The organism is Neobacillus sp. DY30 (assembly GCF_030123065.1).
In the GTDB taxonomy this organism is placed as follows: domain Bacteria; phylum Bacillota; class Bacilli; order Bacillales; family Cytobacillaceae; genus Neobacillus.
The window spans coordinates 4080686-4196028 of the sequence record NZ_CP126093.1; the positions used below are offsets into that span (position 1 = coordinate 4080686).

The following is a 115343-nucleotide window of genomic DNA, read 5'->3' on the forward strand; positions in this document are numbered from 1 at the left end:
TTCTCCACGTAATACTTTGATATAGAATCAAATAGCTTACTACTATGAGCTGAAAGTGCAATTAAGGTTACAATTCCACCTACTCCAACTGAGATGACGGCATTAGTAAGTCTAAATCTCATCCTTGTCTCAAACTTCCTTAATTTCGGCAAATGATAGAAGCAAACCAGGAATAACGCAACAGAGATCGTTTCTATAACAAGTTGAGTTAAAGCTAAATCCGGTGCTCTAAAGAGTACATAGAATAAAGATACCGTATACCCAACAGCACCAAGCAAAATTATAGAAGTCATTCTTGATCTAGCAAATAGAATACAAATCGATCCCAACACAACAAGAATGGCTAAGGCCACTTCGTATACTCCTATTGTGGAAACATCCCTTGTATCAAATAAAAAGGCATTCTTTTCAATAAGCGTAGTAGAAAGAATAACAATAAAGAACGCAAATATATACACGAGATATGACCTAATCGATCCATTCATATAGGTTTTCGTTAACTTATAGGAGACTGATTGTATCCCTTCCAATAAGAAATCATAAAATCGATTAAGAGTAAGTTTCTCTGGAATTGCTTGATAGATTTTCTTCCATCTAGAATGCGTTTTATAAAGGAGTATTCCTAAAATAATTACACCTAGTGTCATAAACAGTTCTATGTTAGGTCCATGCCAGAATGAAATATGAACCATAAATTCTTCTCCAGCCCCTAGTAAACTTGGTAGAATCGAAGCCATAGCTGGTGAGATGAGACTTTCTGATAAAAGGTTTGGGAAAAACCCGAAAATAATGACAAGTGAAACTAAGATAACCGGTGAAATCAGTAATCCCATTGGAGCTTCATGTGGTTTCTTATCAAGTTTGTCCGGCTGATACTTACCTGTGAATGTTTTGAAAACAAGAATCATGCTATAAACAAAAGTAAAGATGCTCGCAATCCAAGCAAGCACAGGGAATAAGACTCCCCATGTTTCAAGATTAAAGAGATCCATTTCAGTTAAATGAATCATGGCTGTAAAAAACATTTCTTTACTTAGGAACCCATTAAATGGCGGGAGTCCAGCCATTGAGAATGCACCAATAATAGAAATGGAAAACGTAATCGGCATAAAATGCATTAATCCACCCAGTTTACGAATATCCCTTGTTCCTGTTTCATGGTCGACAATTCCAGCTGCCATGAATAAGCTACCTTTAAAGGTTGCATGGTTAATTAAGTGGAAAATCGCTGCTGTAACAGCCACCGTATAAATGTTTTCCTCCAAAAAGTTATAATGAAGAGCCGCTGCTCCAGCGCCAAGCAATGACATGATGAGACCTAATTGGCTGACGGTTGAGAAGGCTAGTATCGCCTTTAAATCGGTTTGTTTTACCGCGAAAATGGAACCCCATATTAATGTAAGTATCCCTGCACTAGTTACTAACCAGAACCAGAGAAAATGTTCTCCAAACACCGGAGTGAAACGTGCTACTAAATAAATTCCTGCCTTTACCATCGTTGCCGAGTGTAAATAGGCACTCACAGGTGTTGGAGCTTCCATTGCGTCAGGAAGCCAAATATAGAATGGAAATTGGGCAGATTTTGTAAAAGCACCAAGCAAAATACAAAGTAACGCAGGCACAAATAATACATGGTTAAAAATAGCATTAGACTGAGATATCAATTCTGTAACACTAAAGGTCCCTGCCATAATGTAAAGAAGGATTATTCCTCCTAACATGGCGAGGCCGCCAAATACTGTTATAAGCATTGATTTTTGAGCACCATAACGGGATTTATCCCGCTCGTACCAGTAACCAATTAATAGAAAAGATGAAAAGCTAGTTAACTCCCAAAATGCATACATCACAATTAAGTTATCCGATAAGACAACTCCTAGCATGGCGCCCATAAAGAGCAGTAAATATACATAAAAGTGGCTGAGCTTTTCTTTATTCTTTGCTAAATAATAGATAGAGTAAAGAACAACCAATGCCCCTATACCTGTGATTAGCAGGGCAAATAAAAGGCCCAGTCCGTCGACTTTTGCTGTAAAATTAATCCCTAAAGACGGAATCCAGTTAATGCTTTCAAGTAATGGTTTCCCTCTCATTGTTTCCGGTAAGAAAGCGAGAAAATAGACGAACAATAAAATAGGTAAGGGCAGCACAAACCATCCTGTATGTATCTGGCGTAAAACTCTGTAAAATAGAGGAATAAAAACAGAAAGGATCAATGGTGCTAAAATCGCTAAATGTAGAGAAGACATGTCAAAACCTCCTTATTTCTGAGACCAACCCTTTGGGTTGCCCGTTAGCTTATGTTTGGAATAAAAGCTCATCTATATATCATTCCACCTCTCCATTCTTTTCATTAATTTTCCTTTTTAATTTTTGGAAATACAAAAAGAGCCTATCGCCAAAGGACATAATTATCCCTTGGTGACAGGCTCCTCCAAAAATCTTTAATATTTAAATATTTATTTAATGTTAACATGACTTTTGTGTCCATTCAATGTTTTTTTACTAAAAAAATAATACAACCATGAACTTCGTCCAAGCTTTCCGAACTGCTATTTCATAAATTGAAGGTAAATAATGAACGGTGGAGGTGGAGAAGGAATGGGTCAACAAGGCGGCGGCAACAAAGCTTTTGCATTAATTGTAGTTTTGTTTATTCTGTTAATTATTGTCGGGTCTGCATTTATTGGGGGCGGATATTAATCAATAGGAATAGGGCTTCAGCGTCAATATGCTGAAGCCTTTTTAAATAAATTGTTGTATCTTCAGTAAAACTATCTGTATGATAGTAACATTACAAAAAATATTGGAGGCACTTATGCTTACTTTTAATGAAAAATTAGCCATCATTGAAACATTTTCAGAATTAGAACGAAAAGACGTCTCACTTAAACGTGTTAATTTCCAGCTGCCCAACAGCGCATCAGACAAGAAAAATATAGTTTATCATCTTCACCCAAATGGTAACGGATTTGTATATGCAGGAAACCTGCCTTCCTATCAAACAGATGACAAGGGAATGGTTAATATTCGTGATTTTTCTGCAGATGAATTAAAGAAATTGATCAAGGAGTCGATTGAATCGTTATTACCCGTAGAAAAGACCCTTGAAGAAGAAGCCATTATCGGTAATCAGGTGGAAGAACGCTGGGTTGATAAGGAAAAAAATCATCTTATTTTAATCAACGAAAACGATACATGGAATATTTACTATGGACTAAACCTTGAAGAAAGCTTCGATACTTACGGTGAAGCAGAAGAATTTTTAAAAGAGGAAGGATTCCGAAGAGTATAGTTACATATTTTAATTCAAGCTGTGCCAAAGCACAGCTTGTTAAATTTAATTAAGTTCAGCGATATATTCAAGTTCCGAATCAATCAATTCATCTAATCGAATAATACTTTGTTTAGCACGTTCATAATCAATACTCCGATAATGGTGCATTCCACCCTCTTCTTCGTCTTTCTCATCCGCCCATTTTACAATTTGCTGCAGCGGTGTACGTACAATATCGTTTGATGGTAAAAAGGAATCGGTATGAAACAGTATGGCTAGAGCAATGGTCTTTGCCTTAACTGGGTTTTCACCCAGGCGAATTAATAATTTGTGTGCTCTTTCTGCCCCTTTTATCGGGTGTATATCATTTTGCTTATATAAATCATAATCCCATTTTCCATTCTTATACCATGTGTAATGCCCCATATCATGTAAAAGCCCCGCTTTTGTCGCAACATCGATATCCTGCTGTTGTTCTTTTGCTAAATGGAAAGCATGATAGGCAACAGCAATTGCATGGGCAATACCGGATCGATTCAAATATTTTTGTGCTATATGATGTTCAAATATGTTAATTAACCTTACATCCCTAATATCAATCTCCTCCACTCCATGCAACATGCAATTTTTTACTATTCATTATATTATAAACATAATTCCAAAGCTACATATTTATTCATTTTTACGAATAAAAAAAGAAGCTTTCATAAGCAATGAAAGCCCCACTTCACTTTTCTAACTATTTATTATTAATTTACAGTTTCAGTGGTATTTATACTTTCTGGAGTCTCTGTTTCACTTGTACTCTCCGTACTTTTTTCAGTATCTGTCGTAACTTCGGTGTCCTTTGTCTCTTTTTTAGTTTTTGGTGCTAAATATTCAAAATCGTTAGGATTGATTGGAGTATATCCCTCCGGTTGGTAGAACCGTAAAAGGTCTTTATAAACAATTTCATCCGATATCTGAAGCTCGACCGCTGCTTTATCGGCAATTTCCTTACATGCGTCAGTTCCTTCGATTAATTCTCCTGTGACGTTACTGTAGCATTTCCCTTTCACCTGAACAATCTCAGGTGATACAAAATCACCATTCCTAAATAAAGCCCAATTCCTGTGTTGAGGAGATAGTAAATCAGACCCAAGTTCCATATAGTCTTTTGTATCAATTCCTAATAAGTGAAGGATGGTTGAACGAACGTCAGCCTGACCTCCATATTGCTCTTGAATTCCACCTTTGACTCCCGGAACATGTATAAGTAAAGGAACTCGCTGCAACCCCGCATTTAATGTTGGAGTGATTTCTTCTACACCAAGTACTTTTGCCATTGCCTCATTGTGATTTTCTGAAATACCATAATGGTCGCCGTACATGACAATAACGGTATTATCGTATAAACCTGAAGCTTTTAGATCATTAAAGAACTGTTCAATTGCTTCATCCATATAATGGGCTGCTTGAAAATACTGGTCAACCACTTTATCCCCGGTATCACCAGCAGGAAAATCTGTATCCTCTGGATCCATTTCAAACGGAAAATGGTTGGAAAGTGTTAAAAACTTCGTATAGAACGGCTGTGGTAAGCTCTTAAGTAATGGCATTGACTCAGTAAAAAATGGTTTATCCTTTAAACCGTAATTCTTAGTGTTTTCCTCTGTCATATTGTAATACTCAGCATCAAAAAATTGATCAAATCCTAATGCCTTATACATCACGTTTCGATTCCAGAACGTTTTATAATTCCCGTGGAACGAAGCAGAATAGTAGCCATTTCCTTTTAAAATTGCTGGCATTGCATGAAAGGTATTTTGAGCTTTGTTAACAAATACAGCACCTTGTGCCATTGGGTATAATCCATTTTCCATCAAAAACTCTGCATCTGATGTTTTTCCTTGACCAGTTTGGTGGAAGAAGTTTTCAAAATAAAAAGCATCATTCCCGTGTACCAAAGAATTTAAGAAAGGTGTTACTTCCTGGCCATCTGGCATTTTATAATCGATGGCGAAGCTTTGAAGGGATTCCATCGCAATATAGATTACATTCATTCCTTTGGCTTTTCCGAAATACTCAGGATTTGGCGCTGCAAAATTGGCCTTTCGGTAATTCTCCACATCCGTAATATCACTGCTGTCAGCTAGTGCACGTTGACCAGATGATTTAATGTTTTGGATCACATCGTAAATAGTAAAGTTATAGGCGCCCAAATATTTAACTAAGTAATTCCTATCAAACGAACGGCTTAAAAGCTGCGGGCGATCCTTTTCAGCCAAACCAAGGTTAAAAAGGAATACAGTGACGGAGAACAATAGAACCACTTTAAATGACCTTTTATGTTCCACCACAGTCTTCTTAAAGACAGTAGCAGCAAGAATAATTAAAATAAAGAAATCCAAAAAGTATAAGAAATCAAACGGAGACATTAACGAAAGGGCACTATCACCCAATTGTCCTGCATTGGTTTTCGTCGACATCAAAACCGGAACTGTAATAAAGTCGCTAAAGAATCTGTAATATGCAATATTCGCGTACAATAAAAACGACAGAATAAAGTTCGTGATAATCAATACTAATTTCATACTCTTTTTGAAGAGTAATGCTAAACCAAAAAAGAACAATGCTGAACTTAAAGGGTTAATAAATAAAAGGAACTTTTGTAAGTTATTATCAATTCCAAGTGTAAATTCAATTTGATAAGCAGCATATGTTTTCAGCCAGAATAAAACAACGGCAATTGCAAAGAAAGCAATCGATCCATTCGTTTTTAATTTAGGCAGTCTAATCTTTTTCATTTCTATTTCTCCTCTCACTTACCAATCATCTTTGGTAAACGAACCTCAATAACTATATCACATTTCAACAAAAATAAATACAAAACACCTTCCATTAATAACCAATTTTTTTCGTCAATTTTCACTATATTTTGCTAGTCAATTAATATGGGGAAAGCTTGGTCAATTTCATCAGAAGGAAAAATTTATTTCTTTAAGCCTTAGGACGATTCGAACTTCATTTATATAAGACGGTGAGAAGCTCATTAAGTTTCATTTTTTTAGGAATCTTTTTCTAAGTAATCATAAACCGTAATTTTCGGGCATGCAATATGATTTTAGTCTTATCTTTTACAGAATATAATACAAGCTGCCCTTTTAGAACTATTAATAATAAAGAAGGCGGTTACAAGTAAACGAATTAAACCCCACAAAAAGGAAATAATAAAATGACACTGAAAAGAGGAGTTGAAGGAAATGAATGTTAACCGTGTAAAGCAAATTTTATCGTCTTCCGCAGATATTGAAGTAAAATATAATGGGGCTTCCGTTTGGATTGACGCATTAAATGAGGATGGAAGAACCGCAACCGTCCACTTAAGAGGACCGCTTGAAGAACGGACAATCGTTGAAATTGGGGAACTTTCCGAAGAATAAAAATACCTCCACCTTGCCTAAGGTGGGGTATTTTTATCTGCAGAGCTTCTAAATCATATCTTCGTTTTCTTTATTTATATCTTTTGGCTGAGGCTTAATCTGTTGATCAAAACCTTTACTAAGAACTTCTCTAGTATTTGTTCCAACGTCTATCTTGGTATTAGACTTAGGAAGCTGACTTAATTCCTTACCTCTTGGCATTGTCTTCACCCCTTATAGTTAAAATGTTCAAGGTGTGGACAATTTAATCAATAATATTACAATGATTGTCGTAAACCTTTGATAGCAGTGTTTGCTAAAAGTTGAATGGTCATATCGTCCATAGGCGGGTTGTGAAGTCCTGCTCTCACATCGCGGTAGTACCGCTGAAGAGGATTTTTCAGTGATAAACTTCTTGCACCCACTAATCTCATTGCCAAATCGACTACCGAGATAGCGTTATTGGTAACTGATAATTTTGCAGCTCCAAGGACTGGGCCCATTACTCCCCTATTTTCCTCATCAGAATCATCCCATTGCTTCGCAACAGCATGCAGGAAATACTCTGATTCCATCAACTTTAGTTCCATCTCCCCTATTTTTTGTCGAACGTTCGGTAATTCAATAATTGAACCCTCGATACTATTAGGAGAATAGTTTAACGCAAATTCTATGGCATATTTTTTCGCAGCTTTTGCAATTCCAAGATAACAAGCTGGAATATGCAGGAGCCATCCGCTGGCTTTTTTACCCTCATGTCCAATCTGCTCTACAAAATATTCTTCTGGGACACTTACATTTTGCAAGATTAAATCATGACTGCCTGTCCCTCTTAAAGCAATGCTATCCCATGTTTCTTCTATTACAATTCCTTTTGCGGAACGAGGAATAAGGAAGTTCCCTATCTTATTTAAGTCCTTTAAGGATGCACTAACAATAAAATAATCTAATACGGGTGCCATGGTAGTAAAAGTTTTTCGACCATTAATAATCCAACGATTCCCTTCTTTATGGGCAGTTGTCTCTGGTTTTCCGCCACGGGTTGGACTTCCTGTTCTGGGCTCTGTGGCTGCACTATTAATTAAGGAACCATTTATTACGTCTAGACAGATTTTTTCAAAGACATTTTCACTCCAAGAATTTTTTTCTGAGAGGTTTTTGATGATCCCCATATGCCAGCCAATGGAAAGTGCCGTCGCTCCATCTCCCTCAGCTATTTTTTCTTGGAAACGCAGCATATCAAATAAAGAAATTTCCTTTCCCCCATACTTCTTAGGAACTGTTAACGAGGTATACCCAGAGTCTTTTAAATCTTGAATATTTTGATAGGGAAAACCTCCCTCAATATCAACTTGATGTGCTCTTAATAAAAATTGTTTAGTTAGGGTGTTCATAAGCTCAAGCTGTTCATCAAACGATTTTTTATCTTGGAATTTCATAAATCCTTCCCCCTATTTTACGGATGTTTGAAGGAGTAACCTTCCCTTTGTATGATTGACTATGATATTACACGATTAAGGAGTATTTTTCCATTTTTAAAAGTTAGTACTAAACTACTAGTTTAGTGTCATAACTCACAGTTAAATATTCAAATTTGTTCTATAATCAATATGAAAATTTCCCAAAGTGCTCTGTATTTGAAAAGCTTTAGTTGTATAGCCTTTTTATGGAAATACTACACTTTATTGGAAATGAAGGGGGATTGGAATGTCGCGAGGTGCAAAACAATTATTTCTTCAAACCACAAGCCTGGTGGCCGGTTTCATGGTTTGGGTGCTTATCTCATCACTCATGCCCTATATTCAAACAGATATTCAGCTGTCTTCAACTCAAATTTCCTTAGCCACAGCTATACCAATAATACTTGGATCTTTACTTAGAGTACCTATTGGGTATTGGACGAATCTGTTTGGAGCAAGAACTATATTTACAATTAGTTTTATCCTTTTATTGCTGCCTATTGGGATTTTAAGTATGGCAAACTCTTTTATTATGCTAATTTTCTGTGGATTACTCCTCGGCATTGGAGGTGCTGTTTTTTCTATCGGTGTGACCTCCCTGCCAAAATATTATTCAAAAGAAAGACATGGGATTATTAACGGAATTTATGGAGCTGGAAATATTGGAACCGCCCTTACAGCATTCGCCGCACCCGTGCTGGCAAATACATTTGGATGGAGAACGACGATACAATTATTCCTTCTTGTTGTCCTAATCTTTGCTATCTTGAATTTTCTCTTTGGTGATAAGAATGAACGAAAGGCTAACATATCTTTAACAGAACAAATAAAGGAAGTATATAAAAATGAAAAACTTTGGTTTTTAAGTTTATTCTATTTCATTACATTTGGGTCGTTTGTTGCCTTCACGGTATATTTGCCTTCTTTCTTAGTAAATCATTTTGATTTAGAGAAGGCGGATGCAGGTTTACGAACAGCGGGCTTTATTGCTTTGGCTACTTTATTTCGACCAATCGGCGGGTGGCTCGGTGATAAAATGAATCCATTTTTTATTTTAGTGGGGGTATTCACTGGACTAACTTTCGCAGGTTTTTTACTAGCCTTTACTCCGTCCCTGCCTATTTATTCATTTGGCTGTTTATTCGTGGCCATCTGTGCAGGTCTCGGGAATGGTACTATTTTTAAATTAGTTCCTTTATATTTTTCAAAACAAGCAGGCATTGTGAATGGTATTGTTTCGGCAATGGGCGGGCTTGGAGGATTTTTTCCGCCAATCATTTTAACCATTTTCTTTAATTGGACTGGACACTATGCAATTGGCTTTATGTCGCTCTCAGAGTTTTCATTAGCAAGTTCCATATTAGTCGTTTGGCTCTACTTTAGGGAAAAGCAGGATATCTCCGCAAAAATTGTCAATCATGCTACGGATGGAATTACTGTTACAGATAAAAATGGAATTATCCAAAGTGTAAATCCTGCCTTCACCAAAATTACCGGATATTCTATGGCTGAAGTTGTCGGTAAAACACCTAGCGTACTTCAATCAGGTGAACATGATAACACTTTTTATAAAAAGATGTGGGATAGTTTGATCAATGCCGGCTACTGGGAAGGATTCATTTGGAATAAACGAAAAAATCAAGAAATCTATCAAGAATGGCTAACCATCACGGCCATTAAAGATGACAGTGGTGAAACCAAGAATTATGTTGCTATGTTTCATGAAACTGATGATCAAAAGAAGTAAGACCTTCCTCAGGGGGTCTATTTTTTTCAAAAAAAATGCTGACTTACGCGCTAATTATTACAACTTTTTGACTATCCCCCTAAGTTCACAGTTCCTTCACTATTTTTGTGACGTACGTCACTAAAATCATGTTAGCATGTGTTTTATAGTGATTATACAAAGAACATTCACTTTAAAAAATGTGGATTTGAGGAGAGATAAATATGGCACGAATTAATTATTGGAATCCTGAGGACGAAAAGTTTTGGAACGAAGAAGGAAAAAAACATGCGAAGCGTAATCTATGGATTTCTGTACCATCCTTAATGCTTGCATTCATTGTTTGGCAAATTTGGTCTGTAGTGGCTATTAGACTTAATGATATTGGCTTCTCTTTCACAGATGAACAATTATTCACATTAGCAGCGATCCCAGGACTTGTCGGAGCAACCCTTCGCTTTGTTTATACCTTTGCAGTCGGTTCAATTGGTGGAAGAAACTGGACAGTCATCTCAACAGGCGTATTAGCCATTCCTGCAATTGGTATTGGATTTGCGGTACAAAATCCTGACACACCATTTTCGATTATGTTATTGTTAGCGGCACTTTGTGGTCTTGGTGGAGGTAATTTTTCTTCTTCATCAGCAAATATCAGCTTTTTCTTCCCGAAAAAGGAAAAAGGGACAGCATTAGGTATTAACGGCGGTCTAGGGAACATGGGCGTTTCTGTAGTACAATTTGTTACACCATTAATCATTACAACAGGTGCTTTTGCTTTTGCAGGTAAGGGTCAAGTTTTAGCAAACGGTCAACAAATCTGGGTACAAAACGCAGCATTCATCTGGGTAATTCCAATTATAATCATGACAGTACTTGCTTATTTCAAAATGGATAATGTACCAGGTGCTAAACAATCTGTAACTGATCAATTTGTAATTGTTAAACGTAAACACACTTGGATTATGACAGCATTGTATATCGCTACATTCGGTTCATTTATTGGTTATTCAGCGGCTTTCCCGCTTTTATTGAAATCACAGTTCCCTGAATATATCTCATTAGCGTTCTTAGGTGCATTAGTAGCGGCGGCAGCTAGACCTGTAGGCGGCTGGATTGCTGATAAATTAGGCGGCGCGCGAGTTACAGCCTATGTATTTGTTGCAATGACAATTGGAGCTTTAGGTGTTATTTACTTCTTGAATCTTAAACAGTTCGCTGGTTTCTTAGTTTCATTCCTTGTATTATTCCTTGCCTCTGGTATTGGATCTGGTTCAACATTCCAAATGATCCCAACCATTTTCATACCAAAAGAAGCTGCACCAGTAATCGGTTTTTCTGCAGCATTTGCTGCCTATGGATCATTCTTAATTCCAAAGCTTTTTGGATGGAGTATTAAAACAACAGGTTCATACGTAACAGCGTTCTATTTCTTCATTGCCTTCTATGTGATTGCGTTTGCGTTAAACTATTTTTACTATCAAAGAAAAGCTGCAGCAGTTAAACAAATGGTCAAGCAAGCCGGATAATCCAGTTTAATAAGATATCCAAACCCTAGATTTCATGTATGAGATCTAGGGTTTGCTTTTTATTGCAACTGAAGACATGAGGACAAATCTTTTCGCCTCCTGTAAGATTTGTCCCCTAGAACCCTTATTGAGGACAAATCTTTTCGCCTCCTGTAAGTGATTCGTCCCCAAGAACCCTTATTGAGGACAAATCTTTTCGCCCCCTGTAAGTGATTTGTCCTCAAGACCCCTTATTGAGGACAAATCTTACTGTCTTCTGTAAGAGATTCGTCCCCAAGAACCCTTATTGAGGACAAATCTTATCGCCTCCTGTAAGTGATTTGTCCCCAAGAACCCTTATTGAGGACAAAACTTATCGCCTCCTGTAAGTGATTCGTCCCCAAGAACCCTTATTGAGGACAAATCTTATCGCCTCCGGTAAGTGATTCGTCCCCAAGAACCTCTATTGAGGACAAGTCTTATCGCCTCCTATAAGTGATTTGTCCTTAAGCAATTCTAATAGGCCGACAATAAAAATAAAAGCACGGAAAGTTTCCGTGCCTTCGTTTTAAATCCGGGATATGGCTACTGCACATGCTTTGTATTCTGCGGTTCCTGATATCGGGTCATATTCGTTAAGTGTTAAAACATTCGTAGGTGTTTCGCTCCAATGGAAGCTCATGAATACAAGACCTGGAACGACTTGATCCGTGATTTTTGCCTTCACTTTTAGCTCTCCTCTTCGAGAACGAACATGAACCAATTCACCGTCACTAATCCCTAGTTCTTGGGCATCGTCTGGATGAATATCAACTGTCTCCTCTGTTTGCTTAACTTTTACACCAGCTGCATAGTAACGAGTTTGCGAATGAGTATTATAGGATTCGTATCGTCTGCCTGTTGTTAGTGTAAATGGATATTCAGCATCTGGAAGTTCCAACGGCGGTGTGAAATCTACCGGGACGAATGGTGACTTTTTCCCAGCTGTCTCCTGATTGTGAAATCTCTCATGCATAACAAATGTACCCGGATGGTCTTCTGTAGGACATGGATAATGAATACTGTATTCTTTTTCAAGTCTTTCATAAGAAATACCGCCATACATCTCCCAAGCAATTTTTCTCACTTCATTCCAGATCTCTTCACTGTTTGAATAACTCATTGGATATCCCATGATTGTTGAAAGTTCACATAATATAACCCAATCTTCTTTTACATTTGGACCTGGGTCAACAGCTTTGCGGACTCGTTGAATCCTCCTGTCCGTATTGGTGTAGGTTCCTTCTACCTCCCCCCATGAACATGCGGGAAGAACGACATCTGCCATTTCCGCAGTTTCTGTTAAGAAAATATCCTGCACAATCAACAAATCTAGTTTTTTCATAAGCTGCTTCGTATGGTTCATATGAACATCCGCAAGTAATGGATTTTCGCCGATTATATAGAGCGCCTTCAACTCACCATCTTCGAGCCGGTCAAAGGTTCTAGTTTGCGTGTCACCCGCATGAGGATTGAGTGAAACCTTCCATTCTTTCTCATAACGCACACGGAATTCTTCATTCGCTAAACTCATTGCCCCGGCCAGCTGGTTAGGCAGACATCCCATATCCCCCGCACCTTGAACATTATTTTGCCCGCGCAAAGGCATTATTCCTGTTCCCTGCCTGCCGATATTTCCAGTCAATAAAGCAAGATTGGCAATATCAAAGACATTATTAACACCACAATGGTGCTCTGTGATTCCAAGTGTATAAGCAATCATAGAACCGCTTGCATTCGCATATTCTCTTGCTGTGGTTACGATATCCTCTGCGCTTAAGCCAGTAATTGAGGCCGCAAATTCAGGTGTATACCTCTCTACCTGTCTCTTTAATGACTCAAAATCAATTGTAAATTGCTGAATGAATTCTTCATTATATAAGTTTTCTTTAATAATCACCCGTAGGAATGCATTGATGAGTGCGATATCGGTCCCAACATTAATTTGAAGATGACGATGAGCAAATTTGACCATATCAATTTTTCTCGGATCAATGACAATTACCTTCAAACCATTCTTTATTGCTTTTTTAATACGGTTCGCAATAATAGGATGCGCCTCTGTTGTGTTTGATCCCATTAACAGCAAGACTTCTGCTCTGTCAAAATCCTCTAGAGTATTTGTTGGGAAACCGCTTCCAAATACAGTTGCCAGACCGGCAACGCTCGGAGCATGTCACGTTCGGTTACATCCGTCGATATTATTACTGCCAATCACTGTTCTCATAAACTTTTGTGTAATATAATTGGATTCATTGGTTGTTCTAGCACAGGCAAACATCGAAATCGCATTTGGTCCCCATGTATCTCTAATTGCAGATAATTTATCTGCAATAAACTGATATGCCTCTTCCCAACTTGTTTCTACCAATTCCCCTGCTTTTCGTATGAGCGGATTAAATAATCTTTTGTTTGAGTGAACATATTCATAGGCAAATGCACCTTTTACACAGGTCTGCCCCTTGTTTACGGGTGCCTCTTTGTCACCGCGAATTTTCATAATTCGATTATCTTTTACTTCAAGTACTAAACCGCATCCTGTACCGCAATAACCGCAAATAGTTTTGACAAGATTTGCTTCTCCCAAAGTTTCCCCTCCTAATAAACATTAATACTTATATAAACATATTAATCTATTCAACCTAAAAGTAGCTTTAATTTTTCAAAAAATAATTGTCTATTTTTTGAAAAATTGCAATAAAAAAACGGAAGAGAGTATCTTCCGTTTCATCATGCTGGTTTCGCCGGCAGAAGGATATTAAAGGTGGTACCTTTATTTGGTTCACTTTCTACAAACACTTTTCCATTATGATTTTCAATAATTTTAAAACTAACCATCAAGCCTAGTCCGTTTCCATTTTTCTTCGTCGTATAGAAAGGTTCACCAAGCTGTTTTAGTTTTTCCTTTGGGATACCAACTCCTGTATCCTGAATCGAGATTTGAACATTGTTATCATGAATCACAGTTTTAACATGCAAATCCCCGCCATTTGGCATCGCTTCGATACCGTTTTTGATAAAGTTCAAGAATACTTGCTTTAATCGGTTTTCATCACACTCAATCTGAATAATTTCATGAGAGCAATCAAATGAAAGTTTTACATGCTTCTTCCTTGCTTCAAATTCAAGCAGCGAAACCACATTTTTTATAACTGGAACAACATTTTTTTCTTCTAATTCCACCATCTTCGGTTTTGCCAATACCATGAAATCTTCAACTATCGTATTAACTCGTTCAATTTCATCAAGAATAATATTGATAAACTCAAGACGCTCTGGATCTTTTTCATCTAATGTAAGGAACTCTGCATAACCTTTCATAGATGTAAGCGGATTTCGGATTTCATGTGCTACACCTGCTGCTAATTGTCCAACAGCTGCCAGCTTATCTTGGCGATGGAGGACTTCTTCTGTTTTCTTACGTTCCGTAATATCATTCCTGATCGCTACATATTGGTATGGCTTTGCACTATCATTCAAGAAAGGAACAATTGTTGTATCCACCCAATAATATGTTCCATCCTTTGCTTTATTTCTTATTTCACCCTTCCAGACCCTTCCTTCGCCAATTGTTTTCCATAAATCCTTGAAAAACAGCTTGGAATGATGACCAGAATTTAATATGCTATGATCTTTCCCGATAATCTCTTCACGGCTGTATTTCGATATTTCACAGAATTTATCATTCACACTTGTTATATTTCCTCTGGCGTCTGTAAAAGCCACAATAGTTGATTGGTCAAGCGCAAAGCGAATATCTGTATTATCTTTTATTGATTCTTTTAGGTGTTCTTCTGCCCTTTTTCGATCAGAAATATCGGTGCGAATGGCAACATATTGATATGGCTTCCCTTTTTCATTTAAAAAAGGAACAATTGTCGTATCAACCCAATAAAGTTTTCCATCTTTAGCGCGGTTACATATTTCTCCCTTCCAAACATCTCCCTGGCCAATTGTCCGCCATAGGTCTTTGAAAAATTCCTTTGAATGGTAGCCTGAATTTAATAACCTATGATCCTCACCAAGTAATTCCTCACGACTGTATTTCGATATTTCGACAAACTTATCATTTACACTTGTAATTTTTCCCTTTTGGTCCGTAATCGCAATTATCGATGATTGGTCAAGCGCAAAGGTAATATCCCGTGTTTCTTTTATCGATTCCAACAGCGCCTTTTCCGCCTTCTTACGACTGGTTATATCTGAACGAATCGCTATATACTGTATTGGATTACCTTTTCTGTCTAAAAACGGGACTATAGTTGTATCTACCCAATAAATTGACCCATCTTTCGCTTTATTCCTAATCTCTCCCCGCCATATCTTGCCGGACTGAATGGTCGACCACAATTTCTGAAAAAACTCTTTTGAATGATACCCCGAATTTAACAGTCGATGGTTTTTTCCAACAATTTCTTCTTTCTTATACTTAGAGATTTCTTCAAATTTATCATTTACAAATACAATCGTTCCTTTAGGATCTGTAATGGTCACAATAGTCGAAGCATCTAAAGCCGCTTTGATATCCTTCAAGTTAGTATCAGATTCGGCAAGCTGCTTACTAATCAGCGTACTTGAGGCAATTAATCCGCTAATAATTAAAATTGTCACAAAAAATACCAAATAGATTATAAATGTCTCTTCATTGATTGGCCCATTTACTGTATTATTGGCCGAACTAATCGTTGACGCTCTTTTTAAAAGAAAATGACCTTCTGCAATTGCAGCTGAAATAATCAGCGAGCTAATTGGTTTTAACCAAGTTTGATTACCCTTTGAGTAGGTTTTTAATGAAAAAAGAATCCATAAAGACAATAAAAAAGACCCAAATATCATTATTCCGGAAAATAAATAAAGCGGAATATTGTATTCAAAAGTCATGTTCATAGCGTAAATACTTATTATATGAATAGAAAAGACAGCTGTCGTTAAAAAGAGACTTCCCAAAATTAAATGGATACTTTTAATCTCTTTTCTAAATAAAGGAATGAAAGCCATGCCCGAGAATGCAATCCCAATAAAGATAGATAATATCGTTAGAGGCAGTTGGTAACTTGAGAAGCGAGTAATATCTGCCGCAATTAAACCAACGAAATTCATAACCCAAATCCCAACACCCATTGCCAGCGAGCCGCCAAGAAATAAAAGCCGTTTGTTATTCTTTGAATTTTTAACTAGAGTAAACATATCTAAACCGGTATATGAAGCCATAATCGTTAACCCTATGGCGATAACTACTAAAAATGGATGAAATTCTGCCGATACTGAACCCATATACAGTACCTCCTCTTTTGACCTATCTTCTCTGATTGTAATGTAAACAATCAGACTAGGGAAGTGTTTTTGTTCACAAAATTGTCGAATTTATATTATTTCATCTATAATTAGCAAATTCAACATACATTAATTGGAACTGAACTGCACAACATGTAAATATATGATATTTGTATCATTTTTCAAAAAATATAAATTATTTTTGAAAAAGGACTACACAAATTTGTTTTTTTTGATTATACTGTACTACAACAGATGAAATCTTAATAAACTGTATTAAAAAAGGAGGAGAATTTTAAATGTTAATGAATCCAGTTGAATTTTTCCGTACTTTACCAAAGAAGGAATGTCCAGAATGTGGGCAACACATGGAAGAACAAGCAGAAAGCTACTTAATGGAATGTGACCGCTGTTTATCAAAAAGAGAAGAATAAAGAGACAAAAATTTTTGGTAATACTGTACTACAACAAGCAAAAAGTTAATACACTGTATTAAAAAAAGAGGAGGTTATCTCAATGTTAATAAGCCCAGTAGAATTTTTTCGTAATTTGCCAAAAAAGGAATGCCCACAATGCGGGCAGCATATGGAAGAACAAGCAGAAAGCTATTTAATGGAATGCGATCGCTGTTTAACCCATAAAGACGAATAGCAAAAGGTCCCATGCTTCCCTAACTGGGGAGCTTTTTTGTTGGAAATTTATGCAGGAATAAACCTTATACACAAAGCAAAAGATTATAAAAGGAGGTGTTTGTAATGGCTAAAGAGTCTAGTTCATCCAATAAGAAGCAAACATCCATACATGGTGGTATTTATCCCTCTGAAAAATACGTTCCTGGTGAGTCCGTTGACCAACATAAGGAACTTGAGGATGCCAATATTATGATTACCGGAGATGAAATTCGCCAGCAAAATGAAAATCTTTAATTGAGGAAGGTAAACGGATATGGATATAGTTGATATTTCGAGTGCTAAACCTGGAGATGAGGTGTTTGTAATCTATCGTAATCCACATGTACCAACTGTTGCGAATATAAGACCTGCGGAAATTGTCGCTCACCCGAAAGACCCAAATTCACTTGCGTTGTTCTTAAACGAAACTTTTCATGTGATTGAAGACGATGACGCTCTTTTTCCTACTTCTGAATCAGCACAACAAGCATTTGAGGGTCATTTCTTTGATTTTGGAGATGAATAAAAGACTGTCATTTATTTTGACAGTCTTTTTAATACTAATTAGATTTTCGGAAGCTCTCTTATTTCTGCAGCCATTTCGTTTCCACACATTGGGCAAAGCAAGTCGTCTGTTACAAAATCCTTTCTCATCCAGCCTATACAAGCACTATCCATACAAGAGTAGATCTCAGTTTCAAGCATTATTACTTCAACTTCTTCATCCTTAGCCCTTTTACCGTAAAATATGGGAACCGCCTCCTTTTTTTATAGTATGTACCAAAAATGTCCTTTTCATAGCAAAAAAACATTCTTTACCAAAACATTATAAGGAAGGAATAAATAGAAAATGAAAATCAATGAAAAAAAATTAACAGTAGTGGGAACCGATATAGAGGAAGTAAAGAGATTAAATAACCAATCAGGTTTAAGTTATAACCAAGTAAAACAGCTTCTAGCAGAAAAATATGCAAATAAGAGGTAGCCTTCCAAATTGGAAGGCTACCTCTTTAGAAATCGCTATGTTTAATAATGATTTCAGAGTCATGCCTTTTAGAAAGTATTTTACTTTTTTTCCTGTTCTCTTTTGATTCAAAAATAATATCAAAATCATAATCGGAAGGGTATAGTTCTTCAGCTTTGATATAAAGATTTAATCTTTTGTGATTAATGGTAATTTTTTCACCCTTGACCTGTACTATATAGTTCCCTTGTTTGTCAGGACCGCCATAAACAATCCCAAATTCATTCGTTGGTGAAATCTTAACATTGTCACCTTTACTATATTCATCGATCATTCCGTCAGGATAGATAGTCTTTTTTCTATTTTTATATTTGTTAATAATCACTTGTTTTTCTAATTCCTTCAGCTTCAAACGGTCGGTTTCCTTGTTGTCATAGGTCATAATTTCTTTATACGTAATTTGATGTGCCCGCTCTATGATTTTCGGATGGATTCCTAGTTTTAAGGCGATTGCAAATGCTTGACTCTCTCCTCCTCTGCCTATATTTAGCCGATAGGTCGGACTGAGTGTCTCAATATTAAATTCCATCGATCCGTTAATAAACCCCGGATGCTCATCAGCAAACTCTTTTATTTCACTATAGTGGGTAGTAGCGAAAAGCATTGCTCCTTTATGGTAGAGTTGTTCTAATATCGCAGTCGCAAGTCCCATTCCTTCTCCTGGATCAGTTCCAGAACCCAGCTCATCTAAAAGTACCAAGGTTTGATCATTAGTATCCTTTAAAATTTCAATGATGTTAACGATACGCGAACTAAATGTACTAAGATTTTCAGTAATGCTTTGACCATCACCAATATCAACAAGGATACGCTGAAATATACTAAGATTACTTTCTTCGGCAGCTGGGATATGGAGACCACACTGGACCATGAGTGTCAATAATCCTACCGTTTTAATACTTACCGTTTTACCACCAGTATTTGGGCCCGTTATAACGAGTGCACTTTGACCTTCCATCATCTCTAATGATAACGGAACTGCCTTATCACCTAAGAGCGGGTGTTTTGCTTGTAGTAATTTAATTTGCTTCTCTTCATTAACCTTAACCTTTGTGCCATTAATAGACCGGCTGTATTTCGCCTTCGCAAACACAAAATCATAATGGACCATTGTTTCGATAGCTGTCCGAATTGGCTGCTCTTTCTCCTCTACAAGCCCCGTTAGATAGGTCATAACTTTTTGGACTTCAACATCCTCATCTGCTAGCAGCCAGGTTAATTGTTCTGAATAGAGAGCAATTTCTTCAGGTTCAATAAATAAAGTTGATCCTGAAGCTGAAGTATCTAAAACAGACCCTTTAATTTTATTTCTATATTCCTTCTTAATAGGTATTACATATCTGCCATCTCTTTGGCTTACCACGTTCTCTTGAAGAAAGGTTTTATATTTATTCGAGCGAATAAGCTGCATGGTTTTTTCTTTTAGCCGTTCCTCATGAATAGCGATCTGTTTTCTAATTTTCAATAACTCTTTTGTTGCATAATCATCTACCCTTCCATTGCGAATACAACGATTAATTTCACCTGCAAGTTCCGGCAGTTCCTCTATCGCTGCTACGTATGATGAAACTCTTGGAGCATAAAATTCTTTGTCCTTCATAAACCTGCGCATTTTCCCACAACACTCTAAGAAATCATGGAGCTTGGAAAATTGTTCAGGACGCAGTGCAGTTCCTTTATTTAATTGTGATAAGATTTGTTCCATTCCACTAAGTCCATGGACAGGCACACTCGAACTCTTCTTGAGTATTTCAACTGCCTCGGATACTTCATCTAACCAAGCTTCAATTTGTTTTAAATGTGTAGACGGAATTAGATTATAGATTTTTTCTTTTCCTTCATTCGTTAATGCAAATTCGGCAATTTTTTCTTTAATTTCTTGAACTTCCAAAACCTTAAATGTATGTGTATTCAAATTTTTTCCCTCCAATGTAAAATAAAAATAGCCGCAATGAACAATGTCATTGCGGCTAAGCGAAATAAAACGAGAAATGGCTCGTTATTATATACAGATTTCTCCATAAAAAAACTGTCTACAGGATTGTACACAGCAGCACGGAAATCATGTATGCTTGGTATGCCTATTGTTCTTAACACTTCATTCCAATACCAGACTCAAATAAACCTTCATTCGTCAAAAAAATGAACAAGGCTGCCTAGGAATGAAAATATCCAATTGATTGGATTAGTTAAGAACGACACCTAACATACAACATACTCCCTTATATGGAAAATATTGATTCTTTTAAAGAATACAATACTTAGAAACAAATGTCAAAATGAATTAACGTCTTCATCTCTATTTTTAGTATATACAAAACGTCAAAAATGTTTAACAAATTAGACGTTAATTTGACTATTTCTTTACTTGTTTAACACTTATTATTAGAGTAGGTCAAATAACTGGATAGGTGTAGATATGACTAAGGAACATCAAACAGAGAACATTCTTACCAATGAATTAATTGAACTTTTACATTCTGCCGGGAGAATCCTTGAAATAAAAAAAGGGGCATATCTTTTTCAGGAAGGGCAGCCTGCTTCTGAAATGTACCTTATTCTTTCCGGACGGATACAAATATCGAAAATGAACGCGGAAGGCCAAGAGCTATATTTACGCTTGTGCTCAGAGCATGATATTGTCGGTGAGTTAACCCTTTTTACGGAGGACCCACGTTATATTTTCAATGCCAGAGTGATAGAAGACGGTCATGTGGCGGGGATTCAATTAGATTCCTTGGAGAAAGAGTTATTTCAAAACAGTAATTTAAGCTATCAGTTTATTAAGTGGATGAATGATCATATTAGGAGGACAGTGACTAAATTCAGAGATTTGGTGCTCTATGGAAAAAAAGGTGCTCTTTATTCTACATTAATTAGACTTTCAAACAGCTATGGTATGAATAAAGAGGATGGCATTCATCTAACCGTCCCAATCACAACTCAGGATTTAGCCCATTTCTGCGGAACTGCCAGGGAAATCGTCAGCAGGATACTAGCCGATTTAAAAAAAAAGGAAATTATTACGATTGAGCATAAAAAAATTATCATTCATAATCTCGATTATCTTAAACGTGAAAATGATTGTGAAAACTGCCCCATTTCCCAATGTACCATTGATTAAATCATCCCTTCTTACTATTAAGATATTTTGTTCACGAAATATCCACATCTTTTTACAAAAAACTTCTTTATCTTTAAAGATAGGAGGGAGAAACTATGAAAAAAATCTATCTAATATGTAGTTTGGCTGTATTCCTATTGATTACAGCAGGGATTTCTTTTTTTCTCATTCGAGATGCAAGTGCAAAAGTACCTGCTAATATCACTTTAATGGACCAGAATGGAGAACCATTCAATTTTGGAAGAGATAAAAAACTAAAACTTGTGGAATTTATTTATACGAACTGTCCGGATATTTGTCCTACTACAACCCAAAAGATGGTACAATTAAAGAGTGATTTAGAAAAAAATAATGTTTTCGGCAATAAAGTTGAGTTTGTTACCATTACCATTGACCCTTATCGAGACACACCTGAAGTGTTACAAAAATATATGAACGCCTTTGGAATTACTAACTCCGACAATTGGATTTTCTTAACAGGTGATCAGGAAAATATCAAAGCTGACCAGGCAAAAATTAGGGAAGTTGCAGAATCATTGCAGTTTCAATATAAAGACCCTGGCAATGGTCAATTTGTTCATACATCCTTTACCTATTTAATTGATGAGAATAATAGGTACATTTCTAAATTCCCAATGGGAGGAGACTTTGATAAACAGAAAGTCTACGAAGAGATTATGGATGAAATAAATTAGGTGCAATAAAAAAGCGGTTAGTCCTTAGGATTAATCGCTTTTTAATACCTATTTAATTCACGGATGATGGATACTTTTTTATTTGTTGTAGAGATAATAGGTAGTTGGACTTTGGTTTTGTTAAACTTGCTTTTATTCCGGCCTGTTTTAACTTATTTACGAGTTCAGTAAGCTGCTTTTTCGACATACTTCTCACCTACTTTATTCCTTCACTACTTCTTTAACCAATTCTACAACAAAAATATGAATAAAGTGTGAAAACTAGGAAAAAAAATTAGAAAAATTTTCTGCAATATGTTTTAATTTTTCCCATTAAACACTTTCATTCAACAAAGAATTCGCTCTTGACCTAGTTTAATGGTATAATTAGTAGATATTTTGCTGTTGGAGGATTTTATAAAATGATAACTGTAAGTAACGTAAGTTTAAGATATGGTGACCGAAAGTTATTCGAAGATGTAAACATTAAATTTACTCCTGGGAATTGCTATGGTCTAATTGGTGCAAACGGCGCCGGAAAATCAACATTTTTAAAAATACTATCCGGTGAAATTGAATCTCAAACCGGAACAGTGCAACTCGGTCCAAATGAACGGATGGCAGTATTAAAACAGAACCACTTTGAGTACGAGGAACAAGAGGTTTTAAAAACTGTTATCATGGGGCATGCAAGACTTTATCAGGTAATGCAAGAAAAAGACGCCATCTACATGAAAGAAAATTTCACTGATGAAGATGGTATGAAAGCTGCTGAGCTTGAAGGTGAGTTTGCTGAATTAAATGGATGGGAAGCAGAACCAGAAGCAGCGATTCTTTTAAAAGGACTCGGTATCGGTGAGGATTTACATTATAAGAAAATGGCTGAATTAACCGGTTCTGAAAAGGTAAAGGTCCTTCTTGCACAGGCCCTTTTTGGCAGACCTGACGTATTACTATTGGATGAGCCGACGAACCACTTAGATATAAAGGCGATTCAGTGGTTAGAAGAATTCTTAATTAACTTTGAAAATACTGTTATTGTTGTATCCCATGACCGTCACTTCTTAAATAAAGTTTGTACTCATATTGCCGATTTAGACTTTGGAAAAATACAAATTTATGTCGGTAACTATGATTTCTGGTATGAATCCAGCCAACTCGCTACAAGAATGGCTTCCGATGCAAACAAAAAGAAAGAAGAGAAAATTAAAGAACTTCAAGCCTTTATTGCTCGTTTTAGCGCGAATGCATCTAAGTCTAAACAGGCAACTTCCCGTAAAAAATTACTAGACAAAATTACACTAGATGATATCCGCCCTTCGTCCCGTCGATATCCATTCGTTGGGTTTACACCTGAACGCGAAATCGGAAATGATTTGTTGCGCGTTGAAGGGTTAACAAAAACTATTGATGGTGTAAAGGTTCTTGATAATATTAGTTTCTTCATGAATAAAGGTGATAAGATTGCTCTTGTTGGAACAAATGAAGTAGCCAAGACAACGTTATTCAAAATTTTAATGGGCGAAATGGAAGCTGACAGCGGTACCTTTAAATGGGGTATTACTACTTCCCAAGCTTACTTCCCTAAGGATAACTCCGAGTATTTTGAAAACAGCGAGTTAACTCTTGTTGATTGGCTTCGTCAGTTTTCTCCAAAAGATGAAAGTGAAAGTTTCTTGCGCGGTTTCTTAGGCAGAATGCTGTTTTCGGGTGAAGAAGTGCTTAAAAAGGCAAGCGTCCTTTCTGGAGGAGAAAAAGTTCGCTGTATGCTTTCGAAGATGATGCTTAACGGTGCTAACGTTTTACTTCTTGATGAGCCTACAAACCATCTTGATTTGGAATCTATTACAGCATTAAACAATGGGCTAATTAACTTTAAAGGGTCACTGATTTTCTCTTCACATGACCATCAATTTATTCAAACTATCGCTAACCGTATCTTTGAATTAACTCCGAATGGATTAGTTGATAAGCAAATGACATATGATGAATATCTTGAAAATAGTGAAATTCAGAAACAATTGGCAGAAATGTACAATAAGTAAAAGGTTAAGGCGGACACAACTTGTGCCCGCTTTTTTTAGCAGTGTTAATTGGGCTGTTGATTGGTGCTCCAGGCACTTCGCTTTCCGCGGGCGGTCCGGGGAGCCTCCTCAGCGCTTAAGCGCCTGCGGGGTCTCCCCTGCCCCGTCCTCCCGCAGTAGTCTTCGTGCCTTCCGCACCAATCAACAGTGTGCCAAAGCTAATTCCTTCATTAACACATATTTTTTAATTAAAATCTCTTTTGCTTTCTACGTGAGGATGAAGCTTCTCTTGCTCCTGTTTCTGTTGTTGTGGTTCCTTGGCCTTCTACTTGTGGTGAAGCCAAGCCGATTGTGGATGGATCCTTTTTACGCTTTCCCATGATTACACCTCCTTTTTTAGTTTTTGAAGATTATCGTGACTTATACAGAATAATTCACTGGAACTTTGGCATGATAATCTACAGGAGGAGGTGTTTTGTATGGCAAGAATTGGAGTAGAAGAATCACTAACAGATGTTCTTGAAGCATTAAGGGAAAAAGGACATGATGTAGTTCAACTTAGACAGGAATCTGATGCACAAAATTGTGATTGCTGTGTTGTAACTGGTTTAGACTCAAATGTTATGGGAATGCAGGATACCTTTACAAAAGGATCGGTTATTGAAGCTAATGGGATGAGCGCAGAAGAAGTGTGCCAGCAGGTAGAAAGCAGACTTCAATAGGTTCGAACAACATAGGAAAATGATCAATTATACTTAAAACTGCCGCCCAGGCAGTTTTTTCTTTTTCCATACTTTTACGAAGAATATTGATTCGTTATAATATAAAAGAAACTCTGATAGATTTTGAGAGGAAGTATAGAATGAAAAACCCTATTTTTACTGTTTTGGCCATTTTACTGTTAATTGTTTTATCGGCATGTTCACCTAATGAATCCCAACAGACTGAAACGGTAGAACTAACCATTTCAGCTGCAGCAAGCCTTAATGAAGCATTAATGGAAATAAAAGAGCAGTTTGAAAACGAGAATCCCCAAATAAAACTTTTATATAATAGCGGCGCCTCTGGTGCATTGAAACAACAGATTCTCCAAGGGGCACCCGTAGATCTTTTCCTCTCTGCTGCACAGGATCAATTCACTGAATTAATTCAGGAAGGAATAATTGAAAAGAAATCGCAGGTTGATTTATTGGGAAACCAACTAGTCTTAATCACCAACAAGGAAAACCCTTCCAGTATAAACCAATTTTCTGATTTGAAGCGCATCCAAATCAATAAGCTTGCCATTGGTATACCGCAATCTGTTCCCGCTGGAAAATATGCTAAACAAACACTCGAAAATTTGGGACTCTGGGAAAACCTAGAACCATTCGTTATTCAAACAAAGGATGTAAGACAAGCTCTAACCTATGTAGAAACGGGTAATGTTGATGCGGGTATTGTTTATATGACAGATGCACAAGTAAGCGATAAAGTGAAAGTGGTAGCCGTAGCAGGTGATCTGACTCACGATGCTATTATCTATCCTGCAGGTATTATAAACTCGTCACAAAAGAAGGAAGAAGCTAAATTATTTCTAACTTACTTACAAGGAAAAACCGCAAAAACTATTTTTGAAAAATATGGCTTTATTGTATTGGATTGATGATTATGTTTACTAGCGATTTTTGGTACCCCCTAAAATTCTCTCTGGTAGTAGCCACGCTATCAGTAATCATTGTAAGTTTTTTGGGCATTTTTTTTGCTAGGCTATTATATGACAAGAAATTTAAAGGAAAGATGATACTAGAAACTTTCCTCATGCTTCCTCTAGTTCTTCCGCCCACCGTAATAGGATTTTTATTGATTTACTTTTTTGGAAGAAAAAGCCTAATTGGTGCTTTTATCGAAGACCTTTTTCAACATACCATCATGTTTACTCCTTGGGCAGCGATTATCGCATCGACCACTGTTGCTTTTCCACTCATGTACCAAGCAGTAAAATTAGGTTTTCAATCTGTTGATAAGGATATTGAAGATGCCGCAGGTGTAGATGGTGGCAGCAGAATGAAGGTTTTTCTTTTCGTTTCTCTGCCACTGACACTTCCCTCGATTATCTCCGGAATGATTATGAGCTTTGCCCGGGCGCTGGGTGAATTCGGGGCAACTTTAATGTTTGCTGGAAATATTCCAGGAAAGACACAAACTGCGCCAACAGCGATATATGTTGCAATGGAAACTGGTAACATGAGTTTAGCTTGGTCATTCGTTCTATCCATGGTAATGATCTCATTTCTGATGCTGTTAATATCAAATATGATACAAAAAAAACCATGAAGAAATATTTTCTTCGTGGCTTTTTTATGCAGTTTAATCGAAAAATGTTTGGCGTTATTCTGACCACTATAAAAAAATTTAAAAAAAGAGACAAGTTTCCCTCCCTTCGCTGCATAAACATCAAATAGGACAAATTATCGGGGGTGTTCATAATGAAATTTTTGGTATTAAAGAAAGATACACTCGTTTTCATTTTAGTAACAGCTTTCCTGCTTGTAACTATTTCTGCTTGGTTTTTGTTAAAAGCAGGAGATACGACCGTGTTTAATCAAACTGCCAATGAAAGTATAAGAGAAATTCATATGGTTACAGTAGAGTATAAAAGTAAAACGAAAGACGGAAAAGAAATTGAAGTATATCGCTGGGACCCAGGTACTATTCAACTGAATGCTGGAGAAAAAGTAAACTTGTACATTAGCGGTGTTAACGGAGAACAACACCCCTTCTTTATTGAAGGCACTGATATTAAAGGAACAGTCAAAAAAGGGGAAGAAACACTAGTCTCCCTTCAAATCGAAAAAGAAGGTACGTATCGTTTAATTTGTGAAGTCCATGGAGACAGAGAACATAATGGTCCAATGATTGCGGATATTATCGTTGATTAAAAACAGGAGATTTATTCTCCTGTTTTTTTCATGTCAAATAGCTGTCTGTTTCATAGTTTTTCACTATCAACATGTTGATATCGTTGGTTTTTTCTTATATAACAGATTAAACAGATAACAAAATAATTATAGTACAGTTTAATTTTTTTCAGAATTCGTTCATGAAATGTTCAAAAACACCTCAAATAAACCCGTTAAAAATAAGACTTCACAATATGTTAACAATATACGTGACTTCATTCATAAAAAACCTGTTACACTCAAGTTAAGAAATAACAGTAACACTGTTATATTAGTTCTCATACAAACTTACGAGGTGAAAATAATCATGGAACAATGGAAAGGTTTTACAAAAGGTGTTTGGTCAAAAGAAGTTAACGTACGTGATTTCATACTAAAAAACTATAATCAATACGAAGGGGACGACAGTTTCTTAGCAGGTGCTACGGACGCTACAAATAAGCTTTGGGAACAAGTAATGGAATTAACAAAGCAAGAACGTGAAAAAGGTGGAGTTCTTGAAATGGATACTGAAACGGTATCTACCATCACTTCACATACACCTGGATACCTAAACGAAGAACTCGAAAAAGTGGTTGGTGTCCAAACTGACAAGCCATTTAATCGTTCCATGCAGCCCTTCGGCGGAATTCGGATGGCAAAAGCAGCTCTAGAATCGTATGGCTATGAATTAAATTCCGATATTGAAAGATTTTTTACAGAGTTCCGTAAAACTCACAACCAGGGTGTTTTCGATGCTTATACAGATGAAATGATGCTTGCCCGTAAAGCAGCGATTATTACAGGACTTCCTGATGCATACGGACGCGGACGTATTATCGGCGACTACAGACGTGTTGCATTATATGGTGTTGATTTCTTAATCAGAGAAAAGCAAAAAGATCAAAAAAATACCAGCAAAATAATGACAGAAGATAACATGCGTCTTCGTGAAGAAATTGCCGAGCAAATCCGCGCATTAAAAGAATTAAAAGAAATGGCAAGCAGTCATGGCTTTGATATTTCGCAGCCGGCAGCCACTGCACAAGAAGCATTCCAATGGCTATACTTTGGTTACTTAGCCGCTATTAAAGAGCAAAATGGAGCTGCAATGAGTCTTGGACGTGTATCTACTTTCTTAGACATTTATGTAGAAAGAGACCTCCAAAATGGTACTTTAACAGAAGTTGAAGCACAGGAATTAGTTGACCATTTTGTTATGAAGCTTCGTCTAGTTAAATTTGCTCGTACACCTGATTATAATGAATTATTCTCTGGTGACCCAACTTGGGTAACGGAGTCAATCGGTGGTATCGCACAAGATGGACGTTCACTTGTAACGAAAAACTCTTTCCGTTTCTTACACACATTAGATAACTTAGGTCCAGCTCCGGAGCCAAACTTAACTGTTTTATGGTCACCACTGCTGCCTGAAAACTTTAAAAAATATTGTGCAAAAATGTCAATCAAAACAAGCTCTATCCAATATGAAAATGATGATATCATGCGTCCAGAATATGGTGATGATTATGGTATTGCTTGCTGTGTATCCGCTATGGAGATTGGTAAACAAATGCAGTTCTTCGGTGCTCGTGCAAACCTTGCGAAAGCACTCCTTTACGCCATCAATGGCGGTGTAGATGAAAAATTAAAAATTCAAGTAGGACCGCAATACCAACCAATTACGGCCGACGTATTAGATTATGAAGAGGTTATGCAGAAGTTTGATCAAATGATGGAATGGCTAGCAGATCTTTACATCAACACCTTGAATGTTATTCACTATATGCATGATAAGTATAGCTATGAAAGAATTGAAATGGCCCTGCATGACACACAAATCCTACGGACTATGGCAACAGGTATTGCCGGCTTAAGTGTTGTAGCTGACTCCTTAAGTGCGATTAAATATGGAGAAGTCAAGGTAATTCGTGATGAAAACGGTCTTGCTGTAGATTTCGAAGTAACTGGCGACTTCCCTAAATACGGAAATAACGACGATCGAGTTGACAGCATTGCAGTAGAATTAGTTGAAACATTTATGAAAAAGCTTCGCAAGCATCAAACTTACCGTAATTCTGTTCATACAATGTCAATCTTAACGATTACTTCAAACGTCGTTTATGGTAAAAAGACTGGTAATACACCTGATGGACGTCGTGCTGGCGAACCATTTGCACCAGGTGCAAACCCAATGCATGGCCGTGATCGAAAAGGTACACTTGCTTCTCTATCTTCTGTTGCTAAACTACCATACAGCTCAGCAATGGATGGAATTTCAAATACTTTTTCTATCGTTCCTAAAGCTTTAGGTAAAGAAGATGAAAGCCAGGTGCGTAACTTAGTTTCAATCCTGGATGGATATGCCATTAAAACAGGTCACCACTTAAACGTTAACGTATTTAACAAGGAAACATTAATGGATGCAATGGAACATCCAGAATTATATCCACAATTAACGATTCGTGTTTCTGGGTATGCGGTTAACTTCATTAAATTAACAAAAGAACAACAGCTAGACGTTATTAACCGTACTTTCCATGAATCACTGTAAATAATATTAAAGAGCTCCTTAACATGGAGCTCCTGCTTTAAAATCAAAGGGGGATCATCAACATGAACGGAAATATTCATTCTATTGAAACGTTAGGAACAGTCGACGGACCAGGCATTCGATATGTTGTATTTACACAAGGATGCCTATTACGATGCCAGTTTTGCCATAATGCTGATACATGGGAAATCGGCAGCGGCAAACAGATGACCGTTTCCGAAATCATGGATGATCTCATGTCCTACCTTCCCTTCCTCCAGTCATCTGGAGGAGGAATCACTGTTAGCGGCGGCGAACCTCTGCTTCAAGTACCGTTCCTAATTGAATTGTTTAAGGAATGTAAGAAAAAAGGAATTCATACGACTATTGATTCTTCTGGCGGCTGTTTCTCGCACTCTAAACTATTCATTGGACAGCTTGAAGAGTTGCTGCAATATACTGACTTGATATTACTTGATCTAAAGCATATTAACCGCAAGAAACATATTCAATTAACAGGAATGGCAAATGATCATATTCTCGAATTCGCCAAGTTCTTATCCGACCGTAAAATACCTATTTGGGTACGCCACGTCTTAGTCCCTACAGTATCAGATGACCCAGAAGATCTTCAAAAGCTAGGAGAGTTTATCGGCACACTGAAAAATGTGCAAAAAGTAGAAATTCTTCCTTATCATAAGCTTGGTGTTTATAAATGGGAAGCACTTGGATTAGAGTATCCATTACAGCATGTAGAACCGCCGACTGAAGAAAAAGTCCAATTTGCGTATGAAACGATTACAGCACACTGGGAAAAACAGTAATTGAAATTAGAATGCTGCTCTATGCCAGAGCAGCATTTTTTGACTTTTTGTTTAAATTGATTCTTGCCCCATTCTCATTTATACTCAAATCTATAACAGGAAAAAGTGAGGTGATTATTTTTGTACCAATTGCTCATTGATTTTACCGATGCAAATGCGTTAGAAGCACTATATTTAAGTCTTTATTTTGGTGTCATAATTAAATTACTTTGGGCATGGAATGTGGAATTTTGTTTTATGGGGTCCATAAGCGAAACTGCACAGACAAAAATTAATCACCCATTGTTTTATTATAAGAAGAAAGGCTTTTTAAATTTAAATATTATTCTAATTCGAATTGTTAAATATATTCGTAGAAAAGAAAGTCCACAGGATGATAAAGAAGAACCTGTTTCCTCCACCCTATACCAATTAAAAACAATCTAAACGATACCAGGAGGAAATATGAAAAGCAAAACTTCTTTACCACTACTACTACTATTAGGGTTAACTACTATCTTACTATCTGCATGTTCTGCAGCAGATGGAAAAGGCGATGGATTTTTTCATACGTATTTTGTTGATCCATTTATTATATCCATCCATTTTATTGCTGAGTTTTTCAATGGAAATTATGGACTATCAATCATTCTCGTCACCCTAATTATCCGACTCGTATTAATGCCTTTTATGTTAAAGCAATATAAGAATCAGATGGACATGAAAGAGAAAATGGATGTCATGAAGCCTGAAATGGAGGCTATTCAAAAGAGAATAAAAGAAGAAAAGGACCCAAAAAAGAAGCAAGAACTTCAGCAGGAAATGATGGGGCTCTATCAAAAGCATGGCGTAAATCCTTTAAACATGGGATGCCTGCCTATTCTGATTCAAATGCCAATACTAACTGGTTTTTATTATGCCATTCGTGGATCAGAAGAGATTGCCGCTCATCGTTTTTTGTGGTTTAGTCTAGGACACCCTGATATCATCATCACCCTTATTGCTGGAGTGATTTATTATTTCCAATTTAAAGCTTCACAGTCCAGCATGCCTGCAGCTCAGCAACAACAAATGAAATTCATGGGACTTCTATCTCCATTAATGATAGTCATGTTTTCTTTTAGTGCACCTGCAGCACTGCCGCTTTATTGGGCTGTCGGCGGTTTGTTTTTAATGGTGCAAACATGGTTAAGCAGAAAAATTTATCAAAGCGGAAAAAAGACAGACCTGAAAGCTAGTACTAGTACCAATCAATAAGGTTTAAAAGGAAAGCCAGGCACACTGCCTGGCTTTCTCTACTTTTTGCTCAATTTTCCTTCTAGATTATCTTTCACCTTTTCCCATTCCTCTTGCAGGATACTATAGAAGACGGTGTCGCGGACATATCCGCCCGATATTTTTCGATCCTTTCGAAGTGTCCCTTCTTTGACTGCGCCAATTCGTTCAATAGCATTTTGAGAACGGAGGTTTCGAGAATCTGTTTTAATCTGAACTCTCCTAAGGTCCCAAGTTTCAAACGCATGTCTTAATAGCAGGTATTTACATTCAGTATTAACTCTTGTTCTCCATACATCAGGATGATACCAAGTTGAGCCGATTTCTAGACTTTCGTGTTCTGGCGAAATATCAAGGTACCGGGTGCTTCCGATAATATGATTTTTCTGATTTATCACAACAAAGGTGTAATCACTACCCGATTCTCTCTTTTGGATAGCAGAAACAATCATCTGCTCCATCTCTTCTTTACTTCTTACTGTAGTTGCCATATAAGTCCATATCTCAACAGGTTTAGCTGCTTTCCATAGTCCATCAAGATGATCCAAGGTAATTGGAACTAATTTAACCGATTCCCCTTCTAACTCAAAAAGCCTATTCCACAACTTCATTTCCCTATTCCCCCGTTACATAATTAAAAAAGAGACTGGCAGGCACGGCCCATCAGTCTACAATTTGGAAGTATTCTTTGTAAAATCCGCCTACTTTACCGGTATTGTCGATAATATAATAAAACTCTTCTGTTTCATTTTTAACATCATAAATTTTCCCGGCGGTTAATGCATTATTTACTATGTATTTTTTTGCATCCGTATGAACACATTTTACCTGTTTAATGGTTTCTCGCTCACGCCATGTTAAATGAATCATCCTAGCACCGTTCCTTTCGATTTAGCTATTCATAAGTATAATCAAAAGCATTGCGTTAGTGCAACTAAATTATCATTGGGTCCTTTGACATATTTTAATTGTTTTTAATATGTCAAATTTGTGAAAAAGGTTCTCAAACAACAAGAAAACGATTACAATATAAAAAACTGAATATTCAATCCAATATTCCGAGGGAGGCTTGCAACATTGAAAATAATGAGTAACGAGCTGTTAGTGGTGACGTATCGGGATGCTTTAAAATCTGGAAAGGAAACGGAATGGATAAAGATTTTAAAAGACGAAATAAAACGTCGTGGATTGAAGCCCTTTAAAAAACGATAACTTTACATGTGATTTAGAACCGCCAATTTTATGGCGGTTTTTTTTAAATGCAAAAAATAAAGCCGGTTTATCCGGCCACAGGAGTTACACTTATAAAAATCCCTTAGTTAAGTTAAACAACTTGGTTGGGTTCTTTCTTGGTTCTTTTATAGATGGGTCAATTATTTCTTTTAACTCGCTAGGAATTTCACTGTGGCCACAATTAAGGCATGTTTGGATGGCAGCACTCCCGATGAATACATTAATCCCATCTTCGGTTGCATATATGACATGTTCCTGACAATCAACTAAGCGGTGGTGATGAATTTTTGACTCCCTCATCAAAAGCTCCCTTTCTATTCTTGATTATACCTCTATTATAATCTGAAAAAGGAAGAAATAGATGTGGAATTATTTAGAATTTTCATTAATTTGTTGCAATTTGATGAAATCGAAAAAATTTTCCCAACAGCCAATTAAACTTGTCCTTCAATTACAAATTTCTTTTTTTCTATTAGTTTATCTATTTCTGTCATCACTTTTATACTCGCTTCAACGAAATTCTCTGCGTAAACATGGATGAACTGTCCATGATACTCAAGGGTAGCATGATCATAACGTGGATCATAATAATGTTCAAGTAAAATACCAATCATCACTTGAAAATTACTGTTTTCTAAAGATTGAATTAACACTCTTTTGATTTCATTATCTTTTATTCTTCTTAAGATCTTTTCAATCCCGATTGAAATTTGGTCATGATACCAAGGCTCATTCTGATAAGGCAAAACGTACTCGTTTATCAGATGTTTAACCCTTTGCTCAAGGGGGGTATGAATATAGATATTAATTCCCCTCAATTTTTTATCCATAAGTTCTTCGGGCTGACAAGCTTTCCCAATCCGTTTGCTCTCAGCTTCCATAACAAAATGAGTTGAACCCAGTATATCTTTAAGTCCTTTGTATAACAGAGAATCAAACGTTTTTTGATTATTACCCTCCCCCAAGCCAATCGTTCCAAAAATGGATCCTCGGTGAGCAGCCATTTCTTCAAGATCAAGTGTTGGGTAACCTGACGCTTTTAGTTTCTTCAACACTTCGGTCTTTCCTACACCAGTTAAACCGTGTAATACAATTGCATTTTTAGGAATCATTGCAGGAATTTGCTGGAGAATGTATTGTCGATATGCTTTATAACCTCCAGTCAGACGCTTCGCATGGATGCCTGCAAATTCTAAGAAGGTTACAACTGCTTTGCTTCGCATTCCTCCGCGCCAGCAATGTATGATTAACTCTTCACCGTTTACCATCTCTGCTTTAATTTCATGAAGCAAACTAGGTATTTTTGGTGAAACAAATTCCATGGCTCTCCATTTTGCCGCTTCTTGTCCTTCATGTTTATAAATGGTTCCGATTTCCTCTCGTTCTTCATCTGTAAATAAAGGAATGTTGATTGCTCCCGGAATTGCACCATCCTTAAACTCAATAGATGCACGGATATCAATAATGACGGGATTCTTTATCGTCTGTAATTCCTCAACCGTGATTTCCTTCATTTATTAACACCTCTTTTTATCTATCTCTAATTGGTCAATAACAAACAAAACTTCCAAGAATGGAAGTTTATAATCAGAAAGAGATATCTCTAAAATATGATTAAATAGCTAAGAAATTCAGTAAAAGTATAGACTAATTATATCGGAGATATACGAGGGTATCAAGCAGACATTCCTGCCAATTTAATAGGAACAGCGTGACGAAACTGGGAAAAGAAAAAATCCACTCGAAAATGGAGTGGATTTTTATTCTTATATGGTGTTTTTTTCAGGTTTAAGTACTGACATAAAGCTTTCAAGTCCAGCTAAATCATTGTTATTGAATAAGTCGACAATTTTACTTCCGACAATCACTCCGTCACAGTGGGGGCTAAGCTCTTTAATTTGTTTTTCGTTTGAAATACCGAACCCAGCAACAACTGGAATAGGACTAATTTCCTTTACTTGCTTTAAAAACTCCACAACTTCTTGGTCAAATTCATTTCTTGTTCCGGTTATCCCTTTGACGGTAACAGTGTATAAAAAGCCCTTCCCCCTATTTGATATTTCCCTTATTCTCTCTTTTGGAGATGTCAAAGTAACCAGACGGATTAATTCAATCCCCGCATCCTCAAGCTCTGCGGCTAGGAGATCTTCTTCTTCAATTGGAAGGTCCGGAATGATACAACCGTCAACTCCGGAATTTGCAATGTCTTGTGCAAAAGCAGAAATCCCATATGAATAAATAGGATTTAGGTAAGTCATAAGTACGATAGGGATGGACACTACTTCTCTCGCTTTTGTGAGTTCCGCAATAATTCCCCTTAATGTCGTTCCATTTTGAAGCGCCCTAATACCAGCTTGTTGAATGGTTGGACCATCTGCTACAGGATCAGAAAAAGGAACACCTACTTCAATGAGAGTGGCACCAAATTTTTCTAATGTCAGAAGACGTTCTGTTAAGTTATGAAGTCCTCCATCACCACCCATTATATAAGGTATAAAAGCTTTCCGGTCTTGTTCATTTAAAATCTTAAAACTTTGTTCAATTCGATTCATTAGGCTCTCTCCCTTTCTAACCTTTCTTTAACAGCCATTACGTCCTTATCACCACGACCGGACAAACAAACGACAATATTCTCTGTTTCCTTCATTTCAGCAGCAAGTTTAACCGCAAAAGCGATGGCATGAGCACTTTCAAGTGCCGGAATGATCCCTTCAAGCTTTGAAAGGAGCTGAAATGCATCTAGCGCCTCCTTATCGGTAATAGAATGATATTCTGCTCTTCCACTGTCTTTTAAGTAACTATGTTCAGGTCCTACTCCAGGATAATCAAGTCCGGCCGAAACGGAATGTGCTTCAATGATTTGCCCTTCCTCATCTTGCAGTAAGTACATTAATGCCCCGTGCAGTACTCCTGGTTTTCCTTTTGTCAGTGATGCAGCATGGAAAGCAGTATCTACCCCTTGTCCTGCTGCCTCTACTCCAAATAAACTTACTTCTTTGTCCTCGATAAATGGATGGAACATTCCAGCAGCATTACTGCCACCGCCGATACAGGCAACCACTGCTTCTGGCAGCTTTCCTTCTCGTTCTAAAAATTGTTTTCTAGTTTCCTTGCCAATTACACACTGAAAATCTCTTACCATGACAGGAAATGGATGTGGTCCCATTACGGAACCTAATAGATAGTGGGTATCATCCACATGTTCAACCCAGTAACGTAACGCTTCATTCACTGCGTCTTTTAAGGTAGCGCTGCCAGAGGTAACACTAACAACCTTTGCTCCAAGGAGCTCCATACGGAAGACATTTAACGCCTGTCGCTTGATGTCTTCTTCACCCATAAAAATAATGCATTCAAGATTTAATAAGGCACATACGGTTGCCGTCGCCACACCATGCTGTCCTGCACCTGTTTCAGCAACAATTTTCCTCTTGCCCATTCTAATCGCTAAAAGTGCCTGACCGATAGCATTGTTAATTTTATGGGCACCTGTATGGTTCAGGTCCTCTCTTTTTAGATATATTTGTGCACCGCCAGCGTGTTTTGTAAGATTTTTCGCATGATAAAGCGGTGTTTCTCTTCCAACATATTCCGATAAGTAACCATCTATTTCAGCTTGGAAACTTGGGTCAGCTTTTGCGTCTTTATAAGCTTCATCTAACTCAAGAACAGCTTTCATAAGCGTTTCTGGTACAAATCTTCCCCCAAAAATACCAAATTGCCCTTTTTCATTCGGCAGTGTATATGAATTCATTCCTTGTTCCTCCTGTATGGCTCCCTTTAGCCTTATTAATGAATGTTTGGATTTTGTCTAAATCCTTTTTTCCTTCTATTTCAACACCGCTGCTTACATCGACCATATATGGCTGAATGAGTTTAATGGCTTCTACAACATTATCTTCATGTAAACCTCCGGCAAGGATGACTTTTTTTCCTTTAAGGTCCTTCTTAGCAGATATACTTTTCCAATCAAATGATAAGCCATTTCCCCCTCTGAATTTCCCTTTAGGTCCATCAAGCAGTACATATTCACAAGGATAAGCTTCTATTTCTTTTAAATTCTGTTTATCCTCCATGCTAACTGCTTTGATGACAGGGAACGTCAGAGATTCGCTAAAGGACACGGTTTCATCACCGTGTAATTGAACATGTGTAAGTCCTGCGGTTGCAGCAACTTCCTCTATTTTTTCTTTTGTTTCATTTACAAACACCCCTACCTTTAACACATCTTTCGGTAAATGGGCAATGATTTCTTTTGCTTTGGTAACGGTAATCCTTCGTTTGCTTTCTGCAAAAACAAAACCAATCGCATCTGCACCATAATCAATAGCCGCCAGTGCAGTGGTAAGATCTGTAATTCCACAAATTTTCACCTTCATTTTTTTACCCCGCCAACTAGTGGTAATCTGAATTCCTGAAAAGACTTAGCTATATCTGGGCTCTTCATTAACGCCTCACCGACCAATATTCCATTAGCTCCACAGTTGCGTACCCGCTCTACATCTTCCTTGTGATGTATTCCACTTTCACTGATTAGAAAAGCACCGGAGTCTTTTATTAAATTTGCAAGAGACTCTGTAACGTCAAGTGAAACGTTAAAGGTTTTTAAATCACGATTGTTAACGCCAATCAGCTGGGCACCGAGGTTGAGAGCTTTTTCTAATTCTTCTTGATTATGCACCTCTACTAAAACCTCTAAATCCAAGCCCCTGGCATATTGGTACAACTGCGCCAGCGTGGTTTCATCTAGTGCAGCTACAATCAGTAGAATGATGTCAGCCCCATGTGCCGCTGCCTGGTCGATTTGAATAGGATCAATCATAAAATCTTTACAAAGAATGGGCAGATCAACCGCCTCTCTAACAGCCATTAAATCAGCAAACGCCCCTTTAAAAAATGTGGAATCCGTGAGAACGGATATAGCAGACGCACCTGCCCGCTCGTATTTGAGGGCTTGTTCAGCAGGTTCCACTCCATTGTTAATCAACCCTTTAGATGGAGAGGCACGTTTGAATTCTGAGATGATTGCGATCTCTTCTGCTTGCTGTAATTTTTGAATTAAGGATTTTTTCGGCTTTGCTTCTACTTTTATCAAATTTCCTTGTCGAAGTTTTTTGACCTCTTTTTGTTTTTCATTAATAATTCGATCTAAAATGGTCTCCACTTATATCGCCTCTCTTTTTGCTTTCGCTGTCACTTCAATTAATTGCTGTAACTTTTCATAAGCAGCGCCTGAATCTATGACGTCCTTAGCAATATTAATTCCCTCAATAATATTGGCTGCTTTTCCACTTGTATAAATACCTAACCCTGCATTCAATAGAACTGTATCTCGGCATGCTCCTTTTTCACCTGAAAGGACTTTCTTGAGAATCACCGCATTTTCCTTTGAATCTCCACCTTTAATAGCGCTGTTATCATATTGAGGAAGCCCTACCTCTTCTGGCACAAAGGTTTGTGTGGAGATTACTCCATCCTCTAATAAAGTAAGATAGTTTTCACCCTGCAGCGACGCCTCATCCATAGAGCCTGCACCATTGATAACTACCGCACGTTTACGCCCTAGATTTTGAAGTACTTCTGCAAATACCGGTAATAAGTCTTTACGATACACACCTAGTACTTGATAGTCCAAATCAATAGGATTGGTCAACGGACCAATAAAATTAAAAACAGTTGGGATTCTTAACTGTCTTCGAACAGTCATGATTTTCTTCAGTTTCGGATGCACATGCGGTGCAAATAAAAAGGCAATCCCAAGCTCATGTAAAATTTCCTCTGTTACTTCAACAGGAAGATTTAAATTAATCCCTAAGTACTCCAATACATCTGCACTGCCTGTTTTACTAGAAATACTGCGATTTCCATGTTTTGCAACAGGAATGCCAGCTCCCGCGATTACAAATGCAGATGTAGTACTTATATTAAAACTTGAAGAACCGTCTCCACCGGTGCCACAGTTATCTAATACCTGAGGGAACTTCTTACGGAATGGGAGAGTATTCTCCTTTAGCCCTTTTACAATTCCAGTGATTTCTTCCACTGTTTCCCCTTTTGACTTTAAGCCCATTAAAAAAGCAGCAATTTCACTTTCAGAAACCTCTTCACCTAAAATTAAATCCATGGCCTCTTTCATTTGCGGCTCTGAAAAAGATTCACCTTCAGCTAATTGGAGTAAAAAGTTTTTCATTTCTCTTCTTCCCTTCTATTTCAGATAAAAAGTTTTGCAGAAGTTGCTTACCAGCTGGTGTGCCAATGGATTCAGGATGGAACTGCAAACCGTATACCGGATAGTGACGGTGCTTGAGCGCCATGATTTCTTGGTCATCTAGTGATTGAGCTACACATTCCAGTTCAGGTGACAGACTTTCCTTCGCTACCACCAGAGAATGATAGCGCATCACTTCTAGTGGAGAAGTTAAATAGGTAAAAACTCCACTGCCATTATGGGTGATTTGCGATGTTTTACCGTGTTTAATAAAATCTGCCCGCTTAATCTCACTGCCAAATGCTGCTCCGATTGCTTGATGCCCTAAACAAATACCCAATATAGGGATTTCTTGATATAAATTTTGAATGACCTCAATACAAATTCCCGCCTCCTCTGGTTTCCCAGGACCTGGAGAAAGGATAATCGCCTTTGGGTTCATATCTTTTATCTGTTGGATGGAAAGCTGGTTGTTCCTAATAACTATTACTTCTTCACCTAATTCACCTAAATATTGATAAAGGTTATACGTAAAGGAGTCAAAATTATCGATTAGTAAGATCATTGTTCACCCTCCAAAAAGGCCTTTAATTTATTTATCGTTTCTTCATACTCTGACTCCGGGTTAGAGTCGTAGACAATTCCTGCACCTGCCTGAATAAAGGCTAAGTTGTCTTTAAGTATCATCGTGCGAATCGCCAGAGCGAAGTCCATATTTCCATTGGCAGATAGATAACCAATTGCACCAGAGTATAGCCCTCGTTTTGATTTCTCCAATTTATTAATAATTTCCATCGCCCTTATTTTCGGTGCCCCTGATACCGTACCTGCAGGGAGACAGGCTGCCAAAGCATCAAGACTGCTATACTCTTTTTTCAGTGTTCCGCTTACTTCTGACACGAGATGGATAACGTGTCGGAAATTTTCAATCTCCATATACTTATCAACTGTGACTGACCCAAATTCACAAACTCTGCCTAAGTCATTTCGACCGAGGTCAACGAGCATTTTATGCTCCGCTAATTCCTTCTCGTCGCTTTTCAATTCTTTAGCAATCAATTGGTCTTCCTCAGTTGTTTTTCCTCGTTTTTTTGTACCTGCGATTGGGTTTGAGAATACCTGTGACCCCCTAGTTTTTATTAGACTTTCTGGTGATGAACCAATTACGGTATATTCTGCGAAATCAATATAAAACATATATGGTGTGGGGTTATGAGCACGGTGTTTGCGATAGAGTGATAAGGGTGACCCTTGGTAAGATGACTTCATTCTCCTTGAGAGAACCACCTGAAAAATATCACCTGCGTTTATATGCTCTTTCGCAACCTCTACATTTTTAATAAATTCTTCCTTCGAGGTTTCAGACTGAAAGCCTGTAAATTGAAAAGGTGTTTCTTCCTGATAAAAAGCAGGCTGCTTCAGCTCTTCTATTCTCTGCTCCAGCCTTTTTTCAAGTGAACCTTTATCTATATCCTCTGAAAGGGGTACACCGCAAAGTGTTATTTTTTCTTCAAGATGGTCAAATACAATCACTTCTTCATAAAACATTAAATGAACATCAGGCATTTCAAGCCCGTTTTTAAACTCTTGGCCAATTTCTTCGTATTGACGAATTATGTCATAGCCAACATACCCTACTGCTCCGCCTATAAAAGGAAAAGGTGTTTCATCCATTTTTGGGAGCAATGTATTAATCAATTCAAGCGGGTTTCCCTTAAGAACTTTTTTATCTCCATTTCGATAAACAATTTCATTCGAGTCACCATGGGAAATAAGTTCGAATGCTGGATCTGATCCAATTAATGAATAACGTCCAGAGTCATGATATTTATGTGAACTCTCTAATAAAAACTTTTTATTCCCGCTAATTTTCTGCAAAATAGAAATGGGAGTAAAAGTATCCCCTTTTAGTTCTTTTAGGAAAAAGTCATTTTTTATTTTCATTCCCCTTACATCCTTTCGTATATAAATAAAAAAATCGTCCTCTATACGCATATAATTGCAAATTATGCGTATAGAGTACGATTCTTTGTCGTGGTGCCACCTCCGTTTGAAGCTGTTTTTACAGCTTCCTCTTTCAGATACAGGACTCTAAAAAGTCGTATATCCTATCCTTTTAACGGTGGAACTCCGTACGGCCCTACTTAATGTTCAGGCTGCCTCTCACAAGTCCATTCCACAAATCCATTCTTACCGGGCTCTCACCTTCCCCGACTCTCTGAAAAGAATTAAATAAGTGTACTACTCTTGTTCATTGATTTAAATTATTTGTTTAAAAACAAACAGGGCCCTCCATCCAAAAAGGACGGAAGACCCGTGGTGCCACCTTCATTAGCCAAAAAATCAGCTCGCTCTACCGATATCGAGGCAACTATGCTGCCTGAATATCTGCCTCTTTTAACGATGAGGATTTCGCCAAAGCCTACTGACCCTATAGGAGGTTCGGTTTGGAGGCTCCGAAGTCCATTCACTAATACGTCTACACTGATTTGCACCACCCATCAGCTCTCTTGAGAATCCGTAAAAGTTACTACTCTTCATCAATGCCCTGCCTTTATTGATTTTTATATTAAACCATTTTAAAGCTTCATGTCAACACTAATTTTTAGAAAATTCAATTTAGGATATTCCATTTAAAGGATTATTGGATGATAGTTATTTTAAAATAAAGATGTCAATATTAACGGTAGCACATCAAAATGAAGGCGGGATAGAAGAGAAATGGATCATATTGAACGTTTATGCCCGAGTTCAGAGGCTGCTAGAAATAAATCCTCTTCAGCTGGAAAAAAGAAAAAATCAGGTGAGCTTTCCAAACAAAAGTGGGCAATACTCTCCTTGTCATCAATACCATTAGTAATGACACTAGGTAATTCCATGTTAATACCCGTGCTGCCCTCAATGGAAAAAGAATTATCGATCACGGCGTTCCAAACAAGTATGATTATAACTGTTTATTCCATTGTTGCAATCTTCTTAATCCCAATAGCAGGGTATTTATCCGATCATATTGGGAGAAAAAAAGTAATTATTCCGAGTCTCATTATCGCAGGAATTGGCGGGTTAATATCAGGATGGGCCGCTTGGAAGCTGGAAAACGCCTACTGGGTTATATTGGTTGGACGTGCCCTTCAAGGGGTAGGTGCAGCTGGAGCCATGCCAATTGTTCTCCCGTTGGTTGGTGACATGTTCAAAAATGAGGATGATGTAAGCAGTTGTTTAGGTTTAATCGAAACCTCTAATACATTCGGTAAGGTGCTAAGCCCGATCTTAGGGTCCTTACTTGCAGGATTTATTTGGTTTTTACCTTTCTTTTCATTTCCAGTTTTTTGTACCATCTCAGTCATAATGGTCATGTTGTTAGTTAAAAGTCCGAAGTCTCGATCAAAACCAATTCCTTTTAAACAGTTTTTTAAAAACGTAAGGAAAACCTTTACTGAAAAAGGGACATGGTTATACGCTATTTTTTTTATCGGCGGTATCTTAATGTTGGTACTTTTTGGTATACTTTTTTACCTATCAGAAATTTTCGAAACAGAATATGGTATTAAAGATCTTAAGAAAGGCTTGTTTTTATCATTACCGTTAGGAGCACTTTGTTTAGCGTCTTTTATTGCAGGAAAAACTATCAAGAAAAATAAAGTCCTAATGAAATGGCTCACCTTCGGTGGAATTATTGCAGCCGCTATATCTATTCTGGCTCTCTGGTTTTCGATTAAGCTCTGGTTCATGCTCACCATGTTTTTAATAGCCGGCGTTGGTATCGGTATCGGTCTGCCATGCCTAGACACCTTAATCACTGACGGAATTGAAAGAGAAGAGCGTGGAACCATTTCATCGATCTACAGCTCGATGAGATTTATCGGAGTAGCAGCCGGCCCTCCGATTATTGCTTTGTTAATGAAACAAGCAACATACTGGATTTTTATTACACTAAGCGGACTCAGTGTAATTGCAGCTTTTGTTGCATTATTCGCGATAAAACCTGGAGTTAAAGGTCAAAACTAAAAAGAGCGCTGGGGTCTCCCAGTGCTCAACTAATTTTACTAATACTATGTGTGAGGCTTTTCCTTTTTGACCTTTTTATCTTGCGGAGATATTTCATTTGCAAACTCTGAGTTGGTTAGACTTTTTGCAGTTTGCAGCCCAGATTTCGTTTTTACATTCCGTTTTGTCAATATACTCACCACCTATCTCAAGATGGCTTTAATTTAACCAATTGGAATCATATCATACGGTAAAAAATATTAATTTGGACTGAGCCATTCTGGGTCACGATTGGCACAGACATGACATTTTCCTGTTTCCTTCTCAAAGGTATAAAAGCTATGGCCACAGCCCTGGCAAAAGTTAGAATGTAATGGTTCAACTTGTTCTGTTTTTCTCTTGATAACTGGTATTATTTCAATTGCATTTTGAGAACAAACATCGGTACAAGAGTTACAATCTACACACTGTCCATTATTAATCACAAGTTTGTCATCCTCTAGCTGAAATACGTTCTCTGGGCATAGCGAAAAGCAAGCCTGACAGAGTGTACATTGATCCTTATTGATTTTTACACTGTAAAATTGAAAGTCTGGATAATATTTAGTAATCTTCCAGTCATCGTGTTCCATTTTCCATGCAGCAGGAGCAATGCTTTTAACAAGTTGTTTTCCTTCTTTTTGAAAGGAACCAAAAAAGGCTCTTCGTGAACATACTTCGTCCTTAACCTTTTCAACAATCGAAATTGGATACTCATCGAGTAATGGCAATTGCTGATTTGCGTTATTTAATACTGTTTCCCAGTCATGGTTTAATCGATTAGCGACTTGTATTGAAGTCATTCCTCTTTTTTTATAAATGAGCAATTCCTTTAGTGAAGGTGTGTAGGTATCGTCAAAGACCAAACTTCCCTTTTCGAAATACCGGTTACTTGTCATGCCCTCGATGGCGGATACCGGACAAGCAATCATACATTCCCCACATAATATACACTTTTTCGTATCAATGAATATGACACCATTTATTTCTATTGCATTGTGTTTGCAGTTTTCTACACAATAATTGCAAGTTGATTTCCGGTTTCGTACCCTTGAACATTTAGTGGTAACGCTCATTTCTTCATGCAGGCTCTCCAGCCAATTTACGAGGATAGACATCTAATCATCACCAACTCATTTTTAATTCTCAAACTAATTTTGCATCCCGGTGAGGTGTAATAACAAGGCTTGGCTTTGTAATTGTTGCACTAGGCATTCCTTTAATTTGACTAATAGTTCCATACTTTTTACGTAGTTCTTCAATTGGTCCAAATTCAATGGCTCCTAGTGGACATGTAGCGACACAAACAGGGTCTTCTCCGATTTCCTGAAGGTCCATGCAAAAATTACATTTATTCGATTTAAAGGATTCTTCGTTATACTGTGGTGCACCGTAGGGACATGCTTTTACACATAATTGTGTCCCGACACAAACCTCCTGATCAATCACCACCACACCATTGTCCTTTTTCTTTGCAATTGCACCTGTTGGACAGCTTAATAAACAGGCTGGCTGTTCACAATGATTACAGGAAATGGAGAAATAATACGACTTAATATTTTGAACAATCCCTCCATTTGGCTGCTGCATGTAGGACCCTTCTTCTTTCGTGTATACCCTGCGAAAGTTTATCCCAACTTCTGTATTGTTTTTATCTTTACAAGCGACACTACATGCCTTGCAGCCTTGACAGATACTTTGATTGATATAAAATCCTATTTGCCCCATAATAATCACTCCTTATGCTTTTTTCACTTCAACAAGGTTCGTTAATTGCGGATTTGATTTGGCAAGAGGAGTCGGTCGTTGTGACGTTAATACATTTACTGATCCCCTTTGGTCTACGCCTGTTTTGTCAGGTGTATACCATGCACCTTGTGGAATACCGGCCACCCCAGGAGTGATACGTGGCGTAACCTTGACATCGATATACAAGCTTCCCCGGTCGTTAAACACTTGAACTCTATCTCCATCTTTGATTCCGCGCTTCTCGGCATCTTTAGGATTTAACCACATTTCTTGCTTTGCTGCTTCCTCAAGCCATGGCATATTATCATATGTGGAGTGACATCTTCGCTTATAGTGCCAACTTATAAGCTGTAACGGATATTTTTCTATTAATGGGTCTTCAGGTCCCTCCCAGGAAGAAATATATTTAGCTATAGCGGGTATCTCATCATGCTGGTTCATTTCCCAAAGTGTTTTAGAGAATAATTCAATTTTTCCAGAAGGTGTTTCAAATGGATTGTTTTCTAAGTCATCAATTTGTGCTTTAAAACCAACTAACGGTTCATTAAATTTAAAATGATGAACACCCTTTTCCCTGAACTCTTCAAATGTAGGAAAGGTTGGATCAAGCTCCTCACGTGTTCGTTTTACACTTTCCTTTACCAAATCGAGTATCGTTCTTCCTTCAGTAAATTGTTCTTTTATCCCTAATTTATCTGCCACTTCTACAAAAACATCATATTCATTTCTGCATTCATAGAGCGGGTCAATTGTTTTATCGCCAAATACAACGTAATCACCAAAACACCAAGGCACTCCTATATCGTATCGTTCAAAAAAGGTTGTGCCAGGCAGAACGATATCTGCGTATTTCGCACTTGGTGTCATAAAGAGATCGCTGACACAGATAAATTCTACTTTGCTTTCATCCTGTAATAGACTTGTCGTTTTATTGATATCACTGTGCTGGTTTACCAGCATATTCCCTGCCATATTAAAAATCATTTTAATATTCGTTGATAATTTATCAGTCCCTTGCAGTCCATCCGCTGCAGTCATCTCTGTACCATGTTCGACTGCATTTGTCCAAAGGAAGCAAGGAATGGAAGCCTTTACCGGATTTTCTACTTTAAATGGATAAACAATATCTGCCCTGCTCCAGTAACCCGTTCCAGCTGCCCAGCCACCAAGTTTACCTACATTTCCTGTAATACAAGCAAGCTGTGCACCACCGCGCATAAATTGTTCACCATATGCCTGGCGTTGTGCAGCCCAGCCTTGAATAAGTGCGGCCGGCTTTATAGTGGCATAATTCCGGGCGATTTCACGAATTTTTTCGGCTGGCACTCCACATATTTTTTCTGCCCATTCCGGTGTTTTAGCTACTCCATCTTTTTCACCCAATAGATAACTCTTTACGGACTCCTCTTTTGCAATACCTTCAGGCATATGTGCACCATCAAACCCTACACAATACTTATCGAGGAAAGCTTGGTCATGTAAGTTTTCAGTAACAATCACGTAGCCCATAGCGTCCATCATCGCATTATCCGTTGTCGGTTTTATCGGAATCCATTCATCAGCAAATGCAATGGCGGTATCCGTATATCGTGGGTCAATTAAAATAATTTTTGCTCCGTTTTTCTTTGCCTGCATTAAATAATCACGGTATGGGGTCGAGAAGATCATTTCCGAAGGATTTTGTCCCCAAAGGATGATATATTTTGAATGCAATAGGGAATCAAAACTGCTGCCTGAATTGTTCGTTCCATAGGTATATGGAGTGGCCACATTACCTGCCCCGGAACTATAGTCATTACGGTAGTTTAAGTAGCCGCCAGTTAGTGCTAATACCTTCCTTGCACTGTTCCTGCCTCCATGAAGCCCCCAGCTCTGTCCAGAAGCATAATTGACATATCTAGATTCCGGACCATATGTATCACCAATTCGTTTAATTTCAGATGCAATAGTATTTATGGCTTCTTCCCAAGAAATTCTCTCAAATTTGCCTTCGCCTCGCTTTCCTACCCGTTTCATTGGATACTTAAGGCGGTCAGGATGATAGAGCAAATTACGATAGTTGCGCCCTCGGACACACGCTCTGAGAGGCGGAATGCTTGGATCACCGCTTTCCTGGGTGTCGGTTGCTACACGTACCACTACACCATCTTTTACATATGCCTTTATTACACATCTACCGCCGCAATTATTGATGCTGCAAGTTGATACAACCTTATCCCACTCACTGGCACTTGCTACGTTTTCTTCTTTTTGCTTATCGAGCAATATTTTTGTCCCGACACCACCAGCGATAACCGGGACTCCAATTGCCCCAGACCATTTTAAAAACGTTCTGCGCTGCATTTTATTAGCCAATAAACTCTTTACAGGACTATCTTTAGTCATTGATATATGCCTCCCATATTCTCTATTGTGAAATATTTCACATTTTAAAAGTGCAGTCTTCACCTCTATTACATCCTTGTACTACCTATAACTCAATTTTACTTGATAGTTATTAAATAAATATTAAATTTCACAACGTTCACACTTATTTCATAAAAATCCTCCATATTTTGATAACAATTTGAACTCGAATAGTGTCATTTGTTTCTAGTTAATTACGAAATATGTATATAATAAAAAAGAAAATATTTTGTAAAGGATGATTTCATTGAATATAAGTGGTCATACAGTTGAAAAACTTGTAGATCCATTTGGATTATTATCGGGGGACCGCTATGAGTTTTTTTTAGAAATAAATGTTGAGGAAGATGATGAACTTTTTTCTGAGAAAGGTGTGGGAATTAAGGTATTATTTATAGTTGATGAAAAAGGGCCAAGAATTTCGCACTATCATCTCTATGAAAGAGGTACAGAAAAGGTTTTAGACTTTGCTCTTGAAGAAGACGAGGAATTAACCGTGTTTAATTATTGCATGGAATACATTGACTCATAAGAAAAAGCAGAGGTTTAACCCCCTGCTTTTTCACATTGTTGTTACATAAAATTCTTACTATGATTATGAATTACCTGTAATTCTTTTGTTGTAAGGCTCATTTCACTTTTGCATATTGGACAGAGGGGCACTTCAGTGCTCTTAAAATTGTCACGAATCCAGCATTTACAAGTATCTGAATTACATTTCCAAATTTTAGTTTCTTCAAGCTTTACTTCTTCATCATTTCTTCTACCAAACGCCAAAATGATCACCCCTTGTACTTTTTGCAAGACTGTTTGACACTTTGATTAAAATTACATTTTTTATAAAGTAAAAAGGTGATGCCTTATCATTGCACCACCTTTTTATTTTTTCAATTTAAGCTTTTACTACGTTAGCAGCTTGAGGGCCACGAGCACCTTCAACGATTTCGAAAGATACTGATTGACCTTCTTCTAAAGATTTGAAGCCTTCTGATTGAATTGCAGAGAAGTGTACGAATACATCTTGACCGCCTTCAGCTTCGATAAATCCAAAACCTTTTTCTGCATTAAACCATTTTACTTTACCGTTATTCATGAATAGAACCCCCAAATATTTGTTCACTTTAAGTACATAACCATTTAATAAATCAAAAAGCCGTAATGCACAGGGTAATAGACATCACCCACATATCGTGCAGTTACGACTACTTAAACCAATAAATATTTACACGAACTTAAAAGCGTACCTTAATGATACCCTTTATTACTTTAAAAGTCAATTAAATTTACAGTATAGCATACTAGTAAGCCACTAACTATAAAAAATATAGTAGATACCTATTTTTTTTCAAGTTCACCTTGTAAAAAGACCTCCATAAAGTTCTCCACAAACTTTTGGATGTCAGCTTCCATACCAATATAATCTAACGTCTTTGGGGGCTGTGCTTCTGGCTTTGGCCGGAAATCTGCGATACTCTTCCCTTTGGCATCTCCAAATTCCTCGACCTTAACCCTTCGCGGAACATACCTGAAAATTTCAGGATTGGTTATTGCCATTAATGGGACAACATCATGCATCGGAGCCCCTTTAATACCCGGAACATTTTTTTGATAGGCCTTAAAATAATAATCAAATGCTGGTTGTAGTAATGGTCTAAAAGGTGTTGGACTGTTTTCACTAAGAAATCCGATCATTTCGGGTGTTATGATGGCTTTATTTGTAACATTCAATGGATAAAGATACACATTATGAGCTTTCTCCATAACACTTCTTGCTGCAATGGGGTCAGAATAGAAATTAGCTTCTGCTTCTGCTGTTATATTTCCAGGAACCAAGAAGGCCCCCCCCATAATATAGAAAGCAATTACATCTTTTAAAGCATTGTTACCATAGAGGATGAACATAAGAGCTATTTCTGTTAATCTGCCAACATTTACGATAATAAGGTTATTTTTATATTGTTCAACAATTTCCAGAATCTTGTTAAAGTCATGAACCTCTACATTTTGCAATGTATCAGGAGGTTTGATTGGTCCTAATCCCTCAGGTCCATGGATTTCAGGGTAAAACTGTACAGGTTCACCTGATAAAGGTCCTGCAGTTCCAGCAATGATCGGTATATCTTCTCTCCCGCCTAGATCGATTAAATAGGCTGTATTCCTTACAGATTGCTCTTTCGGTGTATTTCCATAACCACTAACAATGCCGACAACGTTTATTTTTGGATTAAGTAAGGCATACATAATCGCAAAAGAATCATCAATTCCAGGATCCGCAAACAATAAGACATTATAAGCCATTGCCTCTCCCCCATCTTATTTTTCGTACTTTCAACATAATATGTAAAAAACTGAATTCAAAGTACTATCACCTATAAGGCTAATGTCTCAAAAAGCCGACTCGAGATCGTCGAATCGGCTTTTTTTCATGCTTCTTTTTTTACTTTTGGTGCTGCCTTTTTCCTTGGAGCCGCAGGCTTCTTGACCGCTGTCTCTTTCTTCACCGCTGTGGCTTCCTTCTTTATGGCTGTTTCTTTTTTTACCGCTGGTCGACCAACATCAGTTCCAGGCTTTGTCCTGTCTATGGATGCTTGTAGAGCAGCCATTAAGTCGGTAACGTTTGATGGTGTCTCTTTTGCTGCCGGGGTGACAGTTTCTTGTCCTGTACGCTTGGACTCAATCAACTCTAACAATGCTGTCCGATATTCATCGGTATATTTTTCAGGTTCAAACTCAGTGGTTAATTGATCAATTAACATAATCGCTGTATCTAATTCTTTATGGGTGACCTTATCGTCTGCAGGGACGTTTGGAACATCTCCTGCACGGCGTACTTCATCAGGAAAATGAATGGTCTCCATAACCAGTGTGTTTTCATATACACGGATGACAGCCATTTGCTCTTTAGAGCGTATAATTATTTTTGCTATACCAACCTTTTGTGATTCCTGCAGAGCTTTTCGAAGCAAAGAATACGCCTTGCCGCCACTTTCATTAGGGGACATGTAATAACTTCTGTCAAAATAAATAGGGTCTATTTCCTCCATTTTGACAAAATCAATAATCTCTACTGCTTTTTCTTCGTTTTCCTTCCGAAGCTTTTCGAGATCTTCCTGATCAAGCACCACAAATTTACCTTTTGTATATTCGTATGCTTTCACAATCTCCTCAGGTTTAACTTCCTGTTCACATACTGTGCAAATCTTTTCATATCTAATCGGTGCATGGCATTTATCATGTAATGTACGAAGCTTAATGTCTTTATCCTCAGTGGCGGTATGAAGTTTGATAGGAATATTTACCAGCCCAAAACTGATGCTGCCTTTCCACATCGTATGCATAATGTAATTCTCCAATCTTTTTACTTATATTGTTGGTTTTCCGATAAGAGAAATTCCTAAAAACTTTTGGTAAAGGATGAATCGCTGTGGTTTGAAACAAAATAAAAGAAAAAGAGAGGAAATAAATGATGAAACCGATGCTGCCAACACTAACCTTTGATCTAACTCTGCAACCGGATTGGCTGTACGAGGTTAAATATGATGGGTTTCGGGCAATTTTGAATTGGGATCATAATGGAATTACCTTAACGAGTAGAAATGATAAGCCCTTGCTGCCGCAGTTCCCAGAGATACAGCATTTTCTAGAGCCGCTAAAGGATTTATTTCAGCCATTTCTTCCCCTTCGACTTGATGGAGAGCTTGTTTTACTTGAAAACCACTATAAGGCCAATTTTTCTGCTATCCAGGTTCGTGGGAGGCTTAAAGCTTCAAAAAAAATTCTTGAACAAGCCCAAAAGGCTCCTTGCCGCCTAATGGTCTTTGATATCCTTTTATTAGCAGGCAAAACCATGCAATCGAGAAAATTTGAAGAACGAAAAGAAGAGCTAATTGAACTTTTTAAACAGCTCAATCTTCCACTGGAAGCAGACCCCTATAGTGACAATTTGCTGCAGCTAGTTGCGGCCCATAAAGATTTCACCGCATTGTGGGAAGACGTCGTCCTCCATGACGGTGAAGGGATTATTGCAAAACAAAAAGACAGCCTTTGGGAAGAAGGTAAGAGATCTTTACAATGGTTAAAATACAAAAATTGGAAATTTGTTTCCTGTTTTATTACAGCTTTGGAGAAAACAAATGGATACTTTTACGTAGGTGTGTATAAAGAAGGAAGTATTCAAGGGATTGGTCAGGTACTATTTGGCTTTAAACCAGATGAAAAACAAGCTCTTCAAAGTACCATTAAACAAAATAAAATTAGTGAGGACGGTCAATTTATCTATGTCGAGCCTGCTATTTGTTTGGAGGTAAAATATTTAGAGCTTTACGATAATCAGCTGCGCGAACCACATTTTCATCGTTTCCGTTTCGATAAAAAGCCGAACGACTGTACATACGAACAATTTATCTTTAAGCAAAAAAATTTACCGGAGGATTTAGATATTACCCACCCCGATAAGCCCCTGTGGAAAAACCATGACATACAAAAGGCAGATTTTATTCTGTATTTAAGGGAAGTCTCGCCTTATATGCTCCCTTTTCTAGAGGATCGGACGTTAACGGTGATTCGCTATCCGCACGGAATGTTTGGTGAACCATTTTATCAAAAGAATTGTCCAGACTATGCACCCGATTTTGTGAAAACACATATGTCTGAAGGTATTGATTATATCGTTTGCAACAACCTAAAAACATTAATATGGCTTGGAAATCAGTTGGCGATTGAATACCATATACCATTTCAACTGATTCACAGTAAGGGAGCGAGCGAAATAGTCTTTGATTTAGATCCTCCTTCAAAAGAAGAATTTCACTTAGCGGTAAAAGCGGCATTATTAATTAAAGAAGTTCTTGACCAATTAAATCTAATTGGATTTATTAAAACATCCGGGAATAAAGGGTTACAAATATATTTGCCTTTGCCTGAAGATGTATATTCCTTTGAGGATACACGTTTATTCACAAGCTTTATAGCGGATTATTTAATTTCGAAGGATCCAGAATCTTTTACAACTGAACGAATGAAAAAAAATCGTGGAAACAGGCTATACGTTGATTATATCCAGCATAGTGAGGGGAAAACGATTGTAGCACCCTATTCCATGAGAGGGAATGAACATGCGGGTGTAGCTACTCCACTATATTGGGAAGAAGTCGATTATACGCTAAATCCCGTTGACTTTAACATGGAAAATGCATTACAGCGAATTAGAAAACAAGGTGACCCATTTAAAAATTATTTTCAAACAAAAACGATACAGCCCTTTGGACCCGTACTAGAAGTATTGAAGGGAAAGAACTAGGTATGGTCACATAGAACCCCTATGTGACCTCCTTTACGTATTCAAATGATTATAACCCAGCTTTTCGAAGAGTCTCTTGAGCGTCTGCTTGCAATTTTTCATAGGTTGACTGCTCAGAAAAGTCTTCTTTCGAGATCACAGAAAAAGTTTCACGTTCTAGGTTAACATCAACATGTACTTGGTACATATACGTTGCATTTCCAATCAAATCAATGCTGTAGTTTTCATCGTGTTCATGAACCACACATTGCACCCTTCCACCGTTATTATAAATATTAATAATTTCTTCCGCGCTATTCAAATCTTGCAGACATGTTACCAATGAAGATGCTGACATTGCCGTTCCGCATGCATTTGTAAAGCCCACTCCACGTTCAAACGTGTTTACGTAAATACTGCCCTTTGCTAAAGATTTAACAAAACTGACGTTTACGCCGTCAGGAAATAACTCATTTGGATTATTTACCTTCTCGCTTACCTCTTTTTGCACCCCAGATTGCAATTGTTCGCTATTTACTATCGAGATTAAATGCGGATTCGGTACGGCAAGCGCAGAAAATGATAACTCCTGTGATAGCTCAGGAATTTTTTCATTAAGTAAATGGGGTTGATTTAATTTCAATGGCAGATCCTCCAAAAGGAATGAAACCGGTGAAATTTCTACTTGGTAGGTTGTCACATCTGGATAGATATCCTGTTGTTTACTTACCTTCAGATCAGCCTTCATGGTTTCAATAACTGCTTCATTAAGTCCCTTCATTTCACAAACATATCTAGCCACTAACCGCAGGCCATTGCCACACATAGATGCTTCTGAACCATCTGCATTAAATACCCGCATTCTTCCATCAGCACGATCGCTATTCATGGTAAAAAGAATTCCGTCTGCCCCTAATTCGGAATTTCTATTACATAACAACGTTGCAAGCTTCGCTCTTTCACTGTCTGAAAAGCAATAAGAATTCGTTATTTCATCGATTATGAGAAAATCATTCCCTGAACCATGACCTTTAATTAAATCAATTTGCACTACAATAACCTCCGAAATTTTTATATCTTATTCTAACAAATAATCAGTAAGAATGACACATTCTATCTCTCAATAAAAAATTCATTGATCAAAAAAGACAACCTCAAAAGCTTTTCTTTTTCCGTTAAATTATCTGATAGAGAAAGTACTGGAGTATTGGGTTCGGGGAATCGACCACTCCATTCAACAGGCATCCATCCACGTCTCAGCCGGCCGACCTGCTGCCTCGACTGATTTAAGACACACTCATCCATAAAATATCCCGAACCTTCAACAGAGCCAATGGATGTTCCTGATTCATCCATCATTTCTTTCTTCTCTTGCAGCCAAGTAATTCTCTCTTTTTTTAAACATCCTAAATATCTCTTGTTTTTATCATAGACTTCAATAATCCATGGCGTAATTTTTTTTATTTTATAATATCCAACAGCCTGGTATTGCTTATTATAAAGTGCATAAATTCTTTGTTTCCTAAACAGCTGGAATCCCTTTTGCCGATGTCTCTTAATAATCCCCGCTTCATTTCCATCAGGAAAGAAGAGATGTACACTAGACTCTTGCTGATTCATGAATACAACCACAAGGTGTTTTGCTGAAAATAGACTATCAGAATGGCTATTCGATTGAGACATATTACGATTAATGAAAATAGCTTGCTTCATTCTATATAGGTAAACCTGAAAGCTAATGAAGCTGTAAACAATAAAAGGTATTGTTAGTAACATTATTTGATTGCTTTGAAAGAAATATAGATTTCCAATACCGATAATGATAGCAGGAACAAGCGATACGATGCTGCCATTTAAGGTAATATTGGCACTACTACGGTAAAATTCATGTATTTTCATCCAGAAAACTCCTTATCTACCCCTCTTATATTTATTCTATTAAACATACATAAAAAAAATGATAGGAGTTTTTCTCTATATCGGTTATTAAAATTAATAGAAAAAAAAGAAGCCGATTTACTGGCCTCTAAAGAAATATCCAATATCAAACCATTAAGAGGCAAGCTCTTTTTTCCTAAAAAAGAACACGCTTAACCATAATAGGATGACAATGAGCAAAAGCGCTATTAAACTGGAAGGCAGTGTGTCATTAGGAAGTTCCCCTGAAGTAAGTAAAGCACCTGCATAACTAGTTAATTGCGAAGGACTCCATTCTAGTAAATGGGAAAGTGCTCCGCTAATAATACTTACTACCAGCGCGAGTGCCAGTGTGATAAATCCTGCCATTCCCGGGGACAAAAGAACTGCACTAAAAAATACTGTAACTGTTAATATAACAGTCAGCCATAATCCATATAAAACAAACGATTGAAAAAATTCCACAATAGGGACCCAATCAAATAACTGCCCCGTATAGTACCAAGTTGATATGTATCCAATAAATAAAGAAATCCACACGAGCAAAAGACTCCCCGCCCATTTAGAAGTAACATAGAAGAGATAGGAAACCGGCTTTACAAGAATCATTGCTGCTACTCCATTTTTTCTTTCACCAGCAATGATCCCCATTGTTCCGAGAACAATAACTAACACCCCAATCGTCGAGTATTTGCTAAGACCAGAAGCTAATACCGCCCCTGCTGTTGGAGTTGGCATTTCAAAAATCGCTCCTTCTGGCAGCCCTCCGACAGATTTTATGATCTGCGGCATATAATAACTGGTTAATGGCTCGGTGACACCTAATAAGATAAAGGTGATTGGAACCCAAATCCATTTAAAATTCCTCCACATTTCTAGAATCTCTTTTTGAAAAAGCGTGATCCATTGGCTCATTTTCCCACCACCTTCATAAATACATCTTCAAGGGTCATACTGCTTATTTCAAATTTATCCAATTGCCAGTCTCTTTCAGATATTAGCTTTAAAAACTCCTTCCTGGCTGTTTCTACATTGCTAACAAACACGCTAATCCGGTTTCCGTCTATCAAAACAGATTTTGTTAAATGATGAGTTCGAAATGTACGTTCCATTTCTTCTGTTTTTTTACGGAAAATCAAGTCTATCTTTGCCTGCTGGTGACGTTCACGCAAATCCACCATTGTTCCCGATTCGACAATTTCCCCATTATGTAAAAAGAGGATTTCATCACAAACTTCTTCTGCGTCATTTAGTATATGTGTGGAAAAGAGAATGGTCGTCTCCTTTTTCAATCCTTCGAGCAGCTCTAATACTTCTCTTCGGCCAAAGGGATCTAAAGCAGACACAGGCTCATCCAGTATAACCAGTTGGGGACGGTGAATAATTGCCTGTGCAATACCAAGCCTTTGCTTCATCCCGCCGGAATATTTCCCTACTCTCCTATTCTTTGCGTCACTAATCCCTACCAGCTCAAGGAGCTCTAACGAACGTTCCTTTGCTTCTTTACTTGTTAAACCAGCAAGCTTCCCTACGTATTGCAGAAATTCGAATCCTGACATCCAGTCATAAAAAACAGGAAACTGCGGCAGGTAGCCAATTAAATGGCGAATATCTCCATCCTTTTTAGCCTCGCTAAAAGAAATTGACCCAGCAGTTGGTTTCATTAATCCTGACAACATCCTGAGGGTCGTTGTTTTACCAGCTCCATTGGGGCCCAATAAGGCAATACACTTCCCCTGTTCAAGCTTAAAATCAAGTCCTTTGATCACCTCATTCCCTTGGAAACTCTTCTTTAATCCTTTAATTTGGATGAGAGACATTAATCATTTCTCCTTCCAATGACAAAATATAGAATGGGTCCTATGATATTAACAAAAATAATAATAAACACCCAAAGCAGTTTCGGACCATTTGTTTTTTCGATTCTAGATAAGTCAACGAGTGAGACAATTAGTAAGATAAGATGAATAATAAAGAGCGGTGCAATTAATCCCCAGCTGATTCCTTCTAATAATTCCATATTAGTTCCCCCTTGTTTCATGCTTTATTTATTGATATGACGTTTGAACTACAAAAACGTTCAAAACCCAGCAAAAAAATTTATTGCTGGGTTAGTTGGCCTATATTATTATTTTATTACTCTAAAAATCAATGGGAATCGGTATTCGTTTCCTTCGTATGCTTTGACGGCTGCGATGATTGTGAATATTAGGGCCATTATTCCTAATATCCATAATAGGAAAATGCCTACAATTAGGAAAATTAATATTCCGCTTATTAAGGAATAAACTGTGTATGAAATGAAAAAGTTAAAATATTCTCTTCCATGATAATTGATAAATGATGACTCATCCTTCTTTAATAACCAAATAACAAGAGGACCTATTATAGGAAAAAATAGACTGACAACATAGAGAATTGCCCCAAGCGTTCTTTCTTCGCTTTTTATCATTTTAAGATTCCCCCAACAGAAAATTTTTTCTATCTTTCCCTAATACTTACGCTCCCATTACGTAAAGGTTTCATATTTTTTTTAAAAAATCATTTATTTTCCACTATCAACTCCATCGTCCAGTTGATAAAATAGTAAAAATAATATTATCAGTGTGTAGAAAGGTTTAATGATGATGAAAATTCTTTTAAAAAATGCAAACGTTTATCCCATTACCTCTGAACCGTTAAAAAACGGCGATGTTTTAATTGATAAAGGGAAAATCATAAAGGTAGGCAAAAATCTTCAAGCTGACTCCAATGTTAAAATCCTGGATTGTAATGAATTGTATCTTTTCCCAGGCTTTATTGATGTTCATACCCACTTAGGTCTATATGATGAAGGAACTGGCTGGGCTGGTAATGACGCAAACGAGACAGCAGAAGCAATGACTCCTCATATTAGAGCTATAGATGGTGTCTATCCACTAGATCCTGCTTTTTCCGATGCCATCAAAAGCGGAATCACCACCGCACATGTTATGCCTGGAAGTGCGAATGTTATTGGAGGGACTACTTCAGTAATTAAAACAACCGGGAAGAATGTAAAAAAAATGATTGTCCAGGAAATTGCAGGTCTTAAACTTGCATTAGGAGAAAATCCAAAAAGAATTCATAGTCAGGGGAATAATGACTCCATTACAAGAATGGGTATTATGGGAATGCTGCGGGAAGCATTCTATAGAGCAATCCATACGGATAACCCAGATAATCTAAGAGTAGCACCACTGGTTATGGCTTTAAAGAGAGAGATTCCTGTTAGAATTCATGCCCATCGTGCAGATGATATTATAACGGCATTGCGTCTTGCTGAAGAATTCAATTTAGATTTAAGAATTGAACATTGTACTGAAGGACATTTAATTGCCAGCGAGTTAGCTGGTTTAAACTTAAAGGTTTCAGTCGGTCCAACTTTAACAAGGAGATCTAAAATTGAACTAAAGAACAAAACGTGGAAAACCTATCAAGAACTAACAAATAATGGTGTAGAAGTATCAATTACAACCGATCACCCATATACACCTATTCAGTATTTGAATATATGTGCGGGGATTGCGGTTCGAGAAGGTCTTTCGGAGCAAAAAGCACTAGAAGGGATCACCATTTTACCTGCGAGAAACCTTAGGTTAGATCAACAATTAGGAAGTATTGACGAGGGAAAAGAGGCTGATTTAGTACTTTGGAGTCACCATCCTTTTCATTATTTAGCAAAACCAAAATGGACAATGATTGGCGGTGAAATCGTTTTCTCAGAACAATAGAAATATGTTGAAATTTGCCAATAAATAAACACGAAAAAACAACAAAAAACCTATTTATTTTTTTTATTTTTTCTAGTATGATACTCTAAGTGAAACCGAAATAGGCCTAAAAATCTGGGGGGTAAATCACATAATTTTTGCAGCAAAAAAAATGATATAGGGAAGGCAAATGGTGCGCCACCAGTAATACCTGGTTCTAGTGGGTTCGATTCCCACCCCGAAATTTTTTAGTTTATCTGAATAAAAAATTTCGAGGGTGGGCCGCTTCTTTAGACATGGGATCGGATTGCCCAAATGGAGGGAAATTCAATGCTTAAGAAACGAGATCTTCATGACAGCCATGTATTATTTGAATTAATGTCGCATCCGGATGTCTTCCCTTTTGTGCGTCAAAAATGCTCTTCTTATGAAGAATTCATCTTTATGACAAAACAAACGATTGAAGCGGAAGAACGCGGTGAATTAATTTCGCGGACCATTCTTGATGAATGGGGTGCCCCTATTGGAACCATTAATCTTTTTGATATTGAAGATAATGCAGGATTTTTAGGTACCTGGCTAGGAAAACCATACCACGGGAAAGGCTATAATGCCCCTGCAAAGGACGCCTTTTTCCAAGAGGTATTTTATACATTAGGAATAGAAACCATCTTTATGAGGATTCGTAAGGTAAATATCAGGTCTATTAAGGCTGCAGAAAAACTCCCTTATGTTGTTAAGGCCAATGAAACAAGAAGATCACTTTACGACCAGTTGAATGCACAAGGTGAAGTGTATGATCTATATGAAATTCCTAAAGACCAATACTCCTTCTACCTCATGCGTAATAACGGTTCAGTACAAGAAGAACCATCACATTTATTAGAAGCATAAAAGCAACCGGCTCCTGCCGATTGCTTTTTTTGGTATAAACAATTTTTATTAATCCGTTATATTTTGTTCTGTTCCAGAATTAACCTCACTAATACCCATATGGAGCAAAAATTCTTCTAGTTCCTCGTTTGTTAATGTTTCAAAACGACCATCATGAAAAAATACTTGAGTTTGATTTGGATTAATACGGTTCATGTTAAAACTCATTTTATTTGCTCCTTTCATAGATGTGTTATAACTATTATCAACAAAAGGAACTTAAACCATTCCAAAAAATAGAATTGTTCAAAAAATTGTAAAAGGAAAATTATTTTGATTGATTTTTTTGTGAATAAACTTTTCCGAGAACATCCATTCCTCCAGTGACAGGAATAATACTCCCAGTTATAAAATCGGACTTATCATCAACGAGAAAGGAAATGACACGGGAGATGTCTTCTCCCGTACCATGTCTTCCTACTGGCACGCTTTCATTAAGGGCTGCTTCCTCGATGCCTTTCTCCTTCCAATGAGAAATAATATCTCCAGGGCAAACCATATTAGCCGTAATACCATTTGCTGCTTCTTCAATAGCAATGGTTCTTGTCAGTGAGGCAAGCCCTGTTTTTGCCGCAGCGAAAGCCGAACGGTAAACCCAGCCAGGAGTGGTTTCGACTCTTTCGAATCCCATTGTAATAATTCTTCCCCATTGGCGCTCTCTCATAATAGGTATAATGGCTTTCGATAAATAAAAGACTGCATTTAAATTCCCATTGATTAAATAATCCCATTCATCGAACGAATACTCCGTCATTTTTTTTCTTTCTCGAACATAAGGTCCGGCATTATGAATCATAACATCAATGGAGGTAAATTCCGAAATAACTGTTTCAACCATATTTGTACAATCTGCCTGATTTGCCACATCTCCTTGAATGCATATAATTTTACTCCCGTATGCCTCTTCAAGCTCCTTTGCTAAAAGGATCGCTTCTTGCTTACTGTTTCGATAGTTAATAGCCAGCTGAAATCCTTGTTTCGCTAACTGGCAGGCTGTTTTTTTTCCTAACCCTGCGGCTCCCCCAGTAATTAACGCGGTTTTTTTCTTCACAAGCCATTACCTCACAATTATATTTTCTAAACTATATGCTTGGACGGCTTGATTATATCTTTAAATTTCTAGTTATTTATAACGCATGTCACCTATGGTGCATAGTATAAGGTATCAATGCCTAGTGAGAGTCTAATGAAAGGGTGTGGAGTTTATGTTCCCATTTAATTTTTTTCCTTTTAATAAAGATATGAAGAATAAGCTTCAGCATATGAAACCTGATGAAATCGATCAATTTATTAAAGGTATCTTGGGAAATGTTATGCCCACTCATTCCGAAAGTCCATTGAATTCTCAGGACCTTATTAACCATTTTCGCCCTCACTCCTCTCAACAGGTAAATTCCCTGAACTCTACAGCTTTTGAAACACATGATTCTGTTTTTGTTAGAATCCCAATTAAAGATGAGTCTATCCTTAAAGATTTACGGGTTTATCATACTGCAAACCAGTTGGTTGTCGAAAATATACCTGAGCGGGATCTTAAACATTCCATCGCTCTTCCAGCTATAGTAAGAAAGAAAGGGTCCTCTGCAAAATTTAAAGATGGGATACTTGAGATTAAATTAATAAAATCACATGACATTCAATACTCCCAAATTGATGTGTCTGAAATTTAAAAGAAAAAAGACAGTCTTAAAAAACTGTCTTTTTCTTTATTAATTCCCTTCCATATGCATTGAATCCTTTGATTCGCTTGGGTCTTCTGGTTCACTTGGGGTTCCAACTACGAATACTTTTTTAGGCATGTTATGCATGTCTCTTGCGGTGACGTGGGAAATAATATAATATGTTCCTTCTTGCTGAAATGATTTTTCTAGACGATAGATTCCATCCTCAGTATGTTCGACTTTAATTTTTTCGTGTTTTTCATCCTTGGCACGCCAAATTTCAAAGGTCACTTCATCGGCGTCGTCGACCTTTTCATCTCCCTGAGTAACCTTAGCTTCAAAAATCATCGGTTCGTTAACATTTCCTTTTTCTGGTGTAACCGTCAACTCTACCTCCACAAACTCAGGTAAGTCACCTGCTTTTTGGTCCTTATTATTGCAAGCAGTGATGCTCAATATAGATACAATAATAACAATGAAAAATAAGAACTTCCTCATCTTTATCCCTCCTTTATAATTTGTCCATTACATGATTATGTAAAAGTATGAGCGCTACCTTAGCTTCATTTGAGATGGTTGACCCAGTAATTCTGCAAATAGCAGAATAATATTTTTCAAACTTATTTTTACGTATTCGCGGATGGGAATTTTCATCAAGCAATTCTCTTTTCACTGCTTCTTTAAGTGTGTCTTCACTGCTTCCATCACTCACAGCAAGCAACCGATTATTCCATATTCTTCGATATTCGGCTAGTAATTCATCAAAATTGAAATCGGCAATCAAAATAGCCACCTCCACATATCCTCAATTGCATTGTTACATACTTTCCAACATTATTGCAAAAAATAAATACAATAAACATTTGAAAGGAGATAACCATGTCAACACCTTATAAATGTCCAAATTGTAAAACCAATAGAAGCCGTTTCAATATCATCCAACAAGTTTCACAATCTGTAAAACTAGACCCTCAATCAGGTGAGGTCGTCAGAGAGTACGGCGAAAATGAATTAGAACCCTTCCACCTGCCATACAACGGACCGGATTATCGAATTCAATGTGCCTCCTGCGGGTTAATTGAAGACGAAAGGACGTTTATTAAATTTGGTCAGCAAGCTTAACGTAAAAAAACACCTTATATGAAGTGCACCCGAATTGTTAGACACACTCTAACAATTCGAGGTGCATTTTTTAATGGCGAAATTTTCGACAGAGCAAAAAATACAATCAGTAAAAGAATATCTAAATGGTAATGATGGAGTGAAAACAATTGCTCGTTCAATCGGTGTAGATCATAGTGTACTCCTTCAGTGGATCAAACAATATAATCTTTTTGGTGAAGATGCCTTTGAAAAACGGTATACATCCTATCCTCAACAGTATAAACTAGACGTACTCAATTATATGAACGAGCAAGGGACGTCTATCAGGGAAACAGCAGCGATCTTTAATATTCCATCACCTTCAACACTTTTAAAATGGAAAATCGCTTATGAATCAGAAGGATTGGATGCCCTACAAATAAAGAAAGAGGGACGTCCATCTATGAAAAATGAGAATCAAAAAACATCCAATAAACAAGTACCAGCGGAAGGGTCAATGGAAGCACTCCAAATGGAATTAGAACGTTTACGTATGGAGAATGCATATTTAAAAAAGTTGAATGCCTTAGTTCAAAACAAGGAAAAATCACCAAAAAAGACAAAGCGCAAGTAGTCTTTGAATTAAGGCATGAATTTCCGGTGAAAGCACTTTTACAACTCGCAGATATCCCCCGTAGTACGTATTATTATTGGGTGAAAAACATGGGGCGTCCTGATACAGATGCAGAGCTGAAGGGATTGATTCAATCCATTTATGACGAACATGAAGGCCGTTTTGGCTACCGCCGTATTCGTGATGAACTTAGAAATCGTGGACACAAAGTAAATCACAAAAAAGTACAGCGTATCATGAAAGAACTAGGTCTAAAATGTCTCGTCAGAATGAAAAAATATCGCTCTTATAAAGGTAAAGTAGGTAAAATTGCACCAAATATTTTAAATCGCAACTTCAAAGCTGAAGAACCAAATGAGAAATGGGTTACAGACATTACAGAGTTTAAATTATTTGGAGAGAAGCTATATTTATCCCCGATATTGGACCTATATAATGGAGAAATTATTACATATACAATTGGATCAAGACCGACCTATTCACTTGTCTCAACGATGTTATATCAAGCCTGTGAACGGTTAACCGACGGCAATAAACTACTTATTCATTCAGATCAAGGTTGGCACTACCAGATGAAAAAATACCAACATTCCCTAAACGAGCGAGGTATTACGCAAAGTATGTCCCGTAAAGGAAACTGTTACGACAACGCCGTTATAGAAAATTTCTTCGGGATTTTGAAATCAGAATTTCTGTATCTAAAAGAATTTGAAAGTGTCGACCATTTCAAACAAGAACTAGAAAAATATATAGATTACTACAATCACAAACGAATTAAGGCAAAATTAAAAGGCCTGAGCCCAGTACAGTACCGAGTTCAGGCCCAACAAGCTGCCTAACGAAATAACCTGTCTAACTTTACGGGGTCACTTCAATACAGGTGTTTTTTTCATGTTATTTTAATCCATTTTCTTTTAAGAACGAGTCAGAATCTATTTTCCAACCTTCCATTGTTGAAAAACGCATCAAATGGAGTTCACCGCTATAATGCTGTCGTCCTCTATCTTTAATAAACCAATCAATCTCCACAGGTACATCCAGACTTATTTCCTCTTTTAAATCCTCAGCAGGTAATATAGGCATCCTAGTGATTCTAACATTTTCAATTTTGCCTAATATGGGCTTCCAATTAAGCTTTTGTACGCTAATCAACTTAGAAATATATCTATCCTGCTGCTTTAAACCTGCAATATATGCTTGAACGGTTTCATATGGCGATGCCTTACTTAAGTACTCCTCCAACTTTCCAGAAGCTTTAAAAATCATCAGCATATGTGACAGATCCATTGCATTTGTTCGATGGGTCGTACTTCCATAAAAGTGGATACAAAAATGCCCTGGAAAATTATTTTTTAAAGCCCCTCCCCCATGCGGCATACCGTGCATAGACCCGGCAATCCATTGGTCTTTACTGATTACAATGATGGCCCGCCGCTTCCAGCTCCATTTTCCTCCGTAAATTTTTTTCATCATTTTAGTATCCTTTGCAGTCAAAGGCTGTACATCAGCATGATGGCTTCCCGCCCGTCTTTGAACATTAAACTTTTTACCAGTTTCAATATCCAAAACAGTAAACTTCGAATATTTTGGTAAAACTTTATTAACCTCTTCCCATGGCAGCATTTCAATTTTATAACTAATAGTAGCGGCGGCATGGACCCCTTGACCATAAAGGAGGAAAAGAATAACCATCATAATAGCTGTTTTCTTCTTCATCTAATCCTCCTTTACAATGTAAAATAACTACATTAAAAGAGTTACCTGAAGAAGAAATGTTCATTCATTTTCTTTTCGATTTTTGAATTGCTTTTCAAGTTGTTTGAGCTTTTCCTCTATCTCTGTCCAATGGATATTTTCACCAATTAAAACTAAATTTAAGGGTAAGTTCATTTCTTCTTTCATGTAAAAAGGCATTCCGTAAGAATATTGGAAAAGATATGGTTTTGATGAGGAATCAAATTTCACATAGCCTTTGATACGGTAAATCTCCTCTGGTAAATCCTTTAAAAATTGCTCAAACTTTATATGATCGATCGGCCCTTGAAATTGGTAAACAAACGTAGTTAAATTAAGGGCTTTTTTAGTGAAGGTGGAACTGGTTTTATTGTCAAATGATAAAGTTAGTTTTCTTAATTCATCAATTGAAACCTGTGAAAAATTGGTTAATAAACAACGAGCCGATGGATTGATTCCTTGAATTTCAAAAATAATTTTTGCATGATCAGAATCTGATAATTCCTCCATGTTATTGATCAGAATAAAATCTCGGTGTCTGACCTGCTCGATAAGTAACTGTTGGAGCTGTGGACCTAACGCCTTCCTGTCCCTCCACCTTAATCCATTTACTGTGGTTACAATACCTTTTATCGTAAATTGATCCGCAAATAATGGCGAAAGAATGGCATCCAGAACTTCTACCGGGTGTGCGGCACCAGTAGTTTCGATATAAATGACTTCTGGTTTTTCATTTACTAACAAACTCTGCAGCTGAGCTTCTAGCTTGTCCTGAATCGAACAGCAGATACAGCCCCCTAACAGTTCTTTTAAAGCCACATCCTCATCACGAGCTACTTCAGAATCAATGGACACCTTCCCTAACTCATTCATCATTACAGCTGTTTTTCTGCCTAATAATCGCTCATTTTCGAGTAATCGCTTTAAAAGAGTCGTTTTCCCGCTTCCTAAAAAACCTGATAATATATAAACTTCAGTATTGTTCATCCTACTTACCTCTTTTTCTTTTGATAATTCTTTCATTATATATGAAATTGGGCTAACTACTAGATACAAGTCGCTTATAATAATGGTAAAAAGAATATTCAGAAAGGAATATTTCTTATGATTTATGAGTATGTCTATCCAAAAAGTCTCCTGCATTTCGTAAAAAACCCTTCGCATGAAACGTTAAAAGACCTTCTCTTTAACAATACGGGAGAAACAGATTTTTTAGATTTTAAAACGAAATGGACAGAATTTTCTAAGATGGCAAAACATGTACTTGCAATTGCAAATTCCGGCGGCGGCTGCATTATAGTCGGTGTTAGTCAAAATGATGAGGGGGCTATTTCTTTAACCGGTCTTAACGAAGATGATTTCTTAGATAAAGCAGATATTGATAATAAACTTTCCAATTTACTGCCCAAATACTTAAAATATCGGACAGAAGATTTTCATTATAATAAGGACCAGCTAACCTTGAGCAATAAACGTTTTCAGGTACTTATGATTGAATATGATCCAAAATACGTTCCCTATACTTCTGTGGTTCAACGAAATGAGCTTCGTTATGGCGCCATATATGTCCGACAAGGAACCAAATCACTAGAGGCAACCAATGATAAGCTCGTTGAAATCATCCTTCGGAAAGTACAGTCTGGAGGTTCTGGGGTGAATGAATATACCCTAAAAGAGCACCTTGGCCAGTTAAAAGAATTATATGAAGAGATCGCTTCACAAAATGAGAACGAGTATCGGCAATTTATTGAAGAACTGATAGAACGCAAAAAAGATAGAATACGAGAGTTATTAGATGTCCTTCCTAAAAATTGAGGTAATTAATTTTATCATCTTTAAAGATACCTAATTCCTGTTTCTTTAATTTCCAATGTCGGATAGTTATGCAAAGATTATACTTTCTTCATACAAAAAAGCCTGAACCACAAGGTCCAGACCTCTTTCTTATTTCATTTCCTCTTTTAACACTTCAATTGCCTTTTGAAGCTGGGTATCATTTGTTTCAATCATTTCTCTCAGTTTTTCCATTAATTTTATAGTGGAATTCCCTTTTAATATACCATCTGCTGGTAAATTATTAGCGGTTTGAAAACTGATAACAGCCGACTGGGTTGTTTCATCAAAAAAACCATCTTGTCGGCCTGGATCAAAACCGATTGCCTTTAGCATTTTTTGTGCAGACTCCACTTCCGTGGAAGAGCTAGAAAGCTTTAGCTCTTTATCTGGATTGATAATTGGTAAAGAAGCGTACTCCGGAAGCGGCACTTCGAAATCAGGTTTAATACCCTTTTTATGAATCCAATTACCATTTGGGGTCAGCCATTTGGCCGTTGTAAATTTAATATTTGATTTATCAGGGAAATCCTTAGCCGTTTGGACGGTTCCTTTTCCAAATGAGGTTTCTCCTACCAATTTTACTCCTGCAGATTCACTAACAGCTCCCGCAAGGATTTCTGAAGCACTGGCACTTCCTTTATCAATCAATACCACTAATGGAAAATCAGGATTTCCATCGTTTTGTGAAGGATACTCCTCGGTCTTTCCATTACGATCTTCAACTTTTAATACCAGTTTCCCTTTCGGAACAAACATGCTTGAAATACTAATCGCTTCATCTAATAAACCACCAGGGTTTTGGCGTAAATCCAGAACTAAGCCTTTCATGCCTTCTTTCTGAAGTTCATTTAACTTTGCTGCAAGGTCCTTTGATGTATTAGTCGAGAAACTAGTTATTTGAACCTTAGCTATCCCATCACCCACCATTTCACCATAAACCGTTTCAATCGGTATATCGTCACGTATAATTGGAACCTTTACCGGTGCATCGGTTCCTGGCCGTTGGATGGTTAACTCAACCTTTGTACCTTTTTTACCGCGAATGATCATTACTGCTTGAGTCGAAGTCATTCCCTGTAGACTTTTACCATCTACCGACATGATAATATCATTCGGTTTCAAACCTGCTTTTTCTGCAGGTGATCCTTTGATAGGTGAAACTATCGTAATATGTCCATCTTTTTCTTGAATTTCAGCACCAATTCCTTGGAACGATGAGCTAATTGAACTATGGAAGTTCTCTGCTTCCTCAACGCTCATATAATCTGTATAAGGATCGTCCAGAGCCTTTACCATACCATCAATCGCACCGTTGATTAGTTTTTTCTGGTCAAGTTCCTCAAAATAACCGCTCTTTAATGTATCGTAGGCTGTGTATAATTTATTAAATTCTGATCTTTCTGTACCTACAGTAATAACCTTTTCATCTCCGAATGATAGAGCAAATGTGGTAATACCAGTAGAAAGTAATACAAGGAAAAAGAGTATTAATATAAAATGAAATTTTTTAATGTGTAAATATCCAGATTTTTTTTCTGTCACTTGTTCTTGTTCATGTTGCTGTTCAACGTTTTGTTCATCCAAAGCCTTCACCACTTTCATTGTCAAAAAAATAATATGTAAAACTAGCCCTTAAAGATTAGAATAACATCTTTTATTAAAAAATAAAAAAGAAATGTTATTCATATAAAAAACCGGCACATCCTGCCTTAGGCGTGCCGTACTTTATTGTTTACATTTTCTTTACTTCATCAAAGTATTCTTCTAATGTCCAATTATGCTCATACATGATCGTTGCAGCTTTTATACCGACATAGCGAAAATGCCACGGTTCATACATATAGTTGGTAATGTCGATTTTTTCTTTGGGATACCTTAGTACAAACCCAAAGCGATGAGCATTATCCTTCAGCCATTTTCCTTCTGCTGTATCAGCGAAGGCTTCGTTCAAATATAATTTATTGGATTTGCTGGAAATATCCATCGCTAGCCCTGATTGGTGTTCACTGGCGCCTGGAATTGCTACTGCCTCAGCAGCCTTTTCTATCCCTACTCTATTTACTTCAGCTTCAAACAACGATTTTTGCCGGATATATGAGCGGTACCCCGAAATTGCAATAAGTTCAATTCCGTTCTTTTCTGCATTCGAAAACATTTTCTCAAGAGCAACAGCTGCTTCTTTTCTCATTAAACTTTTTTCTATTTCCACCTCACCAAATGAAAACTCAACATTTGGTCTAACCAAGTCCTGAGGGATATAATCTTCAGGCAGGAAAAAGTCTTTGTTAACCAATGCCATCACATTAGTAGAATTTTGTATCACATTTTTACCATCTACTTCTTTTATATCATTGAAAAATATTGATTCCAACCTAAGTGGATCATTTATAGGAGATACATCTTCTTGTGACTGCTGTTTCTTACCAGAGTCATCTGCAGTAAACGGAAGCTTGTTTAGAATTGTATTGATTTGACTGCAACCGCTAATTAGAATAGTTGAGATCCCTATCGTTAATAAAGTTTTCCAACCCATATTTTCACCTATCTATCTTTCATCTTCCTTTTTGCACTATATCTATTTTTCCCAAAAAGGTCAATATGAAAACCTCTTTCAAGTATTGAAAGAGGTCGTTTTTCCTATTCTTTTGTGGCAGCTTCCAATGCAACTTCAATCATATCGTTAAATGTTAATTGTCTCTCTTCAGCCGTTGTTTCTTCACCTGTTAAGATATGATCACTTACAGTTAGAACCGATAATGCTCTGCGGTTAAACTTAGCCGCTAACGTATACAATGCGGTTGTTTCCATTTCAATTGCAAGAATTTGATATTTGGCCCATTTTTCAAGCTCAGCATTATCATTATAGAAAGAGTCAGCTGTGAAAATGTTCCCTACTTTAAGATTTAAACCTTTTTCCACTCCTGCATCATAGGCCTTTTTGAGCAAATCAAAGTTAGCACATGGAGCGAAATCAACTCCGCCAAAGGTCATACGATTCATGTTGGAATCCGTTGAACTTGTCATCGCTAAAATAACGTCACGAACTTTTACATCCTTTTGAATAGCACCACAAGTACCGACACGGATTAAATTTTGAACATTGTAGCTGTTCATTAATTCATTCACATAAATGGAGATAGATGGAACTCCCATTCCTGTCCCTTGAACAGAAATTCTTTTACCCTTATACGTACCCGTAAAACCAAACATATTCCTTACTTCATTATAACATTTCGCATCCTCTAAAAAGGTTTCTGCAATATATTTAGCCCTCAGTGGGTCTCCAGGCAGTAATACCGTTTCTGCAATTTCATTTTCCTTGGCACCAATATGTACACTCATTTTAATATCCTCCAATCATTTAAGTGAAGTAATTACCTCACACTTGTCAATATATCATAACCATTTTCGATTGAAAAACCATTGACTGAAATGGTCATGATTTTCTTTATTTGTGGGAAGCTATTTTTAGATTATCCAAAGGAGGTATATAACATTATGGGAAAAAAGCATCGAGCACAAACAAATCGACCAAAGAAAAATAATCACATTCCGCCCGAGGCAATAATCGCAGAACACGAGGCACACGCAAAAGAAAATAGTGCTGCTGGCGGAAGAAAAAGCAGAGGTTAACATAACAAAACCTAAGGACATACTCCTTAGGTTTTGATTTATCTAATATGGATTCGATTGACAGGCTGCCAGCCGCCTGGCTTTAGTTGATAGTAATGCTGACCGCCGCGGCCTTCATCAATTAAGATGATATCTCCAGTAGAAAGAAATCTTCCCTTATAATTCAATGGTATTCGATCAGTCACATTAAAGAGACTGAATGTTTCCTGCAAACAACTTTCATGGTTACCTGCACGAATAAAGGTACGATACACTTGTTTGTACCCTTTGTATTCTCTATACTTTGGAGTTTGAAAGATTGTCACATCATATTGAATATTTGCTCTTCTGGTAATCGCCTTGATCATCTTATCCCCTCCAATCATTAAAATAAATGTCATTACTTTAATAATTAGAGATAAACATGGTAGAATCCTCCAAAGAAATCCGTCTTTTTTTGTCGACGATTAGGAATATCTCTGAATAACGCTTTGAATTTGCTGTTGAAGGTTGGGAATATCCGCAGATGTTACGGTTATTCTTACATTGGATTCATCTAAACCAGCTGCTTCTGCAAATAATCCTCCCAAACCACGAGCACGACGATCAACCTGTAACAGTAGTTCAATTGCACCATTTCCAGATGGCCGCATTACTACTTCAAGCTCATCTAATCTGCCGCGGAAAGGCCCAGAGGTCGGTACATATTCAAATTCTTGAACAAAGGGCAAGCGTCCTCGAACTTTATATGAAGCTTCTTCACAATCCGCCTCGCGTAAACGGAACCCAAGACCGTCTACTGCATGAAAGATCTCATTCATTAATGGATTAGGTACAACTTGAATAAAGTCTTTATCACCAGGGTCCACTGCATTTTTTATATCTAGACCTGTTGTAACCCAGATTTTAGACCTACCAATTGACAGCGGTGTGTCAAATGGAAGCTGGAAGGAAAAAGGTATTTCTTTTCTCTCATTTTTTCCGATGGTAAAAGGAGTGGTAATTCGGAAACGATCGATAGTAGCTGTCACCGTATACTTTTTATCATCTGATTCTTTCAAATAGGTAGTATTTAATGCTAAATAGATATCATCTACCTGCTGGTCTACCTTTCCACCTCTGATTTCTACTACACCGTTAACCGTCTCTCCCGGCATATACCTATCCCTTTCAAGCTTCGTGTCCACTGTAGCAGAACCTATTCCTACACTAGCAAATACTTTGTCAAAAAAAGACATTTTCATATCCTCCTTATTTTTCAATTAATAATTTCATATCTGACTTTACTTGTGCGCAACTTTCATAACATTCTCTTAGTTGTAAAAGCCTGCTTATAATATGTTTCGCATGAAGTGAAATTGCCAATTCTTCTTCCCAGCTGCTTTCTTTTTGGTTTTTTGGAAACGTGTAGTTGGAATAAAGTAAAAACAACAAGAAATGACCAAGACCAAAAAAATCAGCTTGGGGATTTACCTCTTTTCCTAAATTTCGCTTTGTCTGATTATCCCTGTCATGACCACATTTCCGCGTAAGTCCTAAATCAATAAGAGCAATTCTCGAATCATCGGCAATCACATTCGGGATACGAATATCTCTGTGAATCAGTCGGTGTTCATGTAAATAGTGAATGAGCTCTAGTAATTTATAGGCGATTACAAAAGCTTCTATTTCGGTATACTTCTGACCATCTTGAAAAATTAATTGTTCAAAATTTTTCCCTTTCATATACTCCATGGTATAAAATGGAATGCTTTTATAGATTCCATCCTCATAATATTGTGGAAACCCTGGATGTTTTAACGATTTTAGTATGGTTTTTTCAAGCTCAAAACCTTTTTTTCCCGACTTTTTAATTCTTTTATGGATACGTAATGCTTTTAAAACTTTCTGCTGCTGTGATACTTGATCCATTACTAAGTAACTATTTCCGTAACTTCCAGTACCTAGATGGCTGATAATTCGATAGCGTTCAGCAATGATTTCATTTTGCTGAAATCCCTTTTCCATCAGGTTTGCAGCACCTAAAATAATTCTTTTAAACATATAAGGTTAACTGCTAAAGAAGCTAGAAAAACTGCCACTTTTATGTTTCTTTTTATAGTGGTGATGTCCATAATGCTTATGTTTGTGGTGTTTCATTTTTTTCCAAGCATTACTTGAATGTGAATACTTTTGATGATGAGATTTACTTCCTAGAATCGATTTTAAGATCTTTTTTAGCATCATCATTCCTCCTCAGCCTCGTTGTATGTAATACGCTAAAAAAATAGGAAAGTTTCACCCTTAAATAGAAATTTTTTTCACAAACAAAAAGCGAGCAGTTTCATATGCTCGTCTTTCGTTTTTCCTTATTAAAAAGATGAATAAAGTACCGTGATATTATACTTATTCATCTTCGACTTCTTCGTCGATAATACTTTTCTCGATGAGATACTCGAAGGTGATATCAGCGATTTCTTCCAATTCTTCTTCCGTAGGAACGTATCCTCTTTTCACCAGCTCATGAAAGAAAAATTCAGCAATCTCTTCCGTATCAATAAATACTTCAATTTCTCTCATAGCATCGCCCCCTTTTTACAGAATGTATGATGAATTCTGCCCATTCATGCTATTTACTTCTAGAAGAATCGGTAAATATTCTACAGCTTAAACATAGAGAGCAAAATAAAAGATTAAATAAGTCTTTTTTTCTTAGGACATGCATAGGATAAATAGAAATAACGATAATGAGGTGATTTTATGTTAAACCTAACAGCAAAATTTGAAGCTATTATTGAAGATGTAAATCAGGATGATGGATTGATCATCACTGCTTTTGAGAAGATACTAGACGGACTTTATTTTCTAATAAAATGGTGCGGGATTCCCTTTGTTATTTTCTTATTCGTTTCGATATCCAGCTGGTAGAAGCTAGACATGGCTTTTACCATCGTCATTGACGACACTTTTTAATTTTCTCAGAATCACGCGCATTACTTGATAATACTCCTGGTCGTTAAACATGGTATATAAAATTTTGTAATCATTAAAAATATCTAATAAGTTATCGATTAGCTGTTTTTTTTCCTTTTTTCGCTCGATTTCTTCAAGTTCTGCTTTTCTGACGATATTTTTTTGTGTCTTTGAAATGGCAACCTGCTTTTCTTCATTATTGACTAAGTACAGAAGCCCTAACTTTTGAATAAACGTGTCCGCACTCTCGGCATCAGCAACGAGGGTCATTTCCTCTTCACCCGCTTCCAGCCATTCCCCGTCACTTATCCTTGATAGTTCGTAGATAACATCTTCCCAAGCATCTTCTTTGTAGCGCCAAATCTCTGTTCGAAACCCGACAACCTTAAAAAGGTCGGAGCCATAACCAGCAACCTGAACAAGATCACCAAAAAAGAATTTGTATTCGATATCAATTTGCTCCTGTTCCACCAACGTTCCTTCATATTCTGATAGAAGCTGTAGTCCTGATTCAACAAAAAGACCATCACTTTTATTTACTTCGTATACATAATTTCCGTCTATCAACTTGACATCAGTTACCTTGCCAACTGTACCATACATCGTTATCACGACCGTATCACCGACCTTATACTTCGGTATATTCCTTCTTTTCATATCCTCCATCCTCTCAATGATGAGTCGTGAATTTTGATTACAATAGTATATGCATACTTCCAGGTATCGCGCACAATGGAGAAAAGAAAAATCGCCTCTTTTTGCAGAGACGATTTTCACCTAACCGATTAACTTTCTTACTTTTAGGGGTCTACCCCTTAATGGCTTATTCTCCAGAGAACAACTCCATTGGAACAGTTACTAATTCTGACAAGACATAGAGCAATGATCGCCTAACTCTGTTTAAAGCGCTGTCATCTTCACTTAATAAAAATAGACTTTAATTAATTATCTGTCTGTTTTTATCGGGAGCAGAATATAGAGGTAAGACCCCTAGATTCCAATATTTCAGAAACCTAAACCCCTGAATAGGCCATAAACCCGCCATCAACAGGAACGGTAATCCCTGTTACAAATCCTGAACATGACTCATCAACAAGCCAGATCAATGTTCCTAGAAGATCCTCAGGTGTTCCAAAACGTCTCATTGGTGTATGCGTAATAATTTTGTTTGAACGTGATGTAAGTGATCCATCTTCATTCAATAATAGATTTCGATTTTGCTGCGTTAAGAAAAAGCCTGGTGAAATACTGTTCACACGTAAGCCCTTTTCAGCAAAGTGGACAGCCATCCACATCGTAAAATTATTGATGGCACTTTTTGCTGCACTATAAGCAGGAACCTTTGTCATCGGCGTATACGAACTCATGGATGAGATATTGATGATCGTTGGAGAATGTTGTTCTAATAGTTTTTCGCCAAACACTTGGCTTGATAGAAATGTTCCTGTGAAATTACTCGCAAAAACCTGGGAAAAACCTGCTTCATCAAGATCAAAAAAGGTTTTGCCTTCCACTTTTTCTCCATAGGTTTCATTTGCAGTAATAGCATCAGGATGGTTTCCGCCGGCACCATTTATTAAAATATCAATCTTTCCAAAATGTTCAATGATTTCATCTCTTGCCTTTTCTAACGAAGCACGATCAAGGACATTTGCTGCAAATGCAATGGCTGTGCCGCCATTCGAACGGATTTCTTCCGCGACCGCTTCCCCTTTTTCAGCGGTACGATTTAAGATAGCGACTTTTACTCCGTGCCTTGAAAGTTCCCGGCACATTTCGGAACATAAAACACCACTTCCACCAGTGACAACAGCCACTCTTCCATTTAACTGTTCATGTATAGGTAACATTACACGTTCTCCTTTCTCATTTTTAAATAGGCATCCCATAGACCGTTCAGATACATAATTCCAAGGGCTCGATCGTACAATCCATATCCCGGACGGCAATCTTCCTCCCAGATATGGCGGCCATGGTCAGGTCTTACATACCCTTCGTAATCTTGCTCAGAAAGCTCTTTGACCACTCCTGCAAGGTCAACCGAACCATCTGCATTAAAGTGAGACGTTTCAATAAAATCACCATTATCAAATATTTTCACGTTACGCAGGTGAGAAAATGGACAATACTTAGCGTATTTCTTAGCAAGAGCCACCATATCATTTTTCGGGTTTGAACCTAAGGAACCTGTGCAAAAGGTAATTCCGTTTGCAGGAGAATTAGAAATGGATATTAGTTTTTTCAAACTTTCTCCCCCTGTCATAATACGCGGCAGCCCAAACAAGCTCCAAGGTGGATCATCCGGATGGATCGCCATTTTGATGTCACACTCTTCACATACAGGGAGAATTTCTAATAAGAAATAACGCAGGTTGTCCCAGAGTTTTTCCTCATCAATCTCTTTATACGCCTCAAACAATTCTTGAGTGGCTGCTAATTTTTCAGGTTCCCACCCAGCTAAGGTCATTTTCGAAGAAACACTCGTAAAGGTTTCGATTAACTCGTTCGGTCCAAGAGAATCAAGCTTTGCTTTCTCATAAAATAGTGCTGTTGAACCATCTGGAAGCGGGTGAAATAAATCAGTACGGATCCAGTCAAAAACAGGCATAAAATTATAACAAATAACTTTTACTTTAAACTTACTTAAATTTCGAATGGTTTGTTTGTAATTTTCAATATAATAATCTCGCTCTTGATTACCAAGCTTGATTGATTCATGGATATTAACACTCTCAACTACATCCGCATGAAAACCATATGATTGGATATAGTCGACTTCTTCCCGAATTTCATCAATCTTCCAAACTTCACCAACCTGTTTTTTATGTAACGCCCAAACAATCCCTTTCACATTTGGAATTTGCCTTATTTGTTCAAGTGATACGGTATCATTATCCCTGCCATACCAACGAAATGTCATATTCATAAAAAGTACACCTACTCTTGTTAATTAAACTCTTTTGAATAATAGAAACCAGCTATTTATTTCATATTGAAAGGCCACTCAAAAACGATCAGTGCTTTTCTAACAATTTATGGTTTTTCTCAACAAAGGTAAAAGCTTCTTAAAAATCATGCAATCTTCAATTTTATTATTTGGGTTTATTACTTAAAGTAAGTAGGGTACTCTTTTCTAAGTTTTTCTTTATCCAAAATAATCATGGTTAAATGTTCCTTCATCATATTAACGGCCTCTTCCTCCATGTTATTTTTTATGAATTTCACAAGAAGTAAATGCTGTTGATAGATGTTATCCCAATTTAAATCGGTGGCTAAACGGAGCATCCGTAATCGTTTAAAATGAGTGTTCATACTTTGAATCGAACTCCAAATATTTTTTTTATTGCACCCTTCAAAGATAGTTTCATGAAATTCTTCATCTAGTTCAAAAAGCTTTTCATAATCTTTTTCTTTTATGGCCTTTTCTTGTTTCATTAAATTCATTTCTAACGAAAATAGCTGTTCCTCCAGAAATGATTGACAAGCTAACTGAATAACCGCAACCTCTAAATGCTCTCTCATGAATCGTGCTTCTTCCACCAGATTTAAATCAATTAACGAAACGGTCGTCCCCTTTTGAGGATAAATATCTAATAATCCATCTTGTGAAAGCTGAATGAAGGATTCTCTAACAGGTGTCCGGCTAACATTAAATTTCTCCGAGATTTCTTTTTCAGAAATTTTATCACCTGGTACAAGTCGGAATTTTAATATTTCTTCCATAAGAAGAGAATAAATCTGTTCCCTAGTTGTACCCGTTTTCATTTTTGTATCTATAATTTTCATTTAATTCCCTCTCCTCACTACCACACTACCATACTAGTATGCCACTGATTCTAACATATCCATTTTTATTTAAGAAGCCAATTTTGAAAAAATTCAAACTATTCTTTTTTTCACCCTTTTAAAAAGAAGGAAACCTTTGTCAGATAATCGAGTAGGAGGGGGACTAATCCCTCGCCTTCTCACACAATGCATAAAAGAAAAATCGCCTCTTTTTGTAGAGACGATTTAAAAAGTTTTACTCAGGTTTATTAACTTTCCGAAAGCAAATAAAGTTCCCAGGCTTCATCAAATACTGTCATTGACTCTAAGTAATGACCGTTCATTTCAAGGTAGGAACTGATTTCATGGTAATTCTCTGCTGTTTTTGGAAAGCTATGGTCTAAAAACGCATCATTTGCAAATGCGCTAATGGCGTCCTTTGGTTCCGGATGCCGATATTTCAATAAAAAGTGATAAAAAGATTTCCTCATACATTTCGCCTTTCTTATCTTGTTAGGTAAAATATTGTTAAAGATACTATAATGGACGCATGAATCTACGTCTAGAGTCTTATTTGAAAAACAGTCTAAAGAATGATTGGTATAAATTACATAAAATTGATATAATTTTACCAAATATACATAGAAACAGAGGTACAAACATTGGCTAAGAAAAAATTTCAATATTGGTTAATTCAGGTCTTGCTTATTTTAACCATCATTTGGGTTTCAACTAAGATATCCTTCATATTTGAACCAATCGGAATCTTTTTTTCAACCATCTTTTTCCCCATTTTGATTACAGGCTTTCTATATTTTTTACTCAATCCCGTAGTTAATTTCTTGCAGCGTCATAAAGTACCTAGACTGATAGCTATCATCATTATATATGTTGTGTTTATACTTGTCTGTGTACTTGCCATCGGAAATTTAATTCCGGCAATCACAAAACAATTTACAGCACTAGCTAATGAGCTTCCCGTGTATGCAGACAAAACGATGAAGTTTTTTGACAGTGTCGTAAAGTCATCGCAATTTAAATGGGTCATGGATGAACAAAAAGATATTCTTAAGACAGTACAGGAAAGACTATTAGAATTCGCAAATACGCTGCCAAACACAATTACCGGCAGTATTACGAATATACTTGGTGTGATTACCAATATTGCCATTATTCTCGTGACGGTTCCGTTTTTATTATTCTATATGTTTAAAGATGGGCATAGGTTCCCAACCGCAATCTCCAAATTTCTTCCCACTGCATACAGGCAGGAAGGTTTATCGATTTTAAAAGAGACGGGGGAAACACTCTCAGCCTATATTCAGGGACAGGTTACTGTAGCTTTGGCAGTAGGGACTCTCGCATTTATTGGATATCTGATCATTGATTTACCATTTGCACTTGTTATGGCCTTAATTGTAGCTTTTACCAACATTATTCCTTATATTGGTCCAATTCTTGGAGGAGCACCTGCGGTAATTGTTGCTTTATTTGATTCACCTACGAAAGCATTATTAGTGGTTTTGGTTATTCTTATTGCGCAGCAGATTGAAGGTAATGTTTTATCACCGCTTATTCTTGGAAAAAGCTTAGATACACATCCAGCAACAATTATCATTATCTTATTAGCTGCTGGAAATTTGGCTGGAGTCCTTGGGATGGTACTTGCAATCCCGTTCTACGCTGTCATGAAAACCATTGTATTGAACCTGGTAAAATTTTTACGAGCAAGAAAAAATGCTGCCAAATCCATTCAAACGGAATGATAAAACCCCTATCACCAGATAGGGGTTTTGATTATGAAAAGTCAAAGTAATTCCTCTTCAACAGTCTCGGCTGAGCCATTAACTCTTTATAGCTAATAGTTTTTCCAATTTTTTTCGTATCAATTAGAAATAATTGATCTTCAATTTCCTTTGTAATTTCATCTGTTTGATAAATCATCTTACATTCTTTACAATCAACCGCCGGTGTTTCTGTAATTTGAATTGCTCTTGTACCGTCTGGTAGTTCCCAGTAAACGGTATTTTCTCCCTTTTCAGCACCCAGACCACACCATTCACATACTAATCCCGTATTCAATCCTCATTTCCTCCTTCAAACTGAGTTGCTATCCGAATCATTTTTTTCAGTAGGTGCTGATTTGTTCTGTAATGCCTGAAATTTCTTCTCCTTCAATTCATCCCGTTTACTTCGTTTGTCCTTTAATGTAGAATGGTTTGGATTTTGATTGTATTCTTTCCGGCGATGTAGTCTTGTTAAACCCTCTGGGACAAGATTAAAATGCTGATCATTCATGATTCCTGCAATCCCAATATTTGATCGTTTTTCCTCCATATCTGGGTAAACCTCTTTAAAATAAGCCTCTGCTGTTCCAGGTTTATAATTTTCTGGTTCTGGATAGGAGGTAATAACTCCCTCAAAGTTTCTGAGAACAACCTTTTCTGCACTTTGCGAAATTAAATAATTCGGCTGAAGTGATATTTTCCCTCCGCCCCCTGGCCCATCTAAGACAAACGTAGGCACTGCATAGCCACTTGTATGACCACGCAAGCCCTCGATAATTTCAAGACCTTTAGAAACAGGTGCCCGGAAATGCCCAATTCCTTCGGAAAGGTCACATTGATAAATATAATATGGACGAACACGTATTTTAACGAGGTCATGCATAAGCTTTTTCATAATTGAGACGCTGTCATTGATTCCTGCTAAAATGACCGATTGATTCCCGACTGGGACACCTGAATTTGCTAGCATTTCACAAGCCAATTTCGACTCCTCGGTTATTTCAATCGATGTATTAAAATGAGTATTCAACCAAATTGGATGATACTTCTTTAAAATGTTACAGAGGTTTTCAGTAATCCTCTGTGGAAATACTACCGGTGCCCTAGTTCCAATTCGGATAATTTCAACATGGTCAATTTCGCGTAGATTTTTTAAAATGTATTCAAGGATATTATCATTAATAAGAAGCCCATCACCGCCAGAAATTAGTACATCTCGTACTTGCGGTGTTTGACGGATATAGTTAATTGCTGCATCCAGCTGTTTCTTCGGAACGCCCATGCCAATTTGGCCAGAGAAGCGTCTCCTTGTACAATAGCGGCAATACATTGAGCATTGATTGGTAACGAGAAACAGAACGCGGTCCGGGTAACGATGTGTTAAGCCGGGAACGGGTGAATCTTCATCCTCATATAAAGGGTCTTCAAGGTCATACTTCGTTTTATGGATTTCTTTAGAAATCGGAACAGACTGCATCCGAATGGGGCAGCGTGGGTCATCAGGATTCATTAGTGAAGCATAATACGGTGTTATATTCAGCGGTATCGTCTTTGTAGAGATTCTAACTCCCTCTTCTTCATCTGGAGTTAAATTGATTACCTTTTTTAAATCGTCTAGTGTGCGAATGGTATTGGTCAGCTGCCACAGCCAATCATTCCATTGCTCCTCACTTACATCTTTCCAAAGCTCTATATCCTTCCAATGCCTATCTGGCTTATATAATGTTTGTTTCATGTGTATTTCCTCCTTACCCTGCTTTACTAAGATAGTATGCAAGAATTATGCCAATGCACTTAGTCCGGGTAAGGATACTTTGCATTCCTTATCTTATAAAAAAACCGCCGATTTTTCGGCAGTTATTCTTGTATTTTTTTGATTTTATATTGTAAGGTTTGTCTTGGAATCTCTAAGAGCTTGGCTGCATGTTTGATATTTCCCGCTGACAATTCGAGGGCAGTGTCGATCAGCTTTTTTTCAAGCTCTTCGACATTTTTTCTTAAGGATAACTGGTTGTCACTAGTTTCATACCCTGCTGCCTGCTGCTTCATGATTATGGGCAGGTCCTTCATTTGCAGGATTTCGTCATCACATACATTCATCATGTATTCAATCGTATGCTTAAGCTCCCTTACATTCCCTGGCCAAGGGTAATTCATAAAGAACCCTTCCACTTTTTGCTCGATTCCCTTAATCTTTTTGTTCAATGACTTATTAAAAAAATCAATAAAATGCTTAGTCAAAAATAGAATATCTTCTTTCCGTTCCCTTATAGGCAGCAGCGAGAAGGTAAACACATTAAGACGATAATAGAGATCGGAGCGGAGCTTTTGACTTTGCAGCGCGGCAGTTGGATGGACATTCATCGCTGTAATGACACGGACATCAACCGAAATATTTTGTGAGCTTCCAACCCTTCGTACCATACCATCCTCTAAAACACGCAATAACTTTGCCTGAAGCTCAATCGGCATCGTATGAAGCTCATCGAGAAATAGTGTTCCTCCATCTGCCAGCTCAAATAGCCCTTTTCTCTCAACAGCGCCTGTGTAGCTGCCTTTTGCCGTACCAAAAAGAATACTTTCAAGCAGTGTTTCTGGGATTGCTGCGCAGTTTTGAGCAATAAAAGGACCGTTACCTCGATGGGATGCATGATGAATACCTTGTACAAACAACTCCTTGCCAGTTCCGCTCTCGCCATATACTAGAATGGGAGAATCTGATTTAGCTAATCTTTCGGCTTCATTCTTCATACTCAAAAAAGCTGGGTTTCTACTCTTTAAATCATCCAATGTATATTTAACGTTTTTTAACGCTTTTTTCTTATTAGTTTTATTCACATTCCTTTGTAAATCTAATAGACTTTCTGCTAATTGCTTCATTCGCGAATAATCTTTCGCAATTTCAACTGCGCCAATAATCTCTTTATCTAAAAAAATGGGAAGTGTTGTATTGATCGTATCAATTTGTTTTCCGTGGATATTCACATAAACCTGTGTTTGATTATAGATCGGCTTGCCAGTTTTAATCACTCGGAGCAGAGTGCTTGAACTCTCTGTTAAGGAAGGAAAGGCATTTAATAGATGTTTGCCCTGGACTTCTTTCACATCCATGCCGTCATGCCGAGCTGCGACTTCGTTATAAAAAATGGTTTTTCCTTCCGTATTAACCACATGAATTCCCTCATCTATCGTTTTCAGTATGGCTGAGAGTACCTCCTCCGTAAGTGCTGTCAGTTGAACCATTCTTTCACCTCCCGATAAAAGGTGCCGAGAATTCGTCACAAAAAGCCGAAAAATTAGCAGTTTGCCAGATTCTTCACCCACATATTCATATTCTCAAGCTTGTCAAAGATATAACAGTTATTCATTAGCCGCCCGCGATACTGATATCCGAGTTGGAATAACACCGCATTCATACCAAAGGATAAACTTCTTGCTATAGAATAGGCACAGTAAATTCCCTGTCGTTTAAGTTCCCTCTCTAGCTCGCGGAGGATTATTTTCATTAAACCATATGTTCGGTGTTCCTTTAAGGTTGCACAATCCGTTAATTCCGCATTTTTGTAAAAAGAATTTACTTCAGCTGAAGCCGCACTGACTATTTTCCCCTGGTGAAAAAAAACGTAATAAACGGTCCCTTCCTTCATAGTCTTTTTTACATATTCCGGGTCATGTAATGGTGTAGGATAAATTTGAAACACTTCACGATACAATTCCGAAAGCTCCTCCGCACAAGATTCATTTGCTTTTTTTAACTCATACTGGTTTGGGGGATAGGGTTTATCGGTAGTACTGTCTAATTGATAAATACTCTTAATCATTGCGTCCTCTGTGATCCAATGATTATTTTTCTTTCGTTCTATTGTATAAAACTTCGAAAAGAAATGAGCATGTGAACCAAGAAAATAACGATCAACAACAGCTTCCGGCTGTAAGCCTTTTTCAAAAAGTGGTAAAAAGTCTTCTGACCTCGCTTTCATTATTAATTTTTCCACTTGGTGTTTGTGTGCTAACTCCTCCACTTTCTCTAACAGTAACTGTAAATTACCACGGTAATCATCAATTCGAATTCTTTTATTAAAAGGATCCAGATACATTTCCAAAAAGAAATTACTCTCTTCAATTATCATAGTGGCGGCACTTTGGTTCATGATATAACTCCTTTCCGACCAGGCTGTTGAAAAAAATGCCTGACTGAATCAGCCAGACATTTTCTCTACTCTGTTTTAAAGCTGATCAGCTTTAGTTCTGTCATCTCTTCAACTGCATATTTAATGCCTTCTCTGCCCATTCCGCTCATTTTAACTCCGCCATACGGCATTTGGTCTACACGGAACGTTGGGATCTCGTTAATCATGACACCTCCCACCTCAAGTTTTTTGGCTGCCTGAAGTGCTTTATGGATATCATTTGTAAAAATGCCTGCTTGAAGTCCATACTTTGAATCATTTACTAGATTGATTGCTTCACTAAATTGATTGTAAGGATTGATATGAACAACCGGTGCAAATACCTCTTCACAACTTACTTTTTCAGAGGCCGGAACATTAACAAGTACCGTTGGTTGAAAGATCCCTTCTTCCGCTCTGCCGCCCAGCCTCAATTCAGCGCCATTTTTGACAGCTTCATCCACCCAACTTTGGGTTCGCTGCACATCTTCACGAGTAATCATCGCTGAAATGTCTGTTTCTACCTCTAATGGATTCCCAGCCTTTAACTTTTTCGTTTCACTAACGAACTGCTCTACAAAGGTTTCAAAAATATTTTCATGAACAAATATCCGTTGAATGGATATACAAACCTGCCCCTGATAGGCAAAGGCACCGTTCACAATCCTAGGGATCACTTGCTTTAATTGAACTCCTTCGTCAACAATTAATGCCGAATTTGAGCCTAATTCCAGCGTTACCCGTTTTAATCCTGAATTTTCTCGGATATAGGTTCCGACCTCAGGACTTCCCGTAAATGTAATCATTTTGATTCGGTCATCTTTTATAAGTATATCGCCAATGCTGCGGCCGCTGCCGGTGATGACATTCAGTGCACCAGCCGGTAGACCTGCACGGTGAAAATAGTGGGCTATTTTATATGCAGATAATGGCGTTTGACTCGCAGGCTTTAGGACCACACTATTTCCCGCTGCGATAGCCGGACCCACTTTATGAGCAACAAGATTCATTGGAAAATTAAACGGAGTGATGGCTGCTATGACACCTAAAGGTTCCCGGACGGTAAAAGCGATCCTGCCCTGTCCCCCAGGAGCGGCGTCCATTGGTACAGTTTCACCGTGAATTTTTCTCGCTTCATGAGCTGCAAAGGTATAGGTCATAATCGTTCGATCTACTTCTGTTCTAGCAGCTTTAAGTGGTTTTGCGGCCTCTAAACTTATGATTCTTGCACATTCTTCACGGTCATCCTTTAAAAATTGCGCCACTTTTTCTAGTATTTCAGCCCGTTCAAAAGCAGGAAGCTCTGCCATTTTCACTTGAGCTTGTTTGGCTGCATTTATAGCTGCTTGCACATCCTCTGGACTGGCAATACCAATCTGGGCAAGACTCTCCAAGTTAAACGGACATTTCAACTCCATATAGGAAGAAGCACTTCGAAATTCGCCGCCTATCCATAAATCTTTCTTCATCACAATCCCTCCAAATGAAAGACTCATTTTTTACTATTGTATAAAATATTACGAGTTAGAAGGGATTACCTATTACTCACTCACTTCACACCACTTCAATAGTGTCAGTGCAATAATCTTACTTGCTGCAAACAGATCCTCCAAAAGAATATGTTCATTGGCATCATGTGCGGTGGCCGTAATTCCAGGACCAAACACAACGACAGGCGTTTTTCCTACATTTGAAAGAATTCCGCCATCAGTCCCCCAAGGACTTGCTTCAATTACCGGCTCTTCTCCCTTAATGTCTACGAAACTCTGAGATAATGTCTTCATTAATGGGTGGTCCACTTCAAGATTTCCGGGCAGCCATCTTCCTCCAAACCATTCAATTACAAGTGGATTTTCTTGGAACCATTCATCTTGTTCATTAAGCTCCTTCATAACAGCTGTCATTTCCCTTTGAGCGGCCGATATGGTCTCCTCAGGGGAAACACCCATTCTTCCTTCAATGATAGCCAAATCAGGAACAGATGATGGCCATTCCCCACTATTTATTTTTCCTATATTAATCGGGATTGGGATTGGAATACTGTTAAATAGAGGGTCAGTGATTTTTAAATTCCGATTTTTCTCTAACTGCTGCAGTTTTTGTATCACTAATACAGCTTTTTCGATGGCGCTAATACCTTCATATCTCGTTCCGCCGTGTGCTGCCCTGCCTTTTACGGAAATTCTAAACCACATCGAACCCTGCTGCTTCGGGAAAATTTTCATTCCCGTTGGTTCTGGAATAATTGCCCCGTCTGCATGATAGCCCCTTAAAACAGCAGCGAGCGTACCAGCACCTCCACTTTCCTCTTCAATCACACTCTGAAAAATAACATCACCTTTTAGCTTGATTCCTGTAGTAATAATAGATTCCATTGCCATGATTAGCGCTGCGGTCCCACCCTTCATATCGGTGCTTCCGCGGCCATAAAGTTTACCACACTCAATATGCCCGCTAAATGGATCATGCTCCCAATTCTTCTCATCTCCTACAGGTACCACATCGATATGTCCATTTAGGATGATTGACTTTCCGCCTCCCGTTCCCTTTAAAACGGCAACGACATTCGGATTTCCATCAAAACTCTCGCGGTCACAGCAGAATGCCTCATGCTCCTTTAACTCTTCCCGGTCAATTTCCCAAATATCGAGATTCAACCCCAACTGCCGGCATTTTTCAATGATGACAGCCTGAGCACTGCTTTCATTTCCTCTTGTGCTATTCTCTTGGACGAGTATTTGTAGAAACCGTGTTCCTCTAGCACGATTGTCTTTCAGCCATTGCTTTACTATTTCTTCATGTTTACTCAATATTTTCACTCCTTCCATAAAAGAATGGGTGAGATTAATAGGTTATATTTCTGATTGTATCACTTACTATAAAATCACATTTCGTCTTATTGGCGACCTCCTGTAAATCGTATGGTTCGAACAATTCTGTTAACCGTAATCCTTCCGGAGTTACTTGGAATACAGCCAATTCGGTGATAATCATATCTACACAACCAGCAGAGGTTAGAGGCAACGTGCAGGCAGTGACAATTTTTGGATTTCCTGCCTTATCACAATGATTCATGGTGACAATTACTTTTCTTGCTTTCTGGGCAAGCTCCATTGCACCGCCCATTCCAGGGACTTTTTTGCCTGGAACAATCCAGTTAGCCAAGTCCCCCTGTGAGCTAACTTGTAGTGATCCTAAAATTGTTATATCCACCCGTCCCCTGCGAATCATCCCAAATGCCACAGCACTATCGCAGTAGGAACCTCCTTTGTTCAAGGTAACTGGAAATCCACCTGCATTACATAAGTTCTTATCTTCTCTCCCTTTTTCAGGGCTTGGTCCCATTCCTGTGATCCCATTTTCAGCATGAAACATGACCATCATGCTCTTCGGTAAATGATTGGGAACTAAGGAGGGAATGCCAATACCGAGGTTTACAACCATTCCATTGCGGATTTCTTCCGCTGCTCTTCTTGCAATCATATTCCGATAATCTACTCCCAAGCCCATTTCCAGTTCACTCCCTTCGAAGGAATAATATGATCTACGAACACACCAGGGGTGATGATTTCATCAGGGGCAAGGCTTCCGAGCGAAACGATTTCCTCAACCTCTGCAATGGTGATATCTCCTGCCATTGCCACTAGCGGATTTGTATTCCGGGCACTTTTGTCATATATTAAATTTCCATAGGGATCTGCTTTTTTGGCATAAACAATTGATATTTCTGCAGTTAAAGCTGTTTCAATTAAGTAGTCCTTTCCGTTGAGGAGAAAATGAGGTTTGTTTTTGGATACAAGTTCATTATCCATTCCAATGTCGGTAAGAATTGCAGGAAGACCAACTCCTCCTGCACGGATTCTTTCTGCCAAAATTCCTTGCGGGGAAAATTCCACCTCAAGCCTGCCTTCGTGCATGAGTTTACCGGCAATGGGATTGGAACCAATATGCGAGGCAATCACCTTTACTGCCCTTTCCTGACTGACTAGCTTTCCAATGCCAATATGTGGAAATCCAGTATCATTTCCGATTAATGTGATGTCCCGTATCCCTTTTTCAAGTATGCCATCAATGAGTGTCGGCGGGGAACCGACACCGCCAAATCCCCCAAACATTAACGTCATTCCGTTATAAAAGAGTTCCATAACCTTTTCTAAGGTTGTAATCTTTCCAAATGGATTCTCCATTTAAACACCACCCGAATTCATTTGCTTTGAAAAATCTTCAAATGTTTCTGCTAACAGGGAGACTAATTCTTCTATTTCATTTTTCGTAATCGTTAATGGCGGCGAAACAATAATCGAGTCACCGCTTACTCCGTCCATACCTGCACCTGCAGGATAAACGAGCAGCCCTTTTTCTTTTGCAAGGGAAATCATGGTTTGGGTTACCATGGCTTTTCTAGCAAAAGGAGTTTTATTCGCAGTGTTCTCTACAAATTCAATTCCAAGCAATAAACCTTTCCCCCGTATATCACCGATAAAAGAAAATTGTTTTTTTAAAGGGAGCAGAAGATTCATTAGGTAATCTCCCTTGGATTCTACTTCACTAACAATCTTGTTTTTTTCCAAATACTCGAGCACGGCGAGAGAAACGGCACAGGATAGTGGATTTGCACTTAAAGTATGTCCGCTCATCACCACTTTTGTCCCCGCTAAAATGGGCTCAATAACCTTTTCACTTGCAAGAGCAGCTGCTATAGGAGCATAGCCAGCCCCCATCCCTTTACCTAAAGCCACAATATCGGGAATAACCTCATATTGTTCCATGGCCAGCATCGAGCCTGTGCGCCCAAATCCTGTCATCACCTCATCGGAAATCAAAAGGATATCATTGTCATCACAGATTTTTTTAATTACTTTAAAATAATCCTTTGGTGCAGCTATCGCACCGCCGGCCGCTCCAATTACCGGTTCCGCTATAAAGGCGGCAATATGATGTGCACCAATGCGTTTAATTGCATGTTCAAGCTCCTGAGCACAAAGATATCCGCAGGAAGGTGACTCAAGGCCATAAGGGCAGCGGTAGCAGTATGGGGGATTGATAACCGGAAATTCCTCAAGCAGCGGAACAAATCGCGCTCTTCTAGCTGTATGACCTGACAAAGAGAGTGCACCTAAAGTGATTCCATGATAGCTGACCCACCTTGATAACACCTTCGTTTTGGTTTGTATTCCTTTTTCCTGCCAATATTGAATGGCCATTTTCATTGCCGTTTCAACGGCTTCTGACCCGCTATTAACAAAGAAGCACCAATTAAGGTCTCCCGGCGTTAGTGCTGAAATTTTCTCAGCAAGCTTTTCGGCTGCTTCACTCGTAAATTGTGAACGATAAACAAATGAGATTCTTTTCGCTTGTTCCTGCATCGCTTCGATGATTTCAGTTACTCCATGGCCAATATTTGCAGTAACAGCACCAGAAGCCCCATCAAGATATTTTTTTCCTTCCCGATCATACAAATAAACTCCTTTACCATAATCAATCATTGGCAAGGTATCATCGAGTGATGGTTTTATTAGATACGTCCGTTCCAACCTGACACCACTTCCCCTTTTAGTTCATTGTATGAGCAAGTTTTTTAATACTTTCATCTTATTTATCTTAAAAAGAGCTTTGTAATCATTCCTAGTCCCCAGGCACCCTTTATCTACATAACTCTAGAAAAATGAGAAAACTATCTTTTACTTTTTTGGCTCATTCATATAGAATTACACTTAGATTTACTTAAGGATGGATTAAATGAATAAATCGAACAAGCCAATATCTAAAAAAAGAGAATTATCAACGATTCAATTAATTGTCGTTTTTTACTTATCTGCTTTAATTATTTCGACATTCCTTTTATTAATACCATGGGCACATCGTGAAAATGTTTCCCTTAGTTTTATTGATGCGTTATTTACTTCTGCCAGTGCGGTCAGTGTAACAGGTCTAAGTGTCATCTCGGTAAAAGATACCTTTAATAATTTTGGTATAGTTCTCTTGTCTATTATCCTCCAAATAGGCGGGTTAGGCGTGATGTCTCTAAGTACCTTCCTATGGATTATGATTGGAAAAAAAGTAGGATTAAGGGAACGGCAACTAATCATGGTCGACCAAAATCAATCAAATTTATCTGGTTTGGTACAGCTCGCAAAAAGGATCTTTATTACTATCATTTCCTTTGAAATTATCGGCGGAATCATTTTAGGTTTTCGTTTCTTAACATACTATGACAGCCCATTGTCTGCTTTTAAACATGGATTTTTTGCCTCTATTAGTGCCACGACTAATGCAGGATTCGATATTACAGGAACATCGTTACTACCATTTAATAATGACTACTTTGTTCAAACAGTAATTATTTTATTAATGATTATCGGGGCTATAGGTTTCCCGGTTATTGTTGAGGTTTATGAATATTTTTTAAGTTTAAAGAGTAAACGCAGGTATCATTTCACTTTATTTACGAAGTTAACCACCGCCACATTTGTCATTCTAACGATTGCAGGCGGTATTATCATCTATCTACTCGATAGTTATCACTTCTTTTCCGAAAAGTCTTGGCAAGAAATTTTATTTTATTCGCTATTTAATTCCACCACCACCAAAAGTGCTGGGTTAGCAACAATGGATTTGAATGAATTTACACCGAGTAATCAGATTTTTATGTCGGTATTAATGTTTATCGGCGGTTCACCGAGCAGCGCCAGCGGTGGAATTCGGACCACTACGTTTGCAATTGTTTTACTAGCGATTTTCTTTTATGCACGAGGAAAAGGTTCAATTAAAGTATTTAGAAGAGAGCTGCATACGGAGGATGTTATTAAATCATTTATCGTGATTTCCACAGCCGCCTCCCTCTGTTTAATCTCGATCTTAATACTATCTATAACTGAAAAAGGAACACTGATCCAGGTGGTGTTTGAAGTAACGTCAGCGTTCGGAACCAATGGTTTATCAATGGGTTTAACACCGATTTTAACCACGTTCGGGAAAATACTCATTATCTGTTTGATGTTTATCGGAAGATTAGGGATTGTGACGTTCCTGTTGATTTTAAGAGGTAAAGATAATAGCAAGGAAAAAATTCATTATCCAAAAGAAAAAGTTACGATCGGGTAAAGGGGGATTTGAGTCCCCCTTTTATTATGGGTTTATGGTGATTGTAGTTGTGGTGCCTGAGCCTAAGATCGCTGCGTTTGCTCCTATCGGAATAGTAGCAATAGGCTGAACATGTCCGAAATTGACGTTTGCAATTACTGGAATATTTTTCAATTCACCCTTTGTTGCGATAACTCTCTTTATCGCGGCTTCTGTTACATTTGAATCCTTCTGAAATCTGCCAATGAGAATTCCTCTTATACTCGCTGCCTCAGGTAGTTGAAGCAATGATTGCAGCACACGGTCAAAAGAATGAATATGTGCTTCATGATCCTCCTCGATGAAAAGAATACAATCCTTTAATGATGGCATATATTCTGTCCCCTGCAGCAGGTGCAGTGTACTTAAATTCCCGCCAATCAGTTTTCCTTCAGCTTCGCCTTCTTGGATCACCAAATAGTTTTCTTGTTCGATGAAGGTACGTTCCTCCTGATCTAGATACCATTTATCATCACTCCAGACAGGTGACGGATTCACCTCATATGGTGCATCATTTGTTACAGCTTCTAAAAAAGATTGAAGTGTATAATCTAAACCATATTTCACTCCAAATGTTGAAAAAAATGGTCCAGAATATGTAATTAATCCCGTTTTTTGATAAATGGCCGCACATAATGCGGTAATGTCACTATAGCCGCAAATCACTTTAGGGTTTGATTGAATTAAATCATAATCTATGTAGTTTAATAACTGATTGGCATGATAGCCGCCGAGTGCCGTTAATATCCCTTTAACATTTGGGTCGCGAAAGGCATCGTGTAAATCCTCAATCCTTTGTTCAATTGAAGTCGTGAAAAATTCATCGTGGTCGTCCACATGTTTCCCAAACGTAACGGCAAAGCCCAGCTGGTTTAACCGCTCTGTAGCGAGTTCCACCTGCTTCCCTTTAATGACCGCCATACTTGTAGATGGCGCAATTACCCTAATTTCATCCCCGGGAGATAATCGATTTGGCAGCATAATATTGGGTAGCCTCCTTTTTTTAGTTTAGTTTACCAGAAAATGTTGGGTATTGGGGCAGCGAGGATATATTTCGTTTAACGCAGATATTCCTAATTTATCGCAGATATCTGCTATCAAGCTCAAACCAAAAAAAGAAAACCCGCTAATATAGCGGGTTTAGGCCATAACGACTTCCTTATTTCGTTCTGTTGTTGCCTTTTTAATGATGTCTCGTGCGATCCAGACGCCGCATGCGCTTGCTTGAGCAAGACCGCGGGTAATTCCTGCGCCGTCGCCGCCTACGTATAAACCGCTGATTTCAGATTCAAACTTGTCATTAAGCTTTGGTCTAGCAGAATAGAATTTTGCCTCGACTCCGTAAAACAAAGTGTGTTCTGACGCTAATCCTGGTGTAACTTGATTCAAAGCTTCAGTCATTTCAATTAAACTCTTAAGAGTATTATATGGAAGAACCAATCCTAAATCTCCTGGGACCGCCTCTTTTAAAGTCGGCTCAATGAATCCCTCTTTAATTCTTTTTTCCGTTGAACGGCGTCCTTTTAAGATATCTCCATACTTTTGAACGATTAGCCCGCCATTTGAAAGGGAATTCGCAAGGCGTGATACTTCGTGCGCGTATTCGGTCGGCTTATCAAATGGCTCCGAAAATGTATGAGAGACAAGCAATGCGAAGTTGGTATTTGGGCTTCCGAGGTTCGGATCCTTGTAAGCATGCCCATTGGCAAGCATGATACCGGAGTGGTTTTCTACAACAACATGTCCTGAAGGATTGCTGCAGAATGTACGCACTCTTGTTCCAACAGATGTATTGAAAACAAATTTTCCTTCATATAAATTTTCATTAATTTCCTGCATAACGATGTCGGATGTTTCAACACGAACCCCGATATCTACTTGATTACTAGTCATCTTTAGGCGGCGTGACTTTAAGATATCAGTCAGCCATTTTGAACCATCTCTACCAGGAGTGATCACCACTTTATCTGCAAATAGGTCCTTATCTCCTTTTAACTTAATACCCTTTACTACATAGCCATCAGCTGTCTTCTCAGTAATCAAATCCAGCACTTCTGTTTTAAAAGACATGTCAATTTTATCATTTAAGTATTCAAAGATACTTTTCATAATTTCTAAGTTTTGCTCTGTTCCAAGGTGACGAACTTGAGCACGTAATAATTTTAAACCAGCTGCAAAACCGCGGCGCTCGATGTCCTTTACTTTATCTGTTAATGGATCCGTAATACTTTCAGTTGCACCATGCTTCAGGTTAATTTCATCTACATATTTAATCAAATCAACCACTTGAGAATCTGGAAGATAATCAGTCATCCAGCCGCCAAATTCACTTGTGATATTAAACTTTCCATCTGAGTATGCACCTGCACCACCGAAACCAGCAGTAATCGAACAAGCAGGCAAACATCCTGCATACTCTTTCCTGCCAGCTGCTGGAGGGCATTTCTCAATTTTATTATCTAAAATTGGACAATTTCTCCGATAAATATCATGCCCCTTGTCCACTAACAGCACCTTTGCGTTCGGCATTTTTAGTGTAAGTTCATAGCAGGTAAAAATCCCCGCTGGGCCTGCACCCACTACTATAACATCATATCTATTATCCATTGTCCATTACCTCCAAGACGTTTTTACTTAACCCTTGGTAAATATATCAAAGATTTTTCACATCGTCAACATTAAAAACGAACTATATTTTAAAATACTTTTTTATTGTTCGTGTTTTGCTCGTTTTTTGAAAACAACAAAAAAGACTCAAAGCTTTTCGCCCGAGTCTTTTTTATTTAGCAATAGCTAGCGCCGATGATAATTAATAGAATAAACAACACTACGATTAATACGAATGTGCCATAACCCCATCCGCAGCCACCTACTTGAGCTGGAAAACCGTAACCGCAACAATCTCCACCAAAACCATGACCATAATGCATCCCATTCACTCCTTAAGGTTTTTATCTGTTAACACTCTTACTTTATGTAATAGGTACTTGACCTGTCTGTGCATTCGCCTATATTATGAGAATCAATGAAGAAAATGCAGGTGATGAATTTGAAAACGCTATTGAAGAGCTTTGTTAACGGGATTTTGACGATTGTGCCCATTATTCTTGTAGTCTTTGTTATTTACAAAACGTTTCTGTTTCTGGATGGACTCCTAGGAAATACATTAAGACCTTATCTTCAGGATGATTACATCCCTGGTATCGGATTATTAACGACAATTGTATTAATAACTCTGCTAGGCTGGTTATCTACAAAATTTATAACTGGCAGTATTATTAGACTGATTGATAAATGGCTCGAAAAAATTCCTGTTGTAAAAACGATTTACTCAGTTATAAAAGATACTGTTCAATCATTTTTGGGGGAGAAAAAATCTTTTTCAAAAGTGGCGCTTGTCGTCATTCCAGGAACTGAGATGAGGAGTATGGGGTTTATTACTTCCGAACAATTAGATGATTTCTATAGCCCGCTTAAGGATCATGTGGCAGTTTATATTCCACAAACGTTCCAAGTTGCCGGATTTACCTTTTTAATTCCGAAAGAACAAGTAGAAATTATTAATGTAAGGCCGGAAGATGCAATGAAATTTATCCTTTCTGGCGGCATGACCTCCTCTTCAAAAGCAAAAGAAAATTGAGAAAAGCCGCACAAGTTGGCGGCTTTTTCTAATGCTCATCAAACAGCTTCTTATAGTCTCCGTAACCTTCTTCAGCCAATTTATCTTTCGGAATAAAGCGCAGGGCTGCTGAATTAATGCAATATCTCAGTCCATTTGGACCAGGACCATCATCGAAAACGTGACCTAAATGAGAATCAGCAGTTTTACTTCTCACTTCTGTTCGAACCATGAAATGGCTATAATCTTCCTTCTCCATTACTTCTTCTTCTATAATCGGCTTCGTAAAACTCGGCCAGCCACAGCCCGCGTCGTACTTATCAAGCGAACTAAATAATGGCTTTCCAGACACGATATCTACATAAATGCCATCTCTCGTTTCATTCCAATATTCGTTACGGAATGGAGGCTCTGTGCCGTTATTTTGCGTTACTTCATATTGAATTGGCGATAATTCTTTTTTCAGTTGTTCCTTATTTTTCATTCTTCTCCCCCCAATGTGCTTTAATAAAACCAGCTCTCCCAGATCCTACATGGTATCCTTCATAGTGAGCTTTATTTTTCTTATAATAATGCTGATGGTATTCTTCCGCTGGATAGAAGGTTTTCGCAGGCAGAATGGGCGTTACAATCGGTTTAGAAAAACGGCCGCTTTCCTGCAATACCTTTTTAGACTGTTCTGCGAGCTCTTTCTGTTTTTCATCATGATAAAAAATAGCTGTTTGATAGGACTGACCGCGGTCGTAAAATTGGCCGCCAGGATCGGTTGGGTCGATTTGCTGCCAAAATAGTTCAAGCAGTTTTTCATATGGAAAAATTTCTGGATTAAAGATAATTTGAACGGCCTCATAATGGCCGGTAGACTCGGAACAAACCTGTTCATATGTAGGATTTTCTACATGTCCGCCGGTATATCCCGAAATGACACTAATAATACCCGGCTGTTCATCAAATGGCTTCACCATACACCAAAAACAGCCGCCGGCAAAAGTGGCCAGTTGTTTTGTTGCCTCCATTATTTCCACCCCTTTTGGATTATGTTGCTTTGACTATGAGTATACCGAATCTTTACCAAGAAATACAATTTGCTGTTTTTCGCAACAATGTATATTATCTGCGATAATCTCAATATATCTTCGATAAATTGAATTTATCTGCTTTAGAAGAAATATATCTGAGTAAATACAAATATATCTGCGATGCAGATTTAAACTCATTATAATTTCTAAACCTTAATACAAATATAAAGCCGAACCCCATTCACAGGGTTCGGCTGCAATTCCCTATTTAAATTTCTTTTTTTGTCTAGACTGTTTTGTAATGTTTTTCCACTTTTTTTGTTCTTCTGTTTGAGCACGTTTGTCGGCTTTTCTTTCGATATAGGCGAGTTCTTTTTGGAGCTTGTTGTAGCTGGTTAAGCGTCCTGCATCTAATGTACCATCTTCAATCGCCTCCAGGACAGCACAGCCCGGCTCATCCTTATGCTTACAATCCCGAAATTTACACAGTTCACCCAATTGATTAATGTCTGAAAAGGTTTCAGTTAAACCATCGGCACTTTCCCAAAGCTGTAATTCTCGCATTCCTGGTGTGTCAATCAGTACGCTTCCAGTTGGAAGCTGAATCAGTTCACGGTGGGTGGTCGTGTGGCGCCCTTTGTCATCACTTTCACGAATCTCCTTGACCGCTTGCTTTTGTTCACCTACTAACAAATTGGTTAACGTTGATTTCCCTACCCCTGAAGACCCTAATAACGCAATGGTTTTTCCTGGCTGTAAGTATGGTGCAAGCTTCTCAATCCCACTCTTCAACTCTGCACTAATTGCAATAACCGGTACACCGCCTAACGCGATTGCTTCAACTTCTGCAAGTTTTTCCTCGATATTATTACATAAATCCGCCTTACTTAAGACAATAACAGGGTTAGCTCCACTTTCCCATGTCAGCAGCAGATAGCGTTCAATTCTTCTTAAGTTAAGATCATCATTTAACGAGTTTACAATAAAAACTGTATCGACGTTTGCAGCAACAATTTGTTCTTCAGCCGTTCTCCCAGCGGATTTACGAGAAAATTTACTAAAGCGGGGCATGACTGAATAAATCGTTCCTTTTCCTTCATCAACACGAGGCTTGAGCATGACCCAATCTCCCACCGAAGGATAATCTTCACGACTTAATGCCTCAAAATTAAATTTGCCTGAAACCTCACAAAGTAATTCGCCATGCTCTGTCCATACACGATATAAATGCTTATGTTCCAAGGCAACCCGGCCAATTATCATCTCGTCATTTTGTTTTAATGCTTGAAAGTCATTTTTAATTTTTTCAGTTAGTCCAATTGTATTTAAATTCATCCATATTCCTCCAAAAAATGTAAAATAAAAAACCATAGGCAACACAGCCCATGGTTGATATTCACAAAGGAATAATGGGTATAGATTCCCCTAGTTGGTGAATCCTCGGGCTGTGCAAACGATATTGAAATCAACGGCACTTAACGTATTTTCAATTAACATTACACTTCACCCGCTTTCCGACTTATTTGTATTAAGTATATGCCGACTTTATCCATTTGTAAACAAAAAATCCAAATAAAGACACCCACCTAAACATGCATGAATAAATTAATTTGTAAAGAACGAAAGAAAGGAGCAAATGGTATGTCTGGAAATAAAAATCATACTGATTATCTTCAAAGAGCTGCAATGTATGATTTGCTGGCTCATAATTTTAAATACTCGAACCCAAACCTGCACATGCATTACTATCTTAAACATTTAAAATATATGAATAAAGCGATGATCATGCGTAACATCCAACAAAACCAGTCCGAAGGCAGAGTCCGGTTCCTTCACACCTCACCTGATTCCCCCGATATGGATATTTATATTAATGGGCAAATGCAAGTCAAACGACTCCCATTCAGAGTGGCAAGCAACTATTTAGCATTAAAGCCTGGCAAATATCACATTGATATTTACCCAACAGGAAATTCAGTAGATAGTGTTCTGAACAAGAGAATTACAGTTGAGCCTGGTAAAACATACACACTAGCCGCCATTGACTCGGTAAAAAAAATGCGCCTGCTGCCTTACCTGAATCAACCGGAAGTGCCGTCAAATGAATCAAAAATCCGTTTTCTGCATCTATCATCTGATACAGGTGCCTTGGATATTGCTGTTAAAGACCGAGATGTGGTCTTTCCAAACGTATCCTACAAACAGGCTACCGACTATTTAGGCATTATGCCGATGACGGTAGACTTAGAGGCTAGAGAGGCAGGAACAAAAAATGTGATCCTGCCATTGCCAAGAGCACAGTTTCGTCCAAATGAAACCTATACAATTGTATTTCTAGGTCTTTCTAAAGGTGAACCTGCCTTACAAGCAATGATCTTGAAAGATTAGGCAAAGTAATAAGGTGGTTCACAGATTTGTGAGCCACCTATTCTACGGGTACCAGTATTAAAAATGTAATATCATCATTTTTTAAATCAAATGTGTTTACTTTTATTCTTACATCACTTTTTAGCTTTATTTGCTGCATGTTAACATAAACATTTTTTTCATTTGGCTGAATGTCAACACCATTCGGCAGCTTATAATTTTCTTTGATAAATTTCAGTACATAGGAAACAGGTAAAGGGAGGCTTCCAACTGAAATTGACTTTTGCTTTAGAACTAAGTCACCATTTTCTAATGCCTCTGGTTCGAAGGTAAGCTTTAAATCTACTTCTTGACTAAAGAATTGTAAGGTCCCATACAATTCCACTTCATCCTGCAGCTGTATACTATATTCTATTGGTGAATCGGCCGCTTCCTTTTTAATATATTGGTTTATTAATACATTGAGATCTGCCTTATTCGATTTAACCTCGAAAGTAACATTCTTGTTATTAGGTTCAGTTTGTTGAATCTTCCCTTTTTCATCGGCCGGTATCATGATTAAAGATAAAAGAATAATAACAATAATGACAATAAACCCTAATAAAAGAAAGAATCCCGTTTTCCATTTATTTTTCATAGAAAGCTAATTCTCCTCTTTACTGACCATATACGCTTTTTTAACGAGATCAGGTAATGTCCGTTCTTCTATAGTTTCGTTTAATCGATCTGCAATTAATTCATACCCTTTATCGTTGGGATGAAACTTGTCTGTATGCAATAAACTTTCTGTTGGGTTTATAAAAAGGTCTTCAATCCCAACAAAATAAGCATTTGAATAATTAGAAACAACGCTTTGACTTGCTTTATTCCAATCCGATACGATTTGATCGAACTCTTTAATATCCGAAAACCACTGAGAAAAAGGATTGTATACTCCAACCAAAACGATATAGGCTTCGGGATTCACTCGAATAATCGTATTCATAATTTCATTCAAATTATGAATGTATACTTCTCTTTCCTTATTGAATACGGATAACTGGAGATTTGAGATATTATCTCTGACAACCTTCATAATGTCATTGCCGCCAATCGTCAAAATCACCAAATCAGCTGAACCAAGAGTATCTTTCATCTCATCTGTCTGAAGTCTTTTTAGTAACTGCGGGCTACGATTACCTTTTACACCGAAGTTATAGAAATCAACTTCCTTAATACCCTTTTCTTCCTCGAGCAAAGTTCTTAAATAAGGCAGATATCCTCCAGTTTTGGTACTATCTCCTACACCTTCTGTCAAAGAGTCACCAGCAGAAATAATCTTTATTTCCTTTGGGACAAAATCGGCAGGAATCTCTTCATAAACCACAGCAGAAGCCGTCCGTACTTTATGAAATTCCAACCGATCGGGTTTACTGCAAGAACTTAAGAAAAATGTCGAAAGAACAAGAAAGGTGAAAACTTTTTTCATTCGATTCACCACCTTCTTACTAATGATATTATAACAAAACAAAAATAATACAAAACAAACTGGCACTATTTCCTATTCATTCCAAAAAAATAGACCCTGTAAGAGGTCTATTGTAACAATTTTATATCACTAACGATTTCATCATATGGAACTTCTTTGTAGCCATCGTAAATTTTCTTAACCTTTTCATCTGGTCCCACTAAGAAAAAATATGTCTGGTGAATAACCTGATCACCTTCTTGAGGTTTTTTTACTAAGGTTTTGAATGTTTCCCTCGCATATGTCTCAATAAATTCTTGTGAATAGCCTGTTAAAAAAGTCCAATTATCATCTTTCAGCCCGAAGTTCTTTGCATACTCTGTTAGTTTTTCGGGTGTATCGACAGTTGGGTCGACACTAAATGAGACAAACTCAACATTTTTCAATTCTTCTTCCTCAACCATTTTTTGCAGTTTGGTCATATTAGCTGTCATTGGCGGACAAACGTCTGCACAATTGGTGAAAATAAAATCGGCAACCCATATTTTTCCGTCCAAATTCTTTTTTTCGAATGGTTTATTGTCTTGTGTGACAGCATTAAAATCATTTACTGGATAATCAAGCGGATTCTCGATTCCCTTCTGTCCGCAAGCTGATAGGAGTGCCACAATTACTATTAATAAATACGATATCCGAACCTTCATATTGATCCCCCGCAACCTTTTTCTTTTCGTGATTAGTTTAACAAACATTCACAAAAGAAGAAAGACAACGGCTCACTAATCCATTGTTCCTGTTTTCGTTAACGTATTTTTTACTTGAACATCAAATTTAGCATTCTTATATAATTCTTTCCATTCCTTTTGAGTTATTGGCTTACCACGGACATGAGCCATATACTCATTCCCAAATCCAATAGGGTCAACCTGTTTTTCTTTGAAAAACAGAAGGAGTTTTCTAACTTGATATTCCATTTCTTTATTTATTTTTTTCTCTATGAATTTCATGTTAGCAGGTTTGCCTAAATCTAAATAATTTGTTGTTTCAAGCAATCTCGAATCCATTTTTATCTTTACTTTAAAAGCTAGATTCTTTTTATCAACCAAATCAATCTTCGTATTACTGCGCAAATTATCAATACTTATAAATAATTTGTTATAAATTTGCCCATAAGATTGTCCACCTTGTACGTTAATTATTTTCGAAAATTCGTCGCGATTAAATTCTAATTCCTTTGATCCTGTACGGTATTCATCTGTTAAAAGTTTTAAATAAAAGAGCTTATCATTGCTTAATCTCGCAACCATTTTATCATCATTAAATAAAGCAACCCCTGCAATCGCTGCCTTGTCCTTCTTTACTTTTAAAATTGGCAGCACCGGATCCTGCCCGTAATCAAAAAATTTGTGATTAAATTCATGAAGTGTTGGTGAGATTAATAGTTCTCTTTCCACATTTTGTCGAATTAAATTATACAAATAGGTGCCTATATTCACCTTTATTTTCTTCTCGTCCATACTGATGATAGAAAAAGCGTCTTTTTCAGCAATCGTTAAATATACCATATTCCCAACAGTCGGATCACGATTTAGTGCATTTACAAGCTGAATAATTCCTTTTTCAGCCAACTCCTCACTATAAATAACACACCTGAGCTGGCCCATTTCTAGTCTTTGGTCGATTGCAAGATTTTCCTCAGCCCGTAATGTTTGGAGGGTATTCGCATCAGCAGTAATCAAGTTAGTCATAACTTTGGCCATTGGATCAAATTTTGTTACAGAAACTGTTCCCTTGATTTCATTTTCCTTCTTTAAATCAAATCCAATTGCTGTAATGAGGCCTAATCTCTCCAATTGCTTGGGTTCTGTACCACAGCTTGTTAGTAATAAGAGAGAACTCATCGCAATCACAGTCCTTAGCCATTTACGACGTTTCTGCATGCTTACTTTCCCTCCTTTTATACCATTTTTTTATGAAAACAATCATGGCAAGAAGAACGGGATAGCAAAAAGCAAAGTAAAATCCTAGTTTTGCTACCCAATCTGTAATCGTATTCATTTGATATCTTGTCTTTATAAAGAATGAAGCTCCAAAAGCCGCAATAGCAATAATCCAAACACCCCATTTTTGTTTTTTTCGCAGAATTCTAGAAAATCCTTTTGTAGCCGCCCAAAGATACAAGCACATATTTGGCATTATAATGAGCATCCAAAAGGAAACAGCAATAAATTCAAACCGTTCTAAGTTCGGAAGTCTAACGATCTTAAACATTGACAAAACCGGCCAGATCGTTTTTTCCAAGCTGTTAGAGGCGAAGAATACAATAGAAATGATGGTTGCAAACGTAAAGGTGATGGTTGTAATCAAATTTCCTATTAGAACAAAAAACATAGCTTTCTGCTTTTCTTTTACAAATGGGTAAACAAACAGAATAATTTCAAACCCCAGCATAGAAAGTGTTGTACTGTGAGCTCCCATAAATAGCTGTTTCACATTCGCATTCATAATTGGAAACAAATGAGTAAAATCACCGAATTGCAACGGGACAAAAAGGACTACAGCCAGCCATATGGTCCCTACAACAGATAGAAATGCCACACCAACAACTACCCTTATTCCACCATAAACAGTATAAATGACTAACAATATGAGAACGAGGGAAAGCTGCCAAGTTGGCAAAGTCGGAAATATCCACACTTGAACAATTTCAACGTAGTTCATTAGAATGATGAAAAATGTTGATGTCATATACATCATGTAGAGGAAATTCAAAGAATTCCCTACCCATTTGCCAAAAATATCAACATGAATTCCATACAAATCTGCACTTTCATATTGCTTAAGCATTTGAATCATAATTACCAAAACAATAGAAACAATGATCCCTGCTAGAAAAACAGAAATCCAAGCGTCATGCTTCGCTTCTAAATAAACAATTCTTGGCAGCCCAGCTAACCCTACTCCTACCTGTATCGAGTGAATGATAAATATGAGCATGGGTGCATTAAACAATAATCCTTCTTTTGGATGTAAATTCACCTTCATATTTGTTCGCTCCTATTCATCTACATCCTTTTTTTGTTTTGCCTTCCTTTTAGGGAAGCGCTCCTGGTCTTCTGTTCGATTCGTTAAGGGACGGAATGAAAGATATTGCGGAGGCAACTTAAAAAAACTATATCCTAAATCCTTTAATCTAACTGGATATACAGGTGTAAGATAGGGGCCTCCTATGGTTTCTAATTTAAGTAAATGGACGATGAAATAGCAGAAACATAGCATGATTCCAATACCTCCCCATAATCCTGCCATTATGATAATTGGGAACCGAATGATACGAATTGCGGTACCCATTAGGTAACTTGGAGTCGTAAATGATCCAAGAGCGCTTAATGCAATGATTATGATCAAGATATTGCTAGTAAATCCTGCCTCAACGGCCGCTTGCCCAATTACGATACCTCCTACAATACCCATCGTCTGACCTACTTTTGTCGGCAGCCTGGCCCCAGCCTCTCGTAATAATTCGATAACAAATTCGAGTAATAATGCTTCCATGACGGGTGGAAAAGGAACTCTCGCTCTTGATTCCCCCAACGACAGCAGCAATGGAGAGGGAATGACTTCATAGTGATAGGTTAAAACGGCCACATAGGCAGGCGTAAGTAATACAGAAAAAAAGGTTGCCACTAGCCGGAGCATACGTAAAAATAATCCCATGTTCCAGCGCATATAAACATCTTCTGTTGATTCGAAAAAGGCAAAAAACGATGTAGGACCATAAAGGCAGTCTGGACTCCTGTCCAATAATACAGCCACTTTACCCCTATATAGCGCTATCGATACTCGATCAGGGAGCTCTGTGGTCATTAACTGTGGGAATACAGACCAGCTGTCGCTCTCAATATACTGACCAAGGACGGTTGTCCCGGGAACATAATCCAAGTTCAGTTCTTGGACCCTCTGCCTAAAGGTTTGGACAATTTCTTCATCCGCAATACCCTTAATGTAGACAAGCTTAGCTTTTGTTTTTGATCGTTTACCGACAGTCAAGTCTTCTGCACATAAATCTTCATCTTTAATGTTGTTCCTTAAAATATTCATGTTAGCCTGTAGTGATTCGGTAAAAGCGATTTTGGGACCATAAACAAGCGATTCCGTTTCCGCTTTTTCAAGACCTCTTTCAAGGGTCTTACTAACATCCGCTAGAATCCCATAGGGCTGCCCTTCAGCGTAAATATATACTTTACCTTCATTAATTCCCGAAACCACTTCACTTAATTGATTAACAGCAGTGATCGAAATCATGGGTAAGACTTTTGCAATCGATTCACAAGTCCATTCCATGTCCTTATTGTTTAGTATGGATTTGATGACAATATCGTCGAGCCTCGTTGAGTCGATGGATGAGTTCATCAAACAAAAGATTAGCTTCTCCCCGTCCTTTTTCATTGTCCTAAAGACAAGGTCAGAACCAACATTTAATTCAGATTTAAGCTGCTCTTTTAATTCTTCCAAGTCTAAACTATGAGCTTTCGGTGTATCATCCGCTTTTTTACCTGACAACCATTTGAACATAGGCAACACCTTTTTAATTTCAATTTTTTTTAGCATTACCAAAAAAGCAATTTTTACCCAAGGATTCAGTATGGTGCCAGGCACCCTTATACTTTTTTCCATTTCAATGATTTTGTAACAAACACAATCATTGAAATTGTGGATTATAGATTAGCGCAAAAAGGTTTATTGAATTGGGATGATATGGTACTATGAATGAGTATTCATTCAACATACAGAAAATTTAGTCAACTTAACAGGGGTGAAAAAAATGCAGCAAATCGGTCCGCTTTTGATTATGGAAGGTCCTAATCATAGTAAGGTCCCCTTTTCAAGAAGCTTGTACATCAATAGTAAAGAGAAGGTACTCATTGATACTGGTGCTAATCCAACGGATCTTCGGGCGCTGAATGATCAGCACGGGGTTGAGTTAATCATCAATACGCACTACCACCCCGATCATACCTTGCATAATCATTTGTTTCCGAACGTTGAAAAATGGATTAACCCATTAGAATTTGAAACGATCCAATCTATTGAAGGGATTGCGCGGGGAAACGGCGTGTATCAGGAATGGGGTCAGGAGGGTGTGGAAGCATTAAGGAAGCACATGCCTGAGGAATGGGTACAAAACCTCGGAGAAATTTCCGGAACTTATCGATATGAGCAGGAATACAACTTCAGCGGAGTTAAAGTAAACTTTCTTCATACACCTGGTCACACGGAGGGGTATTCCAGTCCCTATTTTCCTGAATTAGGGGTCGTCTTTGTCGGGGATTTTGATATGACTTCCTTTGGTCCATGGTATTTTGGTACGGACGGAGATATCAATGCGTTCATTGAATCCGGTCGACGACTTTTAGAGTTGGAGGCAGATACCTATATTACAGGTCATCAAAAAGGTATTTTTACGAAACAAGAATTTATTATCGCAATGGATAAATTCTTAGCGATGATCGACCAACGTGACCAGACTATCGAAATGTATGTACGTCAGGGAATGAATTTCGAAGAACTCACAAATATCGGGATCTTCTATCCGAAAAAAATATTGAGTACTATGATTTTGAGGACATGGGAACGGAGTGGGATTCGTAAGCATTTGCAGCGGTTAGGGTATACCGTTCACGAATCATCGTCGGAAATTGCGTTGGTAAATAAATAGGATGGTGCTACGGGGCACCATCCTAATTTTATTCAGTGTAATACATTAAGGCAATTGCGCCTGGTCCTGTGTGGGTGCTGATGGTTGGACCTGTATAATCAACGGATATATTCTGGTAACCCGTTAATTCTATAATAGAGTCTTTTACTTTTGTAGCTAACCCATGGGCCTCAGCATGTACAATCCCTACACCACGAATGGTTTTCCCTTTTACATCCTCAGCAAATTGTTTAGCCAGCCATTTTACCACTTGAGAATGACTGCGAACCTTTGCGACAGGATTGTATTCCGCACCTTCAAGCGAGGCAATCGGCTTGATATTAAGTAATGAGCCGATAAAGGCCTTCCCTTTACCGATTCTACCGCCTTTCACCATATTCTCGAGGGTATCAATCATTATATACAGTTTCGTATTTTCACAAACGGTTTCAAGCCGTTCAAGAATTTCTTCCATACTCTTTCCTTGCTGAGCCATTTCAGCAGCTTCTCTAACTTGAAACTGGAGAGCAATGGATATAAATTTGGAATCTAGTACGGTTACCTTTGTGTTTGTCATTTGGGCAGCACTTTCTGCAGAGCGTACGGTGCCGCTCATTTTCCCGGTCATATGTATCGATAGAACCTCATAGCCCTCTTCACCAAGCTTGTCATATACTTCAAGAAAGGTACCAGCAGAAGGCTGGGAGCTCTTCGGTAATTCCTCTAAACTTTTCATTGTTTCCAAAAATTCAGCGGGTTGAATTTCAAATCTGTCTAAGTATGTTTCACGATTGATGGTTACTGACAAAGGCACGATCACAACACCAAGCTGTTCGGCCTGCTCTTTTGTCATATCCATGGTCGAATCCGTTACTATTTTAATCTTGCTCATCTACTCACATCCTAGCATTTACTCCATTGTATTATACAGGTTCCCTATTCTTTACGATATACATTCCCCTATTTTCATGAAATTAATTGTGAAAATTAAAAGAACACTGGGATATCCAGTGCTCTGAAAAAATTATGCATTATTCTTTAATTCTGGTACTGAAAACAAAGCTTCATAATCAGGCCATTTCATAACCCTTTTTAAATACTCTTTAAACGAATAGCATTTGCTCGGCTTTGTCTCCAAATAGAGTGTAGAAATAAAATTCTGTAAACGGACTTGGATCATAAATGTATAAGTGCTGCCTTCCTCCAACAAAGGAATTTCAATAACTTTAACCTTCTGTCCAACCACATTTTTGAACTCTAGGCTTTTGAATAACAAAATATCAATCCTCTTTTTCACCCGTTTGAGGATATTATACACCTAAAGTGCAATCGAACGGTGTCTAAATGTGGTTGGTTGGAGAAATAATTATGAAAATATTTTTTGTGAATTGGTATTAGTAATCAGGTCACTTGCTGATAACATGTAAGTTAATCAAATGCTAGATAAGTGTAGGGTTGAGAGTACAGAAAAAATCATAAAAATGCCCCCATTCAACAAATTTCGAATGGGGGTATTTTTTAACAAATTCTCGGAAACATAGTCCCAGATAATCTATTCAACAACCGTTTTGATCCAAGTGGTGTTTCTAATAGTAATTGACCTTTCTGTTTTCCCGTTATTGAACCGATGACTGCTGCGTCCCTGCCTTCAGGAAATTCCCGGACGATATCTAGTACCTTATCTTTTTCATTAGCACCTACAATGATAACCGCTTTTCCTTCGTTTGCAAGATATAGCGGGTCAAAGCCTAATAGGTCACAGACTCCATGTACCTCTTTTTTAACAGGCAGATCGACTTCATTAATTTTCATGGTTAAATGAAAGTCTTCCGCAATTTCCACTAATGTTGTAGCCAGACCCCCTCGTGTCGGGTCCCGCATAATTCTTACTCCGTCTGTATGACGCAAGACTTCACCTAGCATCCTATTAAGAGAGGCACAATCACTATGAATTGGAACTGTAATTCCTAATTCTCCTCTTGCCGCCAGAACAGCAATCCCATGGTCCCCAATGAAGCCAGTCACAATAATAGCGTCGCCTTCCTCAAAATCCAAAGTGCAGCCAATACCTGGTTCATACATTCCAATTCCTGTGGTATTGATATAAACACCATCGGCACTGCCGCGTTCGACTACTTTTGTATCACCTGCAACAATCGCTACTCCGGTTTTCCTTGCTTCCTCAGCCATATCGGTAACAATCCTTTTTAGATCAGCAATCGGGAAACCCTCTTCAATTACAAAACCACAGGTTAAAAATGCCGGTTTTGCCCCGCTGACAGCAAGGTCATTTACGGTGCCTGCTACTGCTAATTTGCCAATCGAGCCGCCAGGGAAAAAAATTGGCTTAATTACGAACGAATCCGTTGAAACGGCTATTTGTGGAGAAGTTATCGTGATTTCTGCCGCATCAAACATCGCGGCTTTTCCGTCACCAAACGCTTCCACAAATACATCTCGAATTAAGCGGTGGCTTAGTTCTCCGCCATCACCATGCGCTAAACTAATATATTTCTCCATTAGAAACTCTCCCTCATGTATTGATAGTAGGCTGAACAGCTTCCTTCTGCCGAAACCATACATGGTCCGATTGGATTCATTGGATGGCAGGCTTTACCGAACAGCGAACAGTCTGTTGGGGAAATTAACCCGCGGATGACCTCGCCGCAGCGGCACTTGGTTTTACGAGGTTCTCCAACATGAATGGTGAACCGTTTCTTAGCATTATACTGATCAAATTCTGGCTTTAAATCTAAACCGCTTTCAGGAATTACGCCAATTCCGCGCCATGCCTCATCACATGGAATTAAGTATTTATCAAACCATTGATGGATCACTTGGTTCCCAGTTTTCGTAACAATCGCTGGATGGTTGTTTATGATTGCAACCTTATCTTTTAAAGCTAAATCAATCCCTTTGTATATCCCAGAAAGTAATTCGGCAGGTTCAAATCCGGTAATCACGCCGGAAATATTATATTCTTTTACTAAGTATTGATAGGAATCTTCGCCGAGTACAATCGATACATGTCCCGGCAGTATAAATCCATCTAATTTTACTTCATCGGCATTCAGTAAGTAACGAAGCGCTGGCTCCACTAACTTTGTCGTCATCCAAATTGAAAAGTTATTAATCCTGCGTTTTTCTGCCTCACCAACCATCAGTGTCAATATGGGTATGGTCGTTTCAAATCCGACCCCAAGAAAGATTACCTCTTTTTCAGGATTTTCTTCTGCGATTTTTACCGCGCCAACTGGTGAGTATAGGACCCGGATATCCTTGCCGTCAATCTTTGAATCTAGTAATGTTTTATTGGATCCAGGCACCCTCATCATATCGCCAAATGTACAGATAATCCTATTTTCCCCTTCAGCCAAAGCAATCATCGCATCAATCGAACGCTGATCAGTGACACAAACCGGACACCCTGGTCCAGAAATAAGGTTTACATCATCCTTTAAACATTGCTTTACACCAGATCGAGCCAAAGCCATTGTATGGGAACCGCATACCTCCATAAATGCGGGCTTTCGGCCAAACTTCAACTGGAACTGTTGCGATTTATCAAGAACAGCTTGTACAAGCGGTTTACAGATTTCTGGATTACTAGATTGTTTCAAAATTTCGAGCATCGATTAGCTTCCTCCATTCAGCGACACTTTCTCGCGCGTACGTTTCGTCAACAATGCTCATCGCCTGTCCTGCGTGGACAATGACATAATCCCCTAGCACCACTTCCGGGACAAAGATTGTTCCTACTGTTGTCTGTGACCCCATCACATCAACAATCGCACTATACTCCATCTTTTTAATTACTTTCGCTGGTACTCCAACACACATGATTTAACACTCCTTTTTGCTGCGGCAACCACTAATTGCCCGTAGGATAGCCCTCCGTCATTACAAGGGACCTTTTCTGAAAAATAAACCCGAGCCTTTCTTTTTATTAATTCTGCACGAATTCGTTTTCGTAGATATCTGTTATGCATACTGCCTCCTGATAAAACAACGTTCCTGTTTCGAGCCGGGAACAATTGATCCATTGCGGTCATAACACCCTGTACTACACTTTCGTGGAACCTTCCGCTAATAGTTGCAGTATCTTTCCCTGCTAATACGTCCAATACTATTTCCTCTAGCATTCTTGTAAAATCAATCGTTACGATATCTTGATCAAGAATGCTAAAAGGGTAAGGTTCGTATATCCTATTTTCATCCGCCAACTCTGCCAATCGAATCGCGGCTTCACCCTCATAGCTTGATACTTTTGTAACTCCGCAGATGGCACTTACAGCATCAAACAATCGGCCGCATGTGCCCGCTTGTATGGTATTAATATTTTTTTCAATCATATTTTTTAGAATCGTAATCTCAGATGCTTTATCATTGAATATATCATTGGCCAGCGCTTCTCCCTTATCACCTAAAAGCGAAATTAGCATAGCCGCCGCATTCCGCCATGGCTCGCGAATGCATTTTTCGCTGCCTGGAAGCGGGGTATATCTTAAATGCGCAATACGTTCAAACTCAGCACAATCTCCATAAAGGATTTCAAATCCCCAAATTTTTCCGTCTAGACCATATCCTGTACCATCAAGGATAATCCCAAATACTTTTCCTTCGATATAATGTTCATCGAGAATAGCAGCCATATGGGCATGGTGATGCTGGACCTCAATGATTTCCTTGAACTCGTACTCTTTTACTAGCTTCTGAACATAATAGCCGGGATGTGCATCAATCACAGCCACTGACTTGGGTGTATCAACCCATTTTAAAAGATGGTCTAATTCCTGCCGGTAATGCTGGAGGGTTTCCACATTTTCTAAATCACCAATATGCGGTCCTACAAATATCTGCTCATTTCTGCCAATAGTAAATGTCGTTTTCTGCTGGCCGCCAAACGCCACAATCCCTGATACCTCGATAGTAGTCGAAAAAGGGTCTGGCACATATCCGCGTGACCTCCGTAAGAAATCGATTTGACCCTCTTGGATTTGTACAACAGAGTCATCAACAGAATGAAGAATTTCACGGTTATGAACTAGGTAGAAATCCGCAATTCCTTCTAAATAGTGAAACGCTTCCTCATCCTTGTACAAAATCGGCATCCCTGAAGGATTTGCACTTGTCATTACGAGAGCCGTTAGCTCATGGTCAGCAAACAATAGATGATGAAGCGGTGAATACGGCAGCATGATACCGATCGTCCTCATCCCAGGTGCTACTCCCTCCGCAAGCTGATAATGTTGATGTTTTTTCAATACAAGAATCGGTGATTCCGGACTTGTTAATATTTCCTCTTCCCTAATGCTAATCTGTGCGTGTTCACCTACTGTTTTAATGGAGGAAACCATCACTGCCAGTGGTCGAGTTGGCCTTCTCTTTCGTATTCTCAGCGCCATGACGGCTTGTTGATTTGTTGCATCGCAGGCAAGGTGATAACCGCCGATTCCTTTAATGGCAACAATCTTTCCTGTTTTTAAATATCTTATCGTTTCTTTAATCGGTTCCGCTGAAACTAGTTCTTTACCGCTCTGATCAAACAGCCTTACCTTCGGGCCGCATTTTGGACAGGCAATCGGCTGGGCATGATGGCGCCTGTTTGTTGGGTCCTCATACTCCATCCGGCAAGCTTCACACATCAAAAAGGATTTCATTGATGTAAACGGACGATCATAGGGCAGCTCTTCGATAATCGTGTATCGCGGCCCGCATTGAGTACAGTTTATAAATGGATATTGGTAGCGGTAATCATTCGGATCATTCATTTCCTTTAGGCAATCCTTACAAACCGCAGAGTCAATCGGAATGACGAGCATTGATGTTCCGCTCCGCTCGCTTGGTATAATGGTAAAGTCATTTAATCCTAACGGTTCAGTGTCCAGTAAAAAAATCTCATTAATTTTTGATAATCTAGGAGCTTTATTTTTCAAGTCAGATAGAAAATGTTGAATCGCCATTGACTCTCCTTCAAGATGGATTTTAACTCCATCCATATTATTTTGAACGGTGCCGTTCAATAGGTAGTTTTGAGCAAGCTGAAAAACAAATGGCCGGAACCCGACTCCTTGTACCCTTCCTCTGACTGAAACCTTTACAGCCGTATGCATCGCTCGTAAGCCCCTTCAATCCAAGAGAACCATTCATGCAGTCCTTCCCTGGTTCGAGCAGATAAAGGCAGTAACGACGACTGAGGATTCATCTCAGATAAATCTCTCCGTGCTTCTTCCACATTGAAGTCTAAGTATGGCAGTAAGTCTATTTTATTTAACAGTACAAGTTCCGTACGCATGAACATTTGCGGGTATTTTGGAATTTTATCATTCCCCTCTGGAACACTTAGGACGGCAACTTTATGATGCTGACCAAGGTCATATCCTGCCGGGCAGACAAGGTTCCCGACATTTTCAATAAAAAGAATATCCACTTCATCGAGGTCGAATTCATGAAGGGTTGCTGCGATCATTCTTGCATCGAGATGACAGCCTCCATGTGTATTAATTTGGACCGCTTTTGCCCCCATGGCACGAATTCGATCTGCATCTTTTTCGGTAGCTAAATCCCCCTCAATAACAGCAATCCGATACTTTCCGTAAAGTTCACGGACTGTTTCCTCAAGCAACGTAGTTTTACCTGCACCAGGAGAACTCATCAAATTAATAACTAAGGTTTTGGTGTCTGTGAACAACTCTCTATTGAACTCCGCTGCTTTATTGTTATTTGTTAAAACATCCGTTCTTAATGCTATCTTCATTTGCCATGACTCCCTTCGTATGATAAAACTTGAAATGTTTCCCCAGCCAGTACCTTTCCAGATGGAACAAGACAGCTAGGACAAAGCGCGATTTTTAAATCCGGCCGGTATTCACTGCCGCAAAGAACACATACAGCCCTTGCCTCCTCTATAAGGATTACCAATTCGGCACCTTCTTCAAAGAGATGATGGTTCTGGTCGCGAAAGATATCGAAGGCCATTCTTAGCGCATCGGGCATAGCATTTGATATTTCGCCCACGATTAACTCTATCTTTTCAATTTTCCCTATCCCTCTCGCAGCAGCATCTTCATGAACTAGCTGAAGGATATCACCCATTAAGGCCATTTCATGCATGAAAATCACCTTTTACAATACCAATTTGGTAGATTTGGTTTCTTTTCCTCAATGGCATTTGTGTTACTTGTAATTCACCAGTATTTGTCTTAAAATTGAATTCTTTTTGACAATTTAAACATTTTCCACTTGAATATAGTGCTGAAACAGTAATAATATGCGAACATACAGGACAAATTCCATTCCATGCCTGTATGTTCGTATCATGGTTTACAATAATAATCGCTTTGCCTTGAAAAAATTTCATTTCAAGATTGGTATTCATATCAAATACATTCATCAATGGAACCCAAGTAATGCCAAGTACCTTGTCAGCTGCGTTCTCAAACTTTTCTATATCATCTTTAATAAAAGGTTTATAGACTGACTTCACCGTTTGAAATAAGTCATTACCCATCTCTTTAAAGAAATCAAGCCGTTTCATACGTACGTCTCCACGTATTCACTTGTTTAATCACCGCGTCTTTTAACTCTCCAAGCCTTTTTTGATTGTTTTCGGTTAATCCAATCCCCAATTCAAGTGAAGTTGGCTGCATTCCAAACATGACGATTTCGTTTGGATAGCGGTCCCTAAGCTTTGCAGCCATCAGTACCTCTTGGAAACCAAGCTGATGAATCGACATCTTGATTCCAAAGTAAGCAGGAATTTCATCTCCAACTAAAGTAATGATTGTTCCAGGCTCCGCCCCTGCGTTAATCGCATCGATGATAATGAGGTTTTCCGCCTCCTCAACAGGACCTAGCAATCTCATCCCATCTGTTAATCCTTCAATAATTTCGATATTTTCACAGCCTTTTAGTTCATCTTCCAGCAAGGGCAAAAGGTGGATACCAACACCCTCATCCGTGAAGAGGGTGTTGCCAATACCTAAAATCGTAATTTTTTTAGTCATCATTCTTTTCACCAACTGACTTTTTCGTTGTTGTTTTATATCCTGTTATCATTGATGAAATGGATCCATTTCGTTCTAAATAATCATCCCGGAAAGCCATATACACATGGATTAGCGTAAAAAGCATAAATCCCCAAGCAGTTAAGTGATGCCATGAGCGAACAGTAAAACTGTCACCCCCAAAAACATATGAAACCCAGACAAACAGATTACCCCAGAAAGAATCCAGCTGTGGTTCAAAATACATATAAAAGCCAGTCAGCATAACAATCCATGAACCAAGCCCGATGAAAACCCAATAGCTTAACTGAGCTAGCGGGTTGTGACCAACATAATGCGGCTTTTTATTTTTTAAAAATAAATAGAATTTGATCGTTTCAAATAATTCCTTCCAGAAAATCAATCTAATTGGATTAGAAGTGGCAAACTTATTTCCCATCGCCACCCAATACAAACGGAACATTAGATTTATTACAAAAATAAATGCTGCAAAAAAGTGAATATATCTCATCCAGCCCATTAAATTAGAATAATAGGCTTCTTCGGGAATGATTGCAGCTGTCATAGGCTGGCCAATATAGATACCCGTTCCCATTAATACAAAGATGGCCAGCATATTTAACCAGTGAAAAATCCTGATTGGCAGTTCCCACACATAGGCTCTTACTTCATTTTTTATTGGTTTATAAGCGAGCGGTCTTTCTGGGTGAAACGTATTCTCGCTGTTCAATTCCATTTTCATGTCAGGTGGATTCGGCCCGCGATTCGGTAATTTTGGTGCAGCCATTTATCTCACTCCTAACCTAAACGAATTTCAATCGTATTGTTCGTTTCCAAATCTGTTAGGTGAACAGCACATGCTAGGCACGGATCAAAAGAGTGAATTATCCGCATAATTTCTAATGGCTGGTGTTTATCTGCCATTTGCGTGCCAATTAGTGCTGCTTCATACGCACCAATTTTGTTTTTGGCGTCGCGTGGTGAGGCATTCCATGTCGACGGAACTACAGCCTGATAATTTTTCGTTATCCCATTTTCTATATCAATCCAATGTCCAAGTGCTCCGCGCGGTGCTTCCATCCAGCCCACACCTTGTGCTCGTTCCGGCCATGTGCTTGGCTCCCATTTACTTCTATCAAAGGTAACTTGGTTGCCACCCTTAATATTTTTCAAAAGTTTATCCATATCATCCCGCAGCCAGCCCGAAATGAGCACGGTTTCCAGTCCGCGTGCGACCGTTCGGCCCAATGCAGAATGCAATGCAGTGACCGGGAGTTCAAGCTTTTTTAAGGTTTCATCGACAATATTTACGATATCTTCCCTTCCCGACGCATAACCAACCATCATCCTTGCTAATGGGCCTGTTTCCATCGGATGACCCTTCCAGCGTGGTGCTTTCAGCCAGCTGTATTCTTTTTCAGTATCCAAAGTTTTAAATGGTGCTTTAGGGCCCGTGTAATCGAAGGTTGTTTCACCGTCAAAAGGATGTTTCCCTTTACCAGCTCGTTTACCGTCATAGGTGTACCAGGAATGATCAATAAATTCTTGAACGTGCTTTGGATCTTTTAAGTTAACGTCTAATACTTCATTCAGGTTGCCATTAAGGATGATACCTCTAGGCATCCGGTATAGTTTTGTATCATAAATATCCCCGGTTGAAAAATCGCCGTAGCAAAGATAATTGTTTATTCCGCCGCCATAAGTCCAGTCCTTGTAAAAGGACCCAATTGCGAGTAAATCCGGAATATAAACTTGATTAACAAACTGCTGAGCTTCATCAATTATCCTCGAAACGTGCATTAGTCGTTCCGCATGGACACCGTTATCACTATCAATATCAAGCGGTGTTGCCATCCCACCCACCATATAGTGTGGATGAGGATTCTTACCGCCAAAGATGGTATGAATTTTTACAATTTCTTTTTGCCAATCTAATGCTTCTAAATAGTGCGCTACGGCAAGAAGATTCACTTCCGGTGGAAGCTTATAGGCTTTATGACCCCAATATCCATTAGCGAAAATTCCAAGTTGGCCGCTTGCCACTAACCTTTTTACTTTATTTTGTACATCGGTAAAATAACCCGGTGAAGATTTTGGCCAGCTTGATATGGATTGTGCGATTCTAGATGTTTCTGCCGGATTTGCATTTGTCGCACTCACCACATCTACCCAATCTAATGCATGGAGGTGATAGAAATGGACAACATGGTCATGAACAAATAGGGCTTCATTCATAATGTCGCGGATCAAATGTGCATTTCTTGGGATCTTTATTTGTAAGGCATCTTCAACAGATCGAATCGATGCCAGCGCATGGACTGTTGTACAAACACCGCATATCCGTTGAACGTATGCCCAAACATCTCGGGGGTCACGATCCTTCACGATTAATTCGAGCCCCCGTACAGATGTCCCAGAACTAAACGCGTCTTTAATGACACCGTTTTCATCAACATCTACCTCAACACGAAGGTGTCCCTCAATTCTGGTAATAGGATCGACTACTATACGCTCACTCATGTTCTACACCTCGTTTGTCATCAATCTTTTTCTTAATTACTGTTCCTGTTGCATGGACAGCAATTCCAGCAGTCGCTGCCCCGATAACAGCTAACCCAACCGAATCAGGATTTATCGTTGTCTGTGTACCAGGTATTTTAGCCCTTCTCGTGTAGAACGGTCCATTATCCCAAAAATTCTGCTCTGAGCAGCCAAAGCATGGATTTCCAGATTGGATTGGGTAGCTGACACCGCCATTCCAACGCATTTCTGCACAGGAGTTATAAGTTGTCGGTCCTTTACAGCCCACTTTGTATAGGCAATACCCCTGCTTGGCGCCTTCATCATCGAATGATTCAACAAAAAGTCCAGCGTCAAAGTAGGCACGGCGGTTGCATTTATCATGAATTCGATGACGATAAAAAGCTTTAGGACGGCCAAAATGGTCTAACTCCGGTAACTTTCCAAAAGTGATAATGTGTGCAATTACCCCTGTCATCACCTCTGAAATTGGAGGACAGCCAGGTACTAGAATGGTTGGAGTATCTTTGATAAAGCTGGTCACTGGTTTGGCGCCTGTTGGGTTTGGATGTGCCGCGGCAATACCACCCCATGAAGAGCATGATCCATAAGCAACAATTGCCTGAGCTCCTGCTGCCATTTCAAGAAAAGTTTCTTTTGCTGACATTCCGCCTACCGTTAAGAAGGCGTCATTATCGGGGATACTGCCTTCAACAGCGAGTATATATTCACCTCTATAATCGTTTAAAACCTGTTTCATAGCTGCTTCAGCCTGATGGCCAGATGGTGCGGATAAAACTTCGGAGTATTCAAGGGAGATCATTTCAAGTAAAACGCTTTCAGTTTTCGGCTGTGAAGATCGAATAAATGATTCGGAGCAGCCTGTGCAATCCTGGAATTGTAGCCAAACTACTGGTACTCTCTTCTTAATTTCCATTGCTTTCACTACTTGGTCAGACTGGGTATAGTCCAAACCTAAAGTGGCTGCTAACGCCGTACACATCTTGAGGAAATCACGCCGGCTAACCCCATGGTCGATAGCCGCTTCATACACGGTTTTCTGTCTCTTCATCCGTTTCCCCTCCAATATAAAATTATGT

At 38.1% G+C, this 115343-nt stretch carries 126 protein-coding genes and 2 other annotated features (1 of these 128 cut by a window edge); of the genes, 38 read left to right on the top strand and 88 right to left on the bottom strand.

The window, feature by feature from the left end:
* Positions 1-2249: the 5' portion of a Na+/H+ antiporter subunit A gene (locus QNH29_RS19990; RefSeq protein ID WP_283861082.1), read on the bottom strand. The gene continues 157 nt to the left of window position 1, outside the view; only the first 2249 of its 2406 coding nucleotides appear in the window; the start codon lies at positions 2247-2249; the stop codon falls past the left edge of the window.
* Positions 2250-2601: 352 nt separating this feature from the next.
* Here QNH29_RS19990 and QNH29_RS19995 point away from each other — a divergent pair, with 352 nt between their 5' ends.
* Both QNH29_RS19995 and QNH29_RS20000 read left to right on the top strand, forming a co-directional pair.
* Positions 2602-2703, top strand: a complete 102-nt coding sequence (locus QNH29_RS19995; RefSeq protein WP_283865686.1) for a YjcZ family sporulation protein — start codon at positions 2602-2604, stop codon at positions 2701-2703.
* 115 nt (positions 2704-2818) lie between these two features.
* On the top strand, positions 2819-3295 hold the full coding sequence (locus tag QNH29_RS20000; protein WP_283861083.1) for a hypothetical protein: 477 nt from the start codon (positions 2819-2821) through the stop codon (positions 3293-3295).
* A gap of 45 nt (positions 3296-3340) precedes the next feature.
* Here QNH29_RS20000 and QNH29_RS20005 read toward each other — a convergent pair whose 3' ends face one another.
* Together QNH29_RS20005 and ltaS are read right to left on the bottom strand one after the other, a co-directional pair.
* The gene (locus tag QNH29_RS20005) at positions 3341-3871 is read right to left on the bottom strand and encodes an HD domain-containing protein (protein ID WP_283865687.1); all 531 of its coding nucleotides are present in this window, start codon (positions 3869-3871) and stop codon (positions 3341-3343) included.
* Positions 3872-4026: 155 nt separating this feature from the next.
* The gene (gene ltaS, locus QNH29_RS20010) at positions 4027-6063 is read right to left on the bottom strand and encodes a lipoteichoic acid synthase (RefSeq protein ID WP_283861084.1); all 2037 of its coding nucleotides are present in this window, start codon (positions 6061-6063) and stop codon (positions 4027-4029) included.
* A gap of 456 nt (positions 6064-6519) precedes the next feature.
* Between ltaS and QNH29_RS20015 the strand changes: the two genes are divergently transcribed.
* Entirely contained in the window at positions 6520-6699 is a 180-nt protein-coding gene (locus QNH29_RS20015; RefSeq protein WP_283861085.1) for an H-type small acid-soluble spore protein, read from the top strand.
* A 48-nt stretch (positions 6700-6747) separates the two neighbouring features.
* Here QNH29_RS20015 and QNH29_RS20020 read toward each other — a convergent pair whose 3' ends face one another.
* Together QNH29_RS20020 and QNH29_RS20025 are read right to left on the bottom strand one after the other, a co-directional pair.
* The gene (locus tag QNH29_RS20020) at positions 6748-6900 is read right to left on the bottom strand and encodes a hypothetical protein (RefSeq protein WP_283861086.1); all 153 of its coding nucleotides are present in this window, start codon (positions 6898-6900) and stop codon (positions 6748-6750) included.
* Between the two features lie 56 nt (positions 6901-6956).
* A complete protein-coding gene (locus tag QNH29_RS20025; protein WP_283861087.1) occupies positions 6957-8117 on the bottom strand; it encodes an acyl-CoA dehydrogenase family protein in 1161 nt (386 codons plus the stop codon).
* Between the two features lie 268 nt (positions 8118-8385).
* Between QNH29_RS20025 and QNH29_RS20030 the strand changes: the two genes are divergently transcribed.
* Both QNH29_RS20030 and QNH29_RS20035 read left to right on the top strand, forming a co-directional pair.
* Positions 8386-9885: a nitrate/nitrite transporter gene (locus tag QNH29_RS20030; RefSeq protein WP_283861088.1), complete on the top strand. Its 1500-nt coding sequence runs from the start codon at positions 8386-8388 to the stop codon at positions 9883-9885.
* A gap of 203 nt (positions 9886-10088) precedes the next feature.
* Positions 10089-11390: a NarK family nitrate/nitrite MFS transporter gene (locus tag QNH29_RS20035; protein WP_283861089.1), complete on the top strand. Its 1302-nt coding sequence runs from the start codon at positions 10089-10091 to the stop codon at positions 11388-11390.
* Positions 11391-11937: 547 nt separating this feature from the next.
* Here the strand turns inward: QNH29_RS20035 and fdhF are convergent.
* Together fdhF and QNH29_RS20045 are read right to left on the bottom strand one after the other, a co-directional pair.
* A complete protein-coding gene (fdhF, locus tag QNH29_RS20040; protein WP_283861090.1) occupies positions 11938-13995 on the bottom strand; it encodes a formate dehydrogenase subunit alpha in 2058 nt (685 codons plus the stop codon).
* Between the two features lie 143 nt (positions 13996-14138).
* Positions 14139-16682 (bottom strand): PAS domain S-box protein, encoded by a 2544-nt coding sequence (locus tag QNH29_RS20045; RefSeq protein ID WP_283861091.1) that lies wholly within the window; start codon positions 16680-16682, stop codon positions 14139-14141.
* A gap of 299 nt (positions 16683-16981) precedes the next feature.
* On the opposite strand from QNH29_RS20045, the gene yhfH (QNH29_RS20050) reads away from it, so the two are divergent.
* The 4 genes from yhfH (QNH29_RS20050) (at position 16982) to QNH29_RS20065 (ending at position 17879) form a co-directional block, all read left to right on the top strand.
* Positions 16982-17116, top strand: a complete 135-nt coding sequence (gene yhfH / locus QNH29_RS20050; protein WP_090757656.1) for a protein YhfH — start codon at positions 16982-16984, stop codon at positions 17114-17116.
* 82 nt (positions 17117-17198) lie between these two features.
* On the top strand, positions 17199-17333 hold the full coding sequence (yhfH, locus tag QNH29_RS20055; protein ID WP_283861092.1) for a protein YhfH: 135 nt from the start codon (positions 17199-17201) through the stop codon (positions 17331-17333).
* Positions 17334-17437: 104 nt separating this feature from the next.
* Positions 17438-17608, top strand: coding sequence for a hypothetical protein (locus QNH29_RS20060; RefSeq protein WP_283861093.1), 171 nt, complete (start codon positions 17438-17440; stop codon positions 17606-17608).
* Positions 17609-17627: 19 nt separating this feature from the next.
* Complete coding sequence (locus tag QNH29_RS20065; protein WP_283861094.1) at positions 17628-17879, top strand: transcriptional regulator SplA domain-containing protein; 252 nt, start codon at positions 17628-17630, stop codon at positions 17877-17879.
* A gap of 38 nt (positions 17880-17917) precedes the next feature.
* On the opposite strand, the gene QNH29_RS20070 is transcribed toward QNH29_RS20065, so the two are convergent.
* Complete coding sequence (locus QNH29_RS20070; RefSeq protein WP_283865688.1) at positions 17918-18103, bottom strand: cold-inducible protein YdjO-related protein; 186 nt, start codon at positions 18101-18103, stop codon at positions 17918-17920.
* 100 nt (positions 18104-18203) lie between these two features.
* Here QNH29_RS20070 and QNH29_RS20075 point away from each other — a divergent pair, with 100 nt between their 5' ends.
* On the top strand, positions 18204-18338 hold the full coding sequence (locus tag QNH29_RS20075) for a hypothetical protein (RefSeq protein ID WP_283861095.1): 135 nt from the start codon (positions 18204-18206) through the stop codon (positions 18336-18338).
* A gap of 25 nt (positions 18339-18363) precedes the next feature.
* On the opposite strand, the gene QNH29_RS20080 is transcribed toward QNH29_RS20075, so the two are convergent.
* Positions 18364-20292 carry an endonuclease MutS2 gene (locus tag QNH29_RS20080; protein WP_283861096.1) on the bottom strand — a complete coding sequence of 643 codons (1929 nt, stop codon included), beginning with the start codon at positions 20290-20292 and terminating at the stop codon, positions 18364-18366.
* Positions 20293-20796: 504 nt separating this feature from the next.
* On the opposite strand from QNH29_RS20080, the gene QNH29_RS20085 reads away from it, so the two are divergent.
* The 3 genes from QNH29_RS20085 to QNH29_RS20095 all read left to right on the top strand — a co-directional run bounded on the left by QNH29_RS20085 (position 20797) and on the right by QNH29_RS20095 (position 24220).
* Positions 20797-21501: a Crp/Fnr family transcriptional regulator gene (locus QNH29_RS20085; RefSeq protein WP_283861097.1), complete on the top strand. Its 705-nt coding sequence runs from the start codon at positions 20797-20799 to the stop codon at positions 21499-21501.
* A 95-nt stretch (positions 21502-21596) separates the two neighbouring features.
* Positions 21597-22196: an SCO family protein gene (locus QNH29_RS20090; protein WP_283861098.1), complete on the top strand. Its 600-nt coding sequence runs from the start codon at positions 21597-21599 to the stop codon at positions 22194-22196.
* Between the two features lie 401 nt (positions 22197-22597).
* The gene (locus tag QNH29_RS20095) at positions 22598-24220 is read left to right on the top strand and encodes an ABC-F family ATP-binding cassette domain-containing protein (protein WP_283861099.1); all 1623 of its coding nucleotides are present in this window, start codon (positions 22598-22600) and stop codon (positions 24218-24220) included.
* Between the two features lie 227 nt (positions 24221-24447).
* Here QNH29_RS20095 and QNH29_RS20100 read toward each other — a convergent pair whose 3' ends face one another.
* Entirely contained in the window at positions 24448-24579 is a 132-nt protein-coding gene (locus tag QNH29_RS20100; RefSeq protein WP_283861100.1) for a YuzL family protein, read from the bottom strand.
* A gap of 99 nt (positions 24580-24678) precedes the next feature.
* Here QNH29_RS20100 and QNH29_RS20105 point away from each other — a divergent pair, with 99 nt between their 5' ends.
* The 8 genes from QNH29_RS20105 to yidC all read left to right on the top strand — a co-directional run bounded on the left by QNH29_RS20105 (position 24679) and on the right by yidC (position 31713).
* Complete coding sequence (locus QNH29_RS20105) at positions 24679-24921, top strand: YkuS family protein (protein ID WP_283861101.1); 243 nt, start codon at positions 24679-24681, stop codon at positions 24919-24921.
* 140 nt (positions 24922-25061) lie between these two features.
* Entirely contained in the window at positions 25062-25844 is a 783-nt protein-coding gene (modA, locus tag QNH29_RS20110) for a molybdate ABC transporter substrate-binding protein (protein WP_283861102.1), read from the top strand.
* A gap of 5 nt (positions 25845-25849) precedes the next feature.
* The gene (gene modB, locus QNH29_RS20115) at positions 25850-26515 is read left to right on the top strand and encodes a molybdate ABC transporter permease subunit (protein ID WP_283865689.1); all 666 of its coding nucleotides are present in this window, start codon (positions 25850-25852) and stop codon (positions 26513-26515) included.
* Between the two features lie 152 nt (positions 26516-26667).
* A complete protein-coding gene (locus QNH29_RS20120) occupies positions 26668-27120 on the top strand; it encodes a cupredoxin domain-containing protein (protein ID WP_283861103.1) in 453 nt (150 codons plus the stop codon).
* Between the two features lie 328 nt (positions 27121-27448).
* The gene (gene pflB, locus QNH29_RS20125; RefSeq protein WP_283861104.1) at positions 27449-29674 is read left to right on the top strand and encodes a formate C-acetyltransferase; all 2226 of its coding nucleotides are present in this window, start codon (positions 27449-27451) and stop codon (positions 29672-29674) included.
* Between the two features lie 62 nt (positions 29675-29736).
* A complete protein-coding gene (pflA, locus tag QNH29_RS20130) occupies positions 29737-30477 on the top strand; it encodes a pyruvate formate-lyase-activating protein (RefSeq protein ID WP_283861105.1) in 741 nt (246 codons plus the stop codon).
* A 120-nt stretch (positions 30478-30597) separates the two neighbouring features.
* Complete coding sequence (locus QNH29_RS20135) at positions 30598-30903, top strand: hypothetical protein (protein WP_283861106.1); 306 nt, start codon at positions 30598-30600, stop codon at positions 30901-30903.
* 18 nt (positions 30904-30921) lie between these two features.
* Complete coding sequence (gene yidC, locus QNH29_RS20140; protein ID WP_283861107.1) at positions 30922-31713, top strand: membrane protein insertase YidC; 792 nt, start codon at positions 30922-30924, stop codon at positions 31711-31713.
* Positions 31714-31751: 38 nt separating this feature from the next.
* Here the strand turns inward: yidC and QNH29_RS20145 are convergent, their stop codons facing one another.
* The gene (locus QNH29_RS20145; RefSeq protein WP_283861108.1) at positions 31752-32342 is read right to left on the bottom strand and encodes a GNAT family N-acetyltransferase; all 591 of its coding nucleotides are present in this window, start codon (positions 32340-32342) and stop codon (positions 31752-31754) included.
* A 52-nt stretch (positions 32343-32394) separates the two neighbouring features.
* Complete coding sequence (locus QNH29_RS20150) at positions 32395-32601, bottom strand: DUF6501 family protein (RefSeq protein WP_283861109.1); 207 nt, start codon at positions 32599-32601, stop codon at positions 32395-32397.
* Positions 32602-32817: 216 nt separating this feature from the next.
* Between QNH29_RS20150 and sda the strand changes: the two genes are divergently transcribed.
* Positions 32818-32943, top strand: coding sequence for a sporulation histidine kinase inhibitor Sda (gene sda / locus QNH29_RS20155; protein ID WP_481858843.1), 126 nt, complete (start codon positions 32818-32820; stop codon positions 32941-32943).
* Between the two features lie 90 nt (positions 32944-33033).
* On the opposite strand, the gene QNH29_RS20160 is transcribed toward sda, so the two are convergent.
* The 9 genes from QNH29_RS20160 to trpE all read right to left on the bottom strand — a co-directional run bounded on the left by QNH29_RS20160 (position 33034) and on the right by trpE (position 41116).
* Positions 33034-33264 carry a hypothetical protein gene (locus QNH29_RS20160; RefSeq protein ID WP_283861111.1) on the bottom strand — a complete coding sequence of 77 codons (231 nt, stop codon included), beginning with the start codon at positions 33262-33264 and terminating at the stop codon, positions 33034-33036.
* 134 nt (positions 33265-33398) lie between these two features.
* Positions 33399-34478, bottom strand: coding sequence for a tRNA 2-selenouridine(34) synthase MnmH (mnmH, locus tag QNH29_RS20165; protein WP_283861112.1), 1080 nt, complete (start codon positions 34476-34478; stop codon positions 33399-33401).
* Between the two features lie 252 nt (positions 34479-34730).
* Entirely contained in the window at positions 34731-35516 is a 786-nt protein-coding gene (trpA, locus tag QNH29_RS20170) for a tryptophan synthase subunit alpha (RefSeq protein ID WP_283861113.1), read from the bottom strand.
* On the bottom strand, positions 35516-36718 hold the full coding sequence (gene trpB / locus QNH29_RS20175; protein ID WP_283861114.1) for a tryptophan synthase subunit beta: 1203 nt from the start codon (positions 36716-36718) through the stop codon (positions 35516-35518). Before trpB ends, trpA begins: the two co-directional genes overlap by 1 nt.
* Positions 36693-37343 (bottom strand): phosphoribosylanthranilate isomerase, encoded by a 651-nt coding sequence (locus QNH29_RS20180; protein ID WP_283861115.1) that lies wholly within the window; start codon positions 37341-37343, stop codon positions 36693-36695. Before QNH29_RS20180 ends, trpB begins: the two co-directional genes overlap by 26 nt.
* Complete coding sequence (gene trpC / locus QNH29_RS20185) at positions 37340-38128, bottom strand: indole-3-glycerol phosphate synthase TrpC (protein WP_283861116.1); 789 nt, start codon at positions 38126-38128, stop codon at positions 37340-37342. The genes QNH29_RS20180 and trpC overlap by 4 nt, the downstream gene beginning before the upstream one ends.
* A complete protein-coding gene (gene trpD, locus QNH29_RS20190) occupies positions 38129-39154 on the bottom strand; it encodes an anthranilate phosphoribosyltransferase (RefSeq protein WP_283861117.1) in 1026 nt (341 codons plus the stop codon).
* Positions 39126-39737 (bottom strand): anthranilate synthase component II, encoded by a 612-nt coding sequence (locus tag QNH29_RS20195; protein WP_283861118.1) that lies wholly within the window; start codon positions 39735-39737, stop codon positions 39126-39128. The genes trpD and QNH29_RS20195 overlap by 29 nt, the downstream gene beginning before the upstream one ends.
* A complete protein-coding gene (gene trpE / locus QNH29_RS20200) occupies positions 39734-41116 on the bottom strand; it encodes an anthranilate synthase component I (RefSeq protein WP_283861119.1) in 1383 nt (460 codons plus the stop codon). The genes QNH29_RS20195 and trpE overlap by 4 nt, the downstream gene beginning before the upstream one ends.
* Before the next feature lie 70 nt (positions 41117-41186).
* Positions 41187-41436: a binding site (T-box leader), on the bottom strand.
* Positions 41437-41470: 34 nt separating this feature from the next.
* Positions 41471-41725, bottom strand: a binding site (T-box leader).
* Between the two features lie 168 nt (positions 41726-41893).
* Here trpE and bcbE point away from each other — a divergent pair.
* Positions 41894-43180 (top strand): bacillibactin exporter BcbE, encoded by a 1287-nt coding sequence (gene bcbE, locus QNH29_RS20205; RefSeq protein ID WP_283861120.1) that lies wholly within the window; start codon positions 41894-41896, stop codon positions 43178-43180.
* Between the two features lie 44 nt (positions 43181-43224).
* Here the strand turns inward: bcbE and QNH29_RS20210 are convergent, their stop codons facing one another.
* The 4 genes from QNH29_RS20210 to QNH29_RS20225 all read right to left on the bottom strand — a co-directional run bounded on the left by QNH29_RS20210 (position 43225) and on the right by QNH29_RS20225 (position 47332).
* On the bottom strand, positions 43225-43350 hold the full coding sequence (locus tag QNH29_RS20210; protein ID WP_283861121.1) for a hypothetical protein: 126 nt from the start codon (positions 43348-43350) through the stop codon (positions 43225-43227).
* 69 nt (positions 43351-43419) lie between these two features.
* Positions 43420-44316 (bottom strand): 4Fe-4S dicluster domain-containing protein, encoded by an 897-nt coding sequence (locus tag QNH29_RS20215; RefSeq protein ID WP_283861122.1) that lies wholly within the window; start codon positions 44314-44316, stop codon positions 43420-43422.
* Between the two features lie 28 nt (positions 44317-44344).
* The gene (locus QNH29_RS20220) at positions 44345-44926 is read right to left on the bottom strand and encodes a DMSO/selenate family reductase complex B subunit (protein WP_283861123.1); all 582 of its coding nucleotides are present in this window, start codon (positions 44924-44926) and stop codon (positions 44345-44347) included.
* A 12-nt stretch (positions 44927-44938) separates the two neighbouring features.
* Positions 44939-47332 (bottom strand): DMSO/selenate family reductase complex A subunit, encoded by a 2394-nt coding sequence (locus tag QNH29_RS20225; RefSeq protein WP_283861124.1) that lies wholly within the window; start codon positions 47330-47332, stop codon positions 44939-44941.
* Positions 47333-47591: 259 nt separating this feature from the next.
* Between QNH29_RS20225 and QNH29_RS20230 the strand changes: the two genes are divergently transcribed.
* On the top strand, positions 47592-47885 hold the full coding sequence (locus QNH29_RS20230) for a DUF6509 family protein (protein WP_349654863.1): 294 nt from the start codon (positions 47592-47594) through the stop codon (positions 47883-47885).
* Between the two features lie 41 nt (positions 47886-47926).
* Here the strand turns inward: QNH29_RS20230 and QNH29_RS20235 are convergent, their stop codons facing one another.
* The 4 genes from QNH29_RS20235 to ku form a co-directional block, all read right to left on the bottom strand.
* Positions 47927-48130 (bottom strand): cold-shock protein, encoded by a 204-nt coding sequence (locus tag QNH29_RS20235; protein ID WP_283861126.1) that lies wholly within the window; start codon positions 48128-48130, stop codon positions 47927-47929.
* A gap of 115 nt (positions 48131-48245) precedes the next feature.
* A complete protein-coding gene (cspD, locus tag QNH29_RS20240) occupies positions 48246-48446 on the bottom strand; it encodes a cold-shock protein CspD (protein WP_283861127.1) in 201 nt (66 codons plus the stop codon).
* A 242-nt stretch (positions 48447-48688) separates the two neighbouring features.
* Complete coding sequence (locus QNH29_RS20245; RefSeq protein ID WP_283861128.1) at positions 48689-49651, bottom strand: nucleoside hydrolase; 963 nt, start codon at positions 49649-49651, stop codon at positions 48689-48691.
* A 125-nt stretch (positions 49652-49776) separates the two neighbouring features.
* Positions 49777-50691 (bottom strand): non-homologous end joining protein Ku, encoded by a 915-nt coding sequence (gene ku, locus QNH29_RS20250; protein WP_283861129.1) that lies wholly within the window; start codon positions 50689-50691, stop codon positions 49777-49779.
* A 128-nt stretch (positions 50692-50819) separates the two neighbouring features.
* Between ku and QNH29_RS20255 the strand changes: the two genes are divergently transcribed.
* Positions 50820-52652: a DNA ligase D gene (locus tag QNH29_RS20255; protein WP_283865690.1), complete on the top strand. Its 1833-nt coding sequence runs from the start codon at positions 50820-50822 to the stop codon at positions 52650-52652.
* A gap of 49 nt (positions 52653-52701) precedes the next feature.
* On the opposite strand, the gene dapF is transcribed toward QNH29_RS20255, so the two are convergent.
* From dapF to QNH29_RS20285, 6 genes are all read right to left on the bottom strand, one after another.
* Entirely contained in the window at positions 52702-53682 is a 981-nt protein-coding gene (gene dapF / locus QNH29_RS20260; RefSeq protein WP_283861130.1) for a diaminopimelate epimerase, read from the bottom strand.
* A gap of 62 nt (positions 53683-53744) precedes the next feature.
* The gene (locus QNH29_RS20265) at positions 53745-54530 is read right to left on the bottom strand and encodes a hypothetical protein (RefSeq protein ID WP_283861131.1); all 786 of its coding nucleotides are present in this window, start codon (positions 54528-54530) and stop codon (positions 53745-53747) included.
* A gap of 153 nt (positions 54531-54683) precedes the next feature.
* Positions 54684-55463: an ABC transporter permease gene (locus tag QNH29_RS20270; RefSeq protein ID WP_283861132.1), complete on the bottom strand. Its 780-nt coding sequence runs from the start codon at positions 55461-55463 to the stop codon at positions 54684-54686.
* Positions 55460-56368, bottom strand: a complete 909-nt coding sequence (locus QNH29_RS20275; protein WP_283861133.1) for an ABC transporter ATP-binding protein — start codon at positions 56366-56368, stop codon at positions 55460-55462. Before QNH29_RS20275 ends, QNH29_RS20270 begins: the two co-directional genes overlap by 4 nt.
* Positions 56368-56568, bottom strand: a complete 201-nt coding sequence (locus QNH29_RS20280; RefSeq protein WP_283861134.1) for a PLDc N-terminal domain-containing protein — start codon at positions 56566-56568, stop codon at positions 56368-56370. Before QNH29_RS20280 ends, QNH29_RS20275 begins: the two co-directional genes overlap by 1 nt.
* Before the next feature lie 108 nt (positions 56569-56676).
* Positions 56677-57000 (bottom strand): DUF4870 domain-containing protein, encoded by a 324-nt coding sequence (locus QNH29_RS20285; protein ID WP_283861135.1) that lies wholly within the window; start codon positions 56998-57000, stop codon positions 56677-56679.
* Positions 57001-57172: 172 nt separating this feature from the next.
* On the opposite strand from QNH29_RS20285, the gene QNH29_RS20290 reads away from it, so the two are divergent.
* Positions 57173-58300, top strand: coding sequence for an amidohydrolase (locus tag QNH29_RS20290; RefSeq protein ID WP_283865691.1), 1128 nt, complete (start codon positions 57173-57175; stop codon positions 58298-58300).
* A 309-nt stretch (positions 58301-58609) separates the two neighbouring features.
* Positions 58610-59173 carry a GNAT family N-acetyltransferase gene (locus QNH29_RS20295; protein WP_283861136.1) on the top strand — a complete coding sequence of 188 codons (564 nt, stop codon included), beginning with the start codon at positions 58610-58612 and terminating at the stop codon, positions 59171-59173.
* A 48-nt stretch (positions 59174-59221) separates the two neighbouring features.
* On the opposite strand, the gene QNH29_RS20300 is transcribed toward QNH29_RS20295, so the two are convergent.
* Both QNH29_RS20300 and QNH29_RS20305 read right to left on the bottom strand, forming a co-directional pair.
* The gene (locus QNH29_RS20300; RefSeq protein WP_283861137.1) at positions 59222-59380 is read right to left on the bottom strand and encodes a hypothetical protein; all 159 of its coding nucleotides are present in this window, start codon (positions 59378-59380) and stop codon (positions 59222-59224) included.
* 100 nt (positions 59381-59480) lie between these two features.
* Positions 59481-60263 (bottom strand): SDR family oxidoreductase, encoded by a 783-nt coding sequence (locus QNH29_RS20305; protein WP_283861138.1) that lies wholly within the window; start codon positions 60261-60263, stop codon positions 59481-59483.
* A gap of 190 nt (positions 60264-60453) precedes the next feature.
* On the opposite strand from QNH29_RS20305, the gene QNH29_RS20310 reads away from it, so the two are divergent.
* Positions 60454-60882 carry an Hsp20/alpha crystallin family protein gene (locus QNH29_RS20310; RefSeq protein WP_283861139.1) on the top strand — a complete coding sequence of 143 codons (429 nt, stop codon included), beginning with the start codon at positions 60454-60456 and terminating at the stop codon, positions 60880-60882.
* Positions 60883-60921: 39 nt separating this feature from the next.
* On the opposite strand, the gene QNH29_RS20315 is transcribed toward QNH29_RS20310, so the two are convergent.
* Together QNH29_RS20315 and QNH29_RS20320 are read right to left on the bottom strand one after the other, a co-directional pair.
* Positions 60922-61371: a FixH family protein gene (locus QNH29_RS20315; RefSeq protein ID WP_283861140.1), complete on the bottom strand. Its 450-nt coding sequence runs from the start codon at positions 61369-61371 to the stop codon at positions 60922-60924.
* 13 nt (positions 61372-61384) lie between these two features.
* Entirely contained in the window at positions 61385-61657 is a 273-nt protein-coding gene (locus tag QNH29_RS20320; protein ID WP_481858744.1) for a hypothetical protein, read from the bottom strand.
* A gap of 95 nt (positions 61658-61752) precedes the next feature.
* Here QNH29_RS20320 and QNH29_RS20325 point away from each other — a divergent pair, with 95 nt between their 5' ends.
* Both QNH29_RS20325 and QNH29_RS20330 read left to right on the top strand, forming a co-directional pair.
* Positions 61753-61995 (top strand): DNA alkylation repair protein, encoded by a 243-nt coding sequence (locus tag QNH29_RS20325; protein ID WP_283861141.1) that lies wholly within the window; start codon positions 61753-61755, stop codon positions 61993-61995.
* Between the two features lie 73 nt (positions 61996-62068).
* Positions 62069-63429 (top strand): IS3 family transposase gene (locus QNH29_RS20330; RefSeq protein WP_283861142.1). Its coding sequence is split into 2 segments (ribosomal slippage): positions 62069-62525 and positions 62525-63429, totalling 1362 coding nucleotides; the frame shifts between segments, so codons are not numbered across the junction.
* A 55-nt stretch (positions 63430-63484) separates the two neighbouring features.
* Here QNH29_RS20330 and QNH29_RS20335 read toward each other — a convergent pair.
* Entirely contained in the window at positions 63485-64306 is an 822-nt protein-coding gene (locus QNH29_RS20335; RefSeq protein ID WP_283861143.1) for a hypothetical protein, read from the bottom strand.
* Between the two features lie 60 nt (positions 64307-64366).
* Positions 64367-65311, bottom strand: coding sequence for a CobW family GTP-binding protein (locus tag QNH29_RS20340; protein ID WP_283861144.1), 945 nt, complete (start codon positions 65309-65311; stop codon positions 64367-64369).
* A gap of 117 nt (positions 65312-65428) precedes the next feature.
* On the opposite strand from QNH29_RS20340, the gene QNH29_RS20345 reads away from it, so the two are divergent.
* Positions 65429-66139: an AlbA family DNA-binding domain-containing protein gene (locus QNH29_RS20345; RefSeq protein WP_283861145.1), complete on the top strand. Its 711-nt coding sequence runs from the start codon at positions 65429-65431 to the stop codon at positions 66137-66139.
* A 129-nt stretch (positions 66140-66268) separates the two neighbouring features.
* Here the strand turns inward: QNH29_RS20345 and QNH29_RS20350 are convergent, their stop codons facing one another.
* The 3 genes from QNH29_RS20350 to deoD form a co-directional block, all read right to left on the bottom strand.
* A complete protein-coding gene (locus QNH29_RS20350) occupies positions 66269-67762 on the bottom strand; it encodes a lmo1851 family serine protease (RefSeq protein WP_283861146.1) in 1494 nt (497 codons plus the stop codon).
* A 130-nt stretch (positions 67763-67892) separates the two neighbouring features.
* Positions 67893-68693, bottom strand: coding sequence for a M15 family metallopeptidase (locus QNH29_RS20355; RefSeq protein WP_283861147.1), 801 nt, complete (start codon positions 68691-68693; stop codon positions 67893-67895).
* A 104-nt stretch (positions 68694-68797) separates the two neighbouring features.
* Positions 68798-69502: a purine-nucleoside phosphorylase gene (deoD, locus tag QNH29_RS20360; protein WP_283861148.1), complete on the bottom strand. Its 705-nt coding sequence runs from the start codon at positions 69500-69502 to the stop codon at positions 68798-68800.
* 156 nt (positions 69503-69658) lie between these two features.
* Between deoD and QNH29_RS20365 the strand changes: the two genes are divergently transcribed.
* Positions 69659-69793 (top strand): hypothetical protein, encoded by a 135-nt coding sequence (locus QNH29_RS20365; RefSeq protein WP_283861149.1) that lies wholly within the window; start codon positions 69659-69661, stop codon positions 69791-69793.
* A 38-nt stretch (positions 69794-69831) separates the two neighbouring features.
* Here QNH29_RS20365 and QNH29_RS20370 read toward each other — a convergent pair whose 3' ends face one another.
* From QNH29_RS20370 to QNH29_RS20390, 5 genes are all read right to left on the bottom strand, one after another.
* Positions 69832-70140, bottom strand: coding sequence for a YodL domain-containing protein (locus QNH29_RS20370; RefSeq protein WP_283865693.1), 309 nt, complete (start codon positions 70138-70140; stop codon positions 69832-69834).
* A gap of 99 nt (positions 70141-70239) precedes the next feature.
* Complete coding sequence (locus QNH29_RS20375) at positions 70240-71010, bottom strand: sporulation protein (RefSeq protein WP_283861150.1); 771 nt, start codon at positions 71008-71010, stop codon at positions 70240-70242.
* Positions 71011-71023: 13 nt separating this feature from the next.
* Complete coding sequence (locus QNH29_RS20380; RefSeq protein ID WP_283861151.1) at positions 71024-71815, bottom strand: serine/threonine protein kinase; 792 nt, start codon at positions 71813-71815, stop codon at positions 71024-71026.
* A 6-nt stretch (positions 71816-71821) separates the two neighbouring features.
* Positions 71822-71995, bottom strand: a complete 174-nt coding sequence (locus QNH29_RS20385) for a hypothetical protein (protein WP_283861152.1) — start codon at positions 71993-71995, stop codon at positions 71822-71824.
* Between the two features lie 162 nt (positions 71996-72157).
* Positions 72158-72331, bottom strand: coding sequence for a YozD family protein (locus QNH29_RS20390; protein WP_081954691.1), 174 nt, complete (start codon positions 72329-72331; stop codon positions 72158-72160).
* A 180-nt stretch (positions 72332-72511) separates the two neighbouring features.
* Here QNH29_RS20390 and QNH29_RS20395 point away from each other — a divergent pair, with 180 nt between their 5' ends.
* On the top strand, positions 72512-72679 hold the full coding sequence (locus QNH29_RS20395; protein WP_283861153.1) for a hypothetical protein: 168 nt from the start codon (positions 72512-72514) through the stop codon (positions 72677-72679).
* Between the two features lie 3 nt (positions 72680-72682).
* Here the strand turns inward: QNH29_RS20395 and QNH29_RS20400 are convergent, their stop codons facing one another.
* From QNH29_RS20400 to QNH29_RS20420, 5 genes are all read right to left on the bottom strand, one after another.
* The gene (locus QNH29_RS20400; protein ID WP_283861154.1) at positions 72683-73390 is read right to left on the bottom strand and encodes a hypothetical protein; all 708 of its coding nucleotides are present in this window, start codon (positions 73388-73390) and stop codon (positions 72683-72685) included.
* A 347-nt stretch (positions 73391-73737) separates the two neighbouring features.
* On the bottom strand, positions 73738-74574 hold the full coding sequence (locus tag QNH29_RS20405; RefSeq protein ID WP_283861155.1) for an SDR family oxidoreductase: 837 nt from the start codon (positions 74572-74574) through the stop codon (positions 73738-73740).
* Positions 74574-75650, bottom strand: coding sequence for a mannonate dehydratase (gene uxuA, locus QNH29_RS20410; protein ID WP_283861156.1), 1077 nt, complete (start codon positions 75648-75650; stop codon positions 74574-74576). Before uxuA ends, QNH29_RS20405 begins: the two co-directional genes overlap by 1 nt.
* A 179-nt stretch (positions 75651-75829) precedes the next feature.
* Positions 75830-76510 carry a GntR family transcriptional regulator gene (locus QNH29_RS20415; RefSeq protein WP_283861157.1) on the bottom strand — a complete coding sequence of 227 codons (681 nt, stop codon included), beginning with the start codon at positions 76508-76510 and terminating at the stop codon, positions 75830-75832.
* Positions 76511-76758: 248 nt separating this feature from the next.
* Positions 76759-76980, bottom strand: a complete 222-nt coding sequence (locus tag QNH29_RS20420) for a YozE family protein (protein WP_283861158.1) — start codon at positions 76978-76980, stop codon at positions 76759-76761.
* Between the two features lie 171 nt (positions 76981-77151).
* Between QNH29_RS20420 and QNH29_RS20425 the strand changes: the two genes are divergently transcribed.
* Complete coding sequence (locus QNH29_RS20425; RefSeq protein ID WP_283861159.1) at positions 77152-78255, top strand: AI-2E family transporter; 1104 nt, start codon at positions 77152-77154, stop codon at positions 78253-78255.
* Between the two features lie 31 nt (positions 78256-78286).
* On the opposite strand, the gene QNH29_RS20430 is transcribed toward QNH29_RS20425, so the two are convergent.
* The 9 genes from QNH29_RS20430 to QNH29_RS20470 all read right to left on the bottom strand — a co-directional run bounded on the left by QNH29_RS20430 (position 78287) and on the right by QNH29_RS20470 (position 87979).
* Positions 78287-78571 (bottom strand): YokU family protein, encoded by a 285-nt coding sequence (locus tag QNH29_RS20430; RefSeq protein ID WP_283861160.1) that lies wholly within the window; start codon positions 78569-78571, stop codon positions 78287-78289.
* Positions 78572-78586: 15 nt separating this feature from the next.
* The gene (gene kamA / locus QNH29_RS20435) at positions 78587-80011 is read right to left on the bottom strand and encodes a lysine 2,3-aminomutase (RefSeq protein WP_283861161.1); all 1425 of its coding nucleotides are present in this window, start codon (positions 80009-80011) and stop codon (positions 78587-78589) included.
* A gap of 122 nt (positions 80012-80133) precedes the next feature.
* The gene (locus tag QNH29_RS20440) at positions 80134-81519 is read right to left on the bottom strand and encodes a sigma-54 interaction domain-containing protein (RefSeq protein ID WP_283861162.1); all 1386 of its coding nucleotides are present in this window, start codon (positions 81517-81519) and stop codon (positions 80134-80136) included.
* Positions 81520-81572: 53 nt separating this feature from the next.
* Positions 81573-82427 (bottom strand): putative beta-lysine N-acetyltransferase, encoded by an 855-nt coding sequence (ablB, locus tag QNH29_RS20445; RefSeq protein WP_283861163.1) that lies wholly within the window; start codon positions 82425-82427, stop codon positions 81573-81575.
* Positions 82428-82492: 65 nt separating this feature from the next.
* Positions 82493-83914, bottom strand: a complete 1422-nt coding sequence (locus QNH29_RS20450) for an aldehyde dehydrogenase family protein (RefSeq protein WP_283861164.1) — start codon at positions 83912-83914, stop codon at positions 82493-82495.
* Positions 83915-83986: 72 nt separating this feature from the next.
* Positions 83987-85255, bottom strand: a complete 1269-nt coding sequence (locus QNH29_RS20455) for a peptidase (RefSeq protein WP_283861165.1) — start codon at positions 85253-85255, stop codon at positions 83987-83989.
* Positions 85256-85289: 34 nt separating this feature from the next.
* Positions 85290-85955 carry a 3-oxoacid CoA-transferase subunit B gene (locus tag QNH29_RS20460; RefSeq protein WP_283861166.1) on the bottom strand — a complete coding sequence of 222 codons (666 nt, stop codon included), beginning with the start codon at positions 85953-85955 and terminating at the stop codon, positions 85290-85292.
* On the bottom strand, positions 85940-86632 hold the full coding sequence (locus QNH29_RS20465; protein WP_283861167.1) for a CoA transferase subunit A: 693 nt from the start codon (positions 86630-86632) through the stop codon (positions 85940-85942). The genes QNH29_RS20460 and QNH29_RS20465 overlap by 16 nt, the downstream gene beginning before the upstream one ends.
* Positions 86633-87979 (bottom strand): aspartate aminotransferase family protein, encoded by a 1347-nt coding sequence (locus QNH29_RS20470; RefSeq protein WP_283861168.1) that lies wholly within the window; start codon positions 87977-87979, stop codon positions 86633-86635.
* Between the two features lie 205 nt (positions 87980-88184).
* On the opposite strand from QNH29_RS20470, the gene QNH29_RS20475 reads away from it, so the two are divergent.
* The gene (locus QNH29_RS20475; protein WP_283861169.1) at positions 88185-89549 is read left to right on the top strand and encodes a TrkH family potassium uptake protein; all 1365 of its coding nucleotides are present in this window, start codon (positions 88185-88187) and stop codon (positions 89547-89549) included.
* A gap of 24 nt (positions 89550-89573) precedes the next feature.
* Here QNH29_RS20475 and QNH29_RS20480 read toward each other — a convergent pair whose 3' ends face one another.
* The 3 genes from QNH29_RS20480 to QNH29_RS20490 form a co-directional block, all read right to left on the bottom strand.
* Complete coding sequence (locus tag QNH29_RS20480; RefSeq protein WP_283861170.1) at positions 89574-90548, bottom strand: S66 family peptidase; 975 nt, start codon at positions 90546-90548, stop codon at positions 89574-89576.
* Positions 90549-90707: 159 nt separating this feature from the next.
* A complete protein-coding gene (locus tag QNH29_RS20485; RefSeq protein ID WP_283861171.1) occupies positions 90708-92174 on the bottom strand; it encodes an NAD(P)/FAD-dependent oxidoreductase in 1467 nt (488 codons plus the stop codon).
* Positions 92175-92350: 176 nt separating this feature from the next.
* Positions 92351-92497 (bottom strand): YjcZ family sporulation protein, encoded by a 147-nt coding sequence (locus QNH29_RS20490; RefSeq protein ID WP_283861172.1) that lies wholly within the window; start codon positions 92495-92497, stop codon positions 92351-92353.
* 95 nt (positions 92498-92592) lie between these two features.
* On the opposite strand from QNH29_RS20490, the gene QNH29_RS20495 reads away from it, so the two are divergent.
* Positions 92593-93207, top strand: coding sequence for a DUF502 domain-containing protein (locus tag QNH29_RS20495; protein WP_481858745.1), 615 nt, complete (start codon positions 92593-92595; stop codon positions 93205-93207).
* A 28-nt stretch (positions 93208-93235) separates the two neighbouring features.
* Here the strand turns inward: QNH29_RS20495 and msrB are convergent, their stop codons facing one another.
* From msrB to rsgA, 3 genes are all read right to left on the bottom strand, one after another.
* On the bottom strand, positions 93236-93670 hold the full coding sequence (gene msrB, locus QNH29_RS20500) for a peptide-methionine (R)-S-oxide reductase MsrB (RefSeq protein WP_283861173.1): 435 nt from the start codon (positions 93668-93670) through the stop codon (positions 93236-93238).
* On the bottom strand, positions 93660-94202 hold the full coding sequence (gene msrA / locus QNH29_RS20505; protein WP_283861174.1) for a peptide-methionine (S)-S-oxide reductase MsrA: 543 nt from the start codon (positions 94200-94202) through the stop codon (positions 93660-93662). The genes msrB and msrA overlap by 11 nt, the downstream gene beginning before the upstream one ends.
* A 267-nt stretch (positions 94203-94469) precedes the next feature.
* A complete protein-coding gene (rsgA, locus tag QNH29_RS20510; protein WP_283861175.1) occupies positions 94470-95540 on the bottom strand; it encodes a ribosome small subunit-dependent GTPase A in 1071 nt (356 codons plus the stop codon).
* A 306-nt stretch (positions 95541-95846) separates the two neighbouring features.
* On the opposite strand from rsgA, the gene QNH29_RS20515 reads away from it, so the two are divergent.
* Positions 95847-96593 carry a DUF4397 domain-containing protein gene (locus QNH29_RS20515; RefSeq protein WP_283861176.1) on the top strand — a complete coding sequence of 249 codons (747 nt, stop codon included), beginning with the start codon at positions 95847-95849 and terminating at the stop codon, positions 96591-96593.
* Positions 96594-96630: 37 nt separating this feature from the next.
* On the opposite strand, the gene QNH29_RS20520 is transcribed toward QNH29_RS20515, so the two are convergent.
* The 6 genes from QNH29_RS20520 to QNH29_RS20545 form a co-directional block, all read right to left on the bottom strand.
* Entirely contained in the window at positions 96631-97209 is a 579-nt protein-coding gene (locus QNH29_RS20520) for a YpmS family protein (RefSeq protein ID WP_283861177.1), read from the bottom strand.
* Positions 97210-97215: 6 nt separating this feature from the next.
* The gene (locus QNH29_RS20525; RefSeq protein ID WP_283861178.1) at positions 97216-98040 is read right to left on the bottom strand and encodes an SGNH/GDSL hydrolase family protein; all 825 of its coding nucleotides are present in this window, start codon (positions 98038-98040) and stop codon (positions 97216-97218) included.
* Between the two features lie 107 nt (positions 98041-98147).
* The gene (locus QNH29_RS20530) at positions 98148-98723 is read right to left on the bottom strand and encodes an SCO family protein (protein WP_283861179.1); all 576 of its coding nucleotides are present in this window, start codon (positions 98721-98723) and stop codon (positions 98148-98150) included.
* Positions 98724-98798: 75 nt separating this feature from the next.
* Positions 98799-99959, bottom strand: a complete 1161-nt coding sequence (locus QNH29_RS20535) for a Ger(x)C family spore germination protein (protein ID WP_283861180.1) — start codon at positions 99957-99959, stop codon at positions 98799-98801.
* Entirely contained in the window at positions 99943-101064 is a 1122-nt protein-coding gene (locus QNH29_RS20540; RefSeq protein ID WP_283861181.1) for a GerAB/ArcD/ProY family transporter, read from the bottom strand. Before QNH29_RS20540 ends, QNH29_RS20535 begins: the two co-directional genes overlap by 17 nt.
* 12 nt (positions 101065-101076) lie before the next feature.
* Complete coding sequence (locus QNH29_RS20545) at positions 101077-102594, bottom strand: spore germination protein (protein ID WP_283861182.1); 1518 nt, start codon at positions 102592-102594, stop codon at positions 101077-101079.
* Positions 102595-102844: 250 nt separating this feature from the next.
* Between QNH29_RS20545 and QNH29_RS20550 the strand changes: the two genes are divergently transcribed.
* Complete coding sequence (locus QNH29_RS20550) at positions 102845-103738, top strand: MBL fold metallo-hydrolase (protein WP_283861183.1); 894 nt, start codon at positions 102845-102847, stop codon at positions 103736-103738.
* 28 nt (positions 103739-103766) lie between these two features.
* Here the strand turns inward: QNH29_RS20550 and QNH29_RS20555 are convergent, their stop codons facing one another.
* From QNH29_RS20555 to QNH29_RS20615, 13 genes are all read right to left on the bottom strand, one after another.
* Positions 103767-104609 (bottom strand): DegV family protein, encoded by an 843-nt coding sequence (locus tag QNH29_RS20555; RefSeq protein ID WP_283861184.1) that lies wholly within the window; start codon positions 104607-104609, stop codon positions 103767-103769.
* Positions 104610-104741: 132 nt separating this feature from the next.
* Complete coding sequence (locus tag QNH29_RS20560; protein ID WP_283861185.1) at positions 104742-104993, bottom strand: DUF2535 family protein; 252 nt, start codon at positions 104991-104993, stop codon at positions 104742-104744.
* Positions 104994-105235: 242 nt separating this feature from the next.
* Entirely contained in the window at positions 105236-106237 is a 1002-nt protein-coding gene (hypE, locus tag QNH29_RS20565) for a hydrogenase expression/formation protein HypE (RefSeq protein WP_283861186.1), read from the bottom strand.
* The gene (gene hypD, locus QNH29_RS20570) at positions 106237-107349 is read right to left on the bottom strand and encodes a hydrogenase formation protein HypD (RefSeq protein ID WP_283861187.1); all 1113 of its coding nucleotides are present in this window, start codon (positions 107347-107349) and stop codon (positions 106237-106239) included. Before hypD ends, hypE begins: the two co-directional genes overlap by 1 nt.
* A complete protein-coding gene (locus tag QNH29_RS20575; RefSeq protein ID WP_283861188.1) occupies positions 107324-107557 on the bottom strand; it encodes a HypC/HybG/HupF family hydrogenase formation chaperone in 234 nt (77 codons plus the stop codon). Before QNH29_RS20575 ends, hypD begins: the two co-directional genes overlap by 26 nt.
* Complete coding sequence (hypF, locus tag QNH29_RS20580; RefSeq protein ID WP_283861189.1) at positions 107530-109830, bottom strand: carbamoyltransferase HypF; 2301 nt, start codon at positions 109828-109830, stop codon at positions 107530-107532. The genes QNH29_RS20575 and hypF overlap by 28 nt, the downstream gene beginning before the upstream one ends.
* Positions 109815-110474 (bottom strand): hydrogenase nickel incorporation protein HypB, encoded by a 660-nt coding sequence (gene hypB, locus QNH29_RS20585; RefSeq protein ID WP_283861190.1) that lies wholly within the window; start codon positions 110472-110474, stop codon positions 109815-109817. The genes hypF and hypB overlap by 16 nt, the downstream gene beginning before the upstream one ends.
* Positions 110471-110830: a hydrogenase maturation nickel metallochaperone HypA/HybF gene (locus QNH29_RS20590; RefSeq protein ID WP_283861191.1), complete on the bottom strand. Its 360-nt coding sequence runs from the start codon at positions 110828-110830 to the stop codon at positions 110471-110473. Before QNH29_RS20590 ends, hypB begins: the two co-directional genes overlap by 4 nt.
* Complete coding sequence (locus tag QNH29_RS20595; RefSeq protein ID WP_283861192.1) at positions 110823-111254, bottom strand: hypothetical protein; 432 nt, start codon at positions 111252-111254, stop codon at positions 110823-110825. Before QNH29_RS20595 ends, QNH29_RS20590 begins: the two co-directional genes overlap by 8 nt.
* Complete coding sequence (locus QNH29_RS20600; protein WP_283861193.1) at positions 111241-111726, bottom strand: HyaD/HybD family hydrogenase maturation endopeptidase; 486 nt, start codon at positions 111724-111726, stop codon at positions 111241-111243. The genes QNH29_RS20595 and QNH29_RS20600 overlap by 14 nt, the downstream gene beginning before the upstream one ends.
* Positions 111716-112459, bottom strand: a complete 744-nt coding sequence (gene cybH / locus QNH29_RS20605) for a Ni/Fe-hydrogenase, b-type cytochrome subunit (RefSeq protein WP_283865695.1) — start codon at positions 112457-112459, stop codon at positions 111716-111718. Before cybH ends, QNH29_RS20600 begins: the two co-directional genes overlap by 11 nt.
* 62 nt (positions 112460-112521) lie before the next feature.
* Complete coding sequence (locus tag QNH29_RS20610) at positions 112522-114243, bottom strand: nickel-dependent hydrogenase large subunit (RefSeq protein WP_283861194.1); 1722 nt, start codon at positions 114241-114243, stop codon at positions 112522-112524.
* Positions 114236-115315, bottom strand: coding sequence for a hydrogenase small subunit (locus QNH29_RS20615; RefSeq protein WP_283861195.1), 1080 nt, complete (start codon positions 115313-115315; stop codon positions 114236-114238). The genes QNH29_RS20610 and QNH29_RS20615 overlap by 8 nt, the downstream gene beginning before the upstream one ends.
* Between the last annotated feature and the right edge of the window lie 28 nt (positions 115316-115343).

Bases quoted from the DNA above. Each gene is read 5' to 3' on its own strand.
- QNH29_RS20415 (WP_283861157.1), bottom strand. From the start codon at position 76,510: ATGAAAATTATAGATACAAAAATGAAAACGGGTACAACTAGGGAACAG.
- ltaS (WP_283861084.1), bottom strand. From the start codon at position 6,063: ATGAAAAAGATTAGACTGCCTAAATTAAAAACGAATGGATCGATTGCT.
- QNH29_RS20525 (WP_283861178.1), bottom strand. From the start codon at position 98,040: ATGAAAAAAGTTTTCACCTTTCTTGTTCTTTCGACATTTTTCTTAAGT.
- QNH29_RS20215 (WP_283861122.1), bottom strand. From the start codon at position 44,316: ATGTCTATCCTCGTAAATTGGCTGGAGAGCCTGCATGAAGAAATGAGC.
- QNH29_RS20120 (WP_283861103.1), top strand. From the start codon at position 26,668: ATGAAATTTTTGGTATTAAAGAAAGATACACTCGTTTTCATTTTAGTA.
- cybH (WP_283865695.1), bottom strand. From the start codon at position 112,459: ATGGAATTGAACAGCGAGAATACGTTTCACCCAGAAAGACCGCTCGCT.
- QNH29_RS20245 (WP_283861128.1), bottom strand. From the start codon at position 49,651: ATGGCTTATAATGTCTTATTGTTTGCGGATCCTGGAATTGATGATTCT.
- QNH29_RS20020 (WP_283861086.1), bottom strand. From the start codon at position 6,900: ATGCCAAGAGGTAAGGAATTAAGTCAGCTTCCTAAGTCTAATACCAAG.
- QNH29_RS20340 (WP_283861144.1), bottom strand. From the start codon at position 65,311: ATGAACAATACTGAAGTTTATATATTATCAGGTTTTTTAGGAAGCGGG.
- QNH29_RS20255 (WP_283865690.1), top strand. From the start codon at position 50,820: ATGAAACCGATGCTGCCAACACTAACCTTTGATCTAACTCTGCAACCG.
- QNH29_RS20475 (WP_283861169.1), top strand. From the start codon at position 88,185: ATGAATAAATCGAACAAGCCAATATCTAAAAAAAGAGAATTATCAACG.
- QNH29_RS20485 (WP_283861171.1), bottom strand. From the start codon at position 92,174: ATGGATAATAGATATGATGTTATAGTAGTGGGTGCAGGCCCAGCGGGG.
- QNH29_RS20025 (WP_283861087.1), bottom strand. From the start codon at position 8,117: ATGAAATTCCAAGATAAAAAATCGTTTGATGAACAGCTTGAGCTTATG.
- QNH29_RS20060 (WP_283861093.1), top strand. From the start codon at position 17,438: ATGGCTAAAGAGTCTAGTTCATCCAATAAGAAGCAAACATCCATACAT.
- QNH29_RS20495 (WP_481858745.1), top strand. From the start codon at position 92,593: ATGAAGAAAATGCAGGTGATGAATTTGAAAACGCTATTGAAGAGCTTT.
- QNH29_RS20295 (WP_283861136.1), top strand. From the start codon at position 58,610: ATGCTTAAGAAACGAGATCTTCATGACAGCCATGTATTATTTGAATTA.
- QNH29_RS20490 (WP_283861172.1), bottom strand. From the start codon at position 92,497: ATGCATTATGGTCATGGTTTTGGTGGAGATTGTTGCGGTTACGGTTTT.
- rsgA (WP_283861175.1), bottom strand. From the start codon at position 95,540: ATGAATTTAAATACAATTGGACTAACTGAAAAAATTAAAAATGACTTT.
- QNH29_RS20290 (WP_283865691.1), top strand. From the start codon at position 57,173: ATGATGAAAATTCTTTTAAAAAATGCAAACGTTTATCCCATTACCTCT.
- QNH29_RS20375 (WP_283861150.1), bottom strand. From the start codon at position 71,010: ATGTCTTTTTTTGACAAAGTATTTGCTAGTGTAGGAATAGGTTCTGCT.
- mnmH (WP_283861112.1), bottom strand. From the start codon at position 34,478: ATGAAGGAAATCACGGTTGAGGAATTACAGACGATAAAGAATCCCGTC.
- QNH29_RS20610 (WP_283861194.1), bottom strand. From the start codon at position 114,243: ATGAGTGAGCGTATAGTAGTCGATCCTATTACCAGAATTGAGGGACAC.
- QNH29_RS20460 (WP_283861166.1), bottom strand. From the start codon at position 85,955: ATGGGCTTGGGAGTAGATTATCGGAATATGATTGCAAGAAGAGCAGCG.
- pflB (WP_283861104.1), top strand. From the start codon at position 27,449: ATGGAACAATGGAAAGGTTTTACAAAAGGTGTTTGGTCAAAAGAAGTT.
- QNH29_RS20275 (WP_283861133.1), bottom strand. From the start codon at position 56,368: ATGTCTCTCATCCAAATTAAAGGATTAAAGAAGAGTTTCCAAGGGAAT.
- QNH29_RS20420 (WP_283861158.1), bottom strand. From the start codon at position 76,980: ATGAGGAAATCTTTTTATCACTTTTTATTGAAATATCGGCATCCGGAA.
- QNH29_RS20180 (WP_283861115.1), bottom strand. From the start codon at position 37,343: ATGAAGGTGAAAATTTGTGGAATTACAGATCTTACCACTGCACTGGCG.
- QNH29_RS20540 (WP_283861181.1), bottom strand. From the start codon at position 101,064: ATGAAGGTGAATTTACATCCAAAAGAAGGATTATTGTTTAATGCACCC.
- pflA (WP_283861105.1), top strand. From the start codon at position 29,737: ATGAACGGAAATATTCATTCTATTGAAACGTTAGGAACAGTCGACGGA.
- QNH29_RS20520 (WP_283861177.1), bottom strand. From the start codon at position 97,209: ATGAAAAATAAATGGAAAACGGGATTCTTTCTTTTATTAGGGTTTATT.
- hypD (WP_283861187.1), bottom strand. From the start codon at position 107,349: ATGCTCGAAATTTTGAAACAATCTAGTAATCCAGAAATCTGTAAACCG.
- QNH29_RS20600 (WP_283861193.1), bottom strand. From the start codon at position 111,726: ATGATGACTAAAAAAATTACGATTTTAGGTATTGGCAACACCCTCTTC.
- cspD (WP_283861127.1), bottom strand. From the start codon at position 48,446: ATGAATAACGGTAAAGTAAAATGGTTTAATGCAGAAAAAGGTTTTGGA.
- trpE (WP_283861119.1), bottom strand. From the start codon at position 41,116: ATGAAAATAAAAAATGACTTTTTCCTAAAAGAACTAAAAGGGGATACT.
- QNH29_RS20595 (WP_283861192.1), bottom strand. From the start codon at position 111,254: ATGAAACGGCTTGATTTCTTTAAAGAGATGGGTAATGACTTATTTCAA.
- QNH29_RS20065 (WP_283861094.1), top strand. From the start codon at position 17,628: ATGGATATAGTTGATATTTCGAGTGCTAAACCTGGAGATGAGGTGTTT.
- QNH29_RS20535 (WP_283861180.1), bottom strand. From the start codon at position 99,959: ATGCAGAAACGTCGTAAATGGCTAAGGACTGTGATTGCGATGAGTTCT.
- QNH29_RS20085 (WP_283861097.1), top strand. From the start codon at position 20,797: ATGACTAAGGAACATCAAACAGAGAACATTCTTACCAATGAATTAATT.
- QNH29_RS20030 (WP_283861088.1), top strand. From the start codon at position 8,386: ATGTCGCGAGGTGCAAAACAATTATTTCTTCAAACCACAAGCCTGGTG.
- modB (WP_283865689.1), top strand. From the start codon at position 25,850: ATGTTTACTAGCGATTTTTGGTACCCCCTAAAATTCTCTCTGGTAGTA.
- kamA (WP_283861161.1), bottom strand. From the start codon at position 80,011: ATGAAACAAACATTATATAAGCCAGATAGGCATTGGAAGGATATAGAG.
- QNH29_RS20395 (WP_283861153.1), top strand. From the start codon at position 72,512: ATGTTAAACCTAACAGCAAAATTTGAAGCTATTATTGAAGATGTAAAT.
- QNH29_RS20615 (WP_283861195.1), bottom strand. From the start codon at position 115,315: ATGAAGAGACAGAAAACCGTGTATGAAGCGGCTATCGACCATGGGGTT.
- QNH29_RS20315 (WP_283861140.1), bottom strand. From the start codon at position 61,371: ATGAGGAAGTTCTTATTTTTCATTGTTATTATTGTATCTATATTGAGC.
- QNH29_RS20160 (WP_283861111.1), bottom strand. From the start codon at position 33,264: ATGAGGGAGTCAAAAATTCATCACCACCGCTTAGTTGATTGTCAGGAA.
- QNH29_RS20440 (WP_283861162.1), bottom strand. From the start codon at position 81,519: ATGGTTCAACTGACAGCACTTACGGAGGAGGTACTCTCAGCCATACTG.
- QNH29_RS20515 (WP_283861176.1), top strand. From the start codon at position 95,847: ATGTCTGGAAATAAAAATCATACTGATTATCTTCAAAGAGCTGCAATG.
- QNH29_RS20385 (WP_283861152.1), bottom strand. From the start codon at position 71,995: ATGCTAAAAAAGATCTTAAAATCGATTCTAGGAAGTAAATCTCATCAT.
- QNH29_RS20150 (WP_283861109.1), bottom strand. From the start codon at position 32,601: ATGATTCATTTAACATGGCGTGAGCGAGAAACCATTAAACAGGTAAAA.
- QNH29_RS20575 (WP_283861188.1), bottom strand. From the start codon at position 107,557: ATGTGTGTTGGAGTACCAGCGAAAGTAATTAAAAAGATGGAGTATAGT.
- QNH29_RS20090 (WP_283861098.1), top strand. From the start codon at position 21,597: ATGAAAAAAATCTATCTAATATGTAGTTTGGCTGTATTCCTATTGATT.
- QNH29_RS20345 (WP_283861145.1), top strand. From the start codon at position 65,429: ATGATTTATGAGTATGTCTATCCAAAAAGTCTCCTGCATTTCGTAAAA.
- QNH29_RS20480 (WP_283861170.1), bottom strand. From the start codon at position 90,548: ATGCTGCCAAATCGATTATCTCCCGGGGATGAAATTAGGGTAATTGCG.
- ku (WP_283861129.1), bottom strand. From the start codon at position 50,691: ATGCATACGATGTGGAAAGGCAGCATCAGTTTTGGGCTGGTAAATATT.
- QNH29_RS20350 (WP_283861146.1), bottom strand. From the start codon at position 67,762: ATGAAAGTGGTGAAGGCTTTGGATGAACAAAACGTTGAACAGCAACAT.
- QNH29_RS20000 (WP_283861083.1), top strand. From the start codon at position 2,819: ATGCTTACTTTTAATGAAAAATTAGCCATCATTGAAACATTTTCAGAA.
- yhfH (WP_090757656.1), top strand. From the start codon at position 16,982: ATGTTAATGAATCCAGTTGAATTTTTCCGTACTTTACCAAAGAAGGAA.
- QNH29_RS20045 (WP_283861091.1), bottom strand. From the start codon at position 16,682: ATGGGTTCAGTATCGGCAGAATTTCATCCATTTTTAGTAGTTATCGCC.
- QNH29_RS20310 (WP_283861139.1), top strand. From the start codon at position 60,454: ATGAAGAATAAGCTTCAGCATATGAAACCTGATGAAATCGATCAATTT.
- QNH29_RS20365 (WP_283861149.1), top strand. From the start codon at position 69,659: ATGGGAAAAAAGCATCGAGCACAAACAAATCGACCAAAGAAAAATAAT.
- QNH29_RS20095 (WP_283861099.1), top strand. From the start codon at position 22,598: ATGATAACTGTAAGTAACGTAAGTTTAAGATATGGTGACCGAAAGTTA.
- QNH29_RS20230 (WP_349654863.1), top strand. From the start codon at position 47,592: ATGATTTCATTGAATATAAGTGGTCATACAGTTGAAAAACTTGTAGAT.
- QNH29_RS20195 (WP_283861118.1), bottom strand. From the start codon at position 39,737: ATGATCTTACTAATCGATAATTTTGACTCCTTTACGTATAACCTTTAT.
- uxuA (WP_283861156.1), bottom strand. From the start codon at position 75,650: ATGAATATGACATTTCGTTGGTATGGCAGGGATAATGATACCGTATCA.
- bcbE (WP_283861120.1), top strand. From the start codon at position 41,894: ATGGATCATATTGAACGTTTATGCCCGAGTTCAGAGGCTGCTAGAAAT.
- QNH29_RS20380 (WP_283861151.1), bottom strand. From the start codon at position 71,815: ATGTTTAAAAGAATTATTTTAGGTGCTGCAAACCTGATGGAAAAGGGA.
- QNH29_RS20300 (WP_283861137.1), bottom strand. From the start codon at position 59,380: ATGAGTTTTAACATGAACCGTATTAATCCAAATCAAACTCAAGTATTT.
- QNH29_RS20450 (WP_283861164.1), bottom strand. From the start codon at position 83,914: ATGAAGAAAGATTTATGGATAGGCGGCGAATTTCGAAGTGCTTCTTCC.
- QNH29_RS20105 (WP_283861101.1), top strand. From the start codon at position 24,679: ATGGCAAGAATTGGAGTAGAAGAATCACTAACAGATGTTCTTGAAGCA.
- QNH29_RS20335 (WP_283861143.1), bottom strand. From the start codon at position 64,306: ATGAAGAAGAAAACAGCTATTATGATGGTTATTCTTTTCCTCCTTTAT.
- QNH29_RS20285 (WP_283861135.1), bottom strand. From the start codon at position 57,000: ATGATAAAAAGCGAAGAAAGAACGCTTGGGGCAATTCTCTATGTTGTC.
- QNH29_RS20355 (WP_283861147.1), bottom strand. From the start codon at position 68,693: ATGGGTTGGAAAACTTTATTAACGATAGGGATCTCAACTATTCTAATT.
- QNH29_RS20225 (WP_283861124.1), bottom strand. From the start codon at position 47,332: ATGACTAAAGATAGTCCTGTAAAGAGTTTATTGGCTAATAAAATGCAG.
- QNH29_RS20405 (WP_283861155.1), bottom strand. From the start codon at position 74,574: ATGTTACCTATACATGAACAGTTAAATGGAAGAGTGGCTGTTGTCACT.
- trpB (WP_283861114.1), bottom strand. From the start codon at position 36,718: ATGAATTCATATACACTGCCGAATGAAAAAGGGCAATTTGGTATTTTT.
- QNH29_RS20325 (WP_283861141.1), top strand. From the start codon at position 61,753: ATGTCAACACCTTATAAATGTCCAAATTGTAAAACCAATAGAAGCCGT.
- modA (WP_283861102.1), top strand. From the start codon at position 25,062: ATGAAAAACCCTATTTTTACTGTTTTGGCCATTTTACTGTTAATTGTT.
- QNH29_RS20465 (WP_283861167.1), bottom strand. From the start codon at position 86,632: ATGGAGAATCCATTTGGAAAGATTACAACCTTAGAAAAGGTTATGGAA.
- QNH29_RS20545 (WP_283861182.1), bottom strand. From the start codon at position 102,594: ATGTTCAAATGGTTGTCAGGTAAAAAAGCGGATGATACACCGAAAGCT.
- hypF (WP_283861189.1), bottom strand. From the start codon at position 109,830: ATGCATACGGCTGTAAAGGTTTCAGTCAGAGGAAGGGTACAAGGAGTC.
- msrB (WP_283861173.1), bottom strand. From the start codon at position 93,670: ATGAAAAATAAGGAACAACTGAAAAAAGAATTATCGCCAATTCAATAT.
- QNH29_RS20270 (WP_283861132.1), bottom strand. From the start codon at position 55,463: ATGAGCCAATGGATCACGCTTTTTCAAAAAGAGATTCTAGAAATGTGG.
- QNH29_RS20100 (WP_283861100.1), bottom strand. From the start codon at position 24,579: ATGGGAAAGCGTAAAAAGGATCCATCCACAATCGGCTTGGCTTCACCA.
- QNH29_RS20015 (WP_283861085.1), top strand. From the start codon at position 6,520: ATGAATGTTAACCGTGTAAAGCAAATTTTATCGTCTTCCGCAGATATT.
- QNH29_RS20075 (WP_283861095.1), top strand. From the start codon at position 18,204: ATGAAAATCAATGAAAAAAAATTAACAGTAGTGGGAACCGATATAGAG.
- QNH29_RS20220 (WP_283861123.1), bottom strand. From the start codon at position 44,926: ATGGGGCAAATAGGATTTTATATCAATCAAAGTATCTGTCAAGGCTGC.
- QNH29_RS20145 (WP_283861108.1), bottom strand. From the start codon at position 32,342: ATGAAGTTGTGGAATAGGCTTTTTGAGTTAGAAGGGGAATCGGTTAAA.
- QNH29_RS20035 (WP_283861089.1), top strand. From the start codon at position 10,089: ATGGCACGAATTAATTATTGGAATCCTGAGGACGAAAAGTTTTGGAAC.
- hypB (WP_283861190.1), bottom strand. From the start codon at position 110,474: ATGAAGATAGCATTAAGAACGGATGTTTTAACAAATAACAATAAAGCA.
- sda (WP_481858843.1), top strand. From the start codon at position 32,818: ATGAGTAACGAGCTGTTAGTGGTGACGTATCGGGATGCTTTAAAATCT.
- QNH29_RS20555 (WP_283861184.1), bottom strand. From the start codon at position 104,609: ATGAGCAAGATTAAAATAGTAACGGATTCGACCATGGATATGACAAAA.
- QNH29_RS20550 (WP_283861183.1), top strand. From the start codon at position 102,845: ATGCAGCAAATCGGTCCGCTTTTGATTATGGAAGGTCCTAATCATAGT.
- QNH29_RS20265 (WP_283861131.1), bottom strand. From the start codon at position 54,530: ATGAAAATACATGAATTTTACCGTAGTAGTGCCAATATTACCTTAAAT.
- QNH29_RS20590 (WP_283861191.1), bottom strand. From the start codon at position 110,830: ATGCATGAAATGGCCTTAATGGGTGATATCCTTCAGCTAGTTCATGAA.
- hypE (WP_283861186.1), bottom strand. From the start codon at position 106,237: ATGGAGAAATATATTAGTTTAGCGCATGGTGATGGCGGAGAACTAAGC.
- yhfH (WP_283861092.1), top strand. From the start codon at position 17,199: ATGTTAATAAGCCCAGTAGAATTTTTTCGTAATTTGCCAAAAAAGGAA.
- yidC (WP_283861107.1), top strand. From the start codon at position 30,922: ATGAAAAGCAAAACTTCTTTACCACTACTACTACTATTAGGGTTAACT.
- deoD (WP_283861148.1), bottom strand. From the start codon at position 69,502: ATGAGTGTACATATTGGTGCCAAGGAAAATGAAATTGCAGAAACGGTA.
- QNH29_RS19995 (WP_283865686.1), top strand. From the start codon at position 2,602: ATGGGTCAACAAGGCGGCGGCAACAAAGCTTTTGCATTAATTGTAGTT.
- trpD (WP_283861117.1), bottom strand. From the start codon at position 39,154: ATGAAAAACTTTTTACTCCAATTAGCTGAAGGTGAATCTTTTTCAGAG.
- QNH29_RS20530 (WP_283861179.1), bottom strand. From the start codon at position 98,723: ATGAAGGTTCGGATATCGTATTTATTAATAGTAATTGTGGCACTCCTA.
- QNH29_RS20400 (WP_283861154.1), bottom strand. From the start codon at position 73,390: ATGGAGGATATGAAAAGAAGGAATATACCGAAGTATAAGGTCGGTGAT.
- trpA (WP_283861113.1), bottom strand. From the start codon at position 35,516: ATGAATCGAATTGAACAAAGTTTTAAGATTTTAAATGAACAAGACCGG.
- QNH29_RS20370 (WP_283865693.1), bottom strand. From the start codon at position 70,140: ATGATCAAGGCGATTACCAGAAGAGCAAATATTCAATATGATGTGACA.
- msrA (WP_283861174.1), bottom strand. From the start codon at position 94,202: ATGGAGGCAACAAAACAACTGGCCACTTTTGCCGGCGGCTGTTTTTGG.
- ablB (WP_283861163.1), bottom strand. From the start codon at position 82,427: ATGAACCAAAGTGCCGCCACTATGATAATTGAAGAGAGTAATTTCTTT.
- QNH29_RS20280 (WP_283861134.1), bottom strand. From the start codon at position 56,568: ATGGAATTATTAGAAGGAATCAGCTGGGGATTAATTGCACCGCTCTTT.
- QNH29_RS20390 (WP_081954691.1), bottom strand. From the start codon at position 72,331: ATGAGAGAAATTGAAGTATTTATTGATACGGAAGAGATTGCTGAATTT.